95 protein-coding genes, 11 tRNA genes and 1 pseudogene (1 of these 107 running past the window's edge) are annotated in these 115,343 nt (G+C 64.0%); 75 read left to right on the top strand and 32 right to left on the bottom strand.

Features of this window, described 5'->3' with window-relative positions; genetic code table 11:
- Positions 1–3 carry the 5' portion of a ribonuclease E gene (gene rne / locus HU772_RS07485; protein ID WP_186662359.1) on the bottom strand. Its footprint begins 3,210 nt before the window's first position, so only the first 3 of its 3,213 coding nucleotides appear in the window; its start codon is at positions 1–3; the stop codon falls past the left edge of the window.
- A gap of 792 nt (positions 4–795) precedes the next feature.
- Here rne and rluC point away from each other — a divergent pair.
- From rluC to HU772_RS07500, 3 genes are read left to right on the top strand one after another with little or no spacing between them, the layout of a single operon-like run.
- Entirely contained in the window at positions 796–1,749 is a 954-nt protein-coding gene (rluC, locus tag HU772_RS07490) for a 23S rRNA pseudouridine(955/2504/2580) synthase RluC (RefSeq protein WP_186662358.1), read from the top strand.
- A gap of 3 nt (positions 1,750–1,752) precedes the next feature.
- Positions 1,753–2,433: an HAD family hydrolase gene (locus HU772_RS07495; RefSeq protein ID WP_186662357.1), complete on the top strand. Its 681-nt coding sequence runs from the start codon at positions 1,753–1,755 to the stop codon at positions 2,431–2,433.
- A gap of 2 nt (positions 2,434–2,435) precedes the next feature.
- Complete coding sequence (locus HU772_RS07500) at positions 2,436–3,422, top strand: S49 family peptidase (protein ID WP_186662356.1); 987 nt, start codon at positions 2,436–2,438, stop codon at positions 3,420–3,422.
- 359 nt (positions 3,423–3,781) lie between these two features.
- On the opposite strand, the gene HU772_RS07505 is transcribed toward HU772_RS07500, so the two are convergent.
- Complete coding sequence (locus HU772_RS07505) at positions 3,782–4,360, bottom strand: Maf family protein (protein ID WP_186662355.1); 579 nt, start codon at positions 4,358–4,360, stop codon at positions 3,782–3,784.
- 96 nt (positions 4,361–4,456) lie between these two features.
- Between HU772_RS07505 and HU772_RS07510 the strand changes: the two genes are divergently transcribed.
- The 12 genes from HU772_RS07510 to HU772_RS07565 all read left to right on the top strand — a co-directional run bounded on the left by HU772_RS07510 (position 4,457) and on the right by HU772_RS07565 (position 14,393).
- Positions 4,457–4,984 (top strand): YceD family protein, encoded by a 528-nt coding sequence (locus HU772_RS07510; protein WP_186662354.1) that lies wholly within the window; start codon positions 4,457–4,459, stop codon positions 4,982–4,984.
- A 13-nt stretch (positions 4,985–4,997) separates the two neighbouring features.
- Positions 4,998–5,180, top strand: a complete 183-nt coding sequence (gene rpmF / locus HU772_RS07515) for a 50S ribosomal protein L32 (RefSeq protein WP_134693112.1) — start codon at positions 4,998–5,000, stop codon at positions 5,178–5,180.
- Between the two features lie 3 nt (positions 5,181–5,183).
- On the top strand, positions 5,184–6,194 hold the full coding sequence (plsX, locus tag HU772_RS07520; protein ID WP_186662353.1) for a phosphate acyltransferase PlsX: 1,011 nt from the start codon (positions 5,184–5,186) through the stop codon (positions 6,192–6,194).
- 252 nt (positions 6,195–6,446) lie between these two features.
- Positions 6,447–7,385, top strand: coding sequence for an ACP S-malonyltransferase (fabD, locus tag HU772_RS07525; protein ID WP_186662352.1), 939 nt, complete (start codon positions 6,447–6,449; stop codon positions 7,383–7,385).
- A gap of 16 nt (positions 7,386–7,401) precedes the next feature.
- Positions 7,402–8,142 (top strand): 3-oxoacyl-ACP reductase FabG, encoded by a 741-nt coding sequence (gene fabG / locus HU772_RS07530; protein ID WP_134693115.1) that lies wholly within the window; start codon positions 7,402–7,404, stop codon positions 8,140–8,142.
- A gap of 204 nt (positions 8,143–8,346) precedes the next feature.
- Complete coding sequence (gene acpP, locus HU772_RS07535; protein ID WP_186662351.1) at positions 8,347–8,583, top strand: acyl carrier protein; 237 nt, start codon at positions 8,347–8,349, stop codon at positions 8,581–8,583.
- Between the two features lie 165 nt (positions 8,584–8,748).
- Complete coding sequence (gene fabF, locus HU772_RS07540; RefSeq protein WP_186662350.1) at positions 8,749–9,993, top strand: beta-ketoacyl-ACP synthase II; 1,245 nt, start codon at positions 8,749–8,751, stop codon at positions 9,991–9,993.
- Positions 9,993–10,808, top strand: coding sequence for an aminodeoxychorismate lyase (pabC, locus tag HU772_RS07545; protein ID WP_186662349.1), 816 nt, complete (start codon positions 9,993–9,995; stop codon positions 10,806–10,808). Before fabF ends, pabC begins: the two co-directional genes overlap by 1 nt.
- Before the next feature lie 3 nt (positions 10,809–10,811).
- Complete coding sequence (mltG, locus tag HU772_RS07550) at positions 10,812–11,969, top strand: endolytic transglycosylase MltG (protein WP_186662348.1); 1,158 nt, start codon at positions 10,812–10,814, stop codon at positions 11,967–11,969.
- Entirely contained in the window at positions 11,966–12,598 is a 633-nt protein-coding gene (gene tmk, locus HU772_RS07555; RefSeq protein WP_186662347.1) for a dTMP kinase, read from the top strand. The genes mltG and tmk overlap by 4 nt, the downstream gene beginning before the upstream one ends.
- Entirely contained in the window at positions 12,591–13,577 is a 987-nt protein-coding gene (locus tag HU772_RS07560) for a DNA polymerase III subunit delta' (protein WP_186662346.1), read from the top strand. The genes tmk and HU772_RS07560 overlap by 8 nt, the downstream gene beginning before the upstream one ends.
- A 33-nt stretch (positions 13,578–13,610) precedes the next feature.
- On the top strand, positions 13,611–14,393 hold the full coding sequence (locus HU772_RS07565) for a TatD family hydrolase (RefSeq protein WP_186662345.1): 783 nt from the start codon (positions 13,611–13,613) through the stop codon (positions 14,391–14,393).
- A gap of 244 nt (positions 14,394–14,637) precedes the next feature.
- On the opposite strand, the gene HU772_RS07570 is transcribed toward HU772_RS07565, so the two are convergent.
- Complete coding sequence (locus HU772_RS07570; protein ID WP_186662344.1) at positions 14,638–15,771, bottom strand: aminotransferase class V-fold PLP-dependent enzyme; 1,134 nt, start codon at positions 15,769–15,771, stop codon at positions 14,638–14,640.
- Positions 15,772–15,844: 73 nt separating this feature from the next.
- On the opposite strand from HU772_RS07570, the gene HU772_RS07575 reads away from it, so the two are divergent.
- The 6 genes from HU772_RS07575 to HU772_RS07600 all read left to right on the top strand — a co-directional run bounded on the left by HU772_RS07575 (position 15,845) and on the right by HU772_RS07600 (position 21,802).
- Entirely contained in the window at positions 15,845–16,480 is a 636-nt protein-coding gene (locus HU772_RS07575) for a TetR/AcrR family transcriptional regulator (protein ID WP_019473685.1), read from the top strand.
- A 159-nt stretch (positions 16,481–16,639) separates the two neighbouring features.
- Positions 16,640–17,608 carry a GTP 3',8-cyclase MoaA gene (locus HU772_RS07580; RefSeq protein WP_186662343.1) on the top strand — a complete coding sequence of 323 codons (969 nt, stop codon included), beginning with the start codon at positions 16,640–16,642 and terminating at the stop codon, positions 17,606–17,608.
- Positions 17,609–17,674: 66 nt separating this feature from the next.
- Positions 17,675–18,280 (top strand): DUF4823 domain-containing protein, encoded by a 606-nt coding sequence (locus HU772_RS07585; RefSeq protein ID WP_186662342.1) that lies wholly within the window; start codon positions 17,675–17,677, stop codon positions 18,278–18,280.
- Between the two features lie 11 nt (positions 18,281–18,291).
- On the top strand, positions 18,292–18,852 hold the full coding sequence (locus tag HU772_RS07590; RefSeq protein ID WP_186662341.1) for a DUF1285 domain-containing protein: 561 nt from the start codon (positions 18,292–18,294) through the stop codon (positions 18,850–18,852).
- Between the two features lie 755 nt (positions 18,853–19,607).
- Positions 19,608–20,971, top strand: a protein-coding gene (locus HU772_RS07595) for an IS3 family transposase (protein WP_437182400.1) whose coding sequence is annotated in 2 segments (ribosomal slippage) — positions 19,608–20,073 and positions 20,073–20,971 — 1,365 coding nt in all. Because the reading frame shifts where the segments join, the coding sequence is not laid out codon by codon here.
- 417 nt (positions 20,972–21,388) lie between these two features.
- Positions 21,389–21,802: a cupin domain-containing protein gene (locus HU772_RS07600; RefSeq protein WP_186662750.1), complete on the top strand. Its 414-nt coding sequence runs from the start codon at positions 21,389–21,391 to the stop codon at positions 21,800–21,802.
- Positions 21,803–21,815: 13 nt separating this feature from the next.
- Here HU772_RS07600 and HU772_RS07605 read toward each other — a convergent pair whose 3' ends face one another.
- From HU772_RS07605 to HU772_RS07615, 3 genes are all read right to left on the bottom strand, one after another.
- Positions 21,816–23,060, bottom strand: a complete 1,245-nt coding sequence (locus HU772_RS07605) for a nucleoside deaminase (RefSeq protein ID WP_186662751.1) — start codon at positions 23,058–23,060, stop codon at positions 21,816–21,818.
- Between the two features lie 129 nt (positions 23,061–23,189).
- A tRNA-Asn gene (locus tag HU772_RS07610) sits at positions 23,190–23,265 on the bottom strand.
- A 61-nt stretch (positions 23,266–23,326) separates the two neighbouring features.
- Positions 23,327–24,523: an amino acid aminotransferase gene (locus HU772_RS07615; RefSeq protein WP_134693307.1), complete on the bottom strand. Its 1,197-nt coding sequence runs from the start codon at positions 24,521–24,523 to the stop codon at positions 23,327–23,329.
- Positions 24,524–24,812: 289 nt separating this feature from the next.
- Between HU772_RS07615 and uvrB the strand changes: the two genes are divergently transcribed.
- On the top strand, positions 24,813–26,828 hold the full coding sequence (gene uvrB / locus HU772_RS07620) for an excinuclease ABC subunit UvrB (RefSeq protein ID WP_186662752.1): 2,016 nt from the start codon (positions 24,813–24,815) through the stop codon (positions 26,826–26,828).
- 152 nt (positions 26,829–26,980) lie between these two features.
- On the opposite strand, the gene HU772_RS07625 is transcribed toward uvrB, so the two are convergent.
- Positions 26,981–28,531 carry an MDR family MFS transporter gene (locus HU772_RS07625; RefSeq protein ID WP_189665159.1) on the bottom strand — a complete coding sequence of 517 codons (1,551 nt, stop codon included), beginning with the start codon at positions 28,529–28,531 and terminating at the stop codon, positions 26,981–26,983.
- On the bottom strand, positions 28,521–29,570 hold the full coding sequence (locus HU772_RS07630; protein ID WP_186662753.1) for an HlyD family secretion protein: 1,050 nt from the start codon (positions 29,568–29,570) through the stop codon (positions 28,521–28,523). The genes HU772_RS07625 and HU772_RS07630 overlap by 11 nt, the downstream gene beginning before the upstream one ends.
- 143 nt (positions 29,571–29,713) lie before the next feature.
- Between HU772_RS07630 and gltX the strand changes: the two genes are divergently transcribed.
- The 12 genes from gltX to HU772_RS07690 all read left to right on the top strand — a co-directional run bounded on the left by gltX (position 29,714) and on the right by HU772_RS07690 (position 35,871).
- The gene (gene gltX, locus HU772_RS07635) at positions 29,714–31,195 is read left to right on the top strand and encodes a glutamate--tRNA ligase (protein WP_186662754.1); all 1,482 of its coding nucleotides are present in this window, start codon (positions 29,714–29,716) and stop codon (positions 31,193–31,195) included.
- Positions 31,196–31,484: 289 nt separating this feature from the next.
- Positions 31,485–31,560: transfer RNA gene (locus tag HU772_RS07640), tRNA-Ala, on the top strand.
- 72 nt (positions 31,561–31,632) lie between these two features.
- Positions 31,633–31,708: transfer RNA gene (locus tag HU772_RS07645), tRNA-Glu, on the top strand.
- Positions 31,709–31,759: 51 nt separating this feature from the next.
- Positions 31,760–31,835 (top strand) — tRNA-Ala (locus HU772_RS07650).
- A 42-nt stretch (positions 31,836–31,877) separates the two neighbouring features.
- Positions 31,878–31,953 (top strand) — tRNA-Glu (locus HU772_RS07655).
- A gap of 65 nt (positions 31,954–32,018) precedes the next feature.
- Positions 32,019–32,094 (top strand) — tRNA-Ala (locus HU772_RS07660).
- 42 nt (positions 32,095–32,136) lie between these two features.
- A tRNA-Glu gene (locus HU772_RS07665) sits at positions 32,137–32,212 on the top strand.
- 168 nt (positions 32,213–32,380) lie between these two features.
- Entirely contained in the window at positions 32,381–32,920 is a 540-nt protein-coding gene (locus HU772_RS07670; RefSeq protein WP_186662704.1) for a TetR/AcrR family transcriptional regulator, read from the top strand.
- Between the two features lie 23 nt (positions 32,921–32,943).
- Complete coding sequence (locus HU772_RS07675) at positions 32,944–33,777, top strand: alpha/beta fold hydrolase (RefSeq protein WP_186662705.1); 834 nt, start codon at positions 32,944–32,946, stop codon at positions 33,775–33,777.
- A gap of 45 nt (positions 33,778–33,822) precedes the next feature.
- Positions 33,823–34,257, top strand: a complete 435-nt coding sequence (locus tag HU772_RS07680) for an acyl-CoA thioesterase (protein ID WP_186662706.1) — start codon at positions 33,823–33,825, stop codon at positions 34,255–34,257.
- A 52-nt stretch (positions 34,258–34,309) separates the two neighbouring features.
- Entirely contained in the window at positions 34,310–35,281 is a 972-nt protein-coding gene (locus HU772_RS07685; protein WP_186662707.1) for a tRNA dihydrouridine synthase, read from the top strand.
- 146 nt (positions 35,282–35,427) lie between these two features.
- Positions 35,428–35,871 (top strand): Hsp20 family protein, encoded by a 444-nt coding sequence (locus HU772_RS07690; protein ID WP_134693298.1) that lies wholly within the window; start codon positions 35,428–35,430, stop codon positions 35,869–35,871.
- 186 nt (positions 35,872–36,057) lie between these two features.
- Here HU772_RS07690 and HU772_RS07695 read toward each other — a convergent pair whose 3' ends face one another.
- Entirely contained in the window at positions 36,058–39,354 is a 3,297-nt protein-coding gene (locus HU772_RS07695; RefSeq protein WP_186662708.1) for a PAS domain S-box protein, read from the bottom strand.
- 49 nt (positions 39,355–39,403) lie between these two features.
- A complete protein-coding gene (locus tag HU772_RS07700; protein WP_186662709.1) occupies positions 39,404–40,282 on the bottom strand; it encodes a LysR family transcriptional regulator in 879 nt (292 codons plus the stop codon).
- Positions 40,283–40,413: 131 nt separating this feature from the next.
- On the opposite strand from HU772_RS07700, the gene leuC reads away from it, so the two are divergent.
- The 19 genes from leuC (at position 40,414) to HU772_RS07795 (ending at position 59,877) form a co-directional block, all read left to right on the top strand.
- Positions 40,414–41,847, top strand: coding sequence for a 3-isopropylmalate dehydratase large subunit (gene leuC, locus HU772_RS07705; protein WP_186662710.1), 1,434 nt, complete (start codon positions 40,414–40,416; stop codon positions 41,845–41,847).
- Positions 41,844–42,488, top strand: a complete 645-nt coding sequence (leuD, locus tag HU772_RS07710; RefSeq protein WP_186662711.1) for a 3-isopropylmalate dehydratase small subunit — start codon at positions 41,844–41,846, stop codon at positions 42,486–42,488. Before leuC ends, leuD begins: the two co-directional genes overlap by 4 nt.
- Before the next feature lie 90 nt (positions 42,489–42,578).
- Positions 42,579–43,661, top strand: coding sequence for a 3-isopropylmalate dehydrogenase (gene leuB / locus HU772_RS07715; RefSeq protein WP_186662712.1), 1,083 nt, complete (start codon positions 42,579–42,581; stop codon positions 43,659–43,661).
- 63 nt (positions 43,662–43,724) lie between these two features.
- A complete protein-coding gene (asd, locus tag HU772_RS07720; RefSeq protein WP_186662713.1) occupies positions 43,725–44,837 on the top strand; it encodes an aspartate-semialdehyde dehydrogenase in 1,113 nt (370 codons plus the stop codon).
- 1,001 nt (positions 44,838–45,838) lie between these two features.
- On the top strand, positions 45,839–46,846 hold the full coding sequence (locus HU772_RS07725) for an aspartate-semialdehyde dehydrogenase (protein ID WP_186662815.1): 1,008 nt from the start codon (positions 45,839–45,841) through the stop codon (positions 46,844–46,846).
- A gap of 71 nt (positions 46,847–46,917) precedes the next feature.
- Positions 46,918–49,587: a FimV/HubP family polar landmark protein gene (locus HU772_RS07730; protein WP_186662814.1), complete on the top strand. Its 2,670-nt coding sequence runs from the start codon at positions 46,918–46,920 to the stop codon at positions 49,585–49,587.
- Positions 49,588–50,069: 482 nt separating this feature from the next.
- Positions 50,070–50,924 carry a tRNA pseudouridine(38-40) synthase TruA gene (truA, locus tag HU772_RS07735; protein WP_186662764.1) on the top strand — a complete coding sequence of 285 codons (855 nt, stop codon included), beginning with the start codon at positions 50,070–50,072 and terminating at the stop codon, positions 50,922–50,924.
- Positions 50,925–50,983: 59 nt separating this feature from the next.
- Positions 50,984–51,604, top strand: coding sequence for a phosphoribosylanthranilate isomerase (locus HU772_RS07740; protein WP_186662763.1), 621 nt, complete (start codon positions 50,984–50,986; stop codon positions 51,602–51,604).
- A 218-nt stretch (positions 51,605–51,822) separates the two neighbouring features.
- Positions 51,823–52,716, top strand: coding sequence for an acetyl-CoA carboxylase, carboxyltransferase subunit beta (gene accD / locus HU772_RS07745; protein ID WP_186662762.1), 894 nt, complete (start codon positions 51,823–51,825; stop codon positions 52,714–52,716).
- Positions 52,716–54,023, top strand: a complete 1,308-nt coding sequence (gene folC / locus HU772_RS07750) for a bifunctional tetrahydrofolate synthase/dihydrofolate synthase (RefSeq protein WP_186662761.1) — start codon at positions 52,716–52,718, stop codon at positions 54,021–54,023. The genes accD and folC overlap by 1 nt, the downstream gene beginning before the upstream one ends.
- Entirely contained in the window at positions 54,007–54,681 is a 675-nt protein-coding gene (locus HU772_RS07755) for an SPOR domain-containing protein (protein ID WP_186662760.1), read from the top strand. Before folC ends, HU772_RS07755 begins: the two co-directional genes overlap by 17 nt.
- 201 nt (positions 54,682–54,882) lie before the next feature.
- Positions 54,883–55,437 (top strand): CvpA family protein, encoded by a 555-nt coding sequence (locus HU772_RS07760; RefSeq protein WP_186662759.1) that lies wholly within the window; start codon positions 54,883–54,885, stop codon positions 55,435–55,437.
- A gap of 42 nt (positions 55,438–55,479) precedes the next feature.
- On the top strand, positions 55,480–56,985 hold the full coding sequence (gene purF / locus HU772_RS07765) for an amidophosphoribosyltransferase (RefSeq protein ID WP_186662758.1): 1,506 nt from the start codon (positions 55,480–55,482) through the stop codon (positions 56,983–56,985).
- A 15-nt stretch (positions 56,986–57,000) separates the two neighbouring features.
- Positions 57,001–58,212 carry an O-succinylhomoserine sulfhydrylase gene (locus tag HU772_RS07770; protein ID WP_186662757.1) on the top strand — a complete coding sequence of 404 codons (1,212 nt, stop codon included), beginning with the start codon at positions 57,001–57,003 and terminating at the stop codon, positions 58,210–58,212.
- Positions 58,209–58,982, top strand: a complete 774-nt coding sequence (locus tag HU772_RS07775) for an SDR family oxidoreductase (RefSeq protein WP_186662756.1) — start codon at positions 58,209–58,211, stop codon at positions 58,980–58,982. Before HU772_RS07770 ends, HU772_RS07775 begins: the two co-directional genes overlap by 4 nt.
- Positions 58,983–59,267: 285 nt before the next feature.
- A tRNA-Val gene (locus HU772_RS07780) sits at positions 59,268–59,343 on the top strand.
- A gap of 79 nt (positions 59,344–59,422) precedes the next feature.
- Positions 59,423–59,499, top strand: a tRNA-Asp gene (locus HU772_RS07785).
- Between the two features lie 83 nt (positions 59,500–59,582).
- Positions 59,583–59,659: transfer RNA gene (locus HU772_RS07790), tRNA-Asp, on the top strand.
- Between the two features lie 141 nt (positions 59,660–59,800).
- Positions 59,801–59,877, top strand: a tRNA-Asp gene (locus HU772_RS07795).
- Between the two features lie 93 nt (positions 59,878–59,970).
- Here HU772_RS07795 and HU772_RS25205 read toward each other — a convergent pair.
- Together HU772_RS25205 and HU772_RS25210 are read right to left on the bottom strand one after the other, a co-directional pair.
- Positions 59,971–60,684 carry a methyl-accepting chemotaxis protein gene (locus HU772_RS25205; RefSeq protein WP_437182428.1) on the bottom strand — a complete coding sequence of 238 codons (714 nt, stop codon included), beginning with the start codon at positions 60,682–60,684 and terminating at the stop codon, positions 59,971–59,973.
- A gap of 189 nt (positions 60,685–60,873) precedes the next feature.
- Positions 60,874–61,344 (bottom strand): annotated as a pseudogene (locus HU772_RS25210) (hypothetical protein); the annotation flags it as partial.
- 404 nt (positions 61,345–61,748) lie between these two features.
- Here HU772_RS25210 and HU772_RS07805 point away from each other — a divergent pair.
- Positions 61,749–62,564 carry a DUF2242 domain-containing protein gene (locus tag HU772_RS07805; RefSeq protein WP_186662799.1) on the top strand — a complete coding sequence of 272 codons (816 nt, stop codon included), beginning with the start codon at positions 61,749–61,751 and terminating at the stop codon, positions 62,562–62,564.
- A gap of 92 nt (positions 62,565–62,656) precedes the next feature.
- Here HU772_RS07805 and HU772_RS07810 read toward each other — a convergent pair whose 3' ends face one another.
- Positions 62,657–63,691, bottom strand: a complete 1,035-nt coding sequence (locus HU772_RS07810) for an AraC family transcriptional regulator (protein WP_186662798.1) — start codon at positions 63,689–63,691, stop codon at positions 62,657–62,659.
- A gap of 4 nt (positions 63,692–63,695) precedes the next feature.
- Positions 63,696–64,814 carry a nitrilase-related carbon-nitrogen hydrolase gene (locus tag HU772_RS07815; RefSeq protein WP_186662797.1) on the bottom strand — a complete coding sequence of 373 codons (1,119 nt, stop codon included), beginning with the start codon at positions 64,812–64,814 and terminating at the stop codon, positions 63,696–63,698.
- Between the two features lie 271 nt (positions 64,815–65,085).
- On the opposite strand from HU772_RS07815, the gene HU772_RS07820 reads away from it, so the two are divergent.
- The gene (locus HU772_RS07820; protein WP_186662796.1) at positions 65,086–67,122 is read left to right on the top strand and encodes an NADPH-dependent 2,4-dienoyl-CoA reductase; all 2,037 of its coding nucleotides are present in this window, start codon (positions 65,086–65,088) and stop codon (positions 67,120–67,122) included.
- A gap of 625 nt (positions 67,123–67,747) precedes the next feature.
- On the opposite strand, the gene HU772_RS07825 is transcribed toward HU772_RS07820, so the two are convergent.
- Positions 67,748–69,111, bottom strand: a protein-coding gene (locus HU772_RS07825; protein WP_437182400.1) for an IS3 family transposase whose coding sequence is annotated in 2 segments (ribosomal slippage) — positions 67,748–68,646 and positions 68,646–69,111 — 1,365 coding nt in all. Because the reading frame shifts where the segments join, the coding sequence is not laid out codon by codon here.
- 213 nt (positions 69,112–69,324) lie between these two features.
- Between HU772_RS07825 and HU772_RS07830 the strand changes: the two genes are divergently transcribed.
- Positions 69,325–69,546, top strand: a complete 222-nt coding sequence (locus HU772_RS07830; protein ID WP_217858766.1) for a hypothetical protein — start codon at positions 69,325–69,327, stop codon at positions 69,544–69,546.
- A complete protein-coding gene (locus tag HU772_RS07835; protein WP_186662484.1) occupies positions 69,539–70,432 on the top strand; it encodes a 1-aminocyclopropane-1-carboxylate deaminase/D-cysteine desulfhydrase in 894 nt (297 codons plus the stop codon). The genes HU772_RS07830 and HU772_RS07835 overlap by 8 nt, the downstream gene beginning before the upstream one ends.
- Here HU772_RS07835 and HU772_RS07840 read toward each other — a convergent pair.
- Both HU772_RS07840 and HU772_RS07845 read right to left on the bottom strand, forming a co-directional pair.
- Positions 70,423–70,968: a cytochrome b gene (locus HU772_RS07840; RefSeq protein ID WP_186662485.1), complete on the bottom strand. Its 546-nt coding sequence runs from the start codon at positions 70,966–70,968 to the stop codon at positions 70,423–70,425. The genes HU772_RS07835 and HU772_RS07840 overlap by 10 nt on opposite strands.
- A 206-nt stretch (positions 70,969–71,174) precedes the next feature.
- Positions 71,175–72,161, bottom strand: coding sequence for a DUF1853 family protein (locus HU772_RS07845; protein WP_186662486.1), 987 nt, complete (start codon positions 72,159–72,161; stop codon positions 71,175–71,177).
- A 44-nt stretch (positions 72,162–72,205) separates the two neighbouring features.
- Between HU772_RS07845 and HU772_RS07850 the strand changes: the two genes are divergently transcribed.
- The 11 genes from HU772_RS07850 (at position 72,206) to HU772_RS07900 (ending at position 84,468) form a co-directional block, all read left to right on the top strand.
- Positions 72,206–73,096 carry an NAD(+) kinase gene (locus HU772_RS07850; protein WP_186662487.1) on the top strand — a complete coding sequence of 297 codons (891 nt, stop codon included), beginning with the start codon at positions 72,206–72,208 and terminating at the stop codon, positions 73,094–73,096.
- Complete coding sequence (locus HU772_RS07855) at positions 73,096–74,067, top strand: metallophosphoesterase (protein WP_186662488.1); 972 nt, start codon at positions 73,096–73,098, stop codon at positions 74,065–74,067. The genes HU772_RS07850 and HU772_RS07855 overlap by 1 nt, the downstream gene beginning before the upstream one ends.
- Entirely contained in the window at positions 74,064–74,942 is an 879-nt protein-coding gene (locus tag HU772_RS07860) for a rhomboid family intramembrane serine protease (RefSeq protein ID WP_186662489.1), read from the top strand. The genes HU772_RS07855 and HU772_RS07860 overlap by 4 nt, the downstream gene beginning before the upstream one ends.
- Before the next feature lie 158 nt (positions 74,943–75,100).
- Positions 75,101–75,361, top strand: a complete 261-nt coding sequence (locus HU772_RS07865) for a YeaC family protein (protein ID WP_011532970.1) — start codon at positions 75,101–75,103, stop codon at positions 75,359–75,361.
- A complete protein-coding gene (locus HU772_RS07870) occupies positions 75,358–76,188 on the top strand; it encodes a DUF2797 domain-containing protein (RefSeq protein ID WP_186662490.1) in 831 nt (276 codons plus the stop codon). The genes HU772_RS07865 and HU772_RS07870 overlap by 4 nt, the downstream gene beginning before the upstream one ends.
- Before the next feature lie 13 nt (positions 76,189–76,201).
- On the top strand, positions 76,202–78,859 hold the full coding sequence (pepN, locus tag HU772_RS07875; protein WP_186662491.1) for an aminopeptidase N: 2,658 nt from the start codon (positions 76,202–76,204) through the stop codon (positions 78,857–78,859).
- Positions 78,860–79,129: 270 nt separating this feature from the next.
- Positions 79,130–80,146, top strand: a complete 1,017-nt coding sequence (locus HU772_RS07880) for a WD40/YVTN/BNR-like repeat-containing protein (RefSeq protein ID WP_186662492.1) — start codon at positions 79,130–79,132, stop codon at positions 80,144–80,146.
- A complete protein-coding gene (locus tag HU772_RS07885; RefSeq protein ID WP_186662493.1) occupies positions 80,143–82,536 on the top strand; it encodes an efflux RND transporter permease subunit in 2,394 nt (797 codons plus the stop codon). Before HU772_RS07880 ends, HU772_RS07885 begins: the two co-directional genes overlap by 4 nt.
- Positions 82,537–82,655: 119 nt before the next feature.
- On the top strand, positions 82,656–82,922 hold the full coding sequence (locus HU772_RS07890) for a DUF5629 family protein (RefSeq protein WP_186662494.1): 267 nt from the start codon (positions 82,656–82,658) through the stop codon (positions 82,920–82,922).
- On the top strand, positions 82,912–84,042 hold the full coding sequence (locus HU772_RS07895) for a lactonase family protein (RefSeq protein ID WP_186662495.1): 1,131 nt from the start codon (positions 82,912–82,914) through the stop codon (positions 84,040–84,042). The genes HU772_RS07890 and HU772_RS07895 overlap by 11 nt, the downstream gene beginning before the upstream one ends.
- 246 nt (positions 84,043–84,288) lie before the next feature.
- Positions 84,289–84,468 (top strand): hypothetical protein, encoded by a 180-nt coding sequence (locus HU772_RS07900; protein WP_186662496.1) that lies wholly within the window; start codon positions 84,289–84,291, stop codon positions 84,466–84,468.
- Between the two features lie 36 nt (positions 84,469–84,504).
- On the opposite strand, the gene HU772_RS07905 is transcribed toward HU772_RS07900, so the two are convergent.
- The 4 genes from HU772_RS07905 to HU772_RS07920 form a co-directional block, all read right to left on the bottom strand.
- Positions 84,505–85,218, bottom strand: a complete 714-nt coding sequence (locus tag HU772_RS07905) for a ribonuclease T2 family protein (RefSeq protein ID WP_186662497.1) — start codon at positions 85,216–85,218, stop codon at positions 84,505–84,507.
- Positions 85,219–85,480: 262 nt separating this feature from the next.
- Positions 85,481–86,074 carry a glutathione S-transferase gene (locus HU772_RS07910; RefSeq protein WP_186662498.1) on the bottom strand — a complete coding sequence of 198 codons (594 nt, stop codon included), beginning with the start codon at positions 86,072–86,074 and terminating at the stop codon, positions 85,481–85,483.
- The gene (locus HU772_RS07915) at positions 86,071–89,715 is read right to left on the bottom strand and encodes an AAA family ATPase (RefSeq protein WP_186662499.1); all 3,645 of its coding nucleotides are present in this window, start codon (positions 89,713–89,715) and stop codon (positions 86,071–86,073) included. Before HU772_RS07915 ends, HU772_RS07910 begins: the two co-directional genes overlap by 4 nt.
- A complete protein-coding gene (locus tag HU772_RS07920) occupies positions 89,712–90,950 on the bottom strand; it encodes an exonuclease SbcCD subunit D C-terminal domain-containing protein (protein ID WP_186662500.1) in 1,239 nt (412 codons plus the stop codon). The genes HU772_RS07915 and HU772_RS07920 overlap by 4 nt, the downstream gene beginning before the upstream one ends.
- Positions 90,951–91,284: 334 nt before the next feature.
- On the opposite strand from HU772_RS07920, the gene HU772_RS07925 reads away from it, so the two are divergent.
- Positions 91,285–91,710, top strand: coding sequence for a DUF2628 domain-containing protein (locus tag HU772_RS07925; protein WP_186662501.1), 426 nt, complete (start codon positions 91,285–91,287; stop codon positions 91,708–91,710).
- Positions 91,711–91,791: 81 nt separating this feature from the next.
- Here HU772_RS07925 and HU772_RS07930 read toward each other — a convergent pair whose 3' ends face one another.
- The 10 genes from HU772_RS07930 to HU772_RS07975 form a co-directional block, all read right to left on the bottom strand.
- Positions 91,792–93,417, bottom strand: coding sequence for a BatD family protein (locus HU772_RS07930; RefSeq protein ID WP_186662502.1), 1,626 nt, complete (start codon positions 93,415–93,417; stop codon positions 91,792–91,794).
- Positions 93,414–95,129: a vWA domain-containing protein gene (locus tag HU772_RS07935; protein ID WP_186662503.1), complete on the bottom strand. Its 1,716-nt coding sequence runs from the start codon at positions 95,127–95,129 to the stop codon at positions 93,414–93,416. The genes HU772_RS07930 and HU772_RS07935 overlap by 4 nt, the downstream gene beginning before the upstream one ends.
- A complete protein-coding gene (locus HU772_RS07940) occupies positions 95,126–96,202 on the bottom strand; it encodes a vWA domain-containing protein (RefSeq protein ID WP_186662504.1) in 1,077 nt (358 codons plus the stop codon). The genes HU772_RS07935 and HU772_RS07940 overlap by 4 nt, the downstream gene beginning before the upstream one ends.
- Positions 96,195–96,689, bottom strand: a complete 495-nt coding sequence (locus HU772_RS07945) for a DUF4381 domain-containing protein (protein ID WP_186662505.1) — start codon at positions 96,687–96,689, stop codon at positions 96,195–96,197. The genes HU772_RS07940 and HU772_RS07945 overlap by 8 nt, the downstream gene beginning before the upstream one ends.
- Positions 96,686–97,630: a DUF58 domain-containing protein gene (locus tag HU772_RS07950; protein ID WP_186662506.1), complete on the bottom strand. Its 945-nt coding sequence runs from the start codon at positions 97,628–97,630 to the stop codon at positions 96,686–96,688. Before HU772_RS07950 ends, HU772_RS07945 begins: the two co-directional genes overlap by 4 nt.
- Before the next feature lie 3 nt (positions 97,631–97,633).
- Positions 97,634–98,593: an AAA family ATPase gene (locus HU772_RS07955; RefSeq protein ID WP_011532987.1), complete on the bottom strand. Its 960-nt coding sequence runs from the start codon at positions 98,591–98,593 to the stop codon at positions 97,634–97,636.
- Between the two features lie 1,079 nt (positions 98,594–99,672).
- The gene (locus tag HU772_RS07960; RefSeq protein ID WP_186661910.1) at positions 99,673–101,001 is read right to left on the bottom strand and encodes an MFS transporter; all 1,329 of its coding nucleotides are present in this window, start codon (positions 100,999–101,001) and stop codon (positions 99,673–99,675) included.
- Between the two features lie 45 nt (positions 101,002–101,046).
- Entirely contained in the window at positions 101,047–102,240 is a 1,194-nt protein-coding gene (gene lhgO / locus HU772_RS07965; protein ID WP_186661909.1) for an L-2-hydroxyglutarate oxidase, read from the bottom strand.
- A gap of 102 nt (positions 102,241–102,342) precedes the next feature.
- Complete coding sequence (locus tag HU772_RS07970; protein ID WP_186661908.1) at positions 102,343–103,053, bottom strand: FadR/GntR family transcriptional regulator; 711 nt, start codon at positions 103,051–103,053, stop codon at positions 102,343–102,345.
- Positions 103,054–103,247: 194 nt separating this feature from the next.
- Positions 103,248–103,598, bottom strand: a complete 351-nt coding sequence (locus HU772_RS07975) for a hypothetical protein (RefSeq protein WP_186661907.1) — start codon at positions 103,596–103,598, stop codon at positions 103,248–103,250.
- A 177-nt stretch (positions 103,599–103,775) separates the two neighbouring features.
- Here HU772_RS07975 and HU772_RS07980 point away from each other — a divergent pair, with 177 nt between their 5' ends.
- The 3 genes from HU772_RS07980 (at position 103,776) to HU772_RS07990 (ending at position 109,897) form a co-directional block, all read left to right on the top strand.
- Positions 103,776–103,973 carry a hypothetical protein gene (locus HU772_RS07980; RefSeq protein ID WP_186661906.1) on the top strand — a complete coding sequence of 66 codons (198 nt, stop codon included), beginning with the start codon at positions 103,776–103,778 and terminating at the stop codon, positions 103,971–103,973.
- Between the two features lie 23 nt (positions 103,974–103,996).
- On the top strand, positions 103,997–104,764 hold the full coding sequence (locus HU772_RS07985; RefSeq protein WP_186661905.1) for a GGDEF domain-containing protein: 768 nt from the start codon (positions 103,997–103,999) through the stop codon (positions 104,762–104,764).
- A gap of 267 nt (positions 104,765–105,031) precedes the next feature.
- The gene (locus HU772_RS07990; RefSeq protein WP_186661903.1) at positions 105,032–109,897 is read left to right on the top strand and encodes an NAD-glutamate dehydrogenase; all 4,866 of its coding nucleotides are present in this window, start codon (positions 105,032–105,034) and stop codon (positions 109,895–109,897) included.
- 219 nt (positions 109,898–110,116) lie between these two features.
- Here the strand turns inward: HU772_RS07990 and ppsR are convergent, their stop codons facing one another.
- Entirely contained in the window at positions 110,117–110,935 is an 819-nt protein-coding gene (ppsR, locus tag HU772_RS07995; RefSeq protein WP_028692934.1) for a posphoenolpyruvate synthetase regulatory kinase/phosphorylase PpsR, read from the bottom strand.
- Positions 110,936–111,113: 178 nt separating this feature from the next.
- Between ppsR and ppsA the strand changes: the two genes are divergently transcribed.
- From ppsA to rraA, 3 genes are all read left to right on the top strand, one after another.
- Positions 111,114–113,489, top strand: a complete 2,376-nt coding sequence (ppsA, locus tag HU772_RS08000; RefSeq protein ID WP_186661902.1) for a phosphoenolpyruvate synthase — start codon at positions 111,114–111,116, stop codon at positions 113,487–113,489.
- A gap of 157 nt (positions 113,490–113,646) precedes the next feature.
- On the top strand, positions 113,647–114,639 hold the full coding sequence (locus HU772_RS08005; RefSeq protein WP_186661901.1) for an alpha/beta fold hydrolase: 993 nt from the start codon (positions 113,647–113,649) through the stop codon (positions 114,637–114,639).
- A gap of 189 nt (positions 114,640–114,828) precedes the next feature.
- Entirely contained in the window at positions 114,829–115,320 is a 492-nt protein-coding gene (gene rraA / locus HU772_RS08010) for a ribonuclease E activity regulator RraA (RefSeq protein WP_186661900.1), read from the top strand.
- Positions 115,321–115,343: the final 23 nt, after the last annotated feature.

Raw genomic sequence — 115,343 nt, forward strand, 5'->3', positions numbered from 1 at the left:
CATGTTGTACCGTCGGTTTCCGGGCTGCCGGAAACGGCGTTCGGCACACACGACTTCTCATGGTCGGTGCCTAGGTGCGCAAAGGGTGGCGGGCCACCCCCGTGTCTGGCGACGTTCGGCACCAGCCGGTTGCCCAGCCTGCCGTTGTCGCGACGACGCGTCCTGTTTCATGGTGCCAAAAGGCCTGTCGAGCTCTTCGAACGTGATCCGAATCAACCGAGCGGGCCTGGTGCACTCAGTCAGGAGGAGGAATCAACCGGTCGTCCGTGGACGCCACGAGGGCGTCTGTTCAGGACCTTGTCCGCTCATCGCCCGTGCATCGGGGCGCTGGCCGGACGTGGTGCCACACGGTCCGAGGGCTGTGCATCTCCACCCTGCACGTATCCCTTGAAAATTCGGTGCTGCCGCGCGCTGAATCCGCAACGGGTTGCATTTTTCGCCAGCCCGTACCGGGCTGGCGCCATAACATGTCCAAGGCAGGTATTTCCGGAGCACTTCGCCCAAATGCGCGGAGACGACGGTGGCGGGCAGAGGTACGGCGAAAAGAAGCGGGTAAGCAGGTGAAACACCGCACTTGTCGTTTTTTTCGGTCTTCTCTACACAGCGCTGGTGGCGATTCCAGGCATTCATTAAACTGGCGAACGCTCCGTAGGACGGCCTCGCGTCCTCGGAATTGCGATGGTCAGGGCCGGCGTAGAGCCTGTTGCCGCTGGCCTGCCGCTTTTGGCGGCGTTCGCGACTATAGCAGTAATGATTAAGTGCTTCAATTCCATAAAAAATTGTTATGATCCCGCCATGACGACCAATACCCCTCCGACTTCCGGCGTTCAGCTGATCGAAGTCGCGCCGGAGCTTGCCGGCCAGCGCATTGACAATTTCCTCATCACGGCCCTCAAGGGCGTGCCCAAGACTCTGGTCTACCGCATCCTGCGCAAGGGTGAGGTGCGGGTCAACAAGGGCAGGATCAAGCCTGAATACAAGTTGCAGGCCGGCGATATCGTGCGGGTGCCGCCCGTCCGTTTGCCGGAGCGCGACGAACCGGCGCCTGTCGCCCAGGGGCTGTTGCAGCGCCTGGAAGCCGCCATTGTCTACGAAGACAAGGCATTGATCGTGATGAACAAGCCGGCCGGCATCGCCGTGCATGGCGGCAGCGGCTTGAGTTTCGGGGTGATCGAGGCGCTGCGCCAGCTGCGCCCGGACGCCAAGGAGCTGGAGCTGGTGCACCGCCTGGACCGTGACACCTCTGGCCTGCTGATGATCGCCAAGAAGCGCAGCATGCTGCGCCACCTGCATGCGGCGCTGCGCGGCGATGGCGTGGACAAGCGCTACATGGCGCTGGTGCGCGGCCACTGGCCGACCTCGAAGAAGCAGGTCAACGCTCCCTTGCTCAAAAGCAACCTGCGCTCCGGTGAGCGCATGGTCGAGGTGAACGACGAAGGCAAGGAGGCGCTGACGATGTTCCGCGTGCTGCGCCGCTTCGGCGAGTTCGCCACTATCGTCGAGGCGCGGCCGATCACCGGGCGTACCCACCAGATTCGCGTGCACACCTTGCACGCCGGGCACATGATCGCCGGTGACAGCAAGTACGGCGACGAGGACTTCAGCCGGGAAATCCGCGAGCTGGGCGGCAAGCGCTTGTTCCTGCATGCTTACCAGCTCACCGTGCCGCTGCCTGATGGTGGCGAGCTCAAGCTCGAGGCGCCAGTGGACGAGGTGTGGGCCAAGACTATCGAGCGGCTGGCGTCCTGAGTCATGAGCAAACCTTATGACCTGCTGATCTTCGACTGGGACGGTACCCTGGCCGACTCCATCGGGCGCATTGTCGAGGCGATGAACGTGGCTGCCGGGCGTGCCGGCGAGGCGGCCAGCAGCGATACGGCGGTCAAGGGCATCATTGGCCTGGCGCTGAGCGAGGCGATCGGGCTGTTGTATCCGCACCTCGACGAGGCGCAGGTGCAAGTGTTCCGTCAGCATTACGCCGATGTCTACATGGCGCTGGATCAGCAACCTTCGCCGCTGTTCGAGGGCGTGGTCGAGTCGCTGGAGGCGTTCCGTGCCGAGGGCTACCGCCTGGCGGTGGCGACCGGCAAGGCCCGGCGAGGTCTGGATCGGGTGCTAAAGGCCAACGGCTGGGAGGGTTACTTCGATATCACCCGTGCCGCCGACGAGACCCGCGGCAAGCCGCATCCACTGATGCTCGAGGAAATCCTCGCGCATTGCCAGGTAGAACCCGGGCGGGCGCTGATGGTCGGAGATTCGGCGTTCGATCTGCAGATGGCCAGCAACGCTGGCATGCACTCGGTAGCGGTGGGCTACGGTGCAATGCCGCTGCAGGCATTGGCCGAATTTGGGCCGCAGCTGTGCATCGAGCATTTTTCCCAATTGCGCGAATGGCTCGCCAACGCCGCGCATATCAATTTCCAAGGTAGGTGAACATGGCTGACGAGTGGAAGGCGCCTGAATCCGACGAGGGCGCGGAGGAGCGCAAAAGTTGGAAGCTGCTCGAGAAAACCTTGCTGGCGGGCGTCCAGGAGCAGCGCCGGGCGCGGCGTTGGGGGATCTTCTTCAAGCTGCTGACCTTTGTTTACTTGTTTGGCATCCTGGCGCTGTTCACGCCGCTGATGGATGTCGACAAGGCCGCCTCGCGCAGTGCCAGCCATACCGCGCTGGTCGAAGTGCGCGGTGTGATCGCCGATCAGGAGCCGGCCAGCGCCGACAATATCGTCAAGAGCCTGCGCGAAGCGTTCAAGGATCCGAAGACCAAGGGCGTGGTGATGCGCATCAACAGCCCGGGCGGCAGCCCGGTGCAGTCGGGCTACATCTATGATGAGATTCGTCGCCTGCGTGCCGAGTATCCGGCGATCAAGCTGTATGCGGTGATCGCTGATCTGGGTGCTTCCGGGGCCTACTACATCGCCAGTGCCGCCGACGAGATCTATGCCGACAAGGCCAGCCTGGTCGGTTCCATCGGTGTCACCGCCGCCGGCTATGGCTTCGTCGGGACCATGGACAAGCTTGGAGTGGAGCGTCGTACCTATACGGCGGGCGAGCACAAGGCGTTTCTTGATCCGTTCTCGCCGCAAAAGCCCGAGGAAACCGCATTCTGGCAAGGCGTGCTGGATACCACGCACCGCCAGTTCATCGCCATGGTCAAGCAGGGGCGCGGCGAGCGCTTGAAGGACAAGGATCACCCTGAGCTGTTCAGTGGGCTGATCTGGTCCGGCGAGCAGGCCAAGGCGCTGGGGTTGGTGGATGGGCTCGGCAGTGCCAGCTATGTCGCTCGCGATATAGTCGGGGAGAAGGAGTTGGTGGACTTCACCGTGCAGGAGTCGCCGTTCGACCGGTTCTCCAAGCGCATCGGCGCCAGTGTGGCCGAGCGCCTGGCGCTGTACATGGGGTTCCAGGGGCCTTCGCTGCGTTGAGCTGAGTCGTATCGCTCAAGGTGTTCGGCGTTGGAGTTGCAGTGTCTATGAGATCGAGCGCCGCCCGCGCGGCGCAAGGCCGCTCCTTGTTGCAACGTGCCGAACCTGTCAGGCCATGGTTGCCCGCTTTGGCGCCTGTCTTGAGGTAGGTGGAGCGGCAGTGGTGCCCACACTGAAGCCGCGTCGTGCCCACAAGGCGGACCAGGTAATGGCACAGGGTTGACTGGCCCGAAACAGATGTAGGAGCGGCCTTGCGTCGCGATGCGCCGCGCGGGCGGCGCTCGATCTGATAGGCGCTGCAAGGGTTACGTCGGACACTTTATAGCTCCCGCGCCCAGAGTCCTTGAAAGGCCTGATCCTCAAGGCACCTGCACGCCTTCCTTGTGCAGCATGTCCACAAGCCGAATCAGCGGTAACCCGATCAGGCTCGTGGCATCACAGCCATGGGTGCTCTGGAACAGACTGACCCCCAACCCCTCCGCCTTGAAGCTGCCGGCGCAGTCCAGCGGCTGCTCGGCCGACACGTAGCGCTCCACGCGCTCCTGATCCAGCTCACGCATCGTCACGGTAAACGGCACGCAATCGACCTGGCAGTGGCCGGTGGCGCTGTTCAGCAGCGCCAGCCCGGTGAGGAAGGTGACCTGTTGTCCGCTGGCCTCCAGCAATTGTTCGCAGGCGCGCTCGAAGGTGTGGGGCTTGCCGAGGATCTGCTCACCTAGCACCGCGACCTGGTCGGAGCCGATGATCAGGTGCTGGGGGTGGCTGCCGGCTAGGGCCTCGGCCTTCTGTCGGGCCAGGCGACGGACCAGCTCGACGGCGGGCTCGCCACCCAGGCGCCGTTCGTCTAGGTCGGGGCTCGCCCAGGTGAAGGGCAGGCGCAGGCGAGCGAGCAGTTCGCGGCGGTATGGCGAGCTTGAGGCCAGTAACAAGGGAAGCATGGTAGACTCCTGGGCAATTGACCCAAATTCTAACATGCGAGATGCCACCTAATTTCCTTTGACAGGGAGGGGGTGCATCCCTAGAATGCTGCGCCTATGTTGAATGACCCGATTCCACCTCACGTTGACCCGCGCAAATTGGCTGATCGTGGCGTAACCCTCGAAGGTTCGCTGCAACTCGCTGATTTGGAAAGACTCTGCGACCCGCTTTCCGACAATGTCGGTACGGTGCAGGCGAAGTTCGATTTTGAACGAGATGAACAGCACGTAGTGGTTATCCACAGCGCGCTGGACGTCGAGGTCAAGATGGTTTGCCAGCGTTGTCTTGAGCTGGTCACCCTGCCGATCCACAGCGAATGTACATACGCCGTGGTGAAGGAGGGTGCGAACACCCAGTCGTTGCCGAAAGGCTATGACGTGCTGGAACTGGGCGAAGATCCATTGGATCTGCAGGCGCTGATCGAGGAAGAGCTTTTGCTCGCCCTGCCAATCGTGCCTGCTCATCATCCGGAAGAATGCCAGCAGCCGGCGGGACTCGATGAGCCCGAGCCGAGCAAGGACGAGGTATCGCGGTCCAACCCGTTCAGTGTATTGGCGCAGTTAAAGCGTGACCCAAACGTTTAGGAGTTAATCAATTATGGCTGTTCAGCAGAACAAAAAATCCCGCTCTGCCCGTGACATGCGCCGTTCGCACGACGCCCTGTCGGCTGAGGCCCTGTCGGTAGAGAAAACCACCGGTGAAGTACACCTGCGTCACCACGTTTCGCCAGAAGGCGTATACCGTGGTCGCAAAGTGATCGACAAGGGCGCTGACGAGTAATCCTTGTCCGCTCAGATCATCGCGATCGACGCAATGGGCGGGGACTTCGGTCCCCGCAGCATTGTCCAGGCTAGCATTGCCTGCCTTTCGGCTACTCCCTCGCTGCACCTGACCCTCGTCGGTCAACCCTCCCTCCTTGAAGAACTTGTCGGTGGCCTTGCGGCCGCGGATCGCGCGCGCCTGCAGATTGTCGCCGCCAGCGAGGTGGTCGGCATGGACGAGCGCCCGTCGCAAGCGTTGCGTGGCAAGCCCGACTCGTCGATGCGCGTCGCCCTCGAGCTGGTGCGCGATGGCAAGGCGCAGGCCTGCGTGAGCGCGGGCAACACCGGCGCGTTGATGGCGTTGTCGCGTTTCGTGCTCAAGACCCTGCCGGGCATCGATCGGCCGGCAATGGTTGCGGCGATCCCGACCCAGGTTGGCTACTGCCAGTTGCTTGATCTCGGCGCCAACGTCGACTGCAGCGCAGAGAACCTCTACCAATTCGCGGTGATGGGCTCGGTGGCGGCCCAGGCCCTGGGTGTCCAGCGGCCGAGGGTGGGGCTGCTCAATATCGGTACCGAGGACATCAAGGGCAACCAGCAGGTCAAGCTGGCGGCCAGTCTGCTGCAGGGCGCCCGCGGCCTCAACTATATAGGCTTTGTCGAAGGCGACGGCCTGTACCGAGGTGAGGCTGATGTGGTGGTGTGCGACGGTTTCGTCGGCAATATCCTGCTCAAGTCCAGCGAGGGCCTGGCGACCATGATTGGCGCGCGCATCGAGGCGTTGTTCCGTGGCGGCTTGCTGGCGCGTGCGGCGGGTGCCATGGCGATGCCGCTGCTCAGGCGGCTGCAGGCCGACCTAGCGCCGGCGCGGCACAATGGCGCAAGTTTCCTGGGCTTGCAGGGCATCGTCATCAAGAGCCATGGCTCGGCGGGCGTGCAGGGCTTCCAGAGCGCGATCCAGCGGGCACTGATCGAGATCCAGGAAAACCTGCCGCAGCGCCTGCATGGGCGGCTGGAGGACTTGCTGCGGTAGCCTGTGCCGGCCCTTTCGCGGGTAAACCCGCTGCCACGGATGCCCAGCAGCTTTCAGGCCTGTGGTAATCCTGTGGGAGCGGGTTTACCCGCGAAAGGGCCGGCACAGACAAACAAAGACCTTAGGCATATCGCCGATGAAGTGCTTAAATGTGACCGCTTGGTCTGTATGTCCATCCAAGCTTTCAGATTCTGCGTCCAGCCTTGGGCTTGGCGCACCCTATCCGAAGACAAGATCATAAGGGCTTGTTCAATGTCTGCATCCCTCGCATTCGTCTTTCCTGGTCAAGGCTCCCAGTCGCTGGGCATGCTCAAAGAGCTCGGCGCCGAAAAGCCGGTAATCGTCGAGACCTTCAAGGAAGCTTCCGAGGCACTGGGCTACGACCTGTGGCAACTGGTCCAGGAAGGCCCGGAAGAACAACTCAACCAAACCGACAAGACCCAGCCGGCCATCCTCACTGCCTCGATCGCCTTGTGGCGCCTGTGGCTGGAAGAGGGTGGCGCGCAGCCTGCGTACGTCTCCGGTCACAGCCTGGGTGAATACAGCGCCCTGGTCGCCGCTGGCAGCCTGACGCTGAAAGACGCCGTGCGCCTGGTCGAGCGCCGCGGTCAGCTGATGCAGGAAGCCGTGCCGGCCGGTCACGGCGCCATGGCCGCGATCCTCGGCCTGGACGACGCGGTCGTGGTCGAAATCTGTGCCAAGGCTGCCGAAGACGAAGTGGTCAGCGCGGTGAACTTCAACTCGCCAGGCCAAGTGGTGATCGCCGGTAACAAGGCGGCGGTGGATCGCGCCATGGAACTGTGCAAGGAGGCAGGTGCCAAGCGTGCCCTGCCGCTGGCGGTCAGCGTGCCGTCGCACTGCGCGCTGATGAAGCCGGCCGCCGAGCGTTTCGCCGAGTCGGTCAATGCCATCGAATGGAAGGCTCCGCAGATCCCGGTCGTGCAGAACGTCACCGCCGCCATCGCCGCCGACCTCGACGCCCTCAAGCAGGACCTGCTGGCGCAGCTGTACCAGCCGGTACGCTGGGTTGAGTGCGTGCAGGCCCTGGCCGCGCGCGGCGCGGTCAACCTGGTCGAGTGCGGCCCGGGCAAGGTTCTGGCCGGCCTGAACAAGCGTTGCGCCGACGGCGTGACCACCTACAACCTCAACACCCCAGACGCCGTCGCCGCCACCCGCGCGGCGCTGGCCTGAATTCGGAGAAGCTTGCATGAGCCTGCAAGGTAAAGTTGCACTGGTCACCGGCGCCAGCCGTGGTATCGGCCAGGCCATCGCCCTCGAGCTGGGCCGCCAAGGCGCCATCGTCATCGGCACCGCCACCTCTGCCTCGGGCGCCGAGCGTATCGCCGCGACCCTGAAGGAGCACGGTATCCAGGGCACCGGCATGGAGCTGAACGTGACCAGCGCCGAGTCCGTCGACAAGGTGCTGGGCGCCATTGGCGAGCAATTCGGCGCGCCGGCCATCCTGGTCAACAACGCTGGCATCACCCGCGACAACCTGATGCTGCGAATGAAAGACGACGAGTGGTTCGATGTGATCGACACCAACCTCAACAGCCTGTACCGCCTGTCCAAGGGCGTGCTGCGTGGCATGACCAAGGCGCGCTGGGGTCGTATCATCAGCATCGGCTCGGTGGTGGGCGCCATGGGTAACGCCGGCCAGGCCAACTACGCCGCCGCCAAGGCCGGCCTGGAAGGCTTCAGCCGTGCCCTGGCTCGTGAAGTGGGTTCGCGTGGCATCACCGTCAACTCGGTGACCCCGGGCTTCATTGACACCGACATGACTCGTGAGCTGCCAGAAGCGCAGCGCGAGGCACTGCAGAAAGAGATTCCGCTGGGCCGCCTGGGCCAGGCCGAGGAGATCGCCAAGGTGGTTTCCTTCCTGGCGTCCGACGGCGCAGCCTACGTCACTGGTGCTACTGTGCCGGTGAACGGCGGGATGTACATGTAAAAACCGCAACTCAATGTGACGGATCGCTTCAAAAAAGAGTCATACTCGGAGCCTAAAATCCGTTATAAAGCTGCAACCAGATTCCAGGCGGTGGGCTGGGTGACCTGGGGGAAGGCGCGTTACGCTTGAAAAGCAGGCGTCTTCCTATAAACTTGGTCACCGGCCAGCTGCCTGACATATGTCCATTAGGAGTGAAAACTAGGTATGAGCACCATCGAAGAACGCGTCAAGAAAATCGTCGCCGAGCAACTGGGCGTCAAGGAAGAGGAAGTCAAGAACGAATCTTCCTTCGTCGATGACCTGGGTGCCGACTCGCTTGACACCGTTGAGCTGGTGATGGCTCTGGAAGAGGAATTCGAGACCGAAATCCCTGACGAAGAAGCCGAGAAGATCACTACCGTTCAAGCCGCTATCGACTACGTCAACAGCCACCAGGCCTAAGACGTTTCAGTCGACGCTTCTTGTCGGGAAAAACCGCACTGCCGTCGCCGGCGTGCGGTTTTTTCTTTGCAAGCTCTGGTGTAACCCCCGGAGTCTGTTGCCAGTGCATCGGCATGCCCTGTGCCCTGGCAAGAGACTCTGTTATTTGGAAATGAGGAGAGTACTGTGTCGCGTAGACGCGTCGTGGTCACTGGTATGGGTATGCTGTCGCCACTGGGTACCGATGTACCGAGCACCTGGCAGGGCATTCTGGCTGGCCGCAGTGGCATCGGTCCGATCGAGCATACGGATCTGTCTGCCTACTCCACCCGTTTTGGCGGCTCGGTGAAAGGCTTCGAAGTCGAGCAGTACCTGTCGGCCAAAGAGGCCCGCAAGCTCGACCTGTTCATCCAGTACGGCCTGGCGGCTGGTTTCCAGGCAGTGCGTAATGCCGGCCTGGAGATCACCGACGCCAATCGCGAGCGCATCGGCGTGGCCATGGGTTCGGGCATCGGCGGCCTGACCAACATCGAAGAGACCAGCAAGACCCTGCATGAGCAGGGGCCGCGCCGCATCTCGCCGTTCTTCGTGCCGGGCTCGATCATCAACATGATCTCGGGCTTCCTGTCGATCCACCTAGGTCTGCAGGGGCCGAACTACGCGATTGCCACTGCTTGCACCACCGGTACCCACTGCATTGGCATGGCCGCGCGCAACATCGCCTACGGCGAAGCCGATGTGATGATCGCCGGCGGTGCTGAAATGGCGGCCTGTGGCCTGGGCATGGGCGGCTTTGGTGCCTCCCGCGCGCTGTCCACCCGCAATGACGAGCCGGCCCGGGCCAGCCGTCCATGGGACAAAGGCCGCGACGGCTTCGTGCTGTCCGATGGCGCCGGTGCCCTGGTGCTCGAAGAGCTCGAGCACGCCAAGGCGCGTGGCGCGACCATCTACGCCGAGCTGATCGGCTTTGGCATGAGTGGCGATGCCTACCACATGACCTCGCCGCCCGACTCCGGTGAAGGCGCTGCCCGCTGTATGGCCAACGCCCTGCGCGATGCCGGTATCGCGCCTGCGGATGTCAGCTATATCAATGCCCACGGCACCTCCACACCGGCCGGCGATGTCGCTGAGGTGGCTGCGATCAAGCGCGTATTTGGCGAGCACGCCTACAAGCTGGCCGTCAGCTCGACCAAGTCGATGACCGGCCACCTGCTCGGCGCCGCCGGCGCGGTGGAAGCGATCTTCAGCGTCCTGGCGATCAACAGCCAGATGGCGCCGCCAACCATCAACCTGGATGAACCGGACGAAGGCTGCGACCTGGACTTCGTGCCGCACCAGGCGCGCAGCATGCCGATCGATGTGGTGCTGTCCAACTCCTTCGGCTTTGGTGGCACCAACGGCTCGCTGGTATTCCGCCGGTTCGCCGACTGATGCTCAGTTGGATCGACGGCCAGGACGCGGCTGCAGTCAACCTGCAGAACCGTGGCCTGGCCTACGGCGACGGTCTGTTCGAGACCATTGCCGTGCGCGGCGGCAGGCCCAGCCTGCTCGCCCTGCACCTCGATCGTTTGGCGCTGGGGTGCCAGCGCCTGGCGATCGAGGCTGATCTGACGCTGGTTCGCAATGAACTGTTGCAATTCGCCCAGCTACTGGGTGATGGCGTCGCCAAGTTGATCCTGACCCGTGGCGACAGCCAGCGCGGCTATGCTCCGGTCGCGGGTGCTCAGGCGCGGCGCATTCTCCAGGGCAGCCCCTTGCCCGCTTATCCCGTTGCAAACGCAGAGCAAGGTGTACGCCTGTTTGCCTGCCAGACACGGCTGGCGGAACAACCGCTGCTGGCCGGGCTCAAACACCTCAACCGCCTCGAGCAGGTGTTGGCCCGGGCCGAATGGCAGGACAGCACGTTTGCCGAAGGCTTGATGCGTGACGGCCAAGGACGGGTGATCGAAGGGGTGTACAGCAACCTGTTCCTGGTGCGCGATAACGTGCTGCTGACTGCCGACCTGAGCCGTTGCGGCGTGGCCGGGGTGATGCGCGCGGCATTGCTGGAGCAGGCCGCGCTGCTGGGCATCCCCGTGCAGGTACGGGACTTGCCGTTCGAGATGCTGGAGCAGGCCGACGAGGTGTTTGTCTGCAACAGCGTCTACGGCATCTGGCCTGTGCGCGAAATCGCCGCGCTGAACTGGCCGGCGGGACCACTCACCCGTAAACTGCAGGCCGTTGCCCGTACGTTACTGGATACCTGATTCGTGAGACGCAAATTCCTGCTGCTGCTGGAAATGAGCTTGATCATCGCCGGCCTGGCACTGGGCTGGGCCGCCTGGAAGGTCAACGCGGTCCTGGAGCAGCCCCTGCAAGTGGCGCAGGAGCGCCTGCTCGACGTGCCCAGCGGCACGACGCCCAACCGCATGTTCTACCGTATGCAGAGCGAAGGCCTGCTCGATGATCCACTGTGGCTGCGTCTTTACTGGCGCTTCAACATGGCCGGTACACCGCTGCATACCGGCGAGTATCGCGTGACCCCGGGCATGACCGTGGGGCAATTGTTCGATGCCTGGAAGCGTGGCGACGTGGTGCAGTACAACCTGACCCTGGTCGAGGGCTGGACCTTCCGCCAGGTGCGTGCCGCAGTCGCCAAGCATGAAAAGCTCAAGCACACCATCGAGGGGCTGTCCGACACCGAGGTGATGGACAAGCTCGGCCACACCGGCGTGTTCCCCGAAGGCCGCTTCTTCCCCGACACCTATCGTTTCGTGCGGGGCATGAGCGATGTCGAACTGTTGCAACAGGCCTATATGCGCCTGGATGAAGTCTTGGCCAAGGAGTGGGCCGAGCGCAGCACCGACCTGCCGTATCGCGACCCGTACCAGGCGCTGATCATGGCTTCTCTGGTAGAGAAGGAGACCGGTATCCCCCAGGAGCGCGGACAGATCGCCGGTGTGTTCGTGCGACGCATGCGCCTGGGCATGATGCTGCAGACCGACCCGACCGTGATCTATGGCATGGGCGAGCGCTACAACGGCAAGATCACCCGCGCCGACCTGCGCGAACCGACGCCCTATAACACCTACACCATGACCGGCCTGCCGCCGACACCGATCGCCATGGTCGGCCGCGAGGCGATCCATGCCGCGCTGAACCCCAGCGATGGCTCGAGCCTGTACTTCGTCGCCCGCGGCGATGGCAGCCATGTGTTCTCCGACGATCTGGACGATCACAACAGCGCCGTGCGTGAGTTTCAGCTCAAGCGCCGCGCGGACTATCGCTCCAGCCCCGCGCCACAGGCCCAGCCTGGCACGCCAGAAACCGACGCCGCGCCAGCGCCTGAGGGCGAAACGGTGGCGCCCACCGATCAATCCGCGCCGGCCGACGTGCCCGCGCCAGACGCTACTAAGGAACGCTCGTGAGCGGTTTGTTTATCACCCTGGAAGGCCCCGAAGGCGCGGGCAAGAGCACCAACCGCGAGTATCTGGCGGCGCGCCTGCGCGAGCAGGGCATCGACGTGGTGATGACCCGCGAGCCGGGCGGCACGCCGCTGGCCGAGCGTATTCGCGAGCTGTTGCTGGCACCGAGCGAAGAGGTCATGGCGGTCGATACCGAGCTGCTGCTGATGTTCGCCGCCCGCGCCCAGCACCTGGCCGAGGTGATCCGCCCAGCCCTGTCCCGTGGTGCGGTGGTGCTGTGCGACCGTTTCACCGATGCGACCTACGCCTACCAGGGCGGGGGGCGCGGGTTGCCGGTGGAGCGTATCGGCATTCTCGAATCGTTCGTCCAGGGTGAACTGCGCCCCGACCTGACCTTGGTGTTCGACCTGCCGGTGGAAGTCGGTCTGGCCCGTGCCGCGGCCCGTGGCCGCCTTGACCGTTTCGAGCAGGAGGGCCAGGCCTTCTTCGAGGCGGTGCGCCAGGCCTACCTGCAGCGCGCGGCCCAGCAGCCGCAACGCTACAGCCTGCTCGATGCGGCGCAGCCGCTGGAGGCGGTGCAGCGTGCCATCGATAGCCTGCTGCCTAGTATCCTGGAGCGTTGCCGTGGCTGAGGCCTATCCCTGGCAGCAGGCGCTTTGGCAACAACTTGCCGGGCGTGCCCAGCACGCCCACGCCTACCTGCTGCACGGGCCGCAGGGTATCGGCAAGCGCGCCCTGGCCGAGCGCCTGATGGCGCGCCTGCTGTGCCAGCAGCCCAATGGCCTGGACGCCTGTGGGCAGTGCAAATCGTGCTTGTTGCTCAAAGCCGGTAGCCATCCGGATAACTTCATCCTCGAGCCTGAAGAGGCCGACAAACCGATCAAGATCGATCAGGTCCGCGAACTGGTTTCGTTCGTGGTGCAGACCGCCCAGCAGGGCGGGCGCAAGGTGGTGCTGATCGAGCCGGTCGAGGCGATGAACATCAACGCCTCCAACGCCCTGCTCAAGAGCCTCGAGGAGCCTTCGGGCGACACCGTGCTGCTGCTGGTCAGCCACCAGCCCAGTCGCCTGTTGCCAACCATCAAGAGCCGCTGCCAGCAGGTGGCCTGCCCACAGCCGAGCCTGGCGCAGAGCCGCGCCTGGCTGGCTGCTGCGCTTGGGGACAGCGACGAGGAGGCTCGCGAGGAGTTGCTGAGCCTGGCCGCTGGTTCGCCGCTGATGGCGCTCAGCCTGCAGGCCCAGGGCGTGCGCGAGCAGCGCGCGCTGGTCACCGACGGGGTGAAGAAGTTGCTCAAGCAGCAGCAATCGCCGAGCCAGTTGGCCGAAGCGTGGAACGGCGTGCCCTTGCTGCTGCTGTTCGACTGGTTCTGCGATTGGGCGCACTTGATCCTGCGCTACCAGTTGACCCAGGACGAAGAAGGGTTAGGCTTGGCCGACATGCGCAAGGTCGTGCAGTACCTGGCGCAGAAGAGCCGCCAGGCCAAGGTGCTGGAGCTCCAGGCATGGATCCTCGAGCAGCGCCAGAAGGTGCTGGGCAAGGCCAACCTCAACCGTGTGCTGCTGCTCGAAGCCTTGCTCGCCCATTGGGTGCAGCTGCCGGGCCAGCGTTGATTCCCACCGTTCATTCATGTGTGTCGTGTTGCCATGCTCGTAGATTCCCATTGCCACCTCGATCGTCTTGATCTCAGTGCCCACCAGGGCTCCCTCGATGCCGCCCTGGAGGCCGCGCGCGCGCGTGGCGTGGGTCACTTCCTGTGCATTGGCGTGAGCGCCGACAACGCTGGCGCGGTCAAGGCGCTGAGCGAACGATACGCCGACGTCGACTGTTCGGTGGGGGTGCATCCGCTGGACCTGGCGCCTGGGGAAACCCCGGCGCTGGAATGGTTGCTGCGTGAGCTGGCGCATCCGCATGTGGTGGCCATTGGCGAGACGGGCCTGGACTATCACTACGAGCCGGAGGCCGCCGAGCTGCAGCAGGCTTCGTTCCGCCTGCACCTGGAGGCCTCGCGCCAGACCGGCAAGCCGGTGGTGGTGCACACCCGCGCCGCCCGCGCCGACACCCTGGCACTATTGCGTGAAGCCAGCCTGCCCCAGGCCGGCGTGTTGCACTGCTTCACCGAGGACTGGGACATGGCCAAGGCGGCGCTGGACCTGGGCTATTACATTTCGCTGTCCGGCATCGTCACCTTCCGCAACGCCGAGGCCTTGCGCGAAGTGGCGCGCCAGGTACCGGTCGACCGCCTGCTGGTGGAAACCGATTCACCGTACCTGGCGCCTATCCCGCACCGAGGCAAGCCGAACCTGCCGGAATATGTGCGGGATGTGGCCGAGTATGTGGCGTCGTTGCGTGGCGTGAGCTACGCACAACTGGCCGCGCAGACGACCAGCAACTTCAAGCGATTGTTCCCGCTGGCAAGGGTAGCCTGAGACCTATGTGTCGACCCTCCTGAGCCTGGGGCAAAAAAAACCCGGGTTCTGGGGGGGGAATCCGGGTTAAGACCATTAGGAGTAAAACAAAGGTACACGGTCCCTGGGCACCTTTATTGGCGCGCCACTTTGGGGGGGATGCGCCGCGCCAACACTTCAAGTATTGGCCAGGATTGGCGCCCCGCCAGCGCGTGTTGATCGTTTTTTAAACAGATTTGGAATACGCTCGCCAGCCCTTGGGCCTTCAGCGCATGGCAATTTGCCTAACCTGGCGCAGTGTTTCGTCGATCAGCTGCTGATCGGTATAGAAATGTGGGGAAAAACGTACACCAAGGCCACGCTGGGCGCAGATCACACCGCTGTTGCTCAGGGTTCGATAAATGTCGGTGTTGGCATGGCCATCTAGGCTAAAGCTGACAATACCGGCCCGACGCGCGGGATCGGCTGGGCTGTGCAAGCGGATGCCGGGGATAGCCGCGAGGCCTGCATGCAACTGGCCGACCCGCAGGGCCAGCTGCTCGGCGACCACTGGCATGCCGACCTCTTCCAGCAGCGACAGGCTGGCCTCCAACGCACAAGCCCCCAGCATGTTCGGGCTACCGCATTCAAAGCGCCGCGCGCTGCGTGCCGGTTGCCAGGCGCGTCTGTCGAAATCGCCGAGGTGTTCCAGCATATGCCAGCCATAGGCGTGCAGTTTCAATTGTTGGCGTAGTTCGCTGCGGCAGTAGAACAACCCCAGGCCTTCCGGGCCGAGCATCCATTTGTGGCCATCGGCCATGGCGAAATCGCAGGCAATGGCTTGCACATCGAAGGGCAGGGCACCGACTTGCTGGATGGCGTCGACGCAGAACAACAGGTCGCGCGCGCGGCAGGCGGCGCCGAGGCGGGCAAGGTCCAGGCGCAAGCCACTGGCATACTGCACGGCGCTCACTGCCAGCAGTCGGGCGTTTGGGCCGCAGGCGGCCAGTAGCGCGGCTTCTGGGTCTGCACCAGCAAGGCTGACCTCGGTGACTTGCACCTGCTGGTCAGCCAATGCCTGCCAGACCACGCGGTTGGATGGAAACTCTTCGTCGCTGATGATCACTTGGTCGCCAGGCTGCCAGTCGAGGCCGAAGGCCACCAGTGACAGCGCCTGCGAGGTATTGCCCACCAGGGCGATATCGCCGCTGCTGGGGGCATTGACCAGCCGCGCCAGGCGTTCGCGCAGGCGCCGCTCAGTAGCCAGCCAGGCAGGATACTCACTGGCTCCCAGGCGCTGGTTGGTCCGGGCGAAGCGCGCGACCGCGTCGCTGGCCCGTCGCGGCCAGGGCGCGATGGCGGCGTGGTTTAGGTAACACAGGCCGGGGGCTTGCTCGAACTCATCGTGAAACACAGACATGGTTGGAAGATCCGTGCATTTTGCCGCCAGTTAGGCATAATAAACCGCTTCGATCGTCATCCTAGTCCTTCCTATGCAGAAAGAACCTCGTAAGGTCCGTGAGTTTCGTCGTCGCGAGCAAGAAATCCTCGACACGGCGCTCAAGCTGTTTCTCGAACAAGGTGAAGACAGCGTCACCGTCGAGATGATCGCCGACGCCGTGGGCATCGGCAAAGGCACGATCTACAAGCATTTCAAGTCCAAGGCGGAAATCTACCTGCGCTTGATGCTCGACTATGAACGCGACCTGAACGAGCTGTTGCATTCGGCGGACGTCGATCGCGACAAGGAAGCCTTGTCGCGTGCCTACTTCGAGTTCCGCATGCGTGATCCTCAGCGCTACCGGTTGTTCGACCGCCTGGAAGAAAAGGTGGTCAAGGGCAATCAGGTGCCGGAAATGGTCGAGCAGTTGCACAGCATCCGCGCCTCCAACTTCGACCGCCTCACGCAGTTGATCAAGGGCCGGATCAGCGAAGGCAAGCTCGAGGATGTGCCACCGTACTTCCATTACTGCGCGGCCTGGGCTCTGGTGCATGGCGCGGTGGCGCTGTACCACTCGCCGTTCTGGAGCAATGTACTGGAGGACCAGGAGGGCTTCTTCCAGTTCCTGATGGATATCGGTGTGCGCATGGGCAACAAGCGCAAGCGCGATCCGGAGCCTGCCAACTGATCCAGGCGGTACCGCGATAACACCGTGACTAGCCTCTTGTAGGAGCCAGCTTTGCTGGCGAATCAGGCGGCACGTAGCCTTCTTTACCGGCAGGGCTTGCAAAAACCTGATTTATAAGTCAGGTTTTGCCGGCCCGAATCACCCATGCCGGAGTCCCTCATGATCGTCGACCGTCAAGGCAGGCGTTTTCGCAATTTGCGCGTCAGCCTGACTGCCGCCTGCAACTATGCCTGCACCTACTGCGTGCCAGATGGCAAGCGCCTGGTGGCGGCGCAGGACGAACTGTCGGCGGATGCGTTGGCGCGCGGCGTGGCCTACCTGGTTGAGGCTGCGGGTATCGAGCGGTTGCGTATCACCGGCGGCGAACCGCTGGTCAGCCCGCGCCTGGAGGCGTTCCTCGCGGCGGTTGGCAAGCTTGGGCTGGAAGACATCAGCCTGACCAGCAATGGCCAGTTGCTCTCACGCAAGTTGCCGCTGCTGCGCGATGCGGGGATTCGCCGGCTCAATATTTCCCTCGATACCCTCGACCCGCTGGCGTTTCGCCGCATCGCCCGTGGCGGTGACCTGGCCAGCGTACTGGCCGGCATGGCGCAGGCCCATGCTGCGGGCATGGCAATCAAGGTCAATATGGTGCCGATGCGCGGGCAGAACCTCGACCAGGTAATGCCGATGCTCGAGTACTGCCTGGCGCAGGGCTACGAGCTGCGCTTCATCGAACTGATGCGTATGGGGCATCTGGCGCGCGATCGCAACGCCTTTGTTCAACAGTTTGTCGGCCTCGAGCAGCTGTTGGCACTCATCGGCCAGGCGCATGCATACGAGCAGGCGCCGCGGGCACTGGATGCCACGGCCTTGCGCTATCGTATTCCCGGCAAGGGCCACTTTGGCGTGATCGCCAACGAGACTGTGCCGTTTTGTCGAACCTGCTCGCGCCTGCGGCTGTCTTCCACCGGCTGGTTGCATGGTTGCCTGTCGTCGAGCAACCGCCACTTTGTCGGCGATCTGCTCGACAAACCGCGTCACCAGGCACTGCCGGCCTTGCAACGGTTATTGGTGAAAGCCTTGGCAGACAAGCAGGACCAGGCGTTTTCCGGGGATGTGATGGTGATGAAGGTGATTGGCGGCTGACTCTGGCGCAAAAGCTGCATCTGGCGGCTATTCGCCGGTTTTTCGTCACCGGCCTCTGGAGGAAAGATGCGTAGCCTGGTCTTGCTGCTGGCGCTGATGGCGTTGGGCGGCTGCATGAATGTCAGCGATATGGGGGAGGGTGTGCGTTACCACATGAGTGACGCGGGCCTGCTGGATCACAGTGACACCACCCGTACCCTGTCGGTCCGCCTGCAGCCTGACTCGTTCATCTTCATCGGCCAGGGCGCGTTCATGCCGCCGAGCAAGGGGCCGCAGCCGCGCCAGAATGCAGTGGCCGAGGAGGCGTTCAAGAGTTTCGTCGAGTACTTCCCGTTGGTGCGCCGTGCCCAGGGTCCGCTGGGCCTGGAGGATGCCATCGCCGAGGCGCGTTCGGTGGGTGCCGACTATGTGCTGTACACCCGCTTCGCCCGTACCGACGACCGCATCGGCAATGGTGATGAGTGGTATGACGAGCAGGCGGTCGACCGCCTTGGTTGGGACAGCGGGGTGGTGCAGATGATGCTGATCGAGACCAGTACCCGCTACCTGATCGATACCGCGCGCATCAAGAGCCGCGGCGGTTTGTTGACGTTCCACGACAACACCCCGCAGGATTTGCTTGCGGCACCGATGCGCGAGTACGCTCGTAGCCTTCTGGGCATGAGTCGCTGAGCGAGGCGGGAATGACTGATTCGGGCAAGGCCAATGATCTGCTGGCACAGATTCCCCGGCACAAGGGGCTGCCACCAGTGCATCTGTGGAACCCGGATTTTTGCGGCGACATCGACATGCGCATTGCCCGCGATGGTACCTGGTACTACCTGGGCACGCCGATCGGGCGCAAGCCGATGGTACGGCTGTTTTCCACGATCATCCGCCGTGATGGCGACGATTACTTCCTGGTTACGCCGGTGGAGAAGGTCGGTATTCGGGTCGATGATGCGCCTTTCGTTGCGGTGTTGCTGGATGTTGAAGGGCAGGGTGAGCAGCAGGTTTTGCGCTTTACCAGCAATGTCGAGGACCAGGTCGAGGCTGGACCGGGGCATCCACTGCGTGTCGAGCTTGACCCGGTTACCCAGGAGCCGTCGCCCTATGTGCTGATGCGTGGCAATCTCGAGGCGCTGATTCATCGCAATGTGTTCTACCAACTGGTTGAGTTGGCGGTGCCGCGGGTGATTGATGGAGAGGCGTGGCTTGGGGTGTGGAGTCGGGGGGAGTTTTATCCGATTGGGCGAGATGCTTGATAGATATAAGCCTGGCTTGGTAAGTAGCCCGTACACTCGTTAGACACTGATATCAACTTCTTGTTTTGCTTTGCTTTGCTTTGCTTTGCTTTTGTTTCTAAGCGCGCGATAGCCCAGGCGCCACCAATTGCGACTTCAGGAGGCCGAGCTGAGTTCTTGCGTAGTGGGGCGACGGCCATGGATGGCCGTCGAGCGCTGCGCCCCAGGATGGGGCGTACAGCGCGGTCCCCACGGGAGCAAGAACGGAGCGAGGGGACCCCGGAGCGCAGTGTAGGGGCCGGATGAATGGAGCGGAACGGTTTTGCCTACTTTTCCACCAAGAGAAAAGTAGGCCGCCGTAAAGGCCAGCCCTTTCAAGGTGTTGAGAATTGGCGTCCGACTTAGAATTTCGCGACACAAGGCCGCTCCTACAGGGCGGCACGGTCACCTGTAGGAGCGGCCTTGTGTCGCGAAAGGGCTGCAACGCAGCCCCGGCAATCTTGAATTGAAGCGGCCACATCCGAAAAAACGCAAAGACCTTGAAAGGGCTGGCCGTAAAGGCGGAAGGGTGACTATGCGTCGCCATCTCCAATGAATGAGCGTATAACTTTCAAGACTCACACTTTGCAAGTCAAAGTCAAAGTCAAAGTCAATCGGCGTCGGTATTTATAGTTTTAAGCGCATTCATTTGATATATCGACGCACAATCACCTTTTCGCCTTTACGTGAACTGACCCCCGAAAGTTGGACGCCTGACCCCAAGCGGAGGGTGTTCCATGACGAAATACGACCTAGCGCTCAAGCAAGCACTCATCGAGGAGTGTCTTTCTGCCCGGAGTGTTCATGAGGTGGCACTGAGGCATAGCCTGAGTGCATCGCTGCTGCGCCGTTGGATAAAGGGCTATGAGCAACACGGTGCTGCAGGTCTGGCTACCAAGTACAGCCACTACGACGCCCAGTTCAAGTTGAAGGTTTTGCAGTGCATCGAGCAAGACGGACTGTCAGCCCAGCAAGCCTGCATACAGTTTGATATTCGTGGCCCGAGTAGCATCAGGCAATGGAAAAGGTTGTACGATGAAGGCGGACTAGAAGCACTTCACCCGCATCGTGCCCGAGAATCCAGTATGCCCCGCAAAGCATCAGAACAACCCAACGTAAGCCCTGCTAAGCCTGCAGATGCTGAGTTGACACCTAAGCAAATGCTCGAAGAGCTGGAGTATTTACGTGCGGAGAATGCCTATCTAAAAAAGCTCGATGCCTTGATCCAAGCGGATCCACGCACTGCGCAACCAAGAAAGCGCAGGCTGTCCAAGGATTGAGGCATGAACATCGACTGGCTCTGCTGTTACGTGCTGCAGGGCTGGCACGCAGTACCTTCTATTACCAAAGCAAAGCCTTGGTGGCCGACAAGCATGCGGCCCTCAAAGAACGCATCAAGAGTGTCTATCACAGGCATAAGGGGCGGTACGGCTATCGCCGCATCACCGCCGTGCTTGGGTGCCATGGCGAGGTGATCAATCACAAGAAGGTGCAGCGGTTGATGCAGTTAATGGATCTGAAATCGCTGGTAAAAGTGAAGAAATATCGCTCCTACCGAGGTTCCGAAGGGCTTGTTGCATCTGATCTGCTCAAGCGTGAGTTCAAGGCGGAAGCCCCTAATCAGAAATGGGTAACCGATGTGACAGAGTTCAAGGTGAAAGGGCAGAAGCTGTTTCTTTCGCCTGTGATGGACCTGTACAACGGCGAAATTCTTGCCTATCAGATCAATCCGCGCCCTGAGTTCAAGATGGTGTCGGCGATGTTGGAGCAAGCTTTCGAGCGGCTGAACCCAGATGACAAACCGATATTGCACTCCGATCAGGGCTGGCAATACCGACAGCCCGCTTATCGACATATGCTGGGCAGAAAGAAAATACAACAGAGTATGTCGCGTAAGGGTAACTGCCTGGACAATGCCGCGATGGAAAGCTTCTTTGGCACACTCAAGAGCGAGTTTTTCTATTTGCAATCGTTTGAGAGTGTTGAACAACTGGCGTCAGGCCTTGAGGACTACATCGCCTACTACAACCAAGAGCGTATAAGTCTAAGACTGAATGGCTTGAGTCCGGTACAATTTCGGACCCAAGCGCTGAACCCATAGCGTACCCCGTCCAACTTTCGGGGGTCAGTTCAACGGCGAGTCACTTTTTGTCAAACGCGACAAAAAGTAACCAAAAAACGCTGCGCTCCATTCATCCGGCCCTCCGCTACGCTCCGGGTTCCCTCACTCCGGCCTTGCTCCCGGGAGGATCGCGCTGAACGCCCCATCCTGGGGCGCAGCGCTTGACGGGCATTCATGCCCGTCACCTCCCTCCGCAAGGCCTGCGTTCGGCCTCCTGAAGTCGCGAAGGTACGGGCGGCGCCTGGGCTGGCGCAGCTGCCGCTCGCGGGGTTTGGCGATAGCCTCTTGATCGGCAACGACAACGGCAACGGCCTCCCGGTTTTTTTGCGAATTGGCCGTTTGTCCTCGGCAACCCCGGGCTTAACCTGAAGGTAGATGCCACTCAGGAGAAACCCGATGCGAACCATCCACCTGCCTGTTGCCTTGCTGACCCTAGGCTTGCTTGTCCCACTGTCGCCCGCCTGGGCCCATGGCGAAAAACCTGACCAGGTGAAGATCCTGCAGGAGCAAAGCCCCAGCAATGCCCCCGGCAAGAAAGCCGTGATGCTCACTGTCAGCTATGGCCCTGGCCAGGCTTCTGCGGCGCATCAGCACCCAGGCGCGGTCATGGCCTACGTGCTGGAAGGGGCCGTCACCTCGAAGCTCAACGACGAAACGGAGAAAACCTACAAGGCCGGCGAGTTCTGGTACGAGGCTCCAGGCACCGTGCACAGTGTTTCGCGCAATGCCAGCAAGACCGCGCCGGCAAAGCTGCTGGTCTGGAGTCTGGTGGACGAGGGGCGGCCAGTGACCGAGCCCCTGTCCCAATGATTGACGGAGGTGCTTACAACGCGCCCTTCGCAGCTTGGATCAAGGCCTCGTCCAGCACCTGGCTGGGGGCGACCTGGACGCTCTGGGTGTAGAAGGGCGGCAGCTTCTGCGCCAACTGCGCCACGGCCTGCGGCGTCACCCCTGGGTGCAGCAGCACGTATTGCAGGTTGGACGGGAACGACTGCGGCACCGGCCCCTCCATGGTCGAACCATACGCACCGAAGGTCATCACCGCCTCGCTGGTGCGTGGGTCGGGAATGTACAGGAACACGAACGTGCCGTACTTGGGGTGGGTGAGGTACTGCTGCGCCTCGGCACGGACTTGTGGATCGTTGCTGTTCATCAGCTCCCAGCGCATCAAGGCATAACGGCGCGTGGTTTCCATGAACGCCGTGCGGATGGGCGACTGCTTTTCCTGGCCGCCCAGGCATGCCAGCAGGTTGCCGAACGGATCCAGCAGGGCCACGGCGTTCATCGTGTCGGCATGGCGGGCGGTTTCCGTCAGTGGTTTGGCCAAGGCCGCACCCGGCATGCGTGGGTCGTCGAACTTGACCGTCAAGGCCCATGGGCTGAGTTCGGTCAGTGCCTTGCGCACCGCGCTATTGGCCGGCAGCGACGCCGGGTTCTTCAGTTGATCTGGCGCCAGGCCGCTGTTGTTGCTCGCCTCGCGCACCGTATTGACGCTGGCGTCGAAGATCGAACCGGTCAGGCTGAATACCCGTGCGTCGATGGCTTCCTTCGCGAAGACAGGGCCTGCCGAGCCTTGGTACTGCCGATCGATAGGCGTGTCCACTGCGTAGTAGCCCCAGGTCTGCTGGGCTTTCTGGCGCACTTCCGGCGGCAGGGTCGGGAAGTCGAACTGGCTGTTGTAGTTGACCCCGGCATAGGTGTCGATGGCGCTGACCGCCACGTTGAAACCAGCGGTGAGCAGGGAGCCTGCGCACATCGCGCAAGGGTCCAGGGTGGTGACCACGGTAAGCTTGCTGGGCTCCGGCAGGTTCAGGGCCTGGCGGTTGTCGTAGTACCACTGCACCAACTGGCGCTCGCCGTGGGCTGTTGGGTCATGGGGCAGGAACGGTGGCTGCGCGGTGCTGTTGGGGTAGGGCATCAGCACATTGTTGTGCATGGCCTGCAACACCTTGCCGGTGGCATTCTCGATGATGCAGCCGCCTACCGCGAACGTCTTCTGCTGCGCAGCGAGGATGGCTTGGTCGGCGACGGTTTCCACGGCTTGCTGAGCATTGCGAACGGTGTCCATGTTGACTCCCTGTCGTTGCTGCGCGAGGTGCGCAGGCAGACGATAGTCCAGGGCGGTCGGAAAACAAGTGCCGGGTCCTGAAAAGAAAAAACCTCCAGTGCTTGCGCATCTGGAGGTTTCTTCAATGTCTGGCTCCGCGACCTGGACTCGAACCAGGGACCCAATGATTAACAGTCATTTGCTCTACCGACTGAGCTATCGCGGAATCTGCGGGTATCTTACCCATGGCCCGAGGGAAGTCAAGCTTCCCTCAGACAATCAAGCAGTTACAGCACCTCGACGATGGCCTTGGTGACCACGTGGATGTTGCTCTGGTTCAGCGCGGCGACCGCGATGCGGCCGGTGTCCAGGGCGTAGATGCCGAACTCGTTCTTCAGGCGGGCGACCTGGTCAACGGTCAGGCCCGAGTAGGAGAACATGCCGACCTGACGGCCGACGAAGCTGAAGTCGCGGTTGGCGCCGTATTCGGCCAGCAACTGGACCATCTGCTTGCGCATGCCGTGGATGCGAGTGCGCATCTCGGCCAGCTCGGTTTCCCACATCTGGCGCAGCTCGGCGCTGTTGAGCACGGCGGCGACGATGCTGGCGCCGTGGGTAGGCGGGTTGGAGTAGGTGGTGCGGATAACCCGCTTGACCTGCGACAGCACGCGGGTGCTCTCGTCCTTCGAAGCGGTGACGATCGACAGCGCGCCAACGCGCTCGCCGTACAGCGAGAACGACTTGGAGAACGAGCTGGAGACAAAGAACTCCAGGCCCGACTCGGCGAACAGGCGCACGGCGAAGGCGTCTTCGTCGATGCCGTCGCCGAAGCCCTGGTAGGCCATGTCGAGGAATGGCACATGGCCCTTGGCCTTGACCACTTCCAGCACGTTCTTCCAGTCGTCCAGGGTCAGGTCGACGCCGGTCGGGTTATGGCAGCAGGCGTGCAGGACGATGATCGAGCCGGCAGGCAGCTTGTTCAGGTCTTCGAGCATGCCCGCGCGGTTGACGCCGTTGCTGGCCGCGTCGTAGTAGCGGTAGGTCTGTACCGGGAAGCCGGCGCTCTCGAACAGGGCGCGGTGGTTTTCCCAGCTCGGGTCGCTGATGGCGACCACGGCGCCCGGCTGCAGGCGCTTGAGGAAGTCGGCGCCGATCTTCAGCGCGCCGGTGCCGCCCACGGCCTGCACGGTGACCACGCGGCCGGCGGCCAGCAGTGGCGACTCGGCGCCGAAGATCAGCTTTTGCACGGCCTGGTCGTACTGGGCGATGCCGTCGATCGGCAGGTAGCCGCGGGAGGCGTGCTGTGCGGCACGGGCGGTCTCGGCTTCGATCACCGCGCGCAGCAGCGGGATGCGGCCTTCCTCATTGCAGTACACGCCCACGCCCAGGTTCACCTTGTCGGTGCGGGTATCGGCGTTGAATGCTTCGTTGAGGCCCAGGATGGGATCGCGGGGTGCCAGCTCGACAGCGGAAAACAGGCTCATTGTTACCTTGGCTCTGATAGGAGAGTGATAGGGGTGGCCACGCTCCAGCCGAAGGCACTGAAGCGGTGCACAAACGGGGAGTCAGTATAGTGATACCGACCGGTCACCGCGACAGTCTGCCGCTGCTTTTCCCACGGTTTGCGCAAATATTTTTTGACCACTGGTCGAATTGCCCGGTCCATTGCAATGCGCGTTCACAGGTTGCCCTTGAAAGCTGCGCCCGGCGCGCGCATTTGGGTATAGACTACTGGCTAAATTTACAGTTGCCGCGACATCCACGAGGTCCGCCATGTCCGAGTTCCAGCTCGTCACCCGATTCCAGCCGGCCGGCGACCAGCCCGAGGCCATCCGCCTGATGGTCGAAGGCATCGACGCGGGCCTTTCGCACCAGACGTTGCTCGGGGTGACCGGCTCGGGCAAGACCTTCAGCATCGCCAACGTGATCCAGCAGGTGCAACGCCCGACCATGGTGCTGGCGCCGAACAAGACCCTGGCCGCGCAGCTGTACGGCGAATTCAAGGCGTTCTTCCCGAACAATGCGGTGGAATACTTCGTTTCGTACTACGACTACTACCAGCCCGAAGCCTATGTGCCGTCGTCGGACACCTTCATCGAGAAGGACGCCTCGATCAACGACCATATCGAGCAGATGCGCCTGTCGGCGACCAAGGCATTGCTGGAGCGACGCGACGCGATCATCGTCACCACCGTGTCGTGCATCTATGGCCTGGGCAGCCCGGAGACCTACCTGAAGATGGTCCTGCACGTCGATCGCGGCGACAAGCTCGACCAGCGCGCCTTGTTGCGCCGCCTGGCAGACCTGCAGTACACCCGCAACGAGATGGACTTCGCCCGCGCCACGTTCCGTGTGCGCGGCGACGTGATCGACATCTTCCCGGCCGAATCCGACCTCGAGGCGATCCGTATCGAGCTGTTCGACGACGAGGTGGAGAACATCGCCGCCTTCGACCCGCTGACCGGCGAGGTGATCCGCAAGCTGCCGCGTTTCACCTTCTACCCCAAGAGCCACTATGTGACCCCGCGGGAGACCCTGCTCGACGCGGTGGAGGGTATCAAGGAAGAACTCAAGGACCGCCTGGAGTACCTGAACACACACAACAAGCTGGTCGAGGCCCAGCGCCTGGAGCAACGTACCCGCTTCGACCTGGAGATGATCCTCGAGCTGGGCTACTGCAACGGCATCGAGAACTACTCGCGCTATCTCTCCGGGCGCCCGGCGGGCGCGCCGCCGCCCACCCTGTATGACTACTTGCCGCCAGACGCGCTGCTGGTGATCGACGAGTCCCATGTCAGCGTTCCCCAGGTCGGCGCCATGTACAAGGGCGACCGCTCGCGCAAAGAGACTTTGGTGGAGTACGGTTTCCGCCTGCCGTCGGCGCTGGACAACCGGCCGATGCGCTTCGACGAATGGGAGGCGGTGAGCCCGCAGACCATCTTCGTCTCCGCCACCCCCGGGCCCTACGAGGCCGAGCACGCTGGCCGGGTAGTGGAGCAGGTGGTGCGTCCGACCGGCCTGGTCGATCCGCAGGTCGAGGTGCGTCCGGCGCTGACCCAGGTCGATGACTTGCTGTCGGAGATCGGCAAGCGCGTCGCCCAGGGCGAGCGGGTGCTGGCCACCACGCTGACCAAGCGCATGGCCGAGGACCTCACCGACTACCTGGCCGACCACGATGTGCGGGTGCGCTACCTGCACTCGGACATCGACACCGTCGAGCGGGTCGAGATCATCCGCGATCTGCGCCTGGGCACCTTCGATGTGCTGGTGGGCATCAACCTGCTGCGCGAGGGCCTGGACATGCCCGAGGTGTCGCTGGTGGCCATCCTCGATGCCGACAAGGAGGGCTTCCTGCGCTCCGAGCGCTCGCTGATCCAGACCATCGGCCGCGCCGCACGCAACCTTAATGGCAAGGCGATCCTCTACGCCGACAACATCACCGGCTCCATGCAGCGCGCCATCGACGAGACCGAACGGCGTCGGGCCAAGCAGGTAGCGTTCAACGAGGCTAATGGCATCGTGCCCAAGGGGGTGGTCAAGGACATCACCGACATCCTGGAGGGTGCCACCGTGCCGGGGGCGCGCAGCAAGAAGCGCAAGGGCATGGCCAAGGCGGCGGAGGAGGCTGGGCGTTACGAAGCCGAGTTGCAGAGCCCGGCCGAGATCACCAAGCGCATCAAGCAGTTGGAAGAGAAAATGTTCCAGTTCGCCCGCGACCTGGAGTTCGAGGCCGCGGCGCAGTTGCGCGACGAGATCGGCAAGCTGCGCGAGCGCTTGCTGGCTAGCTAAAGCCGTACGCAATCCCTGTAGGAGCGGCCTTGTGCCGCGAAAGAGCTGCGCAGCAGCCCCAGGATTTCAGCGTCAAGGTAGAAATTGCCGGGGCCGCTCTGCGGCCCTTTCGCGGCACAAGGTCGCTCCTACACAGCTCAGGTGTGACTCGCTCAGTGCGCTTCGCCCGCCTTCAACCCCTGCGGCAACTTGCGCGTGAGCAACACCGCCAGCATGCTCACCGCCAGCCCGATCCCGACAAAATGGAAGGCATCGTTGTAGGCCATGATCAACGCCTGCTGATGAGTGATTTCGCTCAGCTTGCCCAGCGCCGCGTTATCGCTGCCCAGCCGTTCGGCCAGTTGCGCCAGGCGTTCAGCCACCTGAGGGTTGTTCGGCACCACCGCCTCGCGCAGGTAGTCGAAATACACCTTGGTCCGCGCATCCAGCAGCGTTGCCAGCAGCGCGATGCCAATGGCGCCACCGAGGTTACGCAGGATGTTGAAAAGGCTCGAGGCCGACCCCGCATCCTGCGGCTGGATATACGCCGTGGCAATCAGCGAGATGGTCACCATGATCATTGGCTGGCCGATGGCGCGGATCACCTGGATCTGATTGAACTGTGGCCCGGCGAAGTCCGGGTTGAGTACTCCGGAGCTGAAACTGGCCAATCCGAACAGGCAAAAGCCCAGGGCGCAGAGCACCTTCGGCGAGATCACCTTCATCAATTGCGGCACCAGCGGAATCAAGAACAGCTGCGGGATGCCCATCCACATGATTACTTCGCCGATCTGCAGGGCGTTATAGCCCTGGATCTGCGCCAGGTAGAGCGGTAGCAGGTAGATCGAACCGTACAGGCCGACGCCCATGCCCAGGCTGGCGATACTCGACAGGCCGAAGTTGCGGTTGCCGAGAATGCGCAGGTTGATCAGCGGGTGCGCGCGGGAGAATTGCAGGATCACGAACAGGACCAGGCTGAGCAAGGCCACGGTGCCGAGGCTGACGATCAGGTTCGACTCCAGCCAGTCCTTGCGATGCCCCTCCTCGAGAAACACCTGCAGGCAGCCCAGGCCCAGGCCCAGGGTGACGATGCCGGCATAGTCGGTGCTCTTCAACAGCTCCCAGTGCGCTTCTTTTTTTTCCAGCCCGTAGAGCAGGCCAGCGATCATCACCAGCCCCGGCGGGATGTTGATGTAGAAGATGTACTCCCAACCCCAGTTCTCGGTCAGCCAGCCGCCCAGGGTCGGGCCGATCGAGGGCGCGAAGGTGGCAGTCATGGCGAACATGGCCATGCCCTTGGCGCGGTGGTGCTCAGGCAGCTTGATCAGCGTCAGGGTGAAGGCCAGCGGGATCAAGGCGCCGCCGGTGAAACCCTGTAGGGCGCGGAACAGGATCATGCTCTCCAGGTTCCAGGCCATCGAGCACAGCAACGACGACACCAGGAAGCCCAGCGACACCCACACCGCCAGGCGCCGGGCCGATAGCAGCTGCACCAGCCAGGCGGTCAGGGGGATCATGATGATCTCCGCCACCAGGTAGGAAGTGGAAATCCATGAGCCTTCCTCCAGGGTCGCCGACAGCGCGCCCTGGATGTCCTTCAGCGACGAGTTGGTGATCTGGATGTCCAGCACCGCCATGAAGGCGCCGAGCATCACACTCATCACCGCGATCCAGTCGCGTCGGCTCGGCTCCGCCGTGGGGCGCAGCAGCGGGTCACCGGCCATCGGCGTTGCCGTCGCGCAGATCGACCGTGGCGGTGACCGACATGCCGGGGCGAATGCGCCCATGCAGCGGGTTGTCGGCGGCGAAGGTCAGCTTGACGGGCAGGCGCTGAACCACCTTGGTGAAGTTGCCGGTGGCGTTGTCCGGGGGCAGTAGGCTGAACTGCGCGCCGGAGGCGGCGAACAGGCTGTCGACACGGGCCTCGATCGGGGTGTCAGGGTAGCTGTCGAACACCAGTTCGGCGCGCTGGCCGGGGTGCATCCGGCCGATCTGGGTTTCCTTGAAGTTGGCCTGTACCCAGATGTCCTCGTCCGGGACGATCGACAGCAGGTAGGCGCCGGCCTGCACCACCTGGCCGTTGCGCGCGCTGCGCTGGCCGACGGTACCGTTGATTGGCGCGCGGATCTCGCAGCGACTGAGGTTGAGTTGCGCCTGGGCCAGGTCGGCACGGGCATTGGCGATCTGTGCGTCAAGACGCTTGAGTTCGGCGCTCAGCGCGTCGACCTGCTGGCGCTGGCCCTTGAGGTCGGCCTGGGCCTTGTCCACCTGGGAGCGGGCGACATGGCTTTCCGCCGACAGGGTGGTGACCCGCTCTTCGGAGACGAAGCCAGGCTTGCGCAATGCCTGGGCGCGGTTGAGGTCGAGTTGCGAACGATCGAGGGTGGCCTGGTTGGCCGCCACCTGGGCCTGGCCTGCGGCGATCAGGCTGCCTTGTTGGGCCAGGCGGCTCTGCGCCTGCGCCAGCTCTGCCTCGCGGGTGGCCAGGGCGGCATGAGCACGGGCCACGGCCAGCTCGAAGTCGGCCGTTTCCAGGCGTACCAGCAGGTCGCCTTTTTGCACGTGCTGGTTATCCTCCACCGGCACCAGGTCGATGCGTGCACCCAGTTGGCTGGAAATACGCGTGATCTCACCCTGGACATAGGCGTTGTCGGTGCTCTCGTAGAAACGCCCCTTGAAATACCAGTGGGCGAGGAAGGCGAGGGCGACCAGCAGCACCAGAGTGATGAAGATCAGCAGGCGGCGTTTGAGTTGAGCGGGCATGGGGACCAGGATTCCAGAAGTGTAAGCAAATTTAACAGCGCCGACAGACCGCGTCACAAGTGACGATAGCGCCATTGCTGGAGCCCGATGCCTGCTCCCTGCTAACATTCGACCTTTGTTTGAATCTTCGTTCGAGACTCTCCATGACCACCGTTCGCACGCGTATCGCGCCATCGCCCACTGGCGATCCCCATGTCGGCACCGCCTACATCGCCCTGTTCAACTACTGCTTCGCCAAGCAGCACGGCGGTGAGTTCATCCTGCGGATCGAAGACACCGACCAGCTGCGCTCGACCCGCGAGTCGGAGCAGCAGATCTTCGACGCCCTGCGCTGGCTGGGCATCGAATGGAACGAAGGCCCGGATGTCGGCGGCCCGCACGGCCCGTACCGGCAGAGCGAGCGTGGCGAGATCTACGCCAAGTACGCCAAGCAACTGGTCGACGCCGGCCACGCCTTCTACTGCTTCTGCACCGCCGAAGAGCTGGAGCAGATGCGCGCCGAGCAGATGGCCCGTGGCGAAACCCCTCGTTACGACGGTCGCGCGCTGCTGTTGAGCGCCGAGGAAGTGCAGCGGCGCCTGGCGGCTGGCGAGCCGCACGTGATCCGGATGAAGGTCCCGAGCGAAGGCATCTGCGTGGTGCCGGACATGCTGCGCGGCGATGTCGAGATCCCGTGGGACCGTATGGACATGCAGGTGCTGATGAAGAACGACGGCCTGCCGACCTACTTCCTGGCCAACGTGGTCGATGACCACCTGATGGGCATCACTCACGTGCTGCGCGGTGAAGAGTGGCTGCCGTCGGCGCCCAAGCTGATCAAACTGTACGAGTACTTCGGTTGGGAACAGCCCAAGCTGTGCTACATGCCGCTGCTGCGCAACCCTGACAAGAGCAAGCTCTCCAAGCGCAAGAACCCGACTTCGGTGACCTTCTACGAGCGCATGGGCTTCATGCCCGAAGCGATGCTCAACTACCTGGGGCGCATGGGCTGGTCGATGCCCGACGAGCGCGAGAAGTTCTCCCTGGCCGAGATGGTCGAGCACTTCGACCTGTCGCGCATCTCCCTGGGTGGTCCGATCTTCGACATCGAGAAGCTGTCTTGGTTGAACGGCCAGTGGCTGCGCGAACTGCCGGTGGAAGAATTCGCCGCGCGGGTGCAGAAATGGGCCTTCAACAGCGACTACATGATGAAGATCGCGCCACACGTGCAGGGCCGGGTCGAGACCTTCAGCCAGGTCGCCCCGCTGGGTGGCTTCTTCTTCGAGGGCGCGCTCAAGCTCGATGCCAAGCTGTTCGAGAGCAAGAAGCTGTCGGCCGACCAGGTGCGCCAAGTGGTGCAACTGATCCTGTGGAAGCTGGAGAGCCTGCGTCAGTGGGAAAAAGACCGCATCACCGGCTGCATCCAGGCGGTTGTCGAGGCGCTGGAACTCAAGCTGCGTGACGCCATGCCGCTGATGTTCGCTGCCATCACTGGCCAGGCCAGCTCGGTGTCGGTGCTCGATGCCATGGAAATCCTCGGTCCCGACCTGACTCGCTACCGCCTGCGCCAGGCCCTTGACCTGCTCGGCGGCGTGTCGAAGAAAGAAAACAAGGAATGGGAAAAGCTGCTGGCGAACATCGCCTGACAGCGACCTCGAAGCGATAGCTGAACCTGTGGGAGCGGGTTTACCCGCGAATACGATAGTGCATGCGCCACCGCATTCGCGGGTAAACCCGCTCCCACAAGGCCCAGTGCTCGGGTTTTTGCCGGGGCAGGGCGGTAAGTGATTGTTATCTGTGAAAAAAATTTTGAATATTTTCAAAAATTCGTTTGACAGCCCTGCAATCCGATCTTAATATGCGCCCCGTCCACAGCGATGAACGAAAACGAAACGCCAGGCACCCAGCCAGCGCTTCGGTTCAGAGCGACATTGTGGGGCTATAGCTCAGCTGGGAGAGCGCCTGCATGGCATGCAGGAGGTCAGCGGTTCGATCCCGCTTAGCTCCACCAAATTCCGACTGATAGCCAAGGCTGTCAGGCAAGGCCGGTTCCAGCATACGGGTCTTGAAGGTAAGAAGGTTCGTCCCCTTCGTCTAGTGGCCTAGGACACCGCCCTTTCACGGCGGTAACAGGGGTTCGAGTCCCCTAGGGGACGCCAGTTTTGCACAAGCGATATCCTGATGTCGCTGGGCCGAGAGGCTAGAAATCCGGGGCTATAGCTCAGCTGGGAGAGCGCCTGCATGGCATGCAGGAGGTCAGCGGTTCGATCCCGCTTAGCTCCACCAATTTTGCCGCGATTCGCGAAAGCGGGTCGGCACGAAGGTTACGTCCCCTTCGTCTAGTGGCCTAGGACACCGCCCTTTCACGGCGGTAACAGGGGTTCGAGTCCCCTAGGGGACGCCACTTTTACCCGCAAGTTGCGGGGTTGAAAGGCTCATCACCCAATAGATGAGCTTTTTGTTTTACTCGGGGCTATAGCTCAGCTGGGAGAGCGCCTGCATGGCATGCAGGAGGTCAGCGGTTCGATCCCGCTTAGCTCCACCAATTCGCCGCGTTGCGTGAAAACGTAACGGCACGAAGGTTTACGTCCCCTTCGTCTAGTGGCCTAGGACACCGCCCTTTCACGGCGGTAACAGGGGTTCGAGTCCCCTAGGGGACGCCAATTTTTTACCCGCGTTTTGCGGGACTTATAAGGCTCATTCGATTATTGAATGGGCCTTTTGTTTTTTCCGTCCTCTGAAAATTGCTCCGCCAATCCATGGTCGGAAAATTCTGCTTGCCAATAAATATTATGGGCATAATATGTTGATCATAATATTTGAGGTGAGCCATGAGCGACAAGAAGAGCCGAACCCGCGAACGCATTCTCGAGGCTGCCCGCAGTGCGTTGATCCAACAGGGGCCCGCCGAGCCGAGCGTCAGCCAGGTGATGGGCGCCGCCGGGTTGACGGTGGGGGGCTTCTACGCCCACTTCCAGAGCAAGGACGAGCTGATGCTCGAGGCGTTCGCACAGCTGCTCGGCGACCGTCGGGCCTTGCTCGCCCAACTCGACCCAAATCTGGACGGTGCCGAACGGCGGGCACTGGCTGCGGCTTTCTACCTGTCGCGCAAGCACCGTGATGCCGAAGTGCAGGCCTGCCCCATCCCCAGTGCGCTGGGCGAGATGCAGCGCTTGCCGGACGCTTTCCGTGACGTGCTGGCCGAGCACATCGAGCTGATGACCGCGCAAATGGTCGACCGTCCGGAAGACATCGACAAGGCGCTCGCCGACCTTGCCCTGATGATCGGCGGCTTGGCGGTGGCCCGTGCCCTGGGTGCCGGCGAGTTGTCCGACCGAATCTTGCGCGCCGCCAAATCGGCGGTGATCTGAACCCCTGACCCTGGAGCAAGGCGATGACGACCCTGAGCTGGATTCGCGGTGTCAACGGCACCCTTGGCCATCTGGCCCCCGAACATGTCGCCGGCAAGATGCGCCGGGCATTCATGAGCCCGCGTACCCTGCCGCCCAAATCATGGGAGCTGCCACTGCTGGCCAGGGCCGAGCGTATTACCTTGCGCTTCGGTCTGTCGGCGTTGCGCTGGGGGCAGGGCCCGACGGTGTTGTTGATGCACGGCTGGGAAGGGCGGCCAACGCAGTTTGCTGCCTTGATCGAAACCCTGGTCGACAGCGGTTACACCGTGGTGTCGCTGGACGGCCCGGCCCATGGCCGCTCGCCGGGTGAAAAAGCGAATGTGGTGCTGTTTGCCCGTGCGTTGCTGGAAGCTGCCGCCGAGCTGCCGCCGTTGCGTGCCGTGATCGGCCATTCCATGGGCGGTGCCAGCGTGTTGCTGGCCCTGCAGTGGGGGCTGCGCACCGATGCCGCGGTCAGCATCGCCGCGCCGGCGCAACTGCTTGAGGTGTTGCGTGGGTTCGCCCGGCGGCTTGGCCTGCCGGCGCGCGCCAGGGCGGCGTTCATTCGCCAGGTGGAACGGGACGTCGGCGTCCAGATCAGCCGTCTCGATGTCAATGGCTATCAACTGGACATCCCCGGATTGGTGGTGCATGCCGAGGACGACGGGCGGGTCGCTGCCAGCGAGGCACCATTGATCCACAAGGCCTGGTTCGACAGCCGCCTGTTGCTGCTCGAACAGGGTGGCCATTCCCGGTTGCTGGCCGATCCGCGCCTGGGCCAGGCGGTGCTGGAACTGTTGGCGCGCACCACCCAGAGGGCGCGGCAAAGCGCCTGAGCATCCGTTACACTCTGCCCGTTCATTGCAATCGTGGGAGCGGGCATGAGTTGGGATCTGGCAGCACCATTCATCATCGACCTTCGCGTCGGCAACGAAGACATCGACGGCCTTGGCCATGCCAACAACGCCGTCTACGTCACCTGGCTGGAGCGCTGTGCCTGGCGTCACTCCCAGCGCCTGGGCCTGGACCTGGCCGAGTACCGGCGGTTGGATCGCGCCATGGCAGTGGTTCGCCATGAAATCGATTACCTCGCCGCCGCCTACGAGGACGACGAGCTGCAACTGGCTACCTGGATCATCGACTGGGACCAACGCCTGCGCATGACCCGGCGCTTCCAGCTCAAGCGTCCGAGCGATGGCGTGACCCTGCTGCGCGCGCAGACCACCTTCGCCTGCATCGAGCTGTCCAGCGGCAAACCCCGGCGCATGCCGACGGAGTTCCTTGACGGTTATGGCCCGGCGCTGATCGGCAGCTGATCAGCGTTGGATTTTTGCTAGACTGCCGCCTTTTTCGTGGCGAGACCCTGACATGCAAATTGCCCTGGCCCCTATGGAGGGGCTGGTCGACAACATCCTGCGCGACGTCCTGACCCGGGTGGGTGGCATCGATTGGTGCGTCACCGAGTTCATTCGTGTCTGCGATCGCCTGCTGCCGGCATCCTCGTTCGACAAGCTGGCCCCGGAGTTGCGCCAGGGCGCGCGAACGGCGGCGGGCGTGCCGATGCGCGTGCAATTGCTCGGCTCCGACCCGGTATGCCTGGCGGAAAACGCGGCGCTGGCCTGCGAGTTGGGGGCGCCGGTGATCGACTTGAACTTCGGCTGCCCGGCCAAGACCGTCAACAAGTCGCGGGGCGGGGCGGTGCTGCTCAAGGAGCCTGAGCTGCTGCATGCGATCGTGCGCGAGGTGCGCCGCGCAGTGCCGGCGCATATTCCGGTCACCGCGAAGATGCGTCTGGGCTACGACAGCCCCGACGGCGCGCTGGACTGCGCCCGGGCCCTGGCTGAAGGTGGTTCGGCGCACCTGGTGGTGCACGCGCGGACCAAGGTCGAGGGCTACAAGCCGCCGGCCCACTGGGAGTGGGTGGCGCGGGTCCAGGATGTGGTCAAGGTGCCGGTGTTCGCCAATGGCGAGATCTGGACCGTCGACGACTGGCGGCGTTGCCGCGAAGTCAGCGGCGCCGAGGACATCATGCTCGGTCGCGGCCTGGTGTCGCGACCGGACCTGGCCTTGCAGATCGCGGCGGCGCGCGATGGCGTGGACTACCAGCCGTTGAGCTGGGATGAGTTGCTGCCCTTGCTGCGCGAGTTCTGGCGCCAGGCCCAGGCCAAGCTGTCGCCGCGCTATGCGCCGGGGCGGATGAAGCAGTGGTTGGCGATGCTGACCCGGGGCTACCCGGAGGCGGTGGTGTTGTTTGCCGAGTTGCGCCGGGAGAATGATTGCCAGCGGATCAGTGGGTTGCTGGGTTACGAGCCGCAGGTGCTCGAGGAACGGGTGGCCTGAGTCAGGCCTGTGGCGATTTCAGCGGCTGGCAAATTTTTTCAGGGCCGCCCTTGAAAGCCGTTTGCCCGGACATATCTCTTGAGTACGCGATGCCGAAGTCGGGTCGCGTAATGACTTTACTTGCTGAATCTCAGGAGTTCATGACCATGACCACCGCTTTCTCTCTCGCCCCACTTTTCCGCAACTCTGTAGGTTTCGACCGTTTCAACGACCTGTTCGAAGCTGCGGCGCGCAATGAGGCCGGTAGCAGCTACCCGCCCTACAACGTCGAAAAGCATGGCGATGATCAATACCGCATCGTGGTTGCCGCAGCAGGCTTCCAGGAACAGGACCTTGACCTGCAGGTTGAAAAAGGCGTCCTGACCGTCATCGGCGGCAAGCGCGACAACAGCAGCGAAGGCGTTACCTTCCTGCACCAGGGCATTGCCCAGCGCGCCTTCAAGCTGTCGTTCCGCCTGGCCGACCATATCGAGGTCAAGGGCGCGGGCCTGGCCAACGGCCTGCTCAGCATCGAGTTGCTGCGCGTGGTGCCGGAAGAGGCCAAGGCCAAGCGCATCCCGATCAATGGCGAAAAGCCAGCGCTGAACTAAGTTCGGCGGAATGAAAGAAAGGGCACCTGCGGGTGCCCTTTCTGTTTTATGCAGACCCTGTAAGCGGCCTTGTGTCGCGAAAGGGCTGCGTAGTAGCCCCGGCGATTGTTGCTTTAACGCCGAAGCCCTGGGGCTGCTGCGCAGCCCTTTCGCGACACAAGGCCGCTCCTACAGGGGATCGCTTAATCAGTAATCCGCCGGTGCCTCCAGCAGCATCTGGCGGAACTCCGGCAACGGCAGCGGCCGGCTGTGCAGGTAGCCCTGGTACAGGTGGCAACCCAGTCGCTCGAGGAATTCCAACTGCTCGCTCAGCTCCACGCCCTCGGCAATCACCGCCAGCTCCAGGCTGCGGGCCATGGCGACGATGGCGCGGACGATCTCGGCGTCGTTGGGGTCGACCGGAGCGTCACGCACGAAGGTCTGGTCGATCTTCAGCGCATCCACCGGCAGGCGCTTGAGGTAGGTCAGCGACGAATAGCCGGTGCCGAAATCGTCCATGGCGAAGCTCACGCCGTAGCGCTTGAGTTCGCGCATCTTGCTGATGGTGTCTTCCAGGTTCTGGATGACGATGCCTTCGGTGATCTCCAGCTTGAGCATGTGCCGCGGCAGGCGGTAGTCGTCCAGGCTGCGCAGCACCCGCTCGACGAAGTCGTTCTGGCGGAACTGGCGCGGGCTGATGTTGACGCACAGGCTGAAACCTTCGGCGTCGATCAAGCCGTCGGCGAGCATGCGTGCGCAGGCGTCACAGGCTTCGTCGAGGATCCAGCTGCCCACTTCCAGGATCAGGCCACTTTCCTCGAGCACCTGGATGAACTGCGCCGGTGGCTGCTGGCCCAGTTGTGGATGGTGCCAGCGCAGCAGCACCTCGGCACCGACTATGCGGTTGTCGCGGGCATCGACCTGGGGCTGGAAGTGCAGGGCCAGTTCGCCCCGGGCCAGGGCCAGGCGCAGGTCGTTTTCCATGCGCAGGCGCTCGCTGGCGGCTTTTTGCATGGTGGTGTGGAACAACTGGGTGGTGTTGCGCCCGGAGTCCTTGGCCCGGTACAGGGCGATATCGGCGCGCTTGAGCAGGTCGGCGGGCGTGGCGCCGTGGTCGGGGATCAGCGCCACGCCGATGCTGGGTGTCACCTGCAGGCGCTGGCCGTCCAGCGACATGGGCTCGGCCAGTAGTTCGCGCAGGGTGTCGGCCAGTTCGCGGACCTTGGCTTCCACTTGCTCGCGGCTGCCCTCCAGGCCGCTGAGCAGCACCACGAATTCGTCTCCGCCCAGGCGCGCCACGGTGTCTTCCAGGCGCACGCTGGCCTCCAGGCGGGCGGTGATGATCTTCAGCACCGTGTCGCCCACCGGATGCCCCAGCGAATCATTGATGTGCTTGAAGTGGTCGAGGTCGAGGAACAGCAGCGCGCCACGCAGGTTATGGCGCTTGAGCAGGGCGATCTGCTGGCTCAGGCGGTCCATTAGCAGGGCGCGGTTGGGCAGGTTGGTCAGCGGGTCGTGGTAGGCCAGGTGGCGGATCTGCGCCTGGGCGTTCTTCAGCAGGCTGACATCGCGGGCGGTGAGCAGCAGGCAGTCGGTCTCGTTGAGGCTGATCGGCTCCACCGAGACTTCCACGGTGAGGATGTCGCCGCGCTTGTTGCGCCCGAGCATTTCCCGGTGGTGCACCCGACCGTGTTCGCGCAGTTCGTTTAGCAGTGCGCCGCGCTGCTTCTCGTCGGCCCAGATGCCAATCTCGTACACCGTGCGCCCGACGACGTCGGCGGCGCTGTAGCCGGTCAGCCGGCTGAAGCCATCGTTGACCTCCAGGTAGCGGCCGCTCTGGCGTTCGGTGATGGTGATGGCGTCGGGGCTGGAGTGGAAGGCCTTGGCGAATTTTTCCTCGCTGGCCTTGAGCGCGGCCTCGGCGCGTTGTTGCTGGGTAATGTCGCGCAGGGTGGTGACGCTGCAGGCCTGGCCGTCGACGCTGATCAGGCGGCTGGAGATCACGCAGGTCAGGGGTGTGCCGTTGCGGTGGTTGACTCCCACCGCCACGTTGCTCAGGGCCTGGTCGCGGATTACTCGCTCGATGCGCTGGGCGCGTTCGGCCGACTCGGCCCACAGGCCCAGCTCCGCGGCGGTGTGGCCGAGCACCTGTTCGGCGCTCCAGCCGAATGTATGGCTGAACGCCGGGTTGATCTCGATGAACTGGCCGCTGTCCTGGCGGGTCACGCAGATCGGGTCGGGGCTGACCTGGAACAGGCTGGCGAACTTTTCTTCCGAGGCGGTCAGGCGCTGCTCACGTTCGACCTGGTCGGTGATGTCGAGCAGGGTGCCGGCCATGCGCAGCGGGTTGCCCTGGTCGTCTCGGTACAGGCGCGCGCGGCTTTCGATATAGCGCGAGGCGCCGTTGTCCAGTTGCACCCGGTAAGTGATCTGGTAATTGCCCGCCGGTCCTTCGCGCAGGCTGCGGTAGGCCTGGCGCATGACACTGCGCTCATGCTCGGGCACGCCTTCGAAGAAGGCCTCGAACGATTCGTGGAAGGGCACCGGGTCCAGGCCGTGCAGTTGTGCGGCGCGGGCCGAGCCGTAGAGCATGCCGCTGGGGATGTGCCAGTCCCAGGTGCCCAGCTGGGCCGAATCCAGGGCCAGGTCGAGGCGTTCCTGGCTGTCCTTGAGCGCCTGCTCGGCGCGCTTGCGCTCGGTGGTGTCGACGAAGGTGCTGATCAGGTAGGTGATCCCCTCCATCTCGATGCCCTGGGTGCAGAGGATGCCGTCGTGGATCTTGCCGCTGGTGGCGCGGAACTGCACCTCCAGGGTCAGCGGGCCGCTGCCGGCGCGGGTGGCGTCCATGACCAGGTGGCGTTGTTCGGGATTGACCCACAGGCCCAGCTCCAGGCTGGTCTTGCCGACCACCTGGGCGCCTGGCCAGCCGAACATGTGCTCGAAGTGCTGGTTGACCTCGATGATCAGCCCATCGTGGCGGCGGGTCAGGAGGATGGCGTTGGGGCTGAGGTGGAACAGTGTGGCGAAGCGCTTCTCGGAGTTGATCAGCGCGGTTTCCCGCTCGCGTTGGCGGGTGATTTCGCGGATCACCCCGATCATCTGCGCCCGGCCATGGGCATCATGGGTCAGGCTGCCGTTGATTTCCAGCCAGTGCATGCTGCCGTCGGGCCACTGGATACGATGGCGCATGGCCTGTTCGATCGGTTCGCCGTTGACCACCGCCTGGAACGCCTGGCGAGTGCGGGCGCGGTCTTCCTCGGGCAGCAGGTCGAGGTAGTCGATTTCGCTGGGCAGCGGGCGCTGCGGATCGAAGCCGAACAATGCCTGGGTACCGCGCGACCAGCTGACCCGGCCGCTTTCGATGTCCCACAGCCAGGCGCCCAGGCGTGCGCCATTGAGCGCGGCCAACAATTGCGGCGCGTTCTGCCAGGCCTGTTCCGATTCCTGGGGATCGGCCGCGGGAATGCGGGGCAGGCGCGGAAAACGGTTTGCTGATTTGGGCATCGATACCAGACCTTTGGCGAATGAAGCGTCCTTGTGCGCTGACGACCGCTCAGGCGGATCCTGCGTAGCTGTCGAGCAGCGCCATGAAGGCCCTGGCCGCGTTCGACAGCGTACGCTCCGTGTGCAGAATGTAGCCTAGCTGGCGCGACAGCTGTATGCCTGGCAGGGCGATGGGCGCCACCTGCTCGTCGAGCATGGTGCGTGGCAGCACGCTCCAGGCCAGGCCAATGGACACCATCATCTTGATGGTTTCCAGGTAGTTGGTGCTCATGGCGATGTTCGGCGCCAGGCCCTGGCTTTCGAACAGGCGCTGGACGATATGGTGGGTGAAGGTGTTGCCACCGGGAAACACCGCCGGGTGGCGGGCCACGTCGGCCAGGCTCACCACGCCGTTGCTGGCCAGCGGGTGCTCGGGCGAGGCGACGAAGTCCAGCGCGTCGTTCCAGACCGGCACGGCGCGGACCAGGTGGTGCGGTTCGGGCGCCAGGGTGATCACAGCGATTTCCGCGCGGCCATGCAGCACCTCGTCGTAGGCGGCTTCGGAGTCGAGGAACTCGATGTCCAGCGCCACTGCCGGGTATTGGCGGGTAAAGGCGCGCAGCAACGGCGGCAGGCGGTGCAGGCCAATGTGATGGCTGGTGGCCAGGGTCAGGCGACCGCTCACCGCCCCGCTGAGGTTGGTCAGCGCGCGGCGCGTATCATCGAGCACATTGAGGATCTGGTAGGCGCGCGGCAACAGGGCGCGGCCGGCCTCGGTCAGGGTCACCTCGCGGCCGAGGCGGTCGAACAGGCGCACGTCCAGTTGCTGCTCGAGCCCGGCGATGCGCTTGCTGATGGCTGGCTGGGTCAGGTGCAGGCGCCCGCCCGCTCCAGAAAAGCTGCCGGTTTCGGCGATGGCGATGAAGGCGCTGAGGTTGGCCAGGTCCATCTATTTGAATTCCTGATGGTTATGCAAAGCATGAAAATTATGAATTTGAGTTATTCAATCTATCGCCATAGCATCGTCCGTACAAGCCAAGGGGTCTTTGGCATAGAAAGACGCTGATGAGGAACAGTCTGATGGCTGGCAAAACGCTCTACGACAAACTCTGGGAAGCTCATGAGGTCAAGCGCCGTGATGACGGCTCGTCCTTGATCTACATCGACCGCCACATCATCCATGAAGTGACCTCGCCCCAGGCGTTCGAAGGCCTGCGCCTGGCCAGCCGCAAGCCGTGGCGCATCGATGCCAACATCGCCACTCCTGACCACAACGTGCCGACCACGCCAGAGCGCAAGGGCGGCATTGCGGCCATTGCCGACCAGGTGTCGCGTCTGCAGGTACAGACCCTCGACGAGAACTGTGACGAATATGGCATCGTCGAATTCAAGATGAATGACGAGCGTCAAGGCATCGTCCACGTCATCAGCCCGGAGCAGGGCGCCACCTTGCCGGGCATGACCGTGGTCTGCGGCGACTCGCACACCTCCACCCACGGCGCATTCGGCGCCCTGGCCCACGGCATCGGCACTTCCGAGGTCGAGCATGTGCTCGCTACCCAGTGCCTGGTGGCCAAGAAAATGAAGAACATGCTGGTGCGCGTCGACGGCCAGTTGCCATCTGGCGTTACCGCCAAGGACATCGTCCTTGCCGTGATCGGCAAGATCGGCACCGCGGGTGGCAATGGCCATGCCATGGAGTTCGCCGGCAGCGCCATCCGCGAGCTGTCGATGGAAGGCCGCATGACCATCTGCAACATGTCCATCGAGGCCGGTGCCCGCGTGGGCTTGGTGGCTGTGGACGGCACTACCGTTGCCTATGTCGAAGGGCGTCCGTACGCGCCGAAGGGCGAGCAGTGGACTCAGGCCGTCGAGGCCTGGAAGGGCCTGGTGTCCGATGCCGACGCGGTGTTCGACACCGTGGTCGAGCTTGACGCCGCGCAGATCAAGCCGCAGGTCAGCTGGGGCACTTCGCCGGAGATGGTCCTGGCCGTCGACCAGCGCGTGCCGGACCCGGCCGCCGAGCCTGACTTGATCAAGCGTGGCTCGATCGAGCGCGCGCTCAAGTACATGGGCCTGGCCGCCAACCAGGCGATCACCGAGATCAAGCTCGACCGCGTGTTCATCGGCTCGTGCACCAACTCGCGTATCGAAGACCTGCGCGCCGCCGCCGAAATCGCCAAGGGTCGCAAGGTTGCCGCCAACGTCAAGCAGGCGCTGGTGGTGCCGGGCTCGGGCCTGGTCAAGGCCCAGGCCGAGCGCGAAGGGCTGGACAAGATCTTCCTCGAGGCCGGCTTCGAGTGGCGTGAACCCGGTTGCTCGATGTGCCTGGCGATGAACCCGGATCGCCTGGAGAGTGGCGAGCATTGCGCGTCCACCTCCAACCGTAACTTCGAGGGGCGTCAGGGCGCCGGTGGCCGCACCCACCTGGTCAGCCCGGCCATGGCCGCCGCCGCCGCGGTGACCGGCCACTTCATCGACGTCCGCGAGTTGATCCAAGGGAGCGCAGCATGAAAGCCTTTACCCAGCACACCGGTCTTGTCGCGCCATTGGATCGTGCCAACGTCGACACCGACCAGATCATTCCCAAGCAGTTTCTCAAGTCGATCAAGCGCACCGGCTTCGGCCCCAACCTGTTCGATGAATGGCGCTACCTGGATGTGGGGCAGCCCTACCAGGACAACAGCAAGCGCCCGCTGAACCAGGAGTTCGTGCTCAACCACGCTCGTTACCAAGGCGCCAGCGTATTGCTGGCCCGTGAGAACTTCGGTTGTGGCTCGAGTCGCGAGCACGCGCCGTGGGCGCTCGACGAATACGGCTTCCGTAGCGTGATCGCGCCGAGCTTCGCCGACATCTTCTTCAACAACAGCTTCAAGAATGGCCTGTTGCCGATCATTCTCGAGGCCGCCGAGGTCGACGAACTGTTCAAACAGGTCGAGGCCAACCCGGGCTACCAGCTGACCATCGACCTCGAGGCCCAGGCAGTGACCCGCCCGGACGGCAAGGTGCTGAAGTTCGAGATCGACGCCTTCCGCAAGCATTGCCTGCTCAACGGCCTCGACGATATCGGCCTGACCCTGCAGGACAGCGAGGCGATCAAGGCGTTCGAGGGCAAGCACCGCGCCAGCCAGCCCTGGCTGTTCCGTGACGCCTGACTGAGCGCTTGCCCCCGGGCAAGGGGGCATGGACACTGAAGTACTTCGGCGCGCCTGCGGGGCGCGCCGCTTGATTGGATAGAGGAACGCATGAGCAAGCAGATTCTGATTCTCCCAGGTGACGGCATTGGCCCGGAAATCATGGCCGAAGCGGTCAAGGTGCTGGAGTTGGCCAACGACAAGTTCCAGCTCGGTTTCACCCTGGGCCATGACGTGATCGGCGGCGCCGCCATCGACAAGCACGGCGTGCCGCTGGCCGACGAGACCCTGGAGCGTGCGCGCCAGGCCGATGCCGTGCTGCTGGGCGCGGTGGGCGGGCCAAAGTGGGACAAGATCGAGCGCGATATTCGCCCCGAGCGGGGTCTGCTGAAGATCCGCTCGCAACTGGGCCTGTTCGCCAACCTGCGCCCGGCCATCCTCTATCCGCAACTGGCCGACGCTTCGTCGCTCAAGCCCGAGATCGTCTCCGGCCTGGATATCCTCATCGTCCGCGAGCTGACTGGCGGTATCTACTTCGGTGCCCCGCGCGGCCAGCGCGAGCTGCAAGGCGGTGAGCGCCAGGCCTACGACACCTTGCCGTACAGCGAAAGCGAAGTGCGTCGCATCGCCCGGGTCGGCTTCGACATGGCCCGCGTGCGTGGCAAGAAGCTGTGCTCGGTGGACAAGGCCAACGTCCTCGCCTCCAGCCAGCTGTGGCGCGAAGTGGTCGAGGACGTGGCCAAGGACTATCCGGACGTCGAGCTGAGCCACATGTACGTCGACAACGCCGCCATGCAGCTGGTGCGCGCGCCCAAGCAGTTCGACGTGATGGTCACCGACAACATGTTCGGCGACATTCTGTCGGATGAAGCTTCCATGCTCACCGGTTCCATCGGCATGCTGCCGTCGGCGTCTCTGGACGCCAACAACAAGGGCATGTACGAGCCGTGCCACGGCTCGGCCCCGGACATCGCCGGGCAGGGCATCGCCAACCCGCTGGCGACCATTCTCTCGGTGTCGATGATGCTGCGCTACAGCTTCAACCAGAGCGCCGCCGCCGAGGCGATCGAGCAGGCGGTGAGTCATGTGCTGGACCAGGGCCTGCGCACTGGCGATATCTTCTCCGAGGGCTGCCGCAAGGTAGGCACGCAGGAAATGGGCGACGCAGTAGTCGCAGCGCTGCGGAATCTGTAATCTCTCTGGCCCGCCACCAAAAACTCCCGGTGGCGGCCCACTTTTAGCAAAGGTGTAGTTGCGATGAAACGTGTAGGTCTGATCGGTTGGCGTGGAATGGTCGGTTCCGTGCTCATGCAGCGGATGCTCGAAGAGCAGGACTTCGACCTGATCGAGCCGGTGTTCTTCACCACCTCCAACGTCGGTGGCCAAGGCCCGAACGTGGGCAAGGACACTGGCCCGCTCAAGGACGCCTACAGCATCGACGAGCTCAAGACCCTCGACGTGATCCTGACCTGCCAGGGTGGCGACTACACCAACGAAGTGTTCCCCAAGCTGCGCGAAGCCGGCTGGCAGGGTTACTGGATCGATGCCGCCTCGTCCCTGCGCATGCAGGATGACGCGGTGATCATCCTCGATCCGGTCAACCGCAAGGTCATCGACCAGCAGCTGGACGCGGGCACCAAGAACTACATCGGCGGCAACTGCACCGTCAGCCTGATGCTGATGGGCCTGGGTGGGCTGTTCGAAGCTGGCCTGGTCGAGTGGATGAGCGCCATGACCTACCAGGCGGCCTCTGGTGCTGGCGCGCAGAACATGCGCGAGCTGATCAAGCAGATGGGCGGTATCCATGCCGCTGTCGCCGACGACCTGGCCAACCCGGCCAGCGCCATCCTCGACATCGATCGCAAGGTTGCCGAAACCATGCGTGGCGAAGGTTTCCCCACCGAGAACTTTGGCGTGCCGTTGGCTGGCAGCCTGATTCCGTGGATCGACAAGGAACTGCCGAACGGGCAGAGTCGTGAAGAGTGGAAGGCCCAGGCCGAGACCAACAAGATCCTCGGCCGTTTCAAGAGCCCGATCCCGGTCGATGGCATCTGCGTGCGTATCGGCGCGATGCGTTGCCACAGCCAGGCGCTGACCATCAAGCTGAACAAGGACGTGCCGCTGGCGGATATCGAAGGCATGATCAGCCAGCACAACCCTTGGGTGAAGCTGGTGCCGAACCAGCGTGAGATCAGCATGAAGGAGCTGAGTCCTACCAGCGTCACCGGGACCCTGAATGTACCGGTTGGGCGGTTGCGCAAGTTGAACATGGGGTCGCAGTACCTCGGGGCCTTCACCGTTGGCGACCAGTTGCTGTGGGGCGCTGCCGAGCCGCTGCGACGCATGTTGCGGATTTTGCTGGAGCGGTGATCTGGGTGGTTTGAGTTGGGATTTTGAAGAACCCGTATTGCGAGAGTGATGCGGGTTTTTTTATGGGTGTCAGATTCGTTGTTCGTTGTTCGTTGTTCGTTGTTTGTTGTTTGTTGTTTGTTGTTTGTTTTGATGTTTTTATTTGCATTCATTTGCGATGTCGACGCTTATTCACCTTTCCGCCCTTACGGCGGGTTACTTTGGTCGTGGCCAAAGTAACCAAAGCCGTGGCGCTCCATTCATCCGGCCCTACGCTTCGCTCCGGGTTCCCTCACTCCGGCCTTGCTCCCGGGAGGACCGCGCTGTAGGGCCCATCCTGGGCCCCAGCGCTTGACGGGCATCCATGCCCGTCACCTCCCTCCGCAAGGCCTGCGTTCGGCCTCCTGAAGTCGCGAAGTTAGGGGCGGCGCCTGCACTGGCGCAGCTGTCGCTAGTTGCATATCTGTGATCTCCAGGGCCCTTTCGCGGGCTTGCCCGCGAAAGGGTCGGAGCAGTCAATATTTAAAGAACTGCCAGAAATCAATTTAAAACTTCTGCTCTTGCTCTTGCTCTTGCTCTTGCTCTTGCTTCTAAGCGCGCGATAGTTCAGGCGCCACCAATTGCGACTTCAGGAGGCCGAGCGGAGTTCTTGCGAAGGGAGGTGACGGGCATGGATGCCCGTCAAGCGCTGCGCCCCAGGATGGGGCGTTCAGCGCGGTCCTCCCGGGAGCAAGAACGGAGCGAGGGAACCCCGGAGCGAAGCGTAGGGGCCGGATGAATGGAGCGAGCGGTTTTTGCCTACTTTTGCCCGCGTGCAAAAGTAGGTCGCCGTAAGGGCGAAAAGGTGACTGAATGTCGACATCATCTACGAATGCGCATAAAGAGATCAAAACCCACGCTATAAAACCCGAACCCGAACCCGAACCCGAACCCGAACCCGAACCCGAACCTACCCCCCCACCCCACAATCCAAGTAAAGTGCCGCTCCCCCGCCGTACCCCTCGCAGAAAGGAACAGATCCCATGACCCCCACCGCCCTAGATATCGCCGTAGTCGGCGCCACCGGCACTGTCGGTGAGTCCCTCGTGCAGATCCTCGAGGAACTGGCCTTCCCGGTAGCCACATTGCACCTGCTGGCCAGCATGGAATCGGCAGGCAGCAGCGTGATGTTCGCCGGCAAGAAACTGAAGGTCCGCGAAGTGGACAGCTTCGACTTCGCCCAGGTGAAATTGGTGTTCTTCGCCGCTGGCCCCGCCGTAACCCGCAGCTTCGCGCCCAAGGCCAGCGCCGCCGGCTGCGCGGTGATCGACCTGTCCGGCGCGCTGGACGGTGCTACCGCGCTGGTCCCGGAAGCCAATGGCAAGCGCATCACCGAACTGCCGCAGCCCGCGCTGATCACCAGCCCAAGCGCCGGCGCGGTGGCCTTGGCGGTGGCGCTGGCACCGCTCAAGGGCCTGCTCGACATCGAGCGTGTGCAGGTCAATGCCTGCCTGGCTGTTTCAGAGCAGGGCAGGGAAGCCGTCAGCGAACTCGCCCGCCAGACCGCCGAACTGCTCAACGCGCGTCCCCTGGAGCCACGCTTCTTCGACCGCCAGGTCGCGTTCAACCTGCTGCCCCAGGTCGGCACGCCCGACGAGCAGGGCCATACGGCGGTAGAGCGCCGGCTGGTCGGCGAACTGCGTCAGTTGCTCGACCTGCCACAGTTGAAGATTTCCGTGACCTGCATTCAAGTCCCGGTGTTTTTCGGCGATAGCTTCAGTGTGGCGGTGCAGAGCCGTCGCCCGGTCGACCTGGCGGCGGTCAACGCCGCATTGGATGCTGCCGACAGCATCGAGCTGGTCGAGCCCGGCGATTATCCGACGCCAGTGGGTGACGCGGTGGGCCAGGACGTGGTCTATGTTGGACGTGTACGCCATGGTGTCGATGAAGACCAGCAGCTCAATCTCTGGCTGACCACCGACAATGTGCGCAAAGGCGCGGCGCTCAACGCCGTGCAGACCGCGCAATTGTTGATAAAACACATGGCGTAAAAGATACTGCGAGCTATTTTGTCCTGCACCGCAACAGGGTTTTTGGGACGGTTCTTACAAGGGAAGAGTTCATGCTTCGAATTCGCAAACTGGTTCTGGCCATCGCGGCAGCCTCGGCGCTGTCGTCCGGCGTGGCGAACGCCCTGGGGTTGGGGGAGCTGACCCTGAAGTCGGCGCAGAACCAGCCGCTGGATGCCGAGATCGAACTGCTCGACGTGCGCGACCTCACCGCGGCGCAGATGGCCCCCAGCCTGGCGCCACCGGAAGAGTTCGCCAAGGCCGGGGTGGCCTTCCCGCCTTACCTCGAGGACCTGACCTTCACCCCGGTGATCAACCCCAACGGGCGCAGCGTGCTGCGGGTCACCTCGAGCAAGGCCTTGCCCGAGCCCGTGGTCAAGTTCCTGGTCCAGGTCATGTGGCCCCAGGGCCGCCTGATGCGCGACTACAGCGTGTTGCTCGACCAGGCCAAGGCCCAGGGCAGCGAGCCGGCGCCGGCCAATGTCAACCCGCCGGTGAGCACAGGCAACTACACCACCAAGCGCCGTGACACCCTCTGGCAGATCGCCGCGCGCAACACCAATGGCGGTTCGATCCAGCAGACCATGCTGGCGATCCAGGCGTTGAACCCGGACGCCTTCATCGGCAACAACATCAACCAGCTCAAGACCGGTCAGGTGCTGCGCTTGCCTGATCAACAGCAGGTGCAGAGCATTGCCCAGGGCGAAGCCAACCGCGAAGTGGCCGAGCAGTATGCCGCCTGGCGCGAGGGCCGTCGTCTCGGTCCGCGTGCCCGGCAGCTGGACGCCACTCGCCGTGGCGAGGCCGGCGCCGCGCCGGCGCGCATTGCCCAGGGTGACAACCTGCGTCTGGTGGCGCCCGGTGGCAAGGCGGCGGGGCAGGCCAAGGCCCTCAGCGACAAGCTGGCCGTGGCCCAGGAAAGCCTCGACACCAGCCGTCGCGACAACGATGAACTCAAGAGCCGCATGGCCGACCTGCAGAGCCAGCTGGACAAGCTGCAGCGTCTGATCGAACTGAAGAACGACCAACTGGCGCGCCTCGAAGCGCAGGGCGCAGCGCCTGCGCCAACGGCACCTGCGGCACTGCCGGGCGAACCTGCTCCGGCGCAGCCAGCGGTCAACGCGCAACTGACACCGGCCGAGCCAGTGGTCACTCCGGCGCCGGCCGCCGCCGACACCGCGCCACAGGATGCCGCGCCCGCAGCACCGGTAGATGAAACACCAGGCGTGCTCGACGAGCTGCTGGGCAACCCGCTGTTGCTGGGGCTGATTGCCGGCTCCGCGTTCCTGGTCCTGCTGTTGTTGCTGTTGCTCCTGGCGCGCAAGCGCAAGGCCCAGCAGGAGGCAGAGAAGCACCTGCGCATGGCGCGGGCGTTGGCTGAGGAAGGGGAGCGTGGTCCTGACCTGGACCTGCCACCGAGCAGCTTCGAAGGCCTGGACGTCTCGGCGCCGAGCGTGACCCTGGCGCCTGCCGTGGTCGCCGCTTCGGCCGCCGCTGCGACAGCTGCCGAGAAACCTGCTGCGTCCGCACCTGTCGAGGTACCGGCGCCAGCCGTGGACCCGCGTGCGGCGCTGCTTGCCGAGGTCGAAGAAAGCCTGGCCCGTGGCCGTCTCAATCACGCCGCTGACCTGCTCGAAGCTGCCGTCGCTTCCGACCCACAGCGCAGTGACCTGCGTTTGAAGCTGATGGAGGTCTACGCCCGCCAGGGTGATCAGGACGCCTTCGCTGGCCAGGAGCGCAAGCTGCAAGACAACGAACAGAACCAGGCCGAGGTCGCCTCGCTCAAGGAGCGCTTCCCGGCCATGCTGGGTGTCGCGGCCGTTGCGGCCGGCGCCGCGGCGTTGGCGGCGGAGATGGACGAGCAGTACGTTCAGGAGCTGCTGCAGGACCAGGAGCCGGCAGCGGTGGAGGCCGAGCCTGAGCCCGCAGCGGCGGTCGAGCCCGAACCGGTCGTCGCGGCCGAGCCTGAAGCCGCTCTGGCGCCGGCCATCGAAGAGGACGACCTGGACAGTGCTTTCGACCTGAGCCTGGGTGATGACCTGCCTGTGGATGACCTGTCGGTGGCGGACGCACTCGACCTGTCGGGCCTGGAAGATATCGCCCCGGCCGCGGCGCCGGTGGTGGCGGAGGCTGAGCCAGCGCCTGTCGCCCCGGCCAGCGACGCCGATGACGATTTCGAGGCGTTGCTCGCCCAGGCCCAGGCCACGCCGCAAAACGTCGACGACCTGGCCGATTTCGACCTGGATGTCGCTGAGCCAGAGGTCCCGACCAGTACCGAGGAAGCGCCGGTGGATGTGGCCGCGGAACTGGCGGCATTCGAGTCGATGCCGGAGTTCGACCCGATTTCCGAGCTGGAGCTGCCTGACGACTTCGACCTGTCGTTGTCGCTGGAGGACGATTCGCCAGCAGCGAAGAACTTCGCTTCCGAGCTGGACGACGTCAACGCCGAGCTGGACAAGCTGTCGCAGAACCTCGACGCCGCTGCGCCGGCCACGCCGACCTTCACCGCCGAGGATGCCGCGCTGGAGCCCGAGCCGCTGGACGACCTGGACTTCGACTTCTTCTCCGGTAGCGATGAAGTGGCCACCAAGCTTGACCTGGCTCGTGCCTATATCGACATGGGCGACCATCAGGGTGCCCGCGATATCCTTGACGAGGTGGTCAAGGACGGCGACGACAGCCAGCGCCAGGAAGCCAACGAGATGCTCTCGCGCCTGGTCTGATATTGGTGCGACCGCTCTGGCGCCCCGCTTCCACAGAAGATTCGCACAACCTGAGACCAGTGCGGTCCCTGTGGGAGCGGCTTCAGCCGCGAACACCGGCATAGCCGGTGCCAGACACCGCGTCGCTTGCTTCGCGGGCAAGCCCGCTCCCACAGGTGTGGTGCATGCCTTGAGGTCGGCGCGATTCCTGTGGGAGCGGCTTCAGCCGCGAACACCGGCATAGCCGGTGCCAGACACCGCGTCGCTTGCTTCGCGGGCAAGCCCGCTCCCACAGGTGTGGTGCATGCCCTGAGGTCGGCGCGATTCCTGTGGGAGCGGCTTCAGCCGCGAACACCGGCGCAGCCGGTGCCGGGCAGCGCGGTGCCTGATTCGCCAGCAAGGCTGGCTCCTCAGGAGATGCGCATGGCTTGAGGTCTGTGCGATCGTTTCGCGGTTTGTCGGTATACTCCCGCCTTTGGTTTCATCATCAGGTTTGCCGCGCTTTGGACATCATCGACACCGCCGCCGCCGAATCGGCGGCCGAAGGCTACACCCGTATCGCCCTGGGCGTGGAATACAAAGGTTCGCGCTACCGCGGCTGGCAGCGCCAGGCCAGCGGCGTGCCCAGCGTCCAGCAAGCACTGGAGCAGGCGTTGTCGAAGGTGGCCGACGAGCCGATCAGCGTGATCTGCGCCGGGCGTACCGACGCCGGGGTGCATGGCTGCGGGCAGATCGTGCATTTCGATACCCGCGCCGTGCGCGATGAGCGCGCCTGGACCCTGGGCACCAACTTCAACCTGCCCCACGACATCAGCGTGGTCTGGGCCACGCCCATGCCGGCGCATTTCCATGCCCGTTTCAAGGCCTGTGCCCGGCGCTACCGCTATGTGATCTACAACGACCCGATCCGCCCGGCGCACCTGGCCGAGGAGGTGACCTGGAATCACCGGCCACTGGATGTCCAGCGCATGGCCCAGGCGGCGCAATACCTGCTGGGCACCCATGACTTCAGCGCCTTCCGTGCCAGTCAGTGCCAGGCCAAGTCGCCAATCAAGCATATCCACCATCTGCGCGTCACCCGTCACGGCCAGATGATCGTGCTGGACGTGCGGGCCACGGCGTTCCTGCACCATATGGTGCGCAACATCGCCGGTGTGCTGATGACCATCGGCGCTGGCGAGCGCCCAGTGGAATGGGCGCGCGAGGTGCTCGAGGGGCGCAATCGCCGCGAAGGCGGGGTGACCGCGCACCCTTACGGGCTGTACCTGGTGCAGGTGGAGTATCCGCCAGAGTACGCGCTGCCGCAGCGTTACATCGGCCCACACTTTCTTACCGGCTACGAGGCGTTGGCGGACTGACGGGGCAAGGGGCATTTGCTACCATCGACGCCTTTCCGATCACTCAAGGTCCGCCGCCCATGAGCAATGTTCGCAGCAAGATCTGCGGGATTACCCGTATCGAGGACGCCCTGGCCGCCGTCGAGGCTGGCGCCGATGCCCTGGGTTTCGTCTTCTATGCGAAAAGCCCGCGGGCGGTGGATGCTCGCCAGGCGCGGGCGATCATCGAGGCGCTGCCGCCGTTCGTGACCACCGTGGGCTTGTTCGTCAACGCCTCGCGCTGTGAGCTCAACGAGATCCTCGAAGTGGTTTCCCTGGACCTGCTACAGTTCCACGGCGATGAAACCCCGGCCGATTGCGAGGGCTATCATCGCCCCTGGATCAAGGCCCTGCGGGTGCGTCCGGGGGATGACCTGGAAGCCGCCTGTCGCCACTACGCCGGTGCGCGCGGCATCCTGCTGGACGCCTATGTGCCGGGGGTGCCAGGTGGAACCGGCGAGGCGTTCGACTGGTCACTGATTCCGCGGCGCCTGAGCAAGCCGATCATCCTTGCCGGCGGTCTGTCGGCCGACAACGTCGCCGAGGCCATCCGCCAGGTACGCCCCTATGCGGTGGATGTCAGTGGCGGTGTCGAGCAGGCTAAGGGCATCAAGGATGCGGCGAAGATCGACGCCTTCATGCAGGCGGTGAAACAGGCGTGAATGCGGATGTGACGGCTGGCCGCGCGCCATCGTCCATAGCTTTCGCAGCCCGGTGCTGCCAGGCCGCGCCAGTGCGCGGGGCAGGCCGGGGAAAAATTGAAGGTGGGGCGGTGCATGGCGAGGCCATGGCCGGCCCATCGTCGCTTTACACAAGAATTTGAGCTCAAGGGCAGGGCAGGGCCGTCAGGGTCCCCCGGCCAATACTGGAGAAAGCAAGCATGAGCAACTGGTTGGTAGACAAACTGATCCCTTCGATCATGCGTTCCGAGGTGAAGAAGAGCTCGGTGCCGGAAGGGCTGTGGCACAAGTGCCCGTCCTGCGAAGCCGTGCTGTATCGCCCGGAGCTGGAAAAGACCCTCGACGTCTGCCCTAAGTGCAACCACCACATGCGTATCGGCGCCCGTGCGCGCATCGATATCTTCCTCGATCCAGAAGGCCGCGCCGAGCTGGGTGCCGACCTGGAACCGGTCGATCGCCTGAAGTTCCGCGACGGCAAGAAGTACAAGGACCGCCTGACCGCTGCGCAGAAGCAGACCGGCGAGAAGGACGCGCTGATTTCCATGAGCGGTACCCTGATGGGCATGCCGATCGTGGTCAGCGCCTTCGAGTTCTCCTTCATGGGCGGTTCCATGGGCGCCGTCGTCGGTGAGCGGTTCGTGCGTGCCGCCAACTACGCCCTGGAGCATCGTTGCCCGATGGTCTGCTTCTCCGCTTCTGGCGGTGCGCGCATGCAGGAAGCACTGATCTCGCTGATGCAGATGGCCAAGACCTCCGCAGTGCTGGCGCGTCTGCGCGAAGAAGGCATTCCGTTCATCTCGGTACTGACCGATCCGGTCTACGGCGGCGTTTCGGCCAGCCTGGCGATGCTCGGCGATGTGATCGTCGGTGAGCCCAAGGCGCTGATCGGCTTCGCCGGCCCGCGGGTGATCGAGCAGACTGTACGCGAGAAACTGCCCGAAGGCTTCCAGCGTAGCGAGTTCCTGCTGGAACACGGCGCCATCGACCTGATCATCTCCCGCGAAGAGCTGCGTCCGCGCCTGGCTCGCCTGCTGGCGCAGATGACCGGCCAGGCCACCCCGGAAGCGGCCAAAGAGGTCGCTGCGGTCGCGTGATGAACCAGCGCTCCCTGGGCGACTGGCTCGCCTACCTCGAACAGCTGCACCCTTCGGCCATCGACATGGGCCTGGAGCGCTCGCAGCAGGTATTGGCTCGCTTGGGGCTGGGGCGGTTGGCGCCACGCGTGGTGACGGTTACCGGTACCAACGGCAAGGGTTCGACCTGTGCCTTCGTTGCTGCGTTGCTGCGAGCCCAGGGGCTCAAGGTCGGGGTCTACAGCTCGCCGCACCTGCTGCGCTACAACGAGCGGGTGCTGCTCGACGGCGCCGAAGCCAGCGATGAGCAGCTGTGCCAAGCCTTCGCTGCCGTCGAGGCGGCGCGGGGCGAGATCTCGCTGACCTACTTCGAGATGGGCACGCTGGCGGCGTTCTGGCTGTTCAGGCAGTCCGCCCTGGATGCCGTGGTGCTCGAGGTCGGCCTGGGTGGCCGGCTGGATGCGGTCAACCTGGTGGATGCCGATATTTCGCTGGTCACCAGCATCGGCGTCGATCATGCCGATTACCTTGGCGACACCCGCGAGTCGGTGGCGTTCGAAAAGGCCGGGATCTTCCGCGCCGGCAAGCCGGCCTTGTGCGGTGACCTGGACCCGCCGCAGCCGTTGCTGGACAAGGTGCGCGAGCTCAACTGCCCGTTCTTCCTGCGTGGCCGCGATTTCGACCTGGCCGTGAGTGCTGAGCATTGGCAATGGCATGGCCGCCGGCTCGACGGCGCGACGGTTCAGCTGCATGACTTGCCATTGCTCGACCTGCCGATGGAGAACGCCAGCCTGGCGCTGCAGGCGTTCCTGCTTATGGGCCTGCCCTGGAACGAGGCGCAGGTGCGCCAAGCGTTGCAGGCAGCGCGCATCACCGGGCGTCTCGACCGGCGCGAGCTGAGCTTCAAGGGCAGGCGCGTCGAGCTGATGCTGGATGTCGGTCACAATCCACATGCGGCCGAGTACCTGGCCCGCCGCCTGGCGGCACGTGCACCGCGAGGGCGGCGCCTGGCGGTGTTCGGCCTGCTCGCCGACAAGGACCTGGAGGGCGTGCTCGCGCCCTTGCATGCCCTGGTCGATGAATGGGCAGTGACGCCGCTCGCCACGCCACGCAGCCGTCCGGCCACGGAGCTGGCCCAGGCCTTGACGAACCTCGGCGCGACGGTGAAGTCTTACCCCAGTGTCGCCGCGGCCCTCGAGGGGCAGTGCGCGCAGGCGACGGCGGATGACCAGATCCTGCTGTTCGGTTCGTTTTTCTGCGTCGGCGAGGCCTTGGCCTGGCTCGAGCGGCAGGTCCCAGAGGATGGAGTAGATGGCAGTGCTGGATAAAGGAATGAAACAGCGCATGGTCGGTGCGCTGGTGCTGGTGGCGCTGGCGGTGATCTTCCTGCCGATGTTGTTCACCCGCGAGGACGAGATGCGCCAGGTGCGTGTCGAGGCGCCCGAGGCGCCGGCCATGCCGAGCCTACCGCAAGTGCAGGTGGAGCCGGTCCAGGTGCTGGAGCCTCAGCCGTTGCCGGAGCAGAACGAGCAGCCGCCGGTGGTGGTCAACGAGTCCACGGCGCCGGTGACGACGCCGAGCCAGCCTATCGCGCCGGTAACCGCCGTTACCCCGCATGCGCAGCCCAAGCCGCAGACCCCGGTACCGACGCCGCCGGTCGCCAAGGTGGAGGCGCGTCCGACGCCTGCGCCGAGTGTGGCGCCCGCCGCCAAGCCTGCCGCGCCGTCGAAGATCGATGTCAACGGCCTGCCGGTGAGCTGGTCGATCCAACTGGCCAGCCTGTCGAATCGGGCCGGTGCCGAAAACCTGCAGAAGACCCTGCGCAGCCAAGGCTACAACGCCTATATCCGTTCGGCGGATGGCATGAACCGGGTATTCGTCGGGCCGCTGATCGAGCGCGCCGAGGCCGAGCGCCTGCGTGATGTGATCAACCGCCAGCAAAACCTCAAGGGCATCGTGGTGCGCTTCCAGCCGGAGCGTGGCTGACGCCTGACTGTCGACACAAGGCCGCTCCTACAGGTGCGTGCAGGATTTTGCCGGCGTGGGATTGCCTCGCGAGGGCTTTTCAGGGGGCACAAAGCTGTCCCCAAAGTCAGCCTCCAGCCCTTCAAACGCCTGACATTCCGCTTACCCCCAAGCCCTTTGCTCTGGTAAAATGCGCCGCCTCAAACGTCGGCAGGCAGCACCGTGGCATTTACCTGGGTTGATTGGGCGATCATCGTGATCGTCGCCATTTCATCGCTGATCAGTCTCAAGCGCGGCTTCGTCAAGGAAGCCTTGTCCCTGCTCATCTGGATAGTCGCCGGTGCGGTGGCCTGGATGTTCGGCGGGTCGTTGTCACAGTACCTGGAAAGCTATATTCAGACCCCTTCCGCACGGGTCATTGCCGGCTGCGCCATTTTGTTCGTCGCCACCTTGCTGGTGGGGGCGATGCTCAACTTCCTTATCGGCGAGCTGATCCGCGTGACCGGGTTGTCCGGCACCGATCGTTTCCTCGGCATGGCCTTCGGCGCCGCGCGCGGCGCCCTGCTGGTGGTGGTGGCCGTCGGGCTGCTGAGCCTGGGGCCGGTACAGCAGGATCCGTGGTGGCAGGAATCGCGCCTGATACCACAATTTCTATTGGTAGCCGACTGGTCGAAGAACCTGATCCTCGGGTTCACCGGCCAGTGGATGTCCAGTGGGGTCAGCGCACCCGTTGACCTTCCGTTCAAGGAACAGCTGCTCGGACCTACCCGGCCCTGAGCGCTTTTCACTCAAGTTTCATCAAAGTAGGGGTTGCGTCGCATGTGTGGCATCGTCGGTATCGTCGGTAAGTCGAACGTCAATCAGGCGCTGTATGACGCGCTAACCGTGCTCCAGCACCGCGGCCAGGACGCTGCCGGTATCGTGACCAGCCACGACGGCCGGTTGTTCCTGCGCAAGGATAACGGCCTGGTGCGCGACGTCTTCCAGCAGCGCCACATGCAGCGCCTGGTGGGCAGCATCGGTATCGGCCACGTGCGCTACCCGACCGCCGGCAGCTCGACCTCGGCCGAGGCCCAGCCGTTCTACGTCAACTCGCCGTATGGCATCACCCTGGCGCACAACGGCAACCTGACCAACGTCGAGCAGTTGGCCAAGGAGATCTACGAGTCCGACCTGCGCCACGTCAACACCAACTCCGATTCCGAAGTGCTGCTCAATGTGTTCGCCCACGAGCTGGCGGTACGCGGCAAGTTGCAGCCGACCGAGGAAGACGTGTTCGCCGCCGTTTCCCATGTGCATAGCCGCTGTGTCGGCGGCTATGCGGTGGTGGCGATGATCACCGGCTACGGCATCGTCGGCTTCCGCGACCCCAACGGCATCCGCCCGGTGGTGTTCGGCCAGCGTCATACCGACGAAGGCGTCGAGTACATGATCGCTTCGGAAAGCGTGGCCCTGGACGTGCTCGGCTTCACCCTGATCCGCGACCTGGCCCCGGGCGAGGCGGTGTACATCACCGAAGGCGGGCAGATGTTCACCAAGCAGTGCGCGGAAAACCCGAAACTGCAGCCGTGCATCTTCGAGCATGTCTACCTGGCCCGTCCGGACTCGATCATCGACGGTGTTTCGGTGTACAAGGCGCGCCTGCGCATGGGCGAGAAGCTGGCCGAGAAGATCCAGCGCGAGCGTCCGGACCACGATATCGACGTGGTCATCCCGATCCCCGACACCAGCCGCACCGCCGCGCTGGAGCTGGCCAACCACCTGGGCGTCAAGTTCCGCGAAGGCTTCGTCAAGAACCGCTACATCGGCCGTACCTTCATCATGCCCGGCCAGGCCGCGCGCAAGAAGTCGGTACGCCAGAAGCTCAACGCCATCGAACTGGAATTCCGCGGCAAGAACGTGATGCTGGTGGACGACTCGATCGTACGCGGCACCACCTGCAAGCAGATCATCCAGATGGCCCGCGAAGCCGGCGCCAAGAACGTCTACTTCTGCTCCGCGGCCCCTGCGGTGCGCTACCCCAACGTCTACGGCATCGACATGCCGAGCGCTCACGAACTGATCGCCCACAACCGTACCACCGAACAGGTGGCCGAGTTGATCGGCGCCGACTGGCTGGTCTACCAGGACCTGCCGGACCTCATCGACTCGGTCGGGGGCGGCAAGATCAAGATCGAGCATTTCGATTGCGCGGTGTTCAACGGTGAGTATGTCACCGGCGATATCGACGAAGCCTACCTCGAGCGCATCGAGCAGGCTCGTAACGACCTGGCCAAGGTGAAGAACCAGGCGGTCAGCGCGATCATCGACCTGTACAACAACTGATTTGGGAGCGACGGCATGACCGATCAATGGGATGCCGGTCGACTGGACAGTGACCTCGAGGGTGTCGGTTTCGACACCCTGGCGGTGCGCGCCGGTCAGAACCGTACACCGGAGGCCGAGCACAGCGAAGCGCTGTTCCTGACTTCCAGCTATGTCTTCCGCACGGCCGCCGACGCTGCCGCGCGCTTTGCCGGCGAAACGCCGGGCAATGTCTATTCGCGCTACACCAACCCCACCGTGCGCGCGTTCGAAGAGCGCCTGGCGGCCATGGAAGGCGCCGAGCAGGCCGTGGGCACCTCCACCGGCATGGCGGCGATCCTCGCCGTGGTCATGTCGCTGTGCAGCGCCGGCGACCATGTGCTGGTGTCGCAAAGCGTGTTCGGCTCGACCATCAGCCTGTTCGAGAAGTACTTCAAGCGTTTTGGCGTGCAGGTGGACTACGTGCCGCTGGTCGACCTGGGCGGCTGGGAGCAGGCCATCAAGGCCAATACCAAGCTGCTGATCGTCGAGTCGCCGTCCAACCCGTTGGCCGAACTGGTGGATATCAGCGCCCTGGCCGAGATCGCCCACGCCCGTGGCGCGATGCTGGTTGTCGATAACTGCTTCAGCACCCCGGCCTTGCAGCAGCCGCTCAAGCTGGGTGCCGACATCGTGTTCCATTCGGCGACCAAGTTCATCGACGGCCAGGGCCGTTGCATGGGCGGTGTGGTGGCCGGCCGCGCCGAGCAGATGAAAGAGGTGGTGGGCTTCCTGCGCACTGCGGGCCCGACCCTGAGCCCGTTCAACGCCTGGATCTTCACCAAGGGCCTGGAAACGCTCAAGCTGCGCATGCGCGCCCACTGCGAGAGCGCCCAGGCGCTGGCCGAATGGCTGGAGCGCCAGGACGGCATCGAGAAGGTTCACTATGCCGGCTTGCCGAGCCACCCGCAGCATGAGCTGGCCAAGCGCCAGATGAGCGGTTTCGGTGCGGTAGTCAGCTTCGAGGTCAAGGGCGGCAAGGAAGGCGCATGGCGCTTCATCGACGCGACCCGGGTGGTCTCGATCACCACCAACCTGGGGGACAGCAAGACCACCATCGCCCACCCGGCAACCACCTCCCATGGCCGTCTGACGCCACAGGAGCGTGCGGCGGCGGGTATCCGTGACAGTCTGATTCGCGTGGCGGTCGGCCTTGAAGACGTTGCCGACCTGCAGGCGGATCTGGCGCGCGGCCTGGCGGCGCTGTGATCGACTGGAAGGGTGGCGAGCCGGACCATAACGGTCGGGTAGCCCTGGTGACCGGTGCCGCGCGCGGCATCGGCCTGGGCATCGCCGCCTGGCTGGTCTGTGAAGGCTGGCAGGTGGTGCTCAGCGACCTTGACCGCCAGCGCGGGCCACGGGTAGCCAAGGCACTGGGTGGTAACGCCTCATTCATCAGCATGGATGTGGCTGACGAAGCCCAGGTCAGTGCCGGGGTGTCCGAGGTGCTGGGGCGGTTTGGGCGCCTGGACGCGCTGGTGTGCAACGCGGCGATTGCCAATCCGCACAACCAGACCCTCGAGAGCCTGTCGCTGGCGCAGTGGAGCCGTGTCCTGGCGGTCAACCTCAATGGTCCCATGCTGCTGGCCAAGCATTGCGCGCCGTACCTGCGCGCCCATGGCGGGGCGATCGTCAACCTGACGTCCACCCGCGCCCGGCAATCGGAACCGGATACCGAGGCCTATGCGGCGAGCAAGGGCGGTCTGGTGGCCTTGACCCACGCATTGGCCATGAGCCTGGGGCCGGAGATTCGCGTTAACGCGGTCAGCCCGGGCTGGATCGATGCCCGTGACCCGTCGCAACGCCGTGCCGAGCCGTTGAGCGAGGCCGACCATGCCCAGCACCCGGCGGGCAGGGTCGGTACGGTGGAAGACGTGGCGGCGCTGGTGGCCTGGCTGCTGTCGCGCCAGGCGGGGTTTGTCACTGGCCAGGAGTTCGTGGTCGATGGCGGGATGACGCGCAAGATGATCTACGCCTGAGGCTTGTGCCTTGGTTGAGAAGGGGACCGAAAGGTCCCCTTCTTGCATTTGCCTGTACCGGCCCTTTCGCGGGCAAGCCCGCTCCCACAGGTTTCAGAAGCCGGGTTTGTCTGTGGGAGCGGGCTTGCCCGCGAAAGGGCCGGTGCGAACAACCGAAATACCATTAGTGAAGCAGGGCGTTTTCCCTCTTTTTGAAAAAAACTTCAATGGGGGTATTGACTTAGCATCGGTACCTGCGTAAATTTCGCGGCCTCAGCGAAGCAAACGCAACAAGCAACATCGCGGGGGTGATTAGCTCAGCCGGGAGAGCATCTGCCTTACAAGCAGAGGGTCGGCGGTTCGATCCCGTCATCACCCACCACTTCCTGAGACGTTCCTGGTTCAGCGGTTTCGAAAGAAGCCAGTTGGCAGAGAGGAACAGGACGCAAGTCCAGCACTGCGCGGCGGTAGTTCAGTCGGTTAGAATACCGGCCTGTCACGCCGGGGGTCGCGGGTTCGAGTCCCGTCCGCCGCGCCATTTTTATCCAGGTGGGTGCTTGCACCGATCTGAGGCCGCAAGGCCAGATCCCAGTTTCAATCAGGCGCAAGCCTGAACGATACGCAGCGGTAGTTCAGTCGGTTAGAATACCGGCCTGTCACGCCGGGGGTCGCGGGTTCGAGTCCCGTCCGCTGCGCCATCTTCTGCCACGAGCCCCTTGAACAGCTCAAGGCAAACCAGAAAGGGCGATTACAAGTCGCCTTTTTTGTGCCTGGCTTTCGCGCTCCAGCGCTTGAAAGCTCAGATCCCAGTTTCAATCGGGTGTAAGCCCGAACGATACGCAGCGGTAGTTCAGTCGGTTAGAATACCGGCCTGTCACGCCGGGGGTCGCGGGTTCGAGTCCCGTCCGCTGCGCCATCTTTGCCTCGAGGCCCTTGAACACCTCGAAGCTACAAAAAAAGCGACCTCAGGGTCGCTTTTTTTGTGCCTGATGTTTGCCGTGGCAACTGCTCACAGGCGGAAATTGCCAACCAGCCCCTCTAGTTCATCGCCCAAGTGCTTGAGCCCCGTCGATGCCAATTCAATTTCCCGAGTGGCTTCGAGCGAATGCTTGGCCACATCCCGCACATTGTCGACATTGCCGCGAATGGTCTCGACCACGGCGTTCTGTTGTTCGGTGCTGGCGGCAATCTGCTGGTTCATGTCTTGGATATCATCGACGCTACGGGTGATGACCTGTAACGCTGCGCCGGCTTGGTTGGCCAGTTGCACAGTGTCGCCGGCAACATGACGACTGTCATGCATCCGTTCCACCGCGCGGCGCGCGCCTGTCTGCAGCGTGGCGACCAGTGTCTCGATTTCGGCGGTGGAGCGCTGGGTCCGTTGGGCCAGGCCGCGCACTTCGTCGGCGACGACCGCGAAGCCGCGTCCGGCCTCGCCAGCGCGTGCGGCCTCGATCGCGGCATTGAGGGCCAGCAGGTTGGTTTGTTCAGCCACCGAATGAATGACGGTCATGATGTTGCCGATCTGCTCGGTGGCGGCTGACAGTTGCTGTACGGCCTCGGTGCTGTCGTCGATGTCCTCGGCCAGTTGGATAACCTGGCGTTGGGTGTCGATCACCACCTGGTGGCTCAGTGCGGCCTGGTCGCTGGCTTCACGGGTGGCGGCACTGGCCAGCGAACTGTTCTGCGCGACGTCCTGTACCGCGCACGCCATCTGGCTCATGGCGGTCGCTACCTGATGGGTTTCGCCCTGCTGGCTGATGGCGCCGTGGCTGGTGCGCTCGATCACGCAGGCTAGTGAGGTGGAGGCGTCGGCCAGCCGAGCGGTCACCTGCCCGATACGTTGCAAGATGTCACGCAGGTTGCCTCTGCTGCGCTGCAATGCTCGTAGCAGCAGCCCGAACTCATCGTGACGTTCGGCGAGTGTGATGGCGCGCAGGTCGCCTTCGCCCATGTGGCGGGCCATGTCGAGGGCTTGCTGCAGGGGTGTGCAGATCTGGCGGATCAGCAGCCAGGCAACCAGGCAGGCGAGCAGCAAGGTCAGGCAGAACAGGCCAAGCATCAGGCTGCGGCGTTGGCTGAATTCATGCGCGCTGACGGCGTTCTGTTGAGTGATCAGCGCATTGACCTGTTCAATTGCCAGCAGTACCCGTTCAAGCTGTTGCTTGCCGACGGCGCCGCCCAGTTGCCCTGTGCCTTGTTGCAGAAGCCGGTCAAGGCTTTGCAGGTAGTCGCGCATCAGGCTGCGGGTGGCGCTGAGGTTGGTCTGGGCCTGGGGATAGGGCATCTTTGCCAGGTTTTCGTCGATCAGCGAATCCATTTCTCGGTAGGCCTGGCGCAAGGCGGCGAGATCGTCCGGTGCTTGGTCGAGGGCGTAGGCCATTTGCGCGGCACGGATCTCGTTGAGGTTGTCGAGGATGTAGTTGACCGAGACCAGGCGTTCGGCGCGGTGGGTCAAGCTACCCAGACTCAGGGTGGCGGTGAGGGCGAGCAGGGCGACCAGGACCACCAGCGGGGCAAGACTCAGGAGCAGTTTCAGGCGTACCGAGAGATTTTTCACCGGGAGTTCCTTGAACGTTCGTACGTAGTGGCGCACGAGTCTAGCGGCGTAATAGCCAAGGTTTAGTTAGGCAGTTTTTGTGAAGTAAGTAGGAAGCATCCCCCTTGGATGTAGTCTCGTTCTCTGGTGGGGCCGCGAGGCTTTACATGAACCTTTTACCGCCGAGGTTTCGGTGCCTCACAGATGTGTTGCACAATAGGCACCCTTCGATTTACCCGGAATCCACGATGTCCAGATCTACCGTCTACGGTGCGCTCGGGCTGGCCCTTGTGCTGGCGGGCGTGGCCGGTTGCTCCTCGAAAAAGCCTGCCGTGTACGAGCACGAGAACTTCGATGACTCAGGCACCTTCTCGCGCACCTTCCCGGCCAGCGAAGCCGGTACCTGCGAGGCCGCACGGCGCGCGTTGCTCAGCCAGGGCTACATCATCACCAGTAGTGATGCCAACCAGGTCGCCGGCAACAAGAGTTTCCAGCAGAACGCCGAGAATCACCTGCAGATCAGTTTCAATATCACCTGTGTGCCGGACATGGGCGACAAGCAGCGTTCGACCATGTTCGCCAATGCCCTGCAGGATCGTTACGCGTTGAAGAAGTCCAACACCTCCGCCAGCCTGGGCGTGGGTGTGCTGGGCTCGGTGTCGATGCCGATTGGCTCCACCGACGACTCGATGGTCAAGGTCGCCAGCGAGACGGTCACGGCCACGCAGTTCTATGACCGTTATTTCGCCTTGGTGGAAAGTTACCTGCCAAAGCCGAAGCAGCCTGAAAAGGCCGAGACTGTGGCGCCGAAGGAAGAAAAACCGGCTGCCGACCTGGGGCTTCCGGAGCCTGCGCCCAGTGCCCAGGCACCCGCTCAGCCGGCCCCGGAGGCTGCGGTCGACAGCACGCCGCCTGTCGCCAGCGAACCTGCTCCGGTGCCAGTCAGTGAAGCGCCTGCCGCCCCCTTGGTGGATGACAGCCAGGGTTCGCAACCTATCGCCCCGCCCATCGAGGCGGCGCCGATCCAGGTGCAGCAGGAAGCGCCTGCGCCCGCCGTGCAATAGCTGCGGCGAAGTACCTGCAGGAGTCAGCCACCGCGGCCTCTGGTTCGCCCGCAAGGCCGGCTCCTATAGGGCCCGGCAGCAGGCGTTGGCGGCTAGGGCAACTGCTGGCGGCGGAACGCCCCTGGTGTCAGCCCCGTCCAGCGCTTGAACGCTCGCTGGAACGCCTCGGCCGAGGCAAATCCCAGCAGATAGGCAATCTCGCCGAAGGCCAGTGCCGTGTCGCGGATATAGGTCTCGGCCAGGTCGCGCCGGGTGTCGTTGAGCAGGTCGCGAAACCCGGTGCCTTCCTCGGCCAGCTTGCGGCGCAAGGTCCAGGAGGGCATTTGCAGGTGCCGTGCGACTTCCTCCAGGTCTGGTTCGCGCCCACCATTGAGCAGTGGGCCCAGCAGGTGGGTGATACGCTCGCCCAGGCTGCGGATGCGGGTGCGCTGGGCCAGATCCGTTTCGCACAGTTGCAGCAGGTACTGCCAGGTACTCGGGCAATGCTGCGGGTTGGGCAGGGCCAGGGTGGCACGGCTCAGGCGCAGTTGGTTGGCCGTGGCGGCGAACTGCACCGGGGTGCTGCACAGGCCTTGGTACTGCGCGGCATAGCTGGGTGCCTCGAACTCGATTTCCAGGCGCTCGGCCTGCACGGGTCGGGCTGCCAGGGTGGCGAGCTGGGCCAGCCAGCCGCTGAGCAACGAGTCGACCACGAAACGGTTGTAGTCGTTGTAGGGGCTGATGGAATAGAACTGCAGCCAGGCGCCTTGGCTGTCTTCCAGAAAGCGCGATTGCCCTCGGTAGTTACCGGCGTACAGGGGCTCGAAGCGCAGCAGGGTGCGCGCGGCGTCGCCTACGGTAGGTGCCTGGGCGGCGGTGACCCCGGCCAGCCCGGCCTGGGCCAGGCGGCTCAGGCGGCCCATGTGCAGGCCCAATGCCGGCTCGCCGCAAAGGGCGATGGCGGCGTGGCCCAGGTGCATGTAGCGCGGTATTGACAGTCGCGCCCCGGCCTCGGCCAGGCGCGGCGCATCGAGGCCGTAGCGCAACAGCAGCGGGTGCGGATCGTGGCCCTGCGCTTGCAAGGCGTCGGCCAGCGGCTGGATAAAACCTACCGAAAGATCGCCCAGGCGCACACGGGGTCGCGACATGGCCTCACAGCCACAGGTTGAGCAGGCGGGCGCCCTGGCTGGCGTCTCCGACCCACAGTGTGCCGGCCTGGCTGGCAAAACCCTGGCCATCGCTGCCCAGTTCCCAGAACTGGCCGCGCATGAACACACTCATGCTGGTGACGCCACTGGCGCCTGTCTGGGTCAGTTGTTGCCAGGCGCTCTGTTCGCTGGTCTGGCCACGCTGCAATGGCAGGCTGGCGGTCTGCTCCTGGTGGCGGTTGCCGCGCCAGGGCATTTGCCAGCTGTGCCTGCCGCTGAGGAACACCGGGTTGGCGATCAACTGCACCGATTGCCCGGCCAGTTGCTGGTAGTTGCCCGGATACCAGCTGTCGCTGCCGATCAGCACGCCCAGGCGCCCGGCCGGAGTCTGCACAACCTGCAGGGGGTGGTCGCGGCCGTCATGGATATAGCGGCGGTTTTCGCTGTCGGGGTACTGCTGGCGCTGGGGTTGGCCCAGTACCGAGCCGTCGCCGGCGAACACCAGGCTGCTGTTGAACAGGGGGCCGCTGCCGGCGCGCAGCACACCATCTTCCACATAAGGCGCTGGCAAGACGATGGAGCCGGCCACCAGGGTGACGCCGAATTCCCGGGCCAGGTTACCGAACAGTTGCTGATAGTCGGTGGCCATCTGCGAGGCCTTCATGCGCAGGTGCGCATCCGCGCGGCGGTCGTCGCCGCTGGCGGCCAGCATGGCCAAGCCGTAGCGCAGCGGGTTGCTCAACTCCAGCCATTGCCAGGCCTCCCGTCGCTGGGTGACCTGGTACAGCTCGCGCTTTTCGCCTCGGGCCCAGAGCCAGGTGCCGATATGTTCAGGTAGCACCACTACGGTCCGGGGGTTGATCAAGCCCTGGTCGCGGGCCTGTTGCAGGTAGGCCGAGAGTTTGCGGTGCAGGCGGCTGAGGTTCTGGTAGTCGACCGGGTAGAGCAGTGGCTCGATGCCCAGCAGGTTGCCATGTTCGCCCGGCACGCCCTGGTTGAGGGCCAGTTCGATACGCAGGTCGGACAGGTAATGGCCTTCCGGCCGTTGCAGGGTCCAGAAGCCGTAGCCGCAGAGGGCGGCGATGAGGACCAGCGCAAAGGCGCCGGCTAGCAGATTACGCATGGAACCTTTGATTCGCCGAGGGATTGAATGAGCGCGAGCAGTCGTACGGCAAGTTAGCACAGAGCGTGCGGGCAAAGAAGAACGCTCGGCGTAGCGACCGTGCAGCGGGCTAAGGGTGTTACTCCTGTGCAGTTGGATCAGCAGGTTGTCAGTTTTGATCATTGAGCCTGTTCAAACGCCTGTTTAATGTCGGCTTCAGACAAACGACGGGCCCTGCCGCAGTGGCAGAGGTATCCGCATTCCGTGATCACGCCACCTGTGGAGCTCATCCATGGCTATCGACCGTTACCCGCACCTGCTGGCCCCTCTCGACCTGGGCTTTACTACCCTGCGCAACCGCACCCTGATGGGTTCGATGCACACCGGCCTGGAGGAACGCCCCGGCGGCTTCGAACGCATGGCCGCCTATTTCGCCGAGCGTGCCCGTGGTGGCGTTGGCCTGATGGTCACAGGCGGCATTGCGCCGAATGACGAGGGCGGGGTGTATTCCGGCGCCGCCAAGCTGAGCACCGAGGAAGAAGCCGACAAGCATCGCATCGTCACCGAAGCGGTGCATGCCGCCGGCGGCAAGATCTGCCTGCAGATCCTCCACGCTGGGCGTTATGCCTACAGCCCCAAGCAGGTGGCGCCAAGCGCGATCCAGGCGCCGATCAACCCGTTCAAGCCCAAGGAGCTGGACGAGGAAGGTATCGAGAAGCAGATCCACGACTTCGTCACCTGCGCCAGCCTGGCCCAGCGCGCTGGTTACGATGGTGTCGAGATCATGGGGTCCGAAGGCTACTTCATCAATCAGTTCCTTGCCGCCTACACCAACCATCGCACCGACCGCTGGGGCGGCAGCTACGAAAACCGCATGCGCCTGGCAGTGGAGATCGTGCGCCGTGTGCGTGAAGCGGTGGGGCCGAACTTCATTATCATCTTCCGCCTGTCGATGCTCGACCTGGTCGAGGGTGGCAGCACCTGGGACGAAATCGTGGTGCTGGCCAAGGCGATCGAACAGGCCGGGGCGACGCTGATCAACACCGGGATCGGCTGGCACGAGGCGCGGATTCCGACCATCGCGACCAAGGTGCCGCGTGCGGCGTTCAGCAAGGTCACCGCCAAACTGCGCGGCGCGGTGAAGATTCCGCTGATCACCACCAACCGCATCAACACTCCGGAAGTAGCCGAGACGGTGCTGGCCGAGGGCGATGCCGACATGGTCTCCATGGCCCGGCCATTCCTGGCCGACCCGGACTTCGTCAACAAGGCCGCCGCCGGGCGTGGCGACGAGATCAACACCTGTATCGGTTGCAATCAGGCGTGTCTGGACCACACCTTTGGCGGCAAGCTGACCAGTTGCCTGGTCAACCCGCGGGCCTGCCATGAGACCGAGCTCAATTACTTGCCGGTACTGAACGTCAAGCGTATTGCCGTGGTCGGCGCCGGCCCGGCGGGGCTGGCAGCTGCCACCGTGGCTGCCGAGCGCGGTCATGAGGTGACGTTGTTCGATGCTGCCGGCGAGATCGGTGGGCAGTTCAACGTGGCCAAGCGTGTGCCAGGCAAGGAGGAGTTCTACGAGACCTTGCGTTACTTCCGCAACAAGGTGCGCAGTACTGGGGTCGAGTTGCGCCTGAATACACGCGTCGATGTGGCCGCGCTGGTGGCTGGCGAGTTCGACGAGATTATCCTGGCCACCGGTATTGCCCCGCGCACGCCGGCCATTCCCGGCATCGACAACGCCAAGGTGCTGAGCTACCTGGACGTGCTGCTCGATCGTAAGCCGGTGGGTGAGCGGGTGGCGGTGATCGGTGCTGGCGGTATTGGTTTCGACGTATCCGAGTACCTGGTGCACAAAGGCGTGGCCAGCAGCCAGGACCGTGAGGCGTTCTGGAAGGAGTGGGGGATCGATACCCACCTTGAGGCTCGGGGTGGCGTGGCTGGGATCAAGGCTGAGCCGCATGCGCCGGCGCGGCAGGTGTACTTGTTGCAGCGCAAGAAGAGCAAGGTCGGGGATGGCCTGGGCAAGACTACCGGCTGGATCCATCGCACGGGGTTGAAGAACAAGCAGGTGCAGATGCTCAACAGCGTCGAGTACTTGAGTGTGGATGATGCTGGCTTGCATGTGCGTATTGGCGAGGGTGAGCCGCAGTTGCTGGCGGTGGACAACATCGTCGTCTGCGCGGGGCAGGAGCCGCTGCGTGAGTTGCATGAGGGGTTGGTGGCGGCCGGGCAGTCGGTGCACCTGATCGGCGGTGCCGATGTGGCGGCCGAGTTAGATGCCAAGCGGGCGATCAACCAGGGGTCGCGGTTGGCTGCAGAGTTGTAATGGCCTGACCGGCTTGGTTTGACAGGCTGGCTCCTGCAGTTTTGGCGAATTATTCGTTACTTCTGTAGGAGCCGGCTTGCCGGCGAATAATTGGTTCAACTAAAACTTGATCCAAAGCCAAACTTCCCCAACGCGCTCTTCGCTCTTCGCTCTTCGCTCTTCGCTCTTCGCTCTTCGCTCTTCGCTCTTCGCTCTTCGCTCTTCGCTCTTCGCTCTTCGCTCTTCGCTCTTCGCTCTTCGCTCTTCGCTCTTCGCTCTTGTTTTTGCTTTTGCTTCTAAGCGCGCGATAGTTCAGGCGCCACCAGTTGCGACTTCAGGAGCGAGGGGACCCCGGAGCGAAGCGTAGGGGCCGGATGAATGGAGCGAGGATTTTTTGGTTCCTTTTTGATCCTTCAAAAAGGGACCCGCCGTAAGGGCGGAAAGGTGACTATGCGTCGCCATCGCCAATGAATGAGCGTATAACTTTCAAGACCCACGCTCTGAAAGTCAAAGTCAAAGTCAAAGTCAAAGTCAAAGTCTATCGGCGTCGGTTTTTATAGTTGTAAGCGCATTCATTTACGATGCCGACGCATAGTCACCTTTTCGCCTTTACGTGAACTGACCCCCGAAAGTTGGACGGGGTACGCTATGGGTTCAGCGCTTGGGTCCGAAATTGTACCGGACTCAAGCCATTCAGTCTTAGACTTATACGCTCTTGGTTGTAGTAGGCGATGTAGTCCTCAAGGCCTGACGCCAGTTGTTCAACACTCTCAAACGATTGCAAATAGAAAAACTCGCTCTTGAGTGTGCCAAAGAAGCTTTCCATCGCGGCATTGTCCAGGCAGTTACCCTTACGCGACATACTCTGTTGTATTTTCTTTCTGCCCAGCATATGTCGATAAGCGGGCTGTCGGTATTGCCAGCCCTGATCGGAGTGCAATATCGGTTTGTCATCTGGGTTCAGCCGCTCGAAAGCTTGCTCCAACATCGCCGACACCATCTTGAACTCAGGGCGCGGATTGATCTGATAGGCAAGAATTTCGCCGTTGTACAGGTCCATCACAGGCGAAAGAAACAGCTTCTGCCCTTTCACCTTGAACTCTGTCACATCGGTTACCCATTTCTGATTAGGGGCTTCCGCCTTGAACTCACGCTTGAGCAGATCAGATGCAACAAGCCCTTCGGAACCTCGGTAGGAGCGATATTTCTTCACTTTTACCAGCGATTTCAGATCCATTAACTGCATCAACCGCTGCACCTTCTTGTGATTGATCACCTCGCCATGGCACCCAAGCACGGCGGTGATGCGGCGATAGCCGTACCGCCCCTTATGCCTGTGATAGACACTCTTGATGCGTTCTTTGAGGGCCGCATGCTTGTCGGCCACCAAGGCTTTGCTTTGGTAATAGAAGGTACTGCGTGCCAGCCCTGCAGCACGTAACAGCAGAGCCAGTCGATGTTCATGCCTCAATCCTTGGACAGCCTGCGCTTTCTTGGTTGCGCAGTGCGTGGATCCGCTTGGATCAAGGCATCGAGCTTTTTTAGATAGGCATTCTCCGCACGTAAATACTCCAGCTCTTCGAGCATTTGCTTAGGTGTCAACTCAGCATCTGCAGGCTTAGCAGGGCTTACGTTGGGTTGTTCTGATGCTTTGCGGGGCATACTGGATTCTCGGGCACGATGCGGGTGAAGTGCTTCTAGTCCGCCTTCATCGTACAACCTTTTCCATTGCCTGATGCTACTCGGGCCACGAATATCAAACTGTATGCAGGCTTGCTGGGCTGACAGTCCGTCTTGCTCGATGCACTGCAAAACCTTCAACTTGAACTGGGCGTCGTAGTGGCTGTACTTGGTAGCCAGACCTGCAGCACCGTGTTGCTCATAGCCCTTTATCCAACGGCGCAGCAGCGATGCACTCAGGCTATGCCTCAGTGCCACCTCATGAACACTCCGGGCAGAAAGACACTCCTCGATGAGTGCTTGCTTGAGCGCTAGGTCGTATTTCGTCATGGAACACCCTCCGCTTGGGGTCAGGCGTCCAACTTTCGGGGGTCAGTTCAACGGCGAGTCACTTTTTGTCAAACGCGACAAAAAGTAACCAAAAAACGCTGCGCTCCATTCATCCGGCCCTCCGCTTCGCTCCGGGTCCCCTCACTCCGGCCTTGCTCCCGGGAGGACCGCGCTGAACGCCCCATCCTGGGGCGCAGCGCTTGACGGGCATCCATGCCCGTCACCTCCCTCCGCAAGGCCTGCGTTCGGCCTCCTGAAGTCGCGAAGGTACGGGCGGCGCCTGGGCTGGTGCAGCTGTCGCGGGTTGGATTTGGCGCTAGCCTCTTGATCGGCAACGGCAACGGCAACGGCAACGGCAACGGCAACGGCAACGGCAACGGCGGAGGAGCGCTGCATGCCCCGCAGCGCAATCAGATAAACTCTTGCCATGTTTGAGTTTTCCCTGCCCCAAGCGCCCTTGCAACGCCTCGACCTGCCTTGGCTCCGCCGCGCCGGCATAGAAGGGGGCATCCTGCGTCTGGACCTGATCGACCCGCTGATCAGCGGAAACAAATGGTTCAAGCTGCGCCATCATCTGCTCGCCGCGCGCCAGGCAGGATCGCCGGGCTTGATCAGCCTCGGTGGCAACCACTCCAACCACCTTCACGCCCTGGCCGCAGCCGGCCAACGCTTTGGCTTCGCCACCGCCGGGCTGCTACGCGGCCACCCCCAGGACACGCCAACCGTGCGCGACCTCCAGGGCCTGGGCATGGAGCTGCACTGGCTCGGCTTCGGCGGTTACCGCGCGCGTCACCAGCCCGAATTCTGGTCGCCCTGGCAAGCCCGCTACCCAGGATGGCACTGCATCCCCGAAGGCGGCGGCGGCCCGGCAGGCGCGCAAGGCTGCGCCCAGATCGTCGCGCAATGCCAGGCACAGCTGGCCACGCTCGGCTGGGCCGACTACGACGCCTGGTGGCTGGCGGTCGGCACCGGCACCACCCTGGCGGGCCTGGTGCTGGCCGAGGCCGGGGCGCACCCGGTACATGGGGCATTGGCGGTGCCGCTGGACCATGGCGTGCCGGCCCTGGTGGCAGCACTTGCGGGCGAGTCCGGCTATGTGCTGCACGACGCTAGCCGCGGTGGCTTCGCCCATATCGACGCGACACTGCAGGCCTTCATCGACGAAACCGAGCGGCACACGGCGATACCGCTGGAGGCGCTGTACACCGGCAAGGCGCTCATGGCCCTGCGCGACCAGGTCGAGGCCGGGCGTTTTGCACCCGGCACCCGCCTGGTGGTCCTGCATACCGGCGGCCTGCAGGGGCGGCGCGGCTACTTGTAGGGCAGCATGCGCAGCAGCGTGTTGTCGCGACGCACATAGTGGTGATAAAGCCCAGCCACCGCGTGCAGGCCGATCAGCCAGTAGCCCCAGCTGCCAATGCGCTCATGCCAGCCCTTGATGAACTTGGCCAGGTCCTGGTCCGGCGCGACGATGGCCGGCAGCTCCAGGCCGAAGAATGGGATCGGTTTGTCGGCGGCGCTGAGCAGCGCCCAACCGGCCAGCGGCAGGCCGATCATCATCAGGTACAGCAGCACGTGCACCAGGTGCGACAGGCCGGTCTGCCAGGCCGGTGGCTTCGGCACGATCGGCGGGGTCGGACGCGACAGGCGCATGGCCAGGCGCAGCCAGACCAGCACGAATACGCTCAGGCCAAGCATGAAGTGCAGCTCTTTCATCAGGTCGCGCTCGGCGCTGCCCTTGGGGAACAGGCCGCGCAGCTCGATGCAGGCATAGACAGCCGCCAGCAGCACCAGCATCAGCCAGTGCAGGGCGATCGACAGCCGCGCATAGTGGGTCGCGGGATTGGATGAAACCATGGTCGGTCCTCGTCATCAGGTCGGAAAGGGCGCTCTTGCTGGCGCTCAGCTACTACTGTAATGGCAGTCGGCAATCGTTCCTTGCGCCAGGTCGGTGAAAATTGTGTTGTCTGATCCGGCCTCTTCGCGGGTAAACCCGCTCCCACAGCGATAGCGTTGACCTCAAGCCATGCGCTACACCCGCGAAGGGGGCGGGGCTGTCGACCTCAAAGCCCGGGCAAGTACGGCCAGCTGTCCGCCACCAGGAACAACCGCTCGGCTTCCTGCCAGGCGCCGTCGCCGTCCTGTTCCAGCCGCACCAACAATTGTGCGGGGGCGAACGTTTCCAGTCCGCTCAACCAACCGTCGAACTGGCTCAAGGGCCAGGCTTCCTCCACCCGGGCTGGCGCGAGCCATCCATGCCGGGGCAGTGGCTGCCAGCGTCCTGGCGGGCAGGTCGCGAGGTAATCCGTCCAATCTCGCCGATGCAGCCAGCGCCCGTGCAAATGCGCCGGATGGGCACCGGCAGGCGCCTCGGCATGCCCAGGCCAGGGATAGAACAGATAGCCGCCAAGCCACAGGTGGGCCTCGACCGCGGCGATCCCCAGCCCGTCCAGCGCGGTACGGCTATGGGGCTGGCCGGAGATCGTCAGTTGATGCCCGGTCAGGTGCGCCAGCTTGGTCCCGAGGCGATCGTGGCAACCGGGGCCGAGCCAGCGCATTGGGTCCTGCCCATCACCGGCAGGCGGGCCGAGGTAGAGCTTGATGGCCAGCTCCAGGTGATGGTCGCCTTCGCGGTCGCGCAGCAGGATGTCCAGCTCGCCCAGGGTGTGCCCGCCGTCGCGGATCGCCAGGTTGGCGGCCAGCAGCTCGACGCCCGGCGCCTGCTGCAGGGCGAACTGCCACAGGCTTTCGTAGTACAGGCCCAACCGCCGACTGTTCAGGCGTGCCAGCCAGCTCAGCAGTGGCGCGGGCTCCTGGTCGAGCGCCGCGAGCCAGTGGCCCAGGCGCTGCGGATCATCGGCCCAGGCGCTGCCCAGCAGCGGATGGCGCTGGGGGCCGCCGGCCTGCGCCAGCAGCGGTGGTGACAGGATCGCCCAGGCCAGGTCGCGCACGGCAGGGTGGCGCAGCTGGCGGGGCAGGGGCTGGAGATCGGCGAAGGGCATCATCCAGCGAGCATAGCCGGTTTGCCGCTGGCCAGTCCTTTCGCCCATAATCCCGCCATTGTCACACCGGCGCAGAGCCTTGCAGGAGCACCATGGAGCAATTTCGCAATATCGGTATCATCGGACGCCTTGGCAGCTCCCAGGTGCTCGACACCATTCGCCGGCTGAAAAAATTCCTCCTCGAGCGCCACCTGCACGTGATCCTCGAGGACACCATCGCCGAAGTGCTGCCCGGCCACGGCCTGCAGACCTCCACGCGCAAGCTGCTGGGCGAGGTCTGCGACCTGGTCATCGTGGTCGGCGGCGACGGTAGCCTGCTGGGCGCCGCCCGCGCCCTGGCCCGGCACAACATTCCGGTGCTGGGTATCAATCGCGGCAACCTGGGCTTTCTCACCGATATTCGCCCCGACGAGCTGGAACAGAAGGTCGCCGAAGTGCTCGACGGCCACTACCTGATGGAAAACCGCTTCCTGCTGCAGGCCGAGGTGCGCCGCCACAACGAGGCCATTGGCCAGGGCGATGCGCTCAATGACGTGGTGCTGCACCCGGGCAAGTCGACGCGGATGATCGAGTTCGAGATCTACATCGATGGCCAGTTCGTCTGCAGCCAGAAGGCCGACGGCCTGATCGTCGCCACGCCCACCGGCTCCACGGCCTATGCGCTGTCGGCCGGCGGCCCGATCATGCACCCCAAGCTCGACGCCATCGTCATCGTGCCGATGTACCCGCACACCCTGTCGGGCCGGCCGATCGTGGTCGACGGCAACAGCGAGCTGAAGATCGTCGTGTCCAAGGACCTGCAGATCTACCCGCAGGTTTCCTGTGACGGCCAGAACCACTTCACCTGCGCTCCCGGCGACACCATCACGGTGAGCAAGAAACCGCAGAAGCTGCGCCTGATCCACCCGCTGGACCACAACTACTATGAGGTCTGCCGCACCAAGCTCGGCTGGGGCAGCCGCCTGGGAGGCAGGGACGACTGATGTTCGATCCGGCGCGAAGTTTCGACATCATCGGTGACGTGCACGGCTGCGCACTGACCCTCGAGCGCCTGCTCGACACCCTCGGCTACAAGCGGATCGGCGGGGTCTGGCGCCACCCACGGCGCCAGGCGCTGTTCCTCGGCGATATCGTCGACCGCGGCCCGCGTATCCGTGAGGCGCTGCACATTGTCCATGACATGGTCGAGGCCGGGCAGGCGTTCTGCATCATGGGCAACCACGAATACAACGCCCTGGCCTGGGTCACCCCGGCGCTGCCCGGTAGTGGCAAGGCCTATGTGCGCGAGCACACCCCGCGGCACGCGCGGCTGATCGACGAAACCCTGACCCAGTTCGCCCAGCACCCCGGTGACTGGCATGATTTCATCCAGTGGTTCTACACCTTGCCGCTGTTCGTCGACGCCGGGCGTTTCCGCCTGGTGCACGCCTGCTGGGATCCGCAACTGATCGCGCCGCTGCGCCAGCAGTACTCCAGCGGCTGCATCGACGAACACTTCATCCAGGCCTCGGCGGTGTCCGGCAGCTTCGCCTCGACCGTATGCAACCGCCTGCTGCGCGGCACCGACATGCGCCTGCCGGACGGCCTGACCCTGACCGGCGGCGACGGCCTGACCCGGGCCTTCTTCCGCACCAAGTTCTGGGAAGAAGACCCGCAGACCTACGGCGACATCGTCTTCCAGCCCGACGCGCTGCCCGACGAGGTGGCCCGCACGCCGCTGAGCCACAGCCAGAAGAACGCCCTGTTGCGCTATGCCGAGGATGAGCCGCTGCTGTTCGTCGGCCACTACTGGCGCAGCGGCCGTCCGGCGCCAATCCGCGCCAACCTGGCCTGCCTGGACTACAGCGCGGTGCTGTATGGCAAGCTGGCGGCCTATCGGCTGGACGATGAAACCCGCATCGACCCACACAAGTTCGTCTGGGTCGATGTCGAACGCCCGCAGGCCAGCCAATGAACGTGATCGAAGTGTTGCGCCTGCCGTTGAATGTCGACCTCGCTGGCTTCGTCGCCTTGCTGCGCCGCCTGCAGGTGCCGCATCGGGTCGTGGAGGAGGGTGGGGAGCAGGTGCTCTGGGCGCCCCCGGCGATGGCCGACGACGTGCGCCAGCTGTACCAGCGCTTCCCCGATGGCAACGCCGACGTGGAGCTCCCCGTGGAAGCCGGCTTGCCGGAGAGCATCCCCACGACGCCTTCCCTGAAGGACCAGGCCCTGGCCTGCAAGGTCACTGCCACCGTCCTGCTGCTGAGCCTGGTGGTGGCCGGCCTGACCGGCCTGGGCGATAACCTCTCGACCATCGCCTGGTTCACCTTCCTGCCGTTCCAGGTGCAGGGGGATTACCTCTACTTCACCGCATTACCCCAGGCCCTTGGCGAAGGCCAATGGTGGCGCCTGGTGTCGCCGATGCTGCTGCACTTCGGCGTGCTGCACCTGGCGATGAACGGCTTGTGGTACTGGGAACTGGGCAAGCGCATCGAGTTGCGCCAGGGCCCGTGGATGCTGCTTGGGCTGACCTTACTGTTCAGCCTGGTGTCCAACCTGGCCCAGCATTTCACCAGCGGCCCGAGCCTGTTCGGTGGCCTGTCCGGGGTGCTCTACGGCTTGCTCGGGCATGTCTGGCTGTACCAGTGGCTGGCGCCCAATCCGCAGTTCAACCTGCCCAAGGGCGTGTTGGTGATGATGCTGATCTGGCTGCTGATCTGCCTGAGCGGCGTGGTTGGCCAACTGGGCTTCGGCCAGATCGCTAACGCCGCGCATGTCGGCGGGTTGCTCATCGGATGCCTGACCGGCCTCTTGGGTGGCGCGCTCACCAGGCGTAGACTGTCCGCCTGACTTAGGCTTTGGACGATAAGCACCTGCGCGACGACCATGCTGCGTTGAAAACAGGCTCGGAATGCTCATTTACAACACGTAAACTCCGCTTCCTAGCCTGTTTTCGCCGTGCCTGATCGCCGCGCAGGTACTTCTCGTCCAAACCCATTGGAGACCCCATGTCCACATTCGCGCAAATGATCGAAAACATCACCCCCGAGATCTACGAGAGCCTGAAAACGGCCGTGGAAATCGGCAAATGGTCCGACGGCCGCAAGCTGACCGCCGAGCAGAAGGAGCTGTCGCTGCAGGCGGTGATCGCCTGGGAAATGAAGAACCTCCCCGAAGAGCAGCGCACCGGTTACATGGGCCCGCAGGAATGCGCCTCGAAGTCCGCGCCAATCGCCAACATCCTGTTCAAGTCGGACTCGGTACATTGATCGAACTCGCTCGTGGCTCTTTGAGCAAGATGGCGGTGCGCCTGGACGCACCGGTCGTTCAATACAGTTTCCGCCTCGATGACACCGAGGTGCCGGTCAACCCATTGATCGGCCAGTCGATTCGCCTGGAGTACCTCGGCGCCATCCACTGCAGCCATTGCGGCAAGCGCACCAAGACCAGCTTCAGCCAGGGTTACTGCTACCCGTGCATGACCAAGCTGGCCCAGTGCGACGTGTGCATCATGGCCCCGGAAAAATGCCACTACGACGCCGGCACCTGCCGCGAGCCGTCGTGGGGCGAGCAATTCTGCATGACCGACCACGTGGTGTACCTGGCCAACTCGTCGGGCATCAAGGTTGGCATCACCCGCGCCACCCAGCTGCCCACCCGCTGGCTCGACCAGGGCGCCAGCCAGGCGCTGCCGATCATGCGCGTGGCCACCCGCCAGCAATCCGGGCTGGTCGAGGATGTGCTGCGCAGCCAAGTGCCGGACCGCACCAACTGGCGCGCGCTGCTCAAGGGCGACGCCGAGGCGCTCGACCTGCCGGCCATCCGTGAGCAGGTCTTCGACGCCTGCGCCGACGGCATCCGCGGCCTGCAGGAACGCTTCGGCCTGCAGGCGATCCAGCCGCTGCCCGATGCCGAGGTGGTGCAGATGCGCTACCCGGTCGAGACCTACCCGAAAAAGATCGTCAGCTTCAACCTCGACAAGGACCCGGTCGTGGAAGGCACGCTGCTGGGCATCAAGGGGCAGTACCTGATCTTCGACACCGGCGTGATCAACATTCGCAAGTACACGGCCTACCAACTGGCCGTGCTCCAGTAAAAGGATCGTCACCATGCGTACCGAACAACCGCAAGTGATCTACCTCAAGGACTATCAGGCCCCCGAGTACCTGATCGACGAGACGCACCTGACCTTCGAACTGTTCGAGGACCATAGCCTGGTGCATGCGCAGCTGGTCATGCGCCGCAACCCCGAGCGTGGCGCCGGCTTGCCGCCGCTGGTGCTCGATGGCCAGCAGTTGGAACTGTTGAGCGTGCAGCTGGACGACCAGGCGCTGGGCGCCAACGACTACCAGCTCGACGACGACAGCCTCACCGTGCAGCCGACGAGCGAGCACTTCACCCTCGACACCAGTGTGAAGATCCACCCAGAGAGCAACACCGCACTGGAAGGCCTGTACAAGTCCGGCAAGATGTTCTGCACCCAGTGCGAGGCCGAAGGCTTTCGCAAGATCACCTATTACCTCGACCGCCCGGATGTGATGAGTACCTTCACCACCACGGTGATTGCCGAACAGCACCGCTATCCAGTGCTGCTGTCCAATGGCAACCCGGTCGGCAGCGGTCCGGGCGAGGACGGCCGCCACTGGGCGACCTGGGAAGACCCGTTCAAGAAACCGGCCTACCTGTTCGCATTGGTGGCCGGTGACCTGTGGTGCGTCGAAAGCGAATTCACCCGCCAGTCTGGTCGTGACGTGACCCTGCGTATCTATGTCGAGGAAGAGAACCTCGACAAGTGCGACCACGCCATGGTCAGCCTGAAGAAGTCCATGCGCTGGGATGAAGAAGTCTATGGCCGCGAGTACGACCTGGACATCTTCATGATCGTCGCGGTCAACGACTTCAACATGGGCGCCATGGAAAACAAGGGCCTGAACATCTTCAACTCCAGCTGCGTGCTGGCCCGCGCCGAGACCGCCACCGACGCCGCCCACCAGCGAGTCGAAGGCGTGGTCGCCCACGAGTACTTCCACAACTGGTCGGGCAACCGCGTGACCTGCCGCGACTGGTTCCAGCTGTCGCTCAAGGAAGGCTTCACGGTGTACCGCGACGCCGCGTTCAGCGCCGACATGAACTCGCGCACGGTCAAGCGCATCGAGGACGTCGCCTACCTGCGCACCCACCAGTTCGCCGAGGACGCCGGCCCCATGGCCCACCCGGTGCGCCCGGCCAGCTTCATCGAGATCTCCAACTTCTACACCCTGACCGTGTACGAGAAGGGCGCCGAAGTGGTGGGGATGGTCCACACCCTGCTGGGCGACCAAGGCTTCCGCAAGGGCAGCGACCTGTACTTCGCGCGCCACGATGGCCAGGCGGTGACCACCGACGACTTCATCAAGGCCATGGAAGATGCCAACGGCGTCGACCTGACCCAGTTCAAGCGCTGGTACAGCCAGGCCGGCACGCCGCGCCTGGAGGTCAGCGAGCAGTTTGACGCCGGCGCGCAGACCTACAGCCTGACCTTCCGCCAGAGCTGCCCGGCGACGCCGGACCAGGTCGAGAAGCTGCCGTTCGTGATCCCGGTGGCGCTGGGCCTGCTCGATGCCCAGGGCAACGACCTGCCGCTGCGCCTGGTCGGTGAGGATGCGGCCGTTTGTACCAGCCGGGTGCTGTCGGTGACGGAGGCCGAGCAGACCTTCACCTTCCAGGGCATCACCGCCAAGCCGCTGCCATCGCTGCTGCGCGGCTTCAGCGCGCCGGTCAAACTGAGCTTCCCATACGACCGCGACCAGTTGATGTTCCTCATGCAGCACGACAGCGACGGCTTCAACCGTTGGGAAGCGGGGCAGCAGCTGTCGGTACAGGTGCTGCAGGAGCTGATTGGCCAGCACCAGCGTGGCGAAGCGCTCAAGCTCGACCAGCGCCTGATCACCGCGCTGGGCACCGTGCTCGGCAATGAGGCGCTGGACCCGGCCATGGTCGCCGAGATGCTTTCGCTGCCGGGCGAGGCTTACCTCACCGAGATCAGCCAGGTGGCCGATGTCGATGCGATCCACGCCGCTCGCGAGTTCGCCCGCCAGCAGATCGCCGAGCAGCTGTTCGACGCCCTGTGGGCACGCTACCAGGCCAACCGCGAAGTCTCGCGCAAGACCCCGTACGTGGCCTCGGCCGAGCACTTCGCCCGCCGCAGCCTGCAGAACATCGCATTGTCGTACCTGATGCTCAGCGGCAAGGCGCAGGTGCTGGAGGCGACCCTTGAGCAGTTCGACCAATGCGACAACATGACTGAGCGCCTGACCGCGCTGGCGGTGCTGGTCAATTCGTCGTTCGAGGCCGAGCGGGCCAAGGCCCTGGAAACCTTCGCCGAGCACTTCAAGGACAACCCGCTGGTCATGGACCAGTGGTTCAGCGTGCAGGCGGCCAGCGCGCTGCCAGGCGCTCTGGCGCGGGTCAAGGCGCTGATGCAGCACCCGGCGTTCACCCTGAAGAACCCGAACAAGGTACGTGCCTTGGTCGGCGCCTTCGCCGGGCAGAACCTGGTCAACTTCCACGCTACCGACGGTTCGGGGTATCGCTTCCTGGCGGACCTGGTGATCGAGCTCAACGCGCTCAACCCGCAGATCGCCTCGCGTCTGCTCGCGCCGCTGACCCGCTGGCGCAAGTATGACGATCAGCGCCAGGCGCTGATGAAGGGCGAACTGGAGCGGATTCTCGCTTCGGGGGCGTTGTCCAGCGATGTGTATGAGGTGGTGAGCAAAAGTCTCGCTTGAGACCCCTGGGGCTGCTGCGCAGCCCTTTCGCGACACAAGGCCGCTCCTACAGGGAAGTGCAATTCTCTGTAGGAGCGGCCTTGTGTCGCGAAAGGGTCGCGCAGCGGCCCCAATCATTTTCATGGTTAACAAAACATAACGTCCCGCTCGTTGTGTTCTGTCGGACAATCCCGATAGCATGGCCCGAAGCTATTCCAGGGCTCTGGAACAGGGTTTTCGCAGTACCTGGCAATAGATTGACCCACCACAAGAACACAACAGGGGGCAGTCATGAGAGAACGGATTACGCCACGTCGCACGCGGATGGCGGGTGCGATGCTGGCGCTGGTGCTGGGCATCGGCGCCGGCAACGTCGAAGCGGCGGTGGCCGCCGACGACTATTCGGTGGAGTCGGCCAAGGCCAGCCAAAGCCTGTTGATCGGTGCCACCCATGCCGGGCAGCGCCTGGTGGTGGTCGGTGATCGCGGCCATATCCTGTTCTCCGACGACCAGGGCAAGACCTGGACCCAGGCCCGGGTGCCCACCCGACAATTGCTCACCGCGGTGTTCTTCCTCGACGACAAGCGCGGCTGGGCCGTTGGCCATGACGCGCAGATCCTCGCCAGCAACGACGGCGGCGCGACCTGGAGCAAGCAGTTCGAAGACCTGTCCCGTGAAGCCCCCTTGCTCGACGTGCGTTTCCTCGACTCGCAGCACGGCTTTGCCGTGGGCGCCTACGGTGCCCTGCTCGAAACCCTCGATGGCGGCCAGCACTGGCAGGACGTCGCCGAGCGCCTGGACAACCCCGACCAACTGCACCTCAATGCCATCACCATGGTGAAGGACGCCGGCCTGTTCATCGTAGGCGAACAGGGCAGCATGTTCCGCTCCAGTGACAACGGCCAGAGCTGGTCGAAGGTCCAAGGCCCTTACGAGGGCTCGCTGTTCGGCGTGATCGGCACCGCCCAGCCCAACACCCTGTTGGCCTACGGCCTGCGCGGCAATTTGTTCCGCTCCAGCGACTTCGGCGACAGCTGGCAGCCGATCGAGCTCAGGGCCGAGCGCGGCCCGCTCGAATTCGGCCTGGCAAGCGCTACGCTTCTCGAAGACGGCAGCCTGGTGCTGGTCGGTAACGGCGGCAGCGTGCTGCGCAGCCATGACGACGGCCAGACCTTCAGTGTGCGCAACCGCGCCGACCGCATCGCCCTGGCCGGGGTCAGCGGCCTTGCCGGTGGCGGCCTGCTGCTGGTGGGGCAGGGCGGCGTGCACCTGGCAGCGGCCGACGGTGTAGAGGAGGTACGTCCATGACCAGCCGGGAGAGCTTCGACATGCAGCACAAGGACAAGGCCACCCTGCTGGAACGCCTGATCTTCAACAACCGCCCGGCAGTCATCGCCCTGTGCCTGCTGGTCAGTGTGTTCCTGTTCTGGCAGGCCACGCAGATCCGCCCGTCCACCAGTTTCGAAAAGATGATCCCGCTGCAGCACCCGTTCATCGAACAGATGATGGAGCACCGCAACGACCTGGCTAACCTCGGCAATACCGTGCGCGTCTCGGTGGAGGCGGTCAACGGCGATATCTTCGACAAGGCCTACATGGAAACCCTGCGCCAGATCCATGACGAGGTGTTCTACATTCCCGGCGTCGACCGCGCGGGGTTGAAGTCGCTGTGGAGCCCTAGCGTGCGCTGGAGCGAGGTTACCGAAGAGGGCTTCTCCGGTGGCGAGGTGATTCCCAACACCTACAACGGTTCCCAGGACAGCCTCGACACCTTGCGTGACAACGTGCTCAAGTCGGGCCAGGTGGGGCGCCTGGTGGCCAACAACTTCAAGTCGAGCATCATCGACATCCCGCTGCTGGAGAGCTACCCCGATCCGCAGGACCCGGGCCGGCAGGTCAAGCTCGACTACCAGCAGTTCTCGCACCAGCTCGAAGAGAAGATCCGCGACAAGTTCCAGGCGCAGAACCCCAACGTGAAGATCCACATCGTCGGCTTCGCCAAGAAAGTCGGCGACCTGATCGACGGCCTGGTGATGGTGGCGATGTTCTTCGGCGTGGCCCTGGTGATCACCTGGGCGCTGCTGTACTGGTTCACCTGGTGCATCCGCAGCACCATCTCCGTGCTCATCACCACGCTGGTGGCGGTGGTCTGGCAGCTGGGGCTGATGCATGCCGTGGGCTTCGGCCTCGACCCGTACTCGATGCTGGTGCCGTTCCTGATCTTCGCCATCGGCATCTCCCACGGGGTGCAGAAAATCAACGGCATCGCCTTGCAGTCCAGCGACGCCGACAACGCCCTGACCGCCGCGCGACGCACCTTCCGCCAGTTGTTCCTGCCCGGGATGATCGCCATCCTCGCCGATGCCGTGGGTTTCATCACCCTGCTGATCATCGATATCGGGGTGATCCGCGAGCTGGCGATCGGCGCCTCGATCGGTGTGGCGGTGATCGTCTTCACCAACCTGATCCTGCTGCCGGTGGCGATCAGCTACGTCGGCATCAGCCAGAAGGCCATCGCCCGCAGCAAGAAGGACGCGACCCGCGAACACCCGTTCTGGCGCCTGCTGTCCAACTTCGCCAGCGCCAAGGTGGCGCCGGTATCGGTGGTGCTGGCGCTGCTGGCCTTTGCCGGCGGCCTCTGGTACAGCCAGAACCTGAAGATCGGCGACCTCGACCAGGGCGCCCCGGAGCTGCGTCCGGATTCGCGCTACAACCAGGACAACAGCTTCATCATCAGCAACTACTCGACCAGTTCCGACGTGCTGGTGATCATGGTCAAGACCCCGGCCGAAAGCTGCTCGATCCACTCGACCATGGCGCCGATCGACGAGCTGATGTGGGCCATGGACAACACCCCGGGGGTGCAGTCGACCATCTCCCTGGTGACCGTGTCCAAGCAAGTGATCAAGGGCATGAACGAGGGCAGCCTGAAATGGGAAACCCTGTCGCGCAACCCGGACATCCTCAACAACTCCATCGCCCGCGCCGATGGCCTGTACAACGCCGACTGCTCGCTGGCGCCGGTGCTGGTGTTCCTCAACGACCACAAGGCCGAGACCCTCGAGCGGGTCACCGCCGCGGCCAAGGCTTTCGCCGACAGCCACAACAAGGAGGGCCTGCAGTTCCTCCTGGCGGCTGGTAACGCTGGCATCGAAGCGGCCACCAACGAGGTGATCAAGTCGGCCGAGCTGACCATCCTCATCCTCGTCTACCTGTGCGTGGCGGTGATGTGCATGATCACTTTCCGCTCCTTTGCCGCGACCCTGTGCATCGTTCTGCCGCTGGTGTTGACCTCGGTGCTGGGCAACGCGCTGATGGCGTTCATGGGCATTGGCGTGAAGGTCGCCACGCTGCCGGTGGTGGCACTGGGCGTGGGCATTGGCGTGGACTACGGCATCTACATCTACAGTCGCCTCGAGAGCTTCCTGCGCGCTGGCCTGCCGTTGCAGGAGGCCTACTACGAGACCCTGCGCTCGACCGGCAAGGCGGTGCTGTTCACCGGCCTGTGCCTGGCCATTGGCGTGTGCACCTGGATCTTCTCGGCGATCAAGTTCCAGGCCGACATGGGCCTGATGCTGACCTTCATGCTGCTGTGGAACATGTTCGGCGCGCTGTGGCTGTTGCCGGCGCTGGCGCGGTTCCTGATCAAGCCGGGCAAGCTGGCGGGCAAGGAGGGCGGCTCGATCTTTGCCCATTGATCGTGTGGGAGCGGGTTTGCCCGCGAATGCGATGGTGCGCACACCGACGCATTCGCGGGTAAACCCGCTCCCACCGCGTATACTGTCGGCTCATTTTTCTATTGGTATGCTCGCGCCCCATGACCACCCTCGCCACCGCCCTCGCAGCCTGCGACATGCTGCTGATCGACGGCCTGCACGCTTTCGATTTCACCTTCGACGAATCCGGTCTGACCATCGAATGCATGGACGGTCGCCAGCTGCGCCGCTGGGTCTTCAGCGCCGATCAGGTGGCCGCCGCCAGCGGTGCGGGCGACGACTGGAGCCTCAGCGATGGCGAGGGCGAGCATCGTCTAGTCTGTATGAGTGCTTTCCGTGCCCCGGATGAAGAAGACGATGAAGAGTAAATGGACATGCCTGCTGAGTGCTGGCCTCATCGCCCTGTCGCTTGAGACCCAGGCTGCCACCTTGCTGGTGGGCAGCTACACCGATGGCGGCAGCGAAGGGATCTACCGCTACGACTTCAATAGCCGCACCGGGCAGATCGACGCCACGCCCCGGCAGGTGGTCAAAAGCGTCAGTCCCTCGTGGCTGGTGCTGTCGGCCGACCAGCGCCTGCTGTTCGCGGTCAATGAAACGCCCAAAGGCCACGTCAGTAGTTTTTCGCTCGGCAAGCAGGGCGAGATCAAGCCGTTGAACCAAGTGCCAAGCCTGGGTGACGAACCGACCCATGCCAGTCTCAGCCATGACCAGCGCTATCTGTTCGTGGCCAACTACGCGGTGGCCGCCGACCCGGGTGGCAGCCTGGTGGTGGTTCCCGTGGCCAAGGACGGCAAGCTCAAGCCGGTGGTGCAGCAGGCCCGGCACACGCCGAGCAAGGTCAACCCCGAGCGCCAGGCCGGCGCCCACGTGCATTCGCTGGTGTTGTCACCCGATGGGCGTCATCTGTATGCCAGCGACCTGGGCGCCGACAAGGTGTTCATCTACCGCTATGACGGGGCCAGCCCCGAGCATCCGCTGAGCCCGGCGATACCGCCGTCGGTAGACCTGCCGCCGGGCAGCGGCCCGCGCCACCTGTTGTTCGACGCCAAGGGCCGGCACGCTTATCTGACCCTGGAGATGAGTGCCGAGGTGGTGGTGTTCGATGTGCAAGGCGCTGCCTTGAGCGAGCGCCAGCGCTTGCCGCTGACCGAGAATAAGGACGCTGCGGCGAAAGCGGCGGGCGGCCTGCACCTGTCGGCCGACGGTCGCTTCCTGTATGTCAGCAACCGCGGGACCGCCAATGAGATCGTGGTGTATGCCGTGGGCAAGGACGACGGCCAGCTGACCTTGCTGCAGCGTCGTTCGGTGGAAGGCGACCATCCTCGGGAGTTCGCGCTCGACCCCGATGGCAACTACCTGCTGGTGGCCAACCAGAAGAGCAACCAGATCGTGGTACTGAGCCGCGACCCGCGCAAGGGTACCCTGGGCGACACGGTGCAGAAGCTCGAACAGCCAGCGCCTTCGGACCTGAAGTTTATGGAATGAGCCTGCGCTTGCCCTGTAGGAGCAACTGTCTTGCTCAACTGCTAAAGCTAGCGCGATCCCTGTGGGAGCGGGCTTGCCCCGCGAACACGGGCGAAGCCCGTGCCACCCTGCGCGCGGGCCATTATCGATCGGCGTGATAATCGCTACTGCTGCAATGAATTTCAGTGCTCGAGTCCATCGGCGTAAGTTTTGATCCAAGGCCCCGACGGGGCAATGTCAAAACCACTGATGTCGAGGTCCGCCCACATGAACTTCAATCTCTTCCCGGTCATTGCCGCTTCCGCCATCTCAGCTTCCGTCGTGCTGCCGGCCCACGCCCAGGTCCAGGTCAGCGCGAACAAATCGTCGATCCAGACCTACACCCAGAAGTACCTGCAACAGAGCGCCAACTTCTATGCGGCGCTGGACCACAAGGCCCAGCACTGAGCCCACTTGACCGGGGGCCTGGTTCAACTCCGGGGTTTAGGCACCGGTAGGAATCCAGGTCTCCTGTTCTTGGCATTGAATGCCAATCTGCAGGTTGCGTTCATCCAGGTAGGGATGGCCATCCTTATCGATCAGGTAGAACACCTCGTGCAGGTATTGCTCGCCGTTGGCTCGGTAGCAACGGAATGCCGTGTTGTCTGGAAAGGTCTTCCTGATCTCGGAAAATAGGGTCTTTTTGCCAATCAGGCCCTTGAAACTGTCCTCATCTTCAAACTTCTTCACACCAGCAAGCACGACCATGTCCTGGAAGTAGGCCCGCATTGTCTTGCCAGAGCAGGTCCCGTGCTTGCGCCATTCATGGTCGAACATGCCTTCTGGGTCTTTGGTGACCAGTGCTCGCAGCGGTTTGTTGTCCAGCACGGCCTTCATTTCCTCTGCCGGCATCGTGCAAACATCGTTTCTACAGGACGGAGAGCTGGTGCAGTTCTGCGGGTGCCGATTGGTCTTGTCACCTTCGGACTTGCTGTACGGCCATAAGCCGTGGCTCAGTAGCGCTTTGGGCGGTTGCTCGCAGCCTGGGGTCTTAGGTTTCATGATGCAGAAGGTCGGTTGCCAGGTGAACGAGTAGACCAGGAAGTCTGTGTTGAACTCCTCCTGCGAGGGGCCGGCAGCTTCGTTGGCATCCAATCCCCATACGTTGCCGATGCAGACCAGCAGCAGTGCCCCGAATAGCTTCTTGCGCATTGTCATGACCATGTCCCTTGGCGGTGGGTGGCCGCAGCGAGCGCCGCAGCCCATGGCTCACTAATACCGTTGTGGAGCCTTTGCGACCACTGGCAAAAATGCCAGGTAGGACGATTCCAATGTAAAGACCGTGGTGATATCACATGGCCATGTGATTTAATTTGACGCTAATTTTTTGACTCGCCAAAGGGGCAGAGCATGATGTGGCGTATCACGGCGGTTGTGTTGTTGCTGATGTCCGCGCCGATCCTGGCGCTGTGACAGCGTTTCATTTGGCCATGACGCTTTTGAACAGGGCTGAATCCAGCCACCCTTGCAGCCAGCTTCGCAGTCGCGGATAAGCCGCCTCGGCGAACCATTCGGGTTCGACACCGGCAAACTGGCGCATCAACGGCAGCACTGCGGCGTCGGCCAGACTTGGGTGATCGGCAAACAGGAATGCTCGGTCCGTTAGCAGGCTTTCCAGCTCGGCCAGCCAGGCTTGGGCCTGTTGCCGGTAGTCCGACCGAGAATATTCGGGGTAGCGCTCGGCATACTTGTACAGGTTCACCTGTGCCTTGAAGGTGCTGTCGTTGCGCGCGATCAGCGCGTCGGCCTGGCGCGCGGCAACCGGGCTGGCCAGCAGGCGCCAGTCATCGGGGTCATGCTGGTCGAGCGCCCAGCGCATGATGTCCAGGCTTTCCTCCAGCACCCTGTCTCCGCTATCGAGCACTGGCACCGTGCCCTTGGGCGACAGTGCCAGCAGTTCGGCGGGCTTTTCCTTCATCTTCACCTCGACCACCTGCACCTCGCACCCGGCATAGCGCAGGGCCAGGCGCGCGCGCATGGCCCAGGGGCAGCGGCGGAACGAGTAGAGGATCACCCGCACACCTCGACATCGCTCAGGCCGTTGCCCTGGCGGCGCACCTGGATCTGCACCGGGATGCGTTCGTGCATCTCTTGTACATGGGAGATCACCGCCACCTTGCGCCCTTGGGCCTGCAGGCCGTCGAGGGCGTCCATGGCCAGTTGCAGCGACTCGGGGTCGAGGCTGCCGAAGCCTTCGTCGATGAACAGCGATTCGATACGCAAGGTGCTGGAGGCCATCGACGCCAGGCCCAAGGCCAGGGCCAGGGAAACCAGGAAGGTCTCGCCACCCGACAGCGAGTGCACCGAGCGCAGTTCGTCACCCATCTCGGTGTCCAGCACCAGCAGGCCAAGGGCGCTGCCGCCACGCTTGAGGCGATAGCGCCGGGCCAGCTGGCGCAGCTGGCTGTTGGCGTGGTGCAGCAGCAGGTCGAGGTTGTAGCCCTGGGCGATCTTGCGGAACACATCGCCCGAGGCGGAGCCGATCAGCGCATTCAGGCGCGCCCAGCGTTGCCATTGCTGATAGGCCTGGGCGATCTGCTCGGCCAGGGCCTGGCTCGCCTGTTGTCGGCGCTGGTCGTCGGCCTGGCGGGCGCGCAGCTCGGCGCAGTGTTGCTCTTGCGTGGTCAATTGCTGCTGGAGCTCGGCGAGGGCTTGCTCCAGGGCCTCCACCGGCAGTTCGCCATGGGCCTGGGCGGCATGCTGGTGCAGGCGTTGTTCACGCTCCTGGACCAGCACACGACCTTGCTCGACGGTTTTTTCCGCGCTCTGCAAGCGTTGGCGCAGTTCACCGAGCTGGGCATCGTCGATGGCCAGCAGGCGGTCGAGGCCGGCGTCATCCAGTTCAGGGTGTTCACCGCGCCATTGCGCGATTTCACCCTGCAATTGCTGGTGCTCCTGCTCCAGGGCCTGCTGGCGTTGCTGGTTGGCCTTGAGTTCGCCGGCCAGTTGCACGCCCTGGGTGTGCAGCGCTTGCAATTGCTGGGCGGTCTGCGCCTCGGTGGCGCGGGCCTGGTCCAGTTGTGTGTCCATATGCTGCTGCCAGGCTTCGGCACTGGGCTGTTCACCGAGCAGTTCGCCCAGGGTGGCATGGGCTTGCTGGCGTTGCGTATCCAGCCCGCTGAGCTTTTGCTGAGCTTGCTGTTGAGCTTGCAGGCGCATGGTTTGCTGGTCGTGCAGCTTGTCCAGCTGTACCTGGCGGGCCTGTTGTTCTTCCAGTTCGTCCTTGCGCAGGTCGAGTTGCTGGCGACGCTGGGCGATCTGCTGGTCGAGGCCGAGGAAGGCGTTGGCCGGATCGTCGCGCAGGGCCTGGAGGATTTCCGCGGGTAGCACGCTGGCCAGGTCGTCGAGGCCCTGCTGCACCTGCTGGGTGTCGGCGGCCAGGGCTTGGTGTTGCTGGTCTAGGTGACGCTGGGCCTGTTGTTGGGCGTCAGCGGCGGCCTGTAATTGCTGGGTGAGGCGGGTGGCGTCCTGTTGCAGGGCCAGTAGTGTGCCCTGGCGTTTCTCGTCGCGGTCGATTTCTTCGCCAAGGCGGCGCAGCTGGCCATCGAGCCATTTGCCGCGGGCAGCGTCATTCTGCGCTGCGAGCGCCGGCCACAGGGCATGGGCCTGGGCCTGCTCGAGCACGGGTTGCAACTGTTCGTCCAACTGCTGCTGTTGTTGTTGGTAGTCCTTGAGCTGGGCATTGATCACGCCCAGCTGGGTGCGCAGCTCCACCAGCGTGCCATTGAGCTGTTCGACTTGCTTGTGCGCCGCGTCCTCCTCGGCTTGGTCGTGGCGGCCAAGGCTTTGCAGCAGTGCCTCGGGCTGATGGAACGGGTGTTCGGCGCTGCCGCACACCGGGCAGGGCTCGCCATCGCGCAGTTGGGCGCGCAGTTCCTCGACACTGGTGTTGCGCGCTAGGCGCTGGCGTTCAAGCAATTGGCGGGTGAGGGTCAGCGCCTGTTCGGCGCTTTCCAGTTCGGCCTTGGCCGCGGTGCCTTCGCTGATCAGTCGTTGGCGCTGTTGCATGGCCTGTTGCTGGCGCTCGCGCAGGGTATCCAGGGCCAGGCGCAGTTCCTGCGCGCGGCCATGCAGGCGGGCCAGTTCCTCGACTGCGCGCTGCTGCTTGCGGTTGTCCTGCAGCATGGCGCCCAGCAGGCCGATTTGCTCGGCCAGCGCCTGGGGTTCGGCCCCGGCTTCGCGGAACAGCAGTTCGAACTGCTCGCGTTGCGCCTGCAATTGGGCATTGGCCTGGCTGGCCTGGGCCTGCAAGCCGGGCAGTTCCTCGCGGCCCTTGGCCAGGCGGCCGCCAATCAGCATCACTTGCTTGAGCTGCGGCAGGTAGGCCTGCCAGGCATCGGCCAGGCTGCCCAGGTGCTGGCTTTCGGCCAGGGCACTGTCGATCTGGGCCAGTTGCTGCAAGGTGCGTTGCTGGTTGTCTTGCAGCTGCTGCAGTTGCTGCTGGACTTCGTTGTTTTCCCGTTCGGCCACGGCGCAGGCTTCGCGCTGCTCGGCAAGCTCCTTGTCGAGGCGTGCGAGGTCGCCTTGGGCCGCGAAGGCCTGACGCAGGCGTGGGGCGTTCTCGCCGTGCAGGCTCTGGCTGTGGGCCAGGTGTGCGCGGGCGACTTCCAGCGCCTGCTGCAGCTCGGTGGTTTGTTCCTGCAGTTGCGCTTGCTGGTGCTGTTGTCGGTCGATGTCCGCCAACACGGGGAGGCGTTGCGCGGCCAATTGCTGCTGACGGTGGAACTGGTGGCGCTGGGGGGCCAGGCGCTCCAGGCGTTGCAGGTCGATACGCTGCTCGGCCAGTTGCTGCCACTCGTGCTCCGCGCTTTGCAGGGCCGTGCCAGCCTCGCGGTGCTGGGCTTGCAGGCGCTGCTGTTCCTCGAACCAGGTGCGCTGCTGTTCCAGCTGGCGCTGGCGCGCCTGGTCGGCCTTGAACTGCTGCTGGGCCTGCTCCAGTTCCTGGTCGAGGGCGGCGCGGGCTTCGGCCGCCATCGGCAACAGGTGCTCGGCCTGTTTCTTCAGGTCGTTGTGAGCCTCGCCGGTCTCGCGCGCCTTGCTGAACGCGCGCTGGCCCAGGCGGGTGTAGATCGCCGTATTGGTGAGCTTTTCCAGCAGCTCGCTGCGTTCTTTGTCGTCGGCCTTGAGGAAGGCGCCGAATTCGCTCTGGGCCAGCATCACGGCACGGGTGAACTGCTCGAAGTTCAGGCCCAGCCGGGCCTCGACCAGTTGCTTGTATTCGTTCTTGCCGCTGCCCAGCAGTTGTTCGCCGTCCAGGTCGTAGAGGCTCTGGCGGCTGTGCTGCAGTTTGCCGTTGGCCTTCTCGCGGGCACGGTTGGCCTCCCAGCGAGCGCGGTAGCGACGGCCATCGATGCCGACGAAGTCCACTTCGGCAAAACCACTGCCCGTACCCCGGCGCAACAGGTTGCGCGGGTCGGAGGTGGGGATGTCACCGTCGGCGTCGGGCACCTTGGCTTCCCGACCTATGTCATTGAGCCGTGGCACGCTGCCGAACAGGGCCAGGCACAGGGCGTCGAGCAGGGTGCTCTTGCCGGCGCCGGTAGGCCCGGTGATGGCGAACAGGCCGGCGCTGGCCAACGGCTCGGCGGTGAAATCGATGTCGATGGGGCCGGCGAGGGAGGCCAGGTTCTTCAGGCGGATGGCGAGAATCTTCATGGCTGTTCCTCTTCGTGCAGCACGTCTTGCAGCAGCTCGGCGAAGTCGGCCAGGGCCTGTTCGTCGGCGGGGTTGCCGTAGGCCTGTTCCCAGGCCCGGCCAAACAGGTCCTGCGGGGTCATCTGGGCCAGTTCGACGAACACTTGCTCATCGTCCTCCTGGCGCCCGCCGCCGGCATATTCGGCACTGATGCGCACCAGGCGCACGGCTTTGCCCTGCAAGGCGGTCTCGATCTGCTGGCGCAGGTCGGGTTGCGGTTCGTCCAGGCGTACCCGCACCTCCAGCCAGGGTTGGCGATTAGGGTCTTCGAGCAGGTCGATCACCGGCAACTGCGTCAGTTGTTCGAGCAGTTCGCCCAGCGGCGCCGGGCCGACCCGTTGCAAGGCCACGGCGCGCGGCACCAGGCGTGCCTCGACGCTGACCAGCTCACTGCCGTCCAGTTCCACTTCCAGCACCTGGTGCGGGTAGTTGATCTCGGCGAACGACAGCGGGATCGGCGCGCCGCTGTAGCGGATGCGTTCCTCGCGATTGACCTTCTGCGGCTTGTGCAGGTGGCCGAGGGCGACGTAGCTGATGGCCTTGTCGAACAGTCGTGCCGGCAGCGCCTCGGCATTGCCGATGATCAGGCTGCGTTCGGAATCCTCCGAGATGCTGCCGCCGGCCATGTGCGCATGGCTGATGGCGACCAGCGCCTGGTCTTTCTTGCGGACCTTCTGCGCGGCGGCGGTCAGTTGCTCGTGAACCTGGGTGATGCCCTTGAGGTAGTCGTCGCCCAGGGCCGGGCCGGTGACCTCGGCCGGCCGCAGGAACGGCAGGGCCAGGCACCAGGCGCACACTTTGCCGCGGGCGTTGGTCAGGGGGATCAGCAGGCTCTGGGCGTCCAGTTGCCCTTCGTCGAGCCAGTGCACCCGGCCCAGGGCGTGGGTGCGCAGGCGGCGCATCAGAGGCGCCGGCAGCTCGATGCGCGAGCCGGAGTCATGGTTGCCGGCGATCATCACGATATCCAGCTTGGGCTGTTGCTCGTGGGCCTGGACGATGAAGTCGTAGAGGCGTTCCTGGGCTTTGACCGGCGGATTGACGGTGTCGAAGATATCGCCGGCGATCAGCAGGGCATCGGGCTGGCGCAGGCGCAACTGGCCGAGCAGCCAGTCGAGGAAGCAGGCGTGTTCGAAATCGCGTTCCTGGCCGTGAAGGCTTTGGCCCAGGTGCCAGTCGGAGGTGTGAAACAGACGCATGGTTGACCTGTGGTTTGTCGGATCAGGCAAGCCGTCGCTTGTCGTGAATGGGCTCTCGGAAGGGCGCGTATGGTAACCCAAGTCGGCCTTGGGCATCGGCGTCGACATGGCCGCTTGTTGGATAATCCCGTGAATGATTAAATATTTTGAAACAAGGATGTTTCATGAAACCCCGCATCGCGCCCGCGTCATCCCCATTCGCATCGTCGTCCCGGACACCGTCGTCCGTGGCGCGCCTGCGCGTGGGCCAAGGGTTTTCGCAACCAGGCGCGGGGTGGCAGGGATGCTGTCGCCGTGTGATGCCCGCCTTATCGAACGTCATCAAGGATCTGCAATGGAAAGTATTCCGCAAACCCAAGTCCCGGCCGACCTGAGCCGCTACAAGCCGAAATGGCAGGAACGTTTCGCCTTTTTCGAGCAGAACGGTGGCCCTCGTGACCCACGCTTCAAGCAAGCCTTCAAGGCGTTGTCGCTGGGCAAGCGCCTGCTGATCAACATGAACTGGATCGCGTTCTTCTTCGGCCCGATCTACCTGTTCGTGCTCGGCTTGTGGAAGAAGAACCTGGCGTTGCTGGGGATTTCGCTGCTCGTGGGTATCGTGCTCGGCTTCTACGAAGGCTTCACCGGCACCGAGCTGCCTCGCGCCGTGGACACTGGCGTGAACTGCGGCCTGGCGGCGCTATGGGCCACCGTGACCAACTACGCCTACTACCTCAAAGAGGTCAAGGGCCAGCAGGGTTGGAACCCGTTCGAGAAGTGATAGGCACGTGCATGGCGCCGTTGTGCGCCATGCCTGGCTGAACGCGGGCGCTCTTCACCGATAAGGTGATGAGCGCCCGTTTCATTTCGGATACAGCGGTGGCAGGTTGCCGGTCTCCCCGGCCGGTGCCAGCACCTGCTCGGCGGGTGGGATGGTGCCGATTGCCCGCCACAGTTCATCACCGTGCCAGTACTGGCCACTTTCGCTGTACAACGCTCCGTTCAAGCCATCCAGCGCATCGGACAGCGGCACGAAGCGCGCGGCCATTTCGGCCAAGGTCTCCGGCTGCTGGCGGGCCCAGGCATCGAGGGCCTGGCGCGTGGCCTGGGGGTCGTTGGCCTGGCAGGCGCGTTTGAGGTCGTCGAGCAGGGTACGCGGGCTGGGGCCGCTTTGCGCGGCGCGCAGCACCGCTGGCTGCGAGCGCGCGCGCCACCACAGGGCGAAACCGGCCAGGGTGGTCAGGGCCAGCAGCAGCGTGGCCAGCTGCCAAGGCCAGAGCAGGGCATTGCCGACACGGCTGTCGCCGACCGGAGTGTCCGCGCTCAGGGCCGGGTTGTCCTGCACGTTCAGGGTGCGCGCCGGCAGGCTGCTGTGTTCCAGATGGTCCTCGCGGGTGTTCCACCAGGTCACCTCCAACGCTGGCAGGGCCAGTTCGCCGCTGTGGGTCGGCACCAGTGCCTCGCGCTCCTCGCGATTGGCGATCATGCCGCGCTCGCTGATGTCATTGCGCAGCAAAGGCTGGTCCGGGTAGCGGCGCAGGCCAACGGCCTCGGTGGCCGGCAGCGGCGGCAGTTGGGGGCTCGACAGGCCCTCGGCCCGCAGGGTGATATTGCGGGTCAGCGAATCGCCGATCTGCGTGGCCTGGCTCGCGGGATCGGGATTCCAGTGCTCTTCCAGGGTCAGGTTGCGTGCCGGCAACCAGGGACGGTCGCTGGGGTAGCTGGCGGGGATCGGCTTGACCTCCAGGCGCAACGGCTGCGAACTGACCTGCACCTGGCGCCCGACCCGTGGGCTGCCGGCGGGCTGCTCGCCGTTGTCGGCGGCGGTGGCGGTGAACTTCAGCGGCGGTACTTCGAGGGGGCCGCTTTGTTGCGGATAGAGGGCGTAGCGGGTCTCGATCACGCCGTGGCGCACGCCATTGATGTCCTTCTCGTAGGTGCGCGACTCGCCCAGTGGGTCGACCTTGGCGTTCTCCAGTTGCAGCGGGCTCAGGCTGCTGTCGTCGTACAGCGCTACCGAGTGGTAGATGCGCAGGGTCAGCACGGCCTGGGCCTGGACGTACACCGAGGGGCTGTCCAGCGTGGCCTCGATGAACACCTGGGAGGCCACGCCCGGGCGTTGGCTGTCGGCCTGCTGCACCTGCAGTTCGATGGGCTGGCTGTGGGACTGGCCCAGTTGCAGCGACGGAATGTTCAGGCTGCCGCTGCGCCTTGGCAACAGAGTGATGATCCAGCGGGTGCTGGCGCGGGTTTCGCCGTCGAGGCTGTGCAGGCTGTTGAGCTGGCGCGTGCCGCGCACCTCGAAGTCGCCTTCCAGGGCGCGCAGGTCGGGTTTGCCGAACTGGGTGACGTCCTGGCTCTCGAGGGTCAGTTCCAGGGTTTCGCCAGCTTCCAGGCGCGTGCGGTCGACGCTGGCCTGGAGGACAGGTTCGGCCTGGGCCGCGAGGCTCCACAGCAGGCCAAGGAGAAGGGCGCCGAAGCGACTCATCGTGGGTTTTCCTGATGCAATTGCTGTTCGTACCAGAATTTGCGCCGTAGCAGTTCCGCCGGGTTGTCGGGGATCTCTCGCAGCCATTGCTCGAGGGCCTGGCGCTGTTCGGCGTCGAGGCTGGTGGCAAGCGGCCGCTGTGGCGGCTGGGTGATGCTGTCGTCGTCGCCCGTGGCATTGCCCGGTGCTGTTGCCTGGGTAGTGCCGTTGTTGTCGGCGCCAGCCTGGGCCTGCTCGTCGCCGCCGGGCGTGCCCTGGGACGGGTTGCTGGCCGAGCTGCTGTTGCCCTCGCTTTCGTTGCCCGGGCTGCCCTGGGCGTCGGCCTCGGCCGGTTGTTCCTCGGCCTTGGCCTGGCGCTGTTGCAGCAGTTGCTGGACCAGCGCCTGGTTGTCCAGGGCCGGCTTCAGGTCGGGCTGGCGCTCCAGGGCCTGTTCGTAGGCGTCCAGTGCCGCTTCCAGTTCGCCGGCGCGGGCCAGGGCATTGCCTCGATTGTAGTGCGCCGCGGCGCTGCCGCCCTGGGCGAAGGCGGCGGCGGCACCTGCGAAGTCGCCGGCCTGGTACAAGGCCATGCCGCGCCACTGCGGGTCTTCGAAGTGTTTGGCGGCGGCGGCCGGCTGCTGGCGTTCCAGCAGACGCTGGCCTTGCTGGTCGGGGCGTAGCCACAGGTCGTTGAACTCGAAGGCCTGGCTCGGTTGCGGCAGCGCCAGCAGCAGCGGCAGGCAGAACAGCCAGCCACGCCGCCCGGCGCAAGCGGCGAGCAGTAACAGTGGCAGCAGCAGCCAGTAGCCCTGGTCGGCCCAGCTGTCCAGTTGCACGGTCTGGCCATTGTTGTGCAGCAGGCGTGGGTTGTCGAACAGGCCCAGGCCGCGCAGGTCGAGATCGTCGATGCGGGCGTGGCGGTAGCGTCCGCCGGTGCCGCCGATGAAGGCTTTCAGCGAGGTGCTGTCCAGCCGTGGCACCAGAATGGCACCTTGTTCATCTTTCAGGAACTCGCCGTTGGCTTGGCGTACCGGCGCGCCCTCGGCGCTGCCGATGCCCAGCATCAGCAGGCTTGGGCCCTGGCGGCCGAGGGCCTGGACGATGCCCTGGCGCTCCGGCTCGCTCAGCGCCGAGCCGATCAGCAGCAGCCGACCCTGGCCCAGGCCGCTCTGGGCCAGCAGCGCCAGGCCTTTTTGCACGGCCAGGTCGGCGCGTTGGCCGGGTTGCGGCATGATCGACGGGTCGACCGCCTCGAGCAGGTTGCGGGTGGTGCCCAGGTCGTCGGACAGCGGCACCAGGGTATGCGCGCTGCCGGCATAGACGATCAGCGCGGTCTGGCTGTCGCGGCGGTGCTCGAGCAGGTCGAGGATCTTGCGCCGGGCCTGTTCCAGGCGGTTTGGCGCGCTGTCCTCGGCGAGCATCTGCGGGGTCAGTTCAAGCAGGATCACCAACGGGTCGGCCGGGCGCTGGCGGGTTTCCTCCAGCCGTTGCCAGCTTGGGCCGAGCAGCGCCAGGACCACCAGCAGCCAGGCCAACCCCAGGGCGACCCAGGGCAGCTTGCCGCTGCCGCCGCGCCCGCCGCCAAGGAGCACGGCATGGAACGCCTGCGGCAGGATCAACTGCCAGCGCCCGGCACGCTTGCGTCGGTGCCAGAGCTTGAACAGCAGCCAGCCGAGCAGCGGGATCACCAGCAACCAGAGCGGGCGCAACCATTGTGGCCAGAGATCGATCATCGCCGCCTCCTCAGGCGCAGGCGCTTGAGGCGCTGGCGCCATTCCGGGTGTGGTTGCAGGAAGCGCGGCTTGCGCAGCAGGCGCTGCAATTGGTTGTCGGGCCATTGCACGGCCACCACCAGCAACACGCTGAGCAGCAGCGCCAGGCCCAGGGGCCAGGCGTACAGCTCGATGGCGGTGCGGGCCTGGGTGGGTTGCTGCGCCACCGGTTCCAGCTGGTCGAGAGTGTCGCCGATGGCGCCCAGCTCGGCGCCGTCGTGGGCGCGGAAATAGCTGCCGTGGGTGATGTCGGCGATTTCCTTGAGCGCGGCTTCGTCCAGGTCCAGGCTCGGGTTCAGCCCGAGCAGGCCGGGGGTGCCGCTGGCCTCGGGGTTGGCACCGATGCCGATGGTGTAGATGCGCACGCCTTCCTGGGCGGCCAGGCGCGCGGCGGTCAGTGGGTGGATCTGCCCGCCGTTGTTGGCGCCGTCGGTGATCAGGATCAGCACCCGGCTCTGCGCCGGACGTTGGCGCAGGCGCTTGACTGCCAGGCCAATGGCGTCGCCGATGGCGGTGTTCTTGCCGGCGATGCCGATCTGCGCTTCGTCGAGGAAGGTGCGCACGGTGCGCCGGTCGAAGGTCAGCGGTGCCTGCAGGTAGGCCTGGCTGCCGAACAGGATCAGGCCGACCCGGTCGCCCTGGCGGTCCTGGAGAAAATCGCCCATCAGTGCCTTGACCAGGTCCAGGCGGCTGATTTCATCGTTCTGCCACTGCATGTCGGGGAAGTCCATGGAGCCGGACACATCCACCGCCACCAGCAGGTCACGGCCGCTGGCCGACACCGGCACCGGGTCGCCCAGCCATTGCGGGCGCGCCGCGGCCAGGAGCAGGAGTAGCCAGATCAGCAGGAACGGCGCCTGTTGGCGCCAGGTCGGCAGGTTCAACCGGGCGCGGCGCCCGGCGAGGCCCTCGAGTTCATCAAGAAAGCCTACCTTGAGCACCGGCTCGCCGCTGTCGGCGGCGGGCAGCAGCAGGCGCGCCAGCCAGGGCAGCGGCAGCAGCAGGAAGATCCACGGCCAGGCCAGTTCAAACATGTTTGCGGATCCAGGTTTCGACCGCCTGGGCGAGCCCGGCGATGGCCTTGTCGTCGAGTTTGCACTCGGGCCGGTAGGCGCCTTCGACCAGCACCATCCAACGGGTCAGGCCGGCGGCCGGGCAGCGGTTGTCGAGGAACGCCAGCCACTGGCGGCCATTGAGGGTGTGGCTGTTGGCGCCGGGGTAGTGGTTGCGGCACAGGCGTTTGAGCAGTGCGTTGATCTGTTGTAGCCAGGCGCCGGCGGGGGCGCCGTCGTAGGGGCGCGGCAGGCGCGCGAGTTCGGCCAGGGCCTCGATGCGCACCGGGTCCAGGGGCTGTTCGGCGCGTGCCACCACGGCCTTGCGTGGACGCCAATGGCGCAGGCGCCAGAGCCCCCAGCCCAGCAATGGCAGCAACGCGAGCAGCAGCCACCAGCCCGGTGCCGGTGGCCACAGGCCGATGGCATGCGGAGGGATCAGCGGTTGCAGTTGATCCAGTGGGTTCATTTCGCCGTCCCTGGGCGTTGGGCGTTCAGGTACTCGCGCAACTGCTCGATCATTTCGCTCTGGGTGCTCAGTGGCATCAGCACCACCCGCAGCTTTTGCGCCAGCAGCTCCCAGCCCTCGATACGTGCCTCGGCCTGCTGGCGGTAGGCCTGGCGCAAGCTGCTGTCGAGGGTGTCGAGTTCCAGTTGCGCGCCGCGTTGGGCGAAACGCAGCAGGCCGGCGGCGGGCAGGGCGTGGTCGAGGGGGTCGCTGACGGGCATCAGCAATACGTCGCAGTGCCGGGAAAGCATTGCCAGGTGCTGCTCGACGCTGGCGCTGAGCGCGCGCTCGTCGCAGATGACGATGGCCAGGCTGCCGGGGCGCAGCACCTCGCGCGCCCGACGCAAGGCCAGGCCCAGGCTGTCGGGTTGCGGCACGGCCTCGGTGTGCAGGGCCTGGTTGACCTTGGCCAGGCGGTTGAGCAGTTGCAGCAGGCTCTGCTTGCTGCGCCGGGGCTTGATTTCCAGGTGGTCGTTGTCGCCGAAAACCAGGCCGCCGATACGGTCGTTATGGCCCAGCGCGGCCCAGCCGAACAGCGCCGCGGCCTGGGCCGCCAGTACTGATTTGAACATCAGTCCGGAGCCGAAGAACAGGCGCTGGCTCTGCTCGACCATGATGAAGATCGGCCGTTCGCGCTCTTCGTGGAACAGCTTGGTATGGGGTTCCTGGGTGCGCGCGGTGACGCGCCAGTCGATGTTGCGCACGTCGTCGCCGGCCTGGTAAACGCGGACCTGGTCGAAATCGACGCCGCGCCCGCGCAGCCGCGAGTGGTGCAGGCCGACCAGTGGGCTGCGCTGGCCGGGCCGCGAGAACAGCTGGATCTCACGCACGCGGTGGCGCATGTCGATCAGTTCGGCCAGGCCAATGCGGATGCCGGGTTCGGCCACGTGCGCGGTGGGCATGGGTCAGGCGACGGCGACGACGTCGAGGATGCGCTGGACCACACGGTCCTGGTCGACCCCTGCGGCCTCGGCCTCGAACGAGAGGATGATGCGGTGGCGCAGCACGTCGAACAGTACCGCCTGGATATCCTCGGGGCTGACGAAGTCGCGCCCGGCGAGCCAGGCATGGGCCCGTGCGCAGCGGTCCAGGGCGATCGAGCCGCGTGGGCTGGCGCCGTAGGCGATCCAGTCGGCCAGTTCGCTATCGAACTTGGCCGGGGTGCGGGTGGCCATGACCAGTTGCACCAGGTATTCCTCCACCGCGTCGGCCATGTACAGGCCGAGGATTTCCTTGCGCGCGGCGAAGATCGCTTGCTGGCTGACGCGCCGTTCGGGCTTGACCTCGCCGCCCAGCGCCTCGCCGCGGGCCTGCAGGAGGATGCGCCGCTCGACCGCGGCGTCGGGGAAGCCGATCTTCACGTGCATGAGGAAACGGTCGAGCTGGGCTTCGGGCAGTGGGTAGGTGCCTTCCTGTTCGATCGGGTTCTGGGTGGCCATCACCAGGAACAGCGGCGACAGTTCGTAGGTGCTGCGGCCAACGCTGACCTGGCGTTCGGCCATGGCCTCGAGCAGTGCCGACTGGACCTTGGCTGGGGCGCGGTTGATTTCGTCGGCCAGTACCAGGTTGTGGAAGATCGGGCCTTGCTGGAACACGAAGCTGCCGGTTTCCGGGCGGTAGATCTCGGTACCGGTGATGTCGGCGGGCAGCAGGTCGGGGGTGAACTGGATGCGATGGAACTGGGCCTCGATGCCTTCGGCGAGCTCCTTGATGGCCTTGGTCTTGGCCAGGCCCGGGGCGCCTTCGACGAGCATGTGGCCGTCGGCCAGGAGCACGATGAGCAGGCGCTCGACCAGTTTTTCCTGGCCGAGGATCTGGGAGGAGAGAAAGGTGCGCAGCGCGATCAGCGCCTCACGGTGTTCCATCGTCGAGGGTTCCTGGGGATGGGCCCTGGCGCGCTGGGAGCGGTTGCCGGGCGGGGGTGGATACTTTAATCCATCCGGGGGGGTGGGGACCAATGGAGGTTTGCAAAATTCGTGTAAAGGCGTGAGGAATATACGAGTCGGTTGTAGGGGGAGTTTTTGATGCTGTTGGGTGATGTGTCTGGCAGGGATTATTGTTTACTATTGGCCATAATCCCGCTGTGGATTTGTACTTGCTGGGTTTATGCGCGTGATGATGTGTCCAGGTTGCAATAGTTGGTATTTGATCAGTAATTAACTTGTGTCTCGTTTCTCGCCGCTCGTTTCTCGTTTTCTTGCTCTTGCTCTTGCTCTGCTTCTAAGCGCGCGATATTTCAGGCGCCGCCAATTGCGACTTCAGGAGGCCGAGCGGAGTTCTTGCGGAGGGAGGTGACGGGCATGGATGCCCGTCAAGCGCTGCGCCCCAGGATGGGGCGTTCAGCGCGGTCCTCCCGGGAGCAAGAACGGAGCGAGGGGACCCCGGAGCGAAGCGTAGGGGCCGGATGAATGGAGCGAGGATTTTTTGGTGACTTTTTGATCCTTCAAAAAGTTACCCGCCGTAAGGGCGGAAAGGTGACTATGCGTCGCCATCGCCAATGAATGAGCGTATAACTTTCAAAACCCACGCTCTGAAAGTCAAAGTCAAAGTCGGTCGGCGTGGGTTTCTACAGATGTAAGCGCATTCATTTACGATGCCGACGCATAGTCACCTTTTCGCCCTTACGGCGAGTCACTTTTTGTCAAACGCGACAAAAAGTAACCAAAAAACGCTGCGCTCCGTTCATCCGGCCCTGCGCTTCGCTCCGGGTCCCCTCACTCCGGCCTTGCTCCCGGGAGGACCGCGCTGAACGCCCCATCCTGGGGCGCAGCGCTTGACGGGCATCCATGCCCGTCACCTCCCTCCGCAAGGCCTGCGTTCGGCCTCCTGAAGTCGCGAAGGTACGGGCGGCGCCTGCACTGACGTAGCTGTCGCTAGCCAGTTGTGAGGTTAACCTTTCGGCTTCCGATCAAAATCAAAATCAAAATCCAAGTCGCGGCAGCGTTCAGTTCTTCGCTTGCGAATGCCGCCATCCTTGGTCAAAAAACGCAAACACCACCACCAACACCCCAGCCACCGCCAGGATCAACGCCACGCCATCGGTGGAATGGGTCGCCGACCCGGCCACCAAGGCCAGTCCGCCCAGCGGCGCCAAACCACCGGCCACCGCGGTACCGACCTCGCGCCCCGTGCCAAACCCGGACGACCGCGTCTGGGTCGGAAACTGTCGGCTGAGGAAAGACCCCTGTGGCGCGAACATCATCGGCGCAAGAATACCGGTGCCCACGGCAATCGCCAGGTAGATCAGCATCGGCTCGCCCGTCGACAGCAGCGCCAGGAAGGGATAGGCGAACAACGCCGACAGCACGCCACCGAGCATCAACACGGTCTTGCTGCTCCACTTGTCACACAGCCAACCGAAAAACGGCACGGCAAAGATCGCCACCAGACTGGCCAGGGTCACCGACAGCGAGGTGACATGCGCCTCGACGCCCTTGAACTGCGTCAGGTAGGCCAGCGAGAACGTCTTGAAGATGTAGCTCAGGGCGTTGTAGCCCACGGCCACGAAGAACACCACGGCCAGGCCCTTGAGGTCGTTCTTGAACAACAGCTTGAGCGGCGACACCTGTGGCTTTTCCTCGGCCTTGTCCAGCGCCTTGAAGTCCGGTGTCTCGGGAATGCTCTTGCGTACCCACAAGCCCACCGCTACCAAAGCGATGCTGGCAATGAACGGAATACGCCAGCCGCCGGCCAGCAGGAACTCGTTGCCGTTCATGGTCAGCAGGTACACCGTCAGCGACGACAGCAGCAGGCCCAGGTTCAGCCCCAGCGCCGGCCAGGCGCCCTGGCTGCCGCGCTTGCCTTCGCTGGCGTGCTCGTAGGAGGTCACCGCCGCGCCCGACAGCTCGGCGCCGGCGCCCAGGCCCTGGATGATGCGGATGATCACCAGCAGGATCGGCGCCCAGATGCCGATGGTGGCGTAGCCGGGGATCAGGCCGATCAACATGGTGCACAGGCCCATCATGCAGAAGGTGATCACCAGTACGTGCTTGCGCCCGAAACGGTCGCCCAGGTAGCCGAACAGCACGCCACCGAAGGGGCGGGCGATGAAGCCGATGGCGAAGGTGGAGAACGCCAGCAGCGAGGCCACGGCCGGGTTGCTCGGGTCGAAGAAGATCTTCGAAAAGACGATCGCCGCCATGGTCGCGTAGAGGTAGAAGTCATACCACTCCAGCATCGAGCCGAAGATGGTCGCCGCCGCCACCTTGCGCAGGCGCTTGCGTTGCTGTTCGGGGGTTTCGCTCGCGGCCAGGGCCGTCTCGTGTACCGACATGGGGTTTTCCTTGTTGTCTTTGTAATTGTGGGTGCAGCAGGTGGATCAGCGGGCCTTGAGGATCTTCTCGGCGATCATCTGGCCGATGGGAATGGCCGAGGTGGCAGCGGGCGATGGGGCATTGCAGACATGCACCATGCGTGGGGTCTCGGCGAACAGGAAATCGTGCACCAGGGTGCCGTCGCGCATCACCGCCTGGGCGCGGATCCCGGCTTCATAGGGCAGCAGGTCCTCGACCTCCAGCGATGGGCAGTACTTGCGGCACTGCTCGAGGTAGCCGCGCTTGAACAGCGAGTTCTTCATCTCGGTGGTGCCGGAGCCCAGGTTGTTCCAGATGGTTTTCCAGAAGCCGGGGAAGCGTGCGTATTCGGCCACGTCGCGCCAGTTCACCGAAAACTTGCGGTAGTTCTCCCGGCCGAAACCAAGCACCGCGTTGGGGCCGACGGTGACGCTGCCGTCGATCATCCGCGTCAGGTGCACGCCGAGGAACGGCAGCTCCGGGTCGGGGATCGGATAGATCAGGTGGTTGACGATCTGGTTCTTGCTCGCCGGCAGGCGGTAGTACTCGCCGCGGAAGGGGATGATCTGGTGGTCGATCTTCACCCCGGCCAGGCGTGCCAGGCGGTCGGACTGCAGCCCGGCGCAGGCTACCAGCTGGCGCGCGCGCCAGGTACGGCTGTTGCTGCCGATGGCGACGTGGTCGGCGTGCTCCTGGATGCTGCGCACGGCAGTGGACAGGTGCACTTCGCCGCCGCCGTGGCGGATCACCTTGGCCATGGCGTCGCAGACCTGGGTGTAGTCGACGATGCCGGTGGCATCGAGGAACAACGCGCCCTTGCCGACGATGTTCGGCTCACGCTCGCGCAGCGCGGCGGCGTCCAGGCGCTCGACCTTCAGGCCGTTCTGCTGCGAGCGCTCGTACAGCGCCTGCATGCGCTGCACCTCCAGCTCGTTGGAGGCCACCAGCAGCTTGCCGCAGACCTCGAAGGCGATGCCGTGCTCGCGGCAGAAGTCCTTGGTCGCCTGGGCGCCGCGCTTGCACAGCTCGGCCTTGAGGCTGCCCGGGGCGTAGTAGATGCCGGCATGGATCACGCCACTGTTGTGGCCGGTCTGGTGGCGGCCGAGGCTGGCTTCCTTCTCGAGGATCAGCAACGAGGCGCCGGGGCGCTGCGTGAGCAGGGCCATGGCGGTGGCGAGGCCGACGATGCCGCCGCCGATGATGCAGTAGTCGTAGGTCATGCAGGGTACCTTGGTATTCTTGTCGGTGAATCTGCTTATCAGGTTGTCAGACTAACTAGTGCGCGTGAAAACCTCGCCAGGTTGCGATGGGGGTCTCCGGGGTCAGTCGAGGGCGGGGAGGTCGAGTTTCAGGCGTTGCGCCGAGGCGCGCAGGTGCGCTTCGGCGCAGGCGGCGGCTGCCTGGCGGTCACCATCGGCAATGGCCTGGTACAGCGCCTGGTGTTCGCGCAGGGCATCGGCCGAGCCGCCTACCGAGGGGGTCGCGGAGTTCTCCCAGGCCGTGCGGCGCGCGGCAGCCAGCTGACCCCCGAGGAAATCGTGGAAGGCGACGAAGTAGTCGTTCTTGCTGGCTTCGGCGATGGCCCGGTGGAAGGCCACGTCGGCAGCCGAGGCGGCGGCAAAGTCGCTGCGCTGGTCGAGCATGGTGCGCAAGGCGCCGGCCATGCGCGCCAGGTCGTGTTCGTCACGACGGCGGGCGGCGATGGCGGCGGCCTGGGTCTCGATCCACAGGCGCATCTCGAACATCTGCACCAGGTCCGGCGTGCGCCCCTGGCTGCCAGGGAAGCGGAACACCGTGCCGCTGGGCGTCTGCGAGATGTACGAGCCGAGCCCGCGGCGAGCGATCAGCACGCCGTCGGCCTTGAGCTGGGCTACCGCCTCGCGCACCACCGAGCGGCTGACATTGAGCTGTTCAGCCAGTTGCTGTTCGGTGGGCAGGCGCGATTCGGCGGCCAGGCGGCCGGAATCGATCTCGGCGCGGATGGCGCCGACGACGCGTTCGACGAGGGTGTCGGGGCGCTGGAGCTCGAGCATGGACAAAGGTTCTTGTAAGTCAGGTTGTCAGACAATGCCTGTGCGGTTGCGGGATTGTCAATGGGACCAACAGGATTGGAGGTTGTCTGTGGCGGCCTCTTCGCGGGTAAACCCGCTCCCACGGGTTCAGGGGTGGCGCAGGTCCTGTGGGAGCGGGTTTACCCGCGAAAGGGCCGGTGAGGCAGATGAACACCTCAATCAATAACCAGAGTCCCGGTACCGGCCAGAATGTTCTGCAAGGTTTCCTTCACTTCATCCATGTCGGTCCCGGCACTGGTCAGGACGATTTCCAGCAACTCATCCCCCTTCAGCGCATCACGATCCCCCGGCGCCACCTCGATCAACAGGCGTTCGGCGCTCAGGGTCACCTTCAGCCCATCCAGGGTCGACGGCTCGTCATCCAGGGTCAGGTCGACGGTGTCTTCGTCCGGATAACGGGTCAGCAGGAACATCTGGCCCTTGTCGCTGTGGCAGCACAGGGTCGCCATGTTGTCTTCCTCGTCGTCGCAAGGGGTGGCGAAGAGCAGGGCGGTTTTCAGTTGCATGGTGGTCGACCAGGGTCCGGGATGATGCGACGCATGCTACCGCGCTGTCTGGCACGCGGCCAGCGGCGCGTCGATAGAGCGCCCTGATCGGCGCTTCACTACTTTCGATTGGACGCCCCGGTGCGCGGGCCCTAGGGTGGCGGCGTACCGGCATGGGGCCGCGCATCGGGAGCGAAGGTGGCACACAGGAAGACCACAGCATTCAGCCAGTCGGACGAGGCCCCCTCGCATGGCGACGAGTTCACCGAGAGCCTACGAGAACTGATGGGCTGGTACGGCAAGACCTATGTCGAGGTGATCGAGATCGCCGCCGCCGAACTGGCCCGGGGCCGCGCGCCGCTGCCCCAGGCCCCACCCAGCAAGCGCATTCACTGACCGCCACGGCGCAAGGGGAAATCTTGGAAGTCCGTCAGCAACAGCTGGTTCGTCATCTGCGCCAGCGCTTCGTCGCCTTGGTGGCGCTCTCTTGCTGTGCCTGGCTGGGCATGGCCGGGATGCTGGTGTTCGTCTGGTTGCACCGGGCGCAGTTGGGCATCGCCTCGTACGCCTGGTTTGTCGCCGGCGTGGTGCTGAGCCTGGCGCTGCTGCTGTGCCTGGTGATCATCGCGGTGCGCCTGAAAACCACCATGCAGGTGCGTTCCAGGCTGCTGTCGCGGTTGGAGCATGCCTCGGGCCACGACGAACTGACCGGGCTGCTCAACCGCCGCGGCTTTGATTGCGCCCTGGCCCAGCAGTTGGAGGGGCGGCGGGCGTTCACCTTGCTGTACCTCGACCTGGACGGTTTCAAGCAGGTCAACGACGGCCATGGCCATGAGCTTGGCGACCAGGTGCTCAGGGCGGTGGCCCAGGGCTGGGAGCGCACGCTGCGGGCCGGGGATGTGCTGGCCCGGCTAGGGGGTGATGAGTTCGTCTTGATCACCCAGGCCAGCGGGGTGCAGGTCGACGCCCTGTGTGAGCGCCTGATCGCGGTGGCCGGGCTGGCCCTGGCCGAGGAACTGCCGGGGCTGCGCATCGGCGTCAGCATCGGCATCGCTGCCTGCCCGGGGCAGGGCTGCGAGGCACGGCACCTGCTGGCCAGCGCCGATAGCGCGATGCTCGCGGCCAAGGCCCAGGGCAAGTCGCGTTATCAGCGGGCGTTGTGCGAAACGTCCTATCCTACCCACTGAGGGGGACACGTTCTGACCGAATATGTCGCAGGGCTGCAAGCCGTGGTGACCGCTCAGTCGTTAAGCTGCCCAGTCGATGGACACCCGTAAAGCCACCGCCGCCGGCTGTCGGCTTTGCAGATGCCCATCCCTGGAACAGATGGATGTGTCTTCACGTCCAACGCCTGGTTTACCGTCCGGCTTGCTACGGGTTGGCTATCGTTGATCCGTACACGGCGGGCATACGCGACGCTTCACCTATAACAAAGCCCAAGCGGAGTACCACAGATGGCGTTCTTCACCGCAGCCAGCAAAGCCGACTTCCAGCATCAACTGCAGGTGGCCCTGGCGCAGCACATCAGCGAGCAGTCCCTGCCACAAGTGGCGCTGTTCGCCGAGCAGTTCTTCGGCATCATCTCTCTGGACGAACTTACCCAGCGCAGGCTGTCGGACCTTGCCGGCTGCACGCTGTCCGCCTGGCGCATCATCGAGCGCTTCGACCCCCAGCACCCGCAAGTGCGGGTCTACAACCCCGATTACGAGCGCCACGGCTGGCAGTCGACCCATACCGTGGTCGAGGTGCTGCACCACGACCTGCCGTTCCTGGTTGACTCGGTACGTACCGAGCTAAACCGCCGCGGCTACAGCATCCACACCTTGCAGACCACCGTGCTCAGCGTGCGCCGCGGCGCCAAGGGCGAGCTGCTCGAGCTGCTGCCCAAGGGCACCCAGGGCGAGGGCATCAGTCATGAGTCGCTGATGTACCTGGAGATCGACCGCTGCTCCAGCGCCGCCGAACTCAGTACCCTGGCCAAGGAACTGGAACAGGTGCTGGCCGAGGTGCGCGGCGTGGTCGCCGACTTCGAGCCGATGAAGGCCAAGATCCGCGAGTTGCTGGAACTGGTCGAGCAGAACGCCTTTGGCCCTGCGCAGAACGACAAGGCCGAGGTAAAGAGCTTCCTGTCGTGGCTGCTGGACAACCACTTCACCTTCCTCGGCTACGAGGAATTCACCGTCGAATCCGACGCCGGCGGTGGCCACCTGGTCTACGACGAAGACTCGTTCCTGGGCCTGGCCCGCCTGCTGCGCGCCGGCCTGGGCGCGGATGACCTGCGTATCGAAGACTACGCCGTCGCCTACCTGCGCGAGCCGCGCCTGCTGTCGTTCGCCAAGGCCTCGCAGCCGAGCCGCGTGCACCGCCCGGCCTACCCGGACTACGTATCGATCCGCCAGATCGACCAGGACGGCAAGGTCATCAAGGAATGCCGCTTCATGGGCCTGTACACCTCGTCGGTGTACGGCGAAAGCGTGCACACCATTCCCTATATCCGCGGCAAGGTCGCCGAGGTCGAGCGCCGCTCGCACTTCGACGCCAAGGCCCACCTGGGCAAGGAACTGGCCCAGGTGCTCGAGGTGCTGCCGCGCGACGATCTGTTCCAGACCCCGGTCGACGAGCTGTTCAATACCGCCATGTCGATCGTGCAGATCCAGGAACGCAACAAGATCCGCGTGTTCCTGCGCAAGGACCCGTACGGCCGCTTCTGCTACTGCCTGGCCTATGTACCGCGGGAAATCTACTCCACCGAAGTGCGGCAGAAGATCCAGCAGGTGCTGATGGAGCGCCTGAAGGCCACCGACTGCGAGTTCTGGACCTTCTTCTCCGAATCGGTGCTGGCGCGCGTGCAGTTGATCCTGCGGGTAGACCCGAAAAACCGCATCGACATCGACCCGCAGCAGCTGGAAAACGAAGTGATCCAGGCCTGCCGTTCGTGGCAGGACGATTTCTCGGCGCTGGTGGTGGAGAACTTCGGCGAAGCCCAGGGCACCAACATCCTCGCCGACTTCCCCAAAGGCTTCCCGGCCGGCTACCGCGAGCGCTTCGCCGCGCACTCGGCGGTGGTCGACATGCAGCATGTGCTCGGCCTGTCCGAAGCCAAGCCGCTGGCGATGAGCTTCTACCAGCCGCTGACCCAGCTCGGTGAGCGCCAGCTGCACTGCAAGCTGTACCACGCCGATACGCCGCTGGCGCTGTCGGACGTGCTGCCGATCCTGGAAAACCTCGGCCTGCGCGTGCTCGGCGAGTTCCCCTACCGCCTGCGCCATGCCAGTGGCCGCGAGTTCTGGATCCACGACTTCGCCTTCACCTACAGCGAAGGCCTGAACCTCGACATCCAGCAACTCAACGACACCTTCCAGGACGCCTTCGTCCACATCGTCAAGGGCGACGCCGAGAACGACGCCTTCAACCGCCTGGTGCTGACTGCCGGCCTGCCGTGGCGCGATGTGGCGCTGCTGCGCGCCTATGCCCGCTACCTCAAGCAGATCCGCCTGGGCTTCGACCTGGGCTACATCGCCAGCACCCTGAACAACCACACCGACATCGCTCGCGAGCTGACCCGGTTGTTCAAGACCCGCTTCTACCTGGCGCGCAAGCTGACCCAGGACGACCTCGACGACAAGCAGCAGCGTCTGGAACAGGCTATCCTCAGCGCCCTGGACGACGTCCAGGTGCTCAACGAAGACCGCATCCTGCGCCGCTACCTGGACCTGATCAAAGCCACCCTGCGCACCAACTTCTACCAACCGGATGCCAACGGCCAGAACAAGTCGTACTTCAGCTTCAAGTTCAACCCGAAACTGATCCCCGAACTGCCGAAACCTGTACCCAAGTTCGAGATCTTCGTCTATTCGCCACGGGTCGAGGGCGTGCACCTGCGCTTCGGCAACGTCGCCCGCGGCGGCCTGCGCTGGTCGGACCGCGAAGAGGACTTCCGCACCGAAGTGCTCGGTCTGGTCAAGGCCCAGCAGGTGAAGAACTCGGTGATCGTGCCGGTGGGCGCCAAGGGTGGCTTCCTGCCGCGCCGCCTGCCGCTGGGCGGCAGCCGTGACGAGATCGCCGCCGAAGGCGTGGCGTGCTACCGCATCTTCATCTCCGGCCTGCTCGACATCACCGACAACCTCAAGGACGGTGGCGTGGTGCCGCCGGCCAACGTGGTGCGTCACGATGACGACGACCCCTACCTGGTGGTGGCGGCGGACAAAGGCACCGCGACCTTCTCCGACATCGCCAACGGCATCGCCATCGACTACGGCTTCTGGCTGGGCGATGCCTTCGCCTCGGGTGGCTCGGCCGGCTACGACCACAAGAAGATGGGCATCACCGCCCGTGGCGCCTGGGTCGGCGTGCAGCGTCACTTCCGCGAGCGCGGCATCAACGTGCAGGAAGACCCGATCACCGTGGTCGGGGTCGGCGACATGGCCGGCGATGTGTTCGGCAACGGCCTGCTGATGTCCGACAAGCTGCAACTGGTGGCGGCGTTCAACCACCTGCACATCTTCATCGACCCGAACCCGGACCCAGCCACCAGCTTCGTCGAGCGCAAGCGTCTGTTCGACCTGCCGCGCTCGGCCTGGAGCGACTACGACACCAGCATCATGTCCGAAGGCGGCGGGATCTTCCCGCGCAGCGCCAAGAGCATCGCCATCAGCCCGCAGATGAAGGAACGCTTCGCCATCGAAGCCGACCGCCTGACCCCGACCGAACTGCTGCATGCCTTGCTGCAGGCACCGGTGGACCTGCTGTGGAACGGCGGTATCGGCACCTACGTCAAGGCCAGCACTGAAAGCCACGCCGATGTCGGCGACAAGGCCAACGACGCCCTGCGCGTCAACGGCAACGAGCTGCGCTGCAAGGTGGTGGGCGAGGGCGGCAACCTCGGCATGACCCAGCTTGGCCGGGTCGAGTTCGGCCTCAACGGCGGCGCCACCAACACCGACTTCATCGACAACGCCGGCGGCGTGGACTGCTCCGACCACGAGGTCAATATCAAGATCCTGCTCAACGAAGTTGTGCAGGGTGGCGACATGACCGAGAAGCAGCGCAACCAGCTGCTGGGCAGCATGACCGACGAAGTGGCCGGCCTGGTGCTGGGCAACAACTACAAGCAGACGCAAGCGCTGTCGCTGGCGGCCCGCCGTGCCCGCGAACGAATCGCCGAGTACAAGCGCTTGATGGCCGACCTCGAGGCCCGCGGCAAGCTGGACCGTGCCATCGAGTTCCTGCCTACCGAGGAGCAACTGGCCGAGCGCCTGGCGGCCGGCCAGGGCCTGACCCGCGCCGAGCTGTCGGTGTTGATCTCGTACAGCAAGATCGACCTCAAGGAGCAACTGCTCAAGTCGCTGGTGCCGGACGACGACTACCTTACCCGTGACATGGAAACGGCCTTCCCGCCGTCGCTGGTGAGCAAGTTCGCCGATTCGATGCGCCGTCACCGCCTGAAGCGCGAGATCGTCAGCACCCAGATCGCCAACGACCTGGTCAACAACATGGGCATCACCTTCGTCCAGCGCCTGAAGGAGTCCACCGGCATGAGCCCGGCGAACGTTGCCGGCGCCTATGTGATCGTGCGTGACATCTTCCACCTGCCGCACTGGTTCCGCCAGATCGAGGCCTTGGACTACCAGGTCCCGGCCGAGATCCAGCTGACCCTGATGGACGAGTTGATGCGCCTGGGCCGTCGCGCCACCCGCTGGTTCCTGCGCAGCCGCCGCAACGAGCAGGATGCCGGTCGCGACGTGGCTCACTTCGGGCCGAAGATCGCCCAGCTGGGGCTCAAGCTCGACGAACTGCTGGAAGGTCCGACCCGCGAGCGCTGGATGGTGCGTTACCAGAGCTTCGTCGAGGCCGGTGTGCCGGAGCTGCTGGCGCGCATGGTTGCCGGCACCAGCCACTTGTACACGCTACTGCCGATCATCGAGGCCGCCGACGTGACCGGCCACGATCCGGCACAGGTGGCCAAGGCGTTCTTCGCCGTGGGCAGCTCGCTGGACCTGACCTGGTACCTGCAGGAAATCAGCAACCTGCCGGTGGACAACAACTGGCAGGCCCTGGCCCGCGAGGCGTTCCGCGACGATATCGACCTGCAGCAGCGGGCGATCACCATCTCGGTGCTGCAGATGGCCGATGCACCGGATGACATGGACGCCCGGGTGGCGTTGTGGTGCGAGCAGCACCGGGTGATGGTCGAGCGCTGGCGCGCCATGCTCGACGACCTGCGCAATGCCACCGGCACCGACTATGCGATGTACGCGGTGGCCAACCGCGAGCTGGTCGACCTGGCGATGAGCGGGCAGGCGGCGGTGATTCCGTCCTGAGCCTTGCGTTGAGGTAAAAGAAAAGCCCCGGCAGTGATGCCGGGGCTTTTTCATATCCACTGCGCGGTCCCTGTAGGAGCGGCCTTGTGTCGCGAAAGGGCTGCACAGCAGCCCCGGCAATATCCGATTGATGCACAAATCATGGGGGCGCTTCGCACCCCTTTCGCGACACAAGGCCGCTCCTACAGGGACCGCGCAGGCCTTGAGGGTTATGCAGGTCTACTTGAACCGCCGCTCCACGCCTTTCTCCACCAGGATCTTCGCTGAAATCTCTTCCACCGAGAAATGCGTGGAGTTGATGTTGGGAATGTTCTCCCGACGGAACAGGTTCTCCACCTCGCGCACCTCGAACTCGCACTGGGCAAAGCTCGAATAGCGGCTGTTGGGCTTGCGCTCGTGGCGAATGGCGGTGAGGCGGTCGGGGTCGATGGTCAGGCCGAACAGCTTGCTGTGGTGCTTCTTCAGCACCGCCGGCAGTTGCAGACGCTCCATGTCGTCTTCGGTCAACGGGTAGTTGGCGGCGCGGATGCCGAACTGCATGGCCATATACAGGCAGGTCGGGGTCTTGCCGCAGCGCGACACGCCCACCAGGATCAGGTCGGCCTTGTCGTAGTAGTGGGTGCGCGCGCCATCGTCGTTGTCGAGGGCAAAGTTGACCGCTTCGATGCGCTCCATGTAGTTGGAGTTGCCGCCGATCGAGTGGGATTTGCCCACGGAATACGACGAATGGGCAGTCAATTCCTGTTCGAGCGGGGATAAAAACGTCGAGAAGATGTCGATCATGAAGCCATTGGACGTGGCCATGACCTCTCGGATGTCCTGGTTGACGATGGTGTCGAAGATGATCGGACGCACCCCGTCGCGCTCGGCCGCGGCGTTGATCTGCTGGACCATGGCCCGGGCCTTGTCCAGCGTGTCGATGTAGGGGCGCGTGAATTTATTGAACGGAATGCTCTCGAATTGTGCGAGCAGGCTCTGGCCCAGCGTTTCTGCAGTGATGCCGGTACCGTCGGAGATGAAGAACGCGGTTCGTTTCATTTGCACCTGGGGGCCTTAAGCTGCCGAAGATTTCTGGATATGATAGGTTCGGTTTGCCGAACGCGGTTGCTCGGCATTCTCACTTATTTTCCAGGTCCAGGCCACAAGCGTCCGGCCCAGTCAATCAGGCAGGCGGGCGCCCTTGAGCTTTTCCAATACAGTTAGTGGAGAGATCACCTTGGTAGAGTACGTAGTTTCCCTCGATAAGCTCGGCGTCCATGATGTGGAGCATGTGGGGGGCAAGAACGCATCCCTGGGCGAGATGATCAGTAACCTCGCAGGTGCCGGTGTCTCGGTGCCGGGCGGCTTTGCCACTACGGCTCAGGCGTACCGCGATTTTCTCGAGCAAAGTGGCCTGAACGACCGCATCCACGCGGCGCTCGATGCGCTGGATGTCGATGACGTCAACGCCCTGGCCAAGACCGGCGCGCAGATCCGCCAGTGGGTGATGGAAGCCGATTTCCCGGCACGCCTGGATTCGGAAATCCGTACGGCCTTCGCTGAAATGGCCGCTGGCAATGACAACATGGCCGTGGCCGTGCGTTCCTCGGCCACCGCCGAAGACCTGCCGGATGCGTCCTTCGCCGGCCAGCAGGAGACCTTCCTCAACATCCGTGGCGTCGATAACGTGATCCGCGCGGCCAAGGAAGTGTTCGCCTCGCTGTTCAACGACCGCGCCATTTCCTACCGTGTGCACCAGGGCTTCGACCACAAGCTGGTGGCCCTGTCCGCCGGCGTGCAGCGCATGGTCCGCTCCGAGACCGGCACCGCCGGGGTGATGTTCACCCTCGACACCGAGTCGGGCTTCCGCGACGTGGTGTTCATCACTGGCGCCTACGGCCTGGGTGAAACCGTGGTGCAGGGCGCGGTCAACCCTGACGAATTCTACGTGCACAAGCAGACCCTGCAGGCGGGTCGTCCGGCGATCCTGCGCCGCAACCTGGGCAGCAAGGCGATCAAGATGGTCTACGGCGATGAGGCCAAGGCCGGTCGTTCGGTCAAGACCGTCGAGGTCGACCGTGCCGAGCGCGCGCGCTTCTGCCTGAGCGATGCCGAGGTCAACGAACTGGCCAAGCAGGCGATGATCATCGAGCAGCACTACCAGCGCCCGATGGACATCGAGTGGGCCAAGGACGGTGACGACGGCAAGCTGTACATCGTCCAGGCCCGCCCCGAGACCGTGAAGAGCCGTTCCAGCGCCAATGTCATGGAGCGCTACCTGCTCAAGGAGAAGGGCACCGTGCTGGTCGAGGGCCGCGCCATTGGCCAGCGCATCGGCGCCGGCAAGGTCCGCGTGATCAACGATGTGTCCGAGATGGACAAGGTCCAGCCCGGCGACGTGCTGGTCTCCGACATGACCGACCCAGACTGGGAGCCGGTAATGAAGCGCGCCAGCGCCATTGTCACCAACCGCGGCGGGCGTACCTGCCACGCGGCGATCATCGCCCGTGAGCTGGGCATCCCGGCGGTGGTCGGTTGCGGCAATGCCACCCAGGTCCTGAAAGACGGCCAGGGCGTTACCGTGTCTTGCGCCGAAGGCGACACCGGCTTCATCTTCGAAGGTGAACTGGGCTTCGACATTAAGCAGAACTCGGTCGATGCCATGCCGGAGCTGCCGTTCAAGATCATGATGAACGTCGGCAACCCGGACCGTGCCTTCGACTTCGCCCAGCTGCCCAACGCCGGTGTGGGCCTTGCGCGCCTGGAGTTCATCATCAACCGCATGATCGGCGTGCACCCCAAGGCGCTGCTGAATTACGCGGGGCTGCCGCCGGAGCTGAAGGAGAGCGTCGACAAGCGCATCGCCGGCTACGACGACCCGGTCGGCTTCTACGTCGAGAAACTGGTCGAGGGCATCAGCACCCTGGCCGCGGCCTTCTACCCGAAAAAGGTCATCGTGCGCCTGTCGGACTTCAAGTCCAACGAGTACGCCAACCTGATCGGCGGCAAGCTCTACGAGCCGGAAGAAGAAAACCCGATGCTGGGCTTCCGCGGTGCCTCGCGCTACATCAGCGAGTCGTTCCGTGACTGCTTCGAGCTCGAGTGCCGCGCCCTCAAGCGTGTGCGCAACGAGATGGGCCTGACCAACGTCGAGATCATGGTGCCGTTCGTGCGCACCCTGGGCGAGGCCAGCCAGGTCGTCGACCTGCTCGCCGAGAACGGCCTGGCCCGTGGCGACAACGGCCTGCGCGTGATCATGATGTGCGAGCTGCCGTCCAACGCGCTGCTGGCCGACGAGTTCCTCGAGTACTTCGACGGCTTCTCCATCGGCTCCAACGACCTGACCCAGCTGACCCTGGGCCTGGACCGTGACTCCGGGATCATCGCCCACCTGTTCGACGAGCGTAACCCGGCGGTCAAGAAGCTGCTGGCCAACGCCATTGCCGCGTGCAACAAGGCCGGCAAGTACATCGGCATTTGCGGCCAGGGCCCATCGGACCACCCGGACCTGGCCAAGTGGCTGATGGAGCAGGGTATCGAGAGCGTGTCGCTGAACCCGGACTCGGTGCTCGAGACCTGGTTCTTCCTGGCCGAGGGCCAGGGCGCGGCCTGATGTGATCGGCGGGAGCGCTGCTGCGTTCCCGCGTCGGACCCTGTAGGAGCGGGCTTGTCCCGCGATAGCGCCAGTGTGGACGGCTCGCTCGTCCAGCCTGGCCCGATCGCGGGTCAAGCCCGCTCCTACCTTTTTTCCCTTGTATGTTCGTGACCCCATGCAAAGCAGCTCCAGCCAATTCCCCGTCGCGCTGCTCAGTGCCGAGCGCCGCGGCGACCTCAGCGAAGACGTCTATCGAATCAAGGCCGGCAACAGCCCTGACCCGAGCGTCGAGTTGGCCGTCACCCGCCTGGGCCTGGCCGACCAGGACCGTGCCCAGGGCGTGCCGGTCATTCTCCTGCACGGCAGCTTCTCCAACCGACGCTTCTGGTATTCGCCCAAGGGCATTGGCCTGGGCGCCTACCTGGCGCGGGCCGGGTTCGATGTGTGGATCCCGGAGATGCGCGGCCACGGACTGTCGCCGCGCAACCGTGACTGGCGGCACAATCGTGTAGCCGACTATGCGCGCTACGACCTGCCGGTGATCGGCGCTTTCGTCCAGGAACAGGCCGGGCGGGCACCGCACTGGATCGGCCACTCGCTGGGCGGCACCACCCTGGCGGCGGCGCTGGGCAGCGGTTACCTGGGCACCGCGCTGGTGGCCAGCGCGGCACTGTTTGGCACCCAGGTCAGCCGGGTCTATTGGCCGCTGAAAGTACCGCCGGTGGAGTGGGGCGCGCGCCTGCTGCTCAAGCGTTTCGCGCAGATCTCGGGTTCGCGCCTCAAGCGTGGCCCGGAGGACGAACCCATCGGCCTGGCCCTGGAGAGCCTGCGCTGGAATGGCCTGTTCGGCCGCTTCGGCGACAAGGACAAGGACTGGTGGGCGGGGCTGGCCGAGGTCGATGTGCCGTTGCTGGCGGTGGCCGGGGCCGGCGACTTCCAAGACCCGGTGTGGGCCTGCCGCAAGCTGTTCGAGCAGTTCGGCGGTGACGCCAGGCAGTTCCTGCGTCTGGGGCGCGAGGAGGGCTTCGAGGCCTTCGGCCATGTCGACATGCTGGTCAGCAAGGCTGCGCAAGCCCAGGTGTGGCCGCTGGTGGAACGCTGGCTGAGGGATCCGCAGGTGCCGGTGCATGCCTCGACGGTGGTGATGGAACCGGTGCCTGCCAGTTGATGCTGCGTTGGCCTCTTCGCGGGTAAACCCACACAGGATTTCACCGCTCCCCTTTGGGAGCGGGATTACCGGCGAAGAGGCCGGGGCAGGCAAAGGTAAATTGACTGCTCGGTCTCGGATGACTGCCAGCCCTCCAACGGTGTAGCCTTGCTGCACATTCGCTTTCGTTGTGACTGACAGGAGTTTCCCATGCAGCATTACGTAACGCCCGACCTGTGCGACGCCTACCCGGACCTGGTCCAGGTGCTCGAACCTATGTTCAGCAATTTCGGTGGCCGCGATTCGTTCGGTGGCCAGATCGTCACCATCAAGTGCTTCGAGGATAACTCGCGGGTCAAGGAGCAGGTCGAGCTGGACGGCAAGGGCAAGGTCCTGGTGGTCGACGGCGGCGGCTCGCTGCGTCGTGCGTTGCTTGGCGACATGCTCGCCGAAAAAGCCGCCAAGAACGGCTGGGAAGGCCTGGTGATCTACGGCTGCGTGCGTGATGTCGATGTGCTGATCCAGACCGATGTCGGTGTGCAAGCCCTGGCCAGCCACCCGATGAAGACCGACAAGCGCGGCATCGGCGACCTCAACGTCGCGGTGACCTTCGCCGGCGTGACCTTCCGTCCGGGCGAATATGTCTATGCCGACAACAATGGCGTGATCGTCTCGCCAAGCCCACTGAACATGCCCGAGTGACGCGTTGCCCGCTGATGGAGCTT

Origin of the sequence: Pseudomonas xantholysinigenes (assembly GCF_014268885.2) — a bacterium.
Classification (GTDB): domain Bacteria; phylum Pseudomonadota; class Gammaproteobacteria; order Pseudomonadales; family Pseudomonadaceae; genus Aquipseudomonas; species Aquipseudomonas xantholysinigenes.

Bases quoted from the DNA above. Each gene is read 5' to 3' on its own strand.
- rluC (WP_186662358.1), top strand. From the start codon at position 796: ATGACGACCAATACCCCTCCGACTTCCGGCGTTCAGCTGATCGAAGTC.
- HU772_RS07495 (WP_186662357.1), top strand. From the start codon at position 1,753: ATGAGCAAACCTTATGACCTGCTGATCTTCGACTGGGACGGTACCCTG.
- HU772_RS07500 (WP_186662356.1), top strand. From the start codon at position 2,436: ATGGCTGACGAGTGGAAGGCGCCTGAATCCGACGAGGGCGCGGAGGAG.
- HU772_RS07505 (WP_186662355.1), bottom strand. From the start codon at position 4,360: ATGCTTCCCTTGTTACTGGCCTCAAGCTCGCCATACCGCCGCGAACTG.
- HU772_RS07510 (WP_186662354.1), top strand. From the start codon at position 4,457: ATGTTGAATGACCCGATTCCACCTCACGTTGACCCGCGCAAATTGGCT.
- rpmF (WP_134693112.1), top strand. From the start codon at position 4,998: ATGGCTGTTCAGCAGAACAAAAAATCCCGCTCTGCCCGTGACATGCGC.
- fabD (WP_186662352.1), top strand. From the start codon at position 6,447: ATGTCTGCATCCCTCGCATTCGTCTTTCCTGGTCAAGGCTCCCAGTCG.
- fabG (WP_134693115.1), top strand. From the start codon at position 7,402: ATGAGCCTGCAAGGTAAAGTTGCACTGGTCACCGGCGCCAGCCGTGGT.
- acpP (WP_186662351.1), top strand. From the start codon at position 8,347: ATGAGCACCATCGAAGAACGCGTCAAGAAAATCGTCGCCGAGCAACTG.
- pabC (WP_186662349.1), top strand. From the start codon at position 9,993: ATGCTCAGTTGGATCGACGGCCAGGACGCGGCTGCAGTCAACCTGCAG.
- HU772_RS07565 (WP_186662345.1), top strand. From the start codon at position 13,611: ATGCTCGTAGATTCCCATTGCCACCTCGATCGTCTTGATCTCAGTGCC.
- HU772_RS07570 (WP_186662344.1), bottom strand. From the start codon at position 15,771: ATGTCTGTGTTTCACGATGAGTTCGAGCAAGCCCCCGGCCTGTGTTAC.
- HU772_RS07575 (WP_019473685.1), top strand. From the start codon at position 15,845: ATGCAGAAAGAACCTCGTAAGGTCCGTGAGTTTCGTCGTCGCGAGCAA.
- HU772_RS07580 (WP_186662343.1), top strand. From the start codon at position 16,640: ATGATCGTCGACCGTCAAGGCAGGCGTTTTCGCAATTTGCGCGTCAGC.
- HU772_RS07585 (WP_186662342.1), top strand. From the start codon at position 17,675: ATGCGTAGCCTGGTCTTGCTGCTGGCGCTGATGGCGTTGGGCGGCTGC.
- HU772_RS07590 (WP_186662341.1), top strand. From the start codon at position 18,292: ATGACTGATTCGGGCAAGGCCAATGATCTGCTGGCACAGATTCCCCGG.
- HU772_RS07600 (WP_186662750.1), top strand. From the start codon at position 21,389: ATGCGAACCATCCACCTGCCTGTTGCCTTGCTGACCCTAGGCTTGCTT.
- HU772_RS07605 (WP_186662751.1), bottom strand. From the start codon at position 23,060: ATGGACACCGTTCGCAATGCTCAGCAAGCCGTGGAAACCGTCGCCGAC.
- HU772_RS07615 (WP_134693307.1), bottom strand. From the start codon at position 24,523: ATGAGCCTGTTTTCCGCTGTCGAGCTGGCACCCCGCGATCCCATCCTG.
- uvrB (WP_186662752.1), top strand. From the start codon at position 24,813: ATGTCCGAGTTCCAGCTCGTCACCCGATTCCAGCCGGCCGGCGACCAG.
- HU772_RS07625 (WP_189665159.1), bottom strand. From the start codon at position 28,531: ATGGCCGGTGACCCGCTGCTGCGCCCCACGGCGGAGCCGAGCCGACGC.
- HU772_RS07630 (WP_186662753.1), bottom strand. From the start codon at position 29,570: ATGCCCGCTCAACTCAAACGCCGCCTGCTGATCTTCATCACTCTGGTG.
- gltX (WP_186662754.1), top strand. From the start codon at position 29,714: ATGACCACCGTTCGCACGCGTATCGCGCCATCGCCCACTGGCGATCCC.
- HU772_RS07670 (WP_186662704.1), top strand. From the start codon at position 32,381: ATGAGCGACAAGAAGAGCCGAACCCGCGAACGCATTCTCGAGGCTGCC.
- HU772_RS07675 (WP_186662705.1), top strand. From the start codon at position 32,944: ATGACGACCCTGAGCTGGATTCGCGGTGTCAACGGCACCCTTGGCCAT.
- HU772_RS07680 (WP_186662706.1), top strand. From the start codon at position 33,823: ATGAGTTGGGATCTGGCAGCACCATTCATCATCGACCTTCGCGTCGGC.
- HU772_RS07685 (WP_186662707.1), top strand. From the start codon at position 34,310: ATGCAAATTGCCCTGGCCCCTATGGAGGGGCTGGTCGACAACATCCTG.
- HU772_RS07690 (WP_134693298.1), top strand. From the start codon at position 35,428: ATGACCACCGCTTTCTCTCTCGCCCCACTTTTCCGCAACTCTGTAGGT.
- HU772_RS07695 (WP_186662708.1), bottom strand. From the start codon at position 39,354: ATGCCCAAATCAGCAAACCGTTTTCCGCGCCTGCCCCGCATTCCCGCG.
- HU772_RS07700 (WP_186662709.1), bottom strand. From the start codon at position 40,282: ATGGACCTGGCCAACCTCAGCGCCTTCATCGCCATCGCCGAAACCGGC.
- leuC (WP_186662710.1), top strand. From the start codon at position 40,414: ATGGCTGGCAAAACGCTCTACGACAAACTCTGGGAAGCTCATGAGGTC.
- leuD (WP_186662711.1), top strand. From the start codon at position 41,844: ATGAAAGCCTTTACCCAGCACACCGGTCTTGTCGCGCCATTGGATCGT.
- leuB (WP_186662712.1), top strand. From the start codon at position 42,579: ATGAGCAAGCAGATTCTGATTCTCCCAGGTGACGGCATTGGCCCGGAA.
- asd (WP_186662713.1), top strand. From the start codon at position 43,725: ATGAAACGTGTAGGTCTGATCGGTTGGCGTGGAATGGTCGGTTCCGTG.
- HU772_RS07725 (WP_186662815.1), top strand. From the start codon at position 45,839: ATGACCCCCACCGCCCTAGATATCGCCGTAGTCGGCGCCACCGGCACT.
- HU772_RS07730 (WP_186662814.1), top strand. From the start codon at position 46,918: ATGCTTCGAATTCGCAAACTGGTTCTGGCCATCGCGGCAGCCTCGGCG.
- HU772_RS07740 (WP_186662763.1), top strand. From the start codon at position 50,984: ATGAGCAATGTTCGCAGCAAGATCTGCGGGATTACCCGTATCGAGGAC.
- accD (WP_186662762.1), top strand. From the start codon at position 51,823: ATGAGCAACTGGTTGGTAGACAAACTGATCCCTTCGATCATGCGTTCC.
- folC (WP_186662761.1), top strand. From the start codon at position 52,716: ATGAACCAGCGCTCCCTGGGCGACTGGCTCGCCTACCTCGAACAGCTG.
- HU772_RS07755 (WP_186662760.1), top strand. From the start codon at position 54,007: ATGGCAGTGCTGGATAAAGGAATGAAACAGCGCATGGTCGGTGCGCTG.
- purF (WP_186662758.1), top strand. From the start codon at position 55,480: ATGTGTGGCATCGTCGGTATCGTCGGTAAGTCGAACGTCAATCAGGCG.
- HU772_RS07770 (WP_186662757.1), top strand. From the start codon at position 57,001: ATGACCGATCAATGGGATGCCGGTCGACTGGACAGTGACCTCGAGGGT.
- HU772_RS25205 (WP_437182428.1), bottom strand. From the start codon at position 60,684: ATGAGCCAGATGGCGTGCGCGGTACAGGACGTCGCGCAGAACAGTTCG.
- HU772_RS07805 (WP_186662799.1), top strand. From the start codon at position 61,749: ATGTCCAGATCTACCGTCTACGGTGCGCTCGGGCTGGCCCTTGTGCTG.
- HU772_RS07810 (WP_186662798.1), bottom strand. From the start codon at position 63,691: ATGTCGCGACCCCGTGTGCGCCTGGGCGATCTTTCGGTAGGTTTTATC.
- HU772_RS07815 (WP_186662797.1), bottom strand. From the start codon at position 64,814: ATGCGTAATCTGCTAGCCGGCGCCTTTGCGCTGGTCCTCATCGCCGCC.
- HU772_RS07820 (WP_186662796.1), top strand. From the start codon at position 65,086: ATGGCTATCGACCGTTACCCGCACCTGCTGGCCCCTCTCGACCTGGGC.
- HU772_RS07830 (WP_217858766.1), top strand. From the start codon at position 69,325: ATGCCCGTCACCTCCCTCCGCAAGGCCTGCGTTCGGCCTCCTGAAGTC.
- HU772_RS07835 (WP_186662484.1), top strand. From the start codon at position 69,539: ATGTTTGAGTTTTCCCTGCCCCAAGCGCCCTTGCAACGCCTCGACCTG.
- HU772_RS07840 (WP_186662485.1), bottom strand. From the start codon at position 70,968: ATGGTTTCATCCAATCCCGCGACCCACTATGCGCGGCTGTCGATCGCC.
- HU772_RS07845 (WP_186662486.1), bottom strand. From the start codon at position 72,161: ATGGGCGAAAGGACTGGCCAGCGGCAAACCGGCTATGCTCGCTGGATG.
- HU772_RS07850 (WP_186662487.1), top strand. From the start codon at position 72,206: ATGGAGCAATTTCGCAATATCGGTATCATCGGACGCCTTGGCAGCTCC.
- HU772_RS07855 (WP_186662488.1), top strand. From the start codon at position 73,096: ATGTTCGATCCGGCGCGAAGTTTCGACATCATCGGTGACGTGCACGGC.
- HU772_RS07860 (WP_186662489.1), top strand. From the start codon at position 74,064: ATGAACGTGATCGAAGTGTTGCGCCTGCCGTTGAATGTCGACCTCGCT.
- HU772_RS07865 (WP_011532970.1), top strand. From the start codon at position 75,101: ATGTCCACATTCGCGCAAATGATCGAAAACATCACCCCCGAGATCTAC.
- pepN (WP_186662491.1), top strand. From the start codon at position 76,202: ATGCGTACCGAACAACCGCAAGTGATCTACCTCAAGGACTATCAGGCC.
- HU772_RS07880 (WP_186662492.1), top strand. From the start codon at position 79,130: ATGAGAGAACGGATTACGCCACGTCGCACGCGGATGGCGGGTGCGATG.
- HU772_RS07885 (WP_186662493.1), top strand. From the start codon at position 80,143: ATGACCAGCCGGGAGAGCTTCGACATGCAGCACAAGGACAAGGCCACC.
- HU772_RS07890 (WP_186662494.1), top strand. From the start codon at position 82,656: ATGACCACCCTCGCCACCGCCCTCGCAGCCTGCGACATGCTGCTGATC.
- HU772_RS07895 (WP_186662495.1), top strand. From the start codon at position 82,912: ATGAAGAGTAAATGGACATGCCTGCTGAGTGCTGGCCTCATCGCCCTG.
- HU772_RS07900 (WP_186662496.1), top strand. From the start codon at position 84,289: ATGAACTTCAATCTCTTCCCGGTCATTGCCGCTTCCGCCATCTCAGCT.
- HU772_RS07905 (WP_186662497.1), bottom strand. From the start codon at position 85,218: ATGACAATGCGCAAGAAGCTATTCGGGGCACTGCTGCTGGTCTGCATC.
- HU772_RS07915 (WP_186662499.1), bottom strand. From the start codon at position 89,715: ATGAAGATTCTCGCCATCCGCCTGAAGAACCTGGCCTCCCTCGCCGGC.
- HU772_RS07920 (WP_186662500.1), bottom strand. From the start codon at position 90,950: ATGCGTCTGTTTCACACCTCCGACTGGCACCTGGGCCAAAGCCTTCAC.
- HU772_RS07925 (WP_186662501.1), top strand. From the start codon at position 91,285: ATGGAAAGTATTCCGCAAACCCAAGTCCCGGCCGACCTGAGCCGCTAC.
- HU772_RS07930 (WP_186662502.1), bottom strand. From the start codon at position 93,417: ATGAGTCGCTTCGGCGCCCTTCTCCTTGGCCTGCTGTGGAGCCTCGCG.
- HU772_RS07935 (WP_186662503.1), bottom strand. From the start codon at position 95,129: ATGATCGATCTCTGGCCACAATGGTTGCGCCCGCTCTGGTTGCTGGTG.
- HU772_RS07940 (WP_186662504.1), bottom strand. From the start codon at position 96,202: ATGTTTGAACTGGCCTGGCCGTGGATCTTCCTGCTGCTGCCGCTGCCC.
- HU772_RS07945 (WP_186662505.1), bottom strand. From the start codon at position 96,689: ATGAACCCACTGGATCAACTGCAACCGCTGATCCCTCCGCATGCCATC.
- HU772_RS07950 (WP_186662506.1), bottom strand. From the start codon at position 97,630: ATGCCCACCGCGCACGTGGCCGAACCCGGCATCCGCATTGGCCTGGCC.
- HU772_RS07955 (WP_011532987.1), bottom strand. From the start codon at position 98,593: ATGGAACACCGTGAGGCGCTGATCGCGCTGCGCACCTTTCTCTCCTCC.
- HU772_RS07960 (WP_186661910.1), bottom strand. From the start codon at position 101,001: ATGTCGGTACACGAGACGGCCCTGGCCGCGAGCGAAACCCCCGAACAG.
- lhgO (WP_186661909.1), bottom strand. From the start codon at position 102,240: ATGACCTACGACTACTGCATCATCGGCGGCGGCATCGTCGGCCTCGCC.
- HU772_RS07970 (WP_186661908.1), bottom strand. From the start codon at position 103,053: ATGCTCGAGCTCCAGCGCCCCGACACCCTCGTCGAACGCGTCGTCGGC.
- HU772_RS07975 (WP_186661907.1), bottom strand. From the start codon at position 103,598: ATGCAACTGAAAACCGCCCTGCTCTTCGCCACCCCTTGCGACGACGAG.
- HU772_RS07990 (WP_186661903.1), top strand. From the start codon at position 105,032: ATGGCGTTCTTCACCGCAGCCAGCAAAGCCGACTTCCAGCATCAACTG.
- ppsR (WP_028692934.1), bottom strand. From the start codon at position 110,935: ATGAAACGAACCGCGTTCTTCATCTCCGACGGTACCGGCATCACTGCA.
- HU772_RS08005 (WP_186661901.1), top strand. From the start codon at position 113,647: ATGCAAAGCAGCTCCAGCCAATTCCCCGTCGCGCTGCTCAGTGCCGAG.
- rraA (WP_186661900.1), top strand. From the start codon at position 114,829: ATGCAGCATTACGTAACGCCCGACCTGTGCGACGCCTACCCGGACCTG.